91 protein-coding genes (1 of these 91 only partly in view) are annotated in these 115343 nt (G+C 48.1%); 29 read left to right on the top strand and 62 right to left on the bottom strand.

All coding sequences use genetic code 11. The annotated features are described in order from the left end of the window. On the bottom strand, positions 1–376 hold the start of the coding sequence (locus ACO0K4_RS11570; RefSeq protein WP_422956776.1) for a PLP-dependent aminotransferase family protein. The gene continues 1130 nt to the left of window position 1, outside the view; only the first 376 of its 1506 coding nucleotides appear in the window; its start codon is at positions 374–376; its stop codon lies beyond the left edge, outside the window. A 331-nt stretch (positions 377–707) separates the two neighbouring features. On the opposite strand from ACO0K4_RS11570, the gene tatA reads away from it, so the two are divergent. Genes tatA through tatC form a run of 3 tightly spaced genes read left to right on the top strand, consistent with a single transcriptional unit; the run spans position 708 to position 2356 of the window. Beyond that, positions 708–941: a Sec-independent protein translocase subunit TatA gene (gene tatA / locus ACO0K4_RS11565; protein ID WP_422956775.1), complete on the top strand. Its 234-nt coding sequence runs from the start codon at positions 708–710 to the stop codon at positions 939–941. Between the two features lie 56 nt (positions 942–997). Beyond that, a complete protein-coding gene (gene tatB / locus ACO0K4_RS11560; protein WP_422956774.1) occupies positions 998–1528 on the top strand; it encodes a Sec-independent protein translocase protein TatB in 531 nt (176 codons plus the stop codon). 51 nt (positions 1529–1579) lie between these two features. Beyond that, positions 1580–2356 (top strand): twin-arginine translocase subunit TatC, encoded by a 777-nt coding sequence (tatC, locus tag ACO0K4_RS11555; protein ID WP_422956773.1) that lies wholly within the window; start codon positions 1580–1582, stop codon positions 2354–2356. Positions 2357–2401: 45 nt separating this feature from the next. Here tatC and ACO0K4_RS11550 read toward each other — a convergent pair whose 3' ends face one another. Beyond that, a complete protein-coding gene (locus ACO0K4_RS11550) occupies positions 2402–3010 on the bottom strand; it encodes a TetR/AcrR family transcriptional regulator (RefSeq protein WP_422956772.1) in 609 nt (202 codons plus the stop codon). Positions 3011–3300: 290 nt separating this feature from the next. Between ACO0K4_RS11550 and ACO0K4_RS11545 the strand changes: the two genes are divergently transcribed. Both ACO0K4_RS11545 and ACO0K4_RS11540 read left to right on the top strand, forming a co-directional pair. Continuing rightward, complete coding sequence (locus tag ACO0K4_RS11545) at positions 3301–4788, top strand: aldehyde dehydrogenase (protein ID WP_422956771.1); 1488 nt, start codon at positions 3301–3303, stop codon at positions 4786–4788. A gap of 128 nt (positions 4789–4916) precedes the next feature. Continuing rightward, positions 4917–6185: a Zn-dependent hydrolase gene (locus tag ACO0K4_RS11540; RefSeq protein WP_422956770.1), complete on the top strand. Its 1269-nt coding sequence runs from the start codon at positions 4917–4919 to the stop codon at positions 6183–6185. Between the two features lie 90 nt (positions 6186–6275). On the opposite strand, the gene ACO0K4_RS11535 is transcribed toward ACO0K4_RS11540, so the two are convergent. The 12 genes from ACO0K4_RS11535 to ACO0K4_RS11480 all read right to left on the bottom strand — a co-directional run bounded on the left by ACO0K4_RS11535 (position 6276) and on the right by ACO0K4_RS11480 (position 22301). Next, positions 6276–6905, bottom strand: coding sequence for a hypothetical protein (locus ACO0K4_RS11535; protein ID WP_422956769.1), 630 nt, complete (start codon positions 6903–6905; stop codon positions 6276–6278). 371 nt (positions 6906–7276) lie between these two features. Next, on the bottom strand, positions 7277–8407 hold the full coding sequence (locus ACO0K4_RS11530; RefSeq protein WP_422956768.1) for an agmatine deiminase family protein: 1131 nt from the start codon (positions 8405–8407) through the stop codon (positions 7277–7279). A 561-nt stretch (positions 8408–8968) separates the two neighbouring features. After that, positions 8969–10006 (bottom strand): WD40/YVTN/BNR-like repeat-containing protein, encoded by a 1038-nt coding sequence (locus ACO0K4_RS11525; RefSeq protein ID WP_422956767.1) that lies wholly within the window; start codon positions 10004–10006, stop codon positions 8969–8971. 18 nt (positions 10007–10024) lie between these two features. Continuing rightward, the gene (locus tag ACO0K4_RS11520; protein ID WP_422956766.1) at positions 10025–12385 is read right to left on the bottom strand and encodes an efflux RND transporter permease subunit; all 2361 of its coding nucleotides are present in this window, start codon (positions 12383–12385) and stop codon (positions 10025–10027) included. Between the two features lie 280 nt (positions 12386–12665). Beyond that, positions 12666–14048 carry a DUF1329 domain-containing protein gene (locus tag ACO0K4_RS11515; protein WP_422956765.1) on the bottom strand — a complete coding sequence of 461 codons (1383 nt, stop codon included), beginning with the start codon at positions 14046–14048 and terminating at the stop codon, positions 12666–12668. A 146-nt stretch (positions 14049–14194) separates the two neighbouring features. Next, complete coding sequence (locus ACO0K4_RS11510) at positions 14195–15904, bottom strand: DUF1302 domain-containing protein (protein ID WP_422956764.1); 1710 nt, start codon at positions 15902–15904, stop codon at positions 14195–14197. A 521-nt stretch (positions 15905–16425) separates the two neighbouring features. After that, positions 16426–17250 carry an ABC transporter permease gene (locus tag ACO0K4_RS11505; protein ID WP_422956763.1) on the bottom strand — a complete coding sequence of 275 codons (825 nt, stop codon included), beginning with the start codon at positions 17248–17250 and terminating at the stop codon, positions 16426–16428. Further along, positions 17247–18242 carry an ABC transporter permease subunit gene (locus tag ACO0K4_RS11500; RefSeq protein ID WP_422956762.1) on the bottom strand — a complete coding sequence of 332 codons (996 nt, stop codon included), beginning with the start codon at positions 18240–18242 and terminating at the stop codon, positions 17247–17249. Before ACO0K4_RS11500 ends, ACO0K4_RS11505 begins: the two co-directional genes overlap by 4 nt. Before the next feature lie 9 nt (positions 18243–18251). Further along, on the bottom strand, positions 18252–19409 hold the full coding sequence (locus tag ACO0K4_RS11495) for an ABC transporter ATP-binding protein (protein WP_422956761.1): 1158 nt from the start codon (positions 19407–19409) through the stop codon (positions 18252–18254). An 86-nt stretch (positions 19410–19495) separates the two neighbouring features. Continuing rightward, positions 19496–20656 carry an extracellular solute-binding protein gene (locus tag ACO0K4_RS11490; protein WP_422956760.1) on the bottom strand — a complete coding sequence of 387 codons (1161 nt, stop codon included), beginning with the start codon at positions 20654–20656 and terminating at the stop codon, positions 19496–19498. A gap of 45 nt (positions 20657–20701) precedes the next feature. Next, positions 20702–22102, bottom strand: a complete 1401-nt coding sequence (locus tag ACO0K4_RS11485) for an aspartate aminotransferase family protein (protein ID WP_422956759.1) — start codon at positions 22100–22102, stop codon at positions 20702–20704. A gap of 13 nt (positions 22103–22115) precedes the next feature. Beyond that, positions 22116–22301: a hypothetical protein gene (locus tag ACO0K4_RS11480; RefSeq protein WP_422956758.1), complete on the bottom strand. Its 186-nt coding sequence runs from the start codon at positions 22299–22301 to the stop codon at positions 22116–22118. A gap of 205 nt (positions 22302–22506) precedes the next feature. On the opposite strand from ACO0K4_RS11480, the gene ACO0K4_RS11475 reads away from it, so the two are divergent. Next, a complete protein-coding gene (locus ACO0K4_RS11475; RefSeq protein WP_422956757.1) occupies positions 22507–23571 on the top strand; it encodes a substrate-binding domain-containing protein in 1065 nt (354 codons plus the stop codon). Between the two features lie 448 nt (positions 23572–24019). Here the strand turns inward: ACO0K4_RS11475 and ACO0K4_RS11470 are convergent, their stop codons facing one another. The 14 genes from ACO0K4_RS11470 to dgoD all read right to left on the bottom strand — a co-directional run bounded on the left by ACO0K4_RS11470 (position 24020) and on the right by dgoD (position 44651). Then, positions 24020–25015, bottom strand: a complete 996-nt coding sequence (locus ACO0K4_RS11470; RefSeq protein WP_422956756.1) for a glycoside hydrolase family 53 protein — start codon at positions 25013–25015, stop codon at positions 24020–24022. Between the two features lie 190 nt (positions 25016–25205). Beyond that, entirely contained in the window at positions 25206–27812 is a 2607-nt protein-coding gene (locus ACO0K4_RS11465) for a TonB-dependent receptor (RefSeq protein ID WP_422956755.1), read from the bottom strand. A 397-nt stretch (positions 27813–28209) separates the two neighbouring features. Further along, positions 28210–29154 (bottom strand): LysR substrate-binding domain-containing protein, encoded by a 945-nt coding sequence (locus ACO0K4_RS11460; protein WP_422956754.1) that lies wholly within the window; start codon positions 29152–29154, stop codon positions 28210–28212. A gap of 38 nt (positions 29155–29192) precedes the next feature. Then, complete coding sequence (locus ACO0K4_RS11455; RefSeq protein ID WP_422956753.1) at positions 29193–29966, bottom strand: SDR family oxidoreductase; 774 nt, start codon at positions 29964–29966, stop codon at positions 29193–29195. An 82-nt stretch (positions 29967–30048) separates the two neighbouring features. Beyond that, positions 30049–31692, bottom strand: coding sequence for a glycosyl hydrolase 53 family protein (locus ACO0K4_RS11450; RefSeq protein ID WP_422956752.1), 1644 nt, complete (start codon positions 31690–31692; stop codon positions 30049–30051). A 70-nt stretch (positions 31693–31762) separates the two neighbouring features. Then, positions 31763–32749 carry an L-arabinose ABC transporter permease AraH gene (araH, locus tag ACO0K4_RS11445; RefSeq protein WP_422956957.1) on the bottom strand — a complete coding sequence of 329 codons (987 nt, stop codon included), beginning with the start codon at positions 32747–32749 and terminating at the stop codon, positions 31763–31765. Between the two features lie 53 nt (positions 32750–32802). Beyond that, the gene (gene araG / locus ACO0K4_RS11440) at positions 32803–34308 is read right to left on the bottom strand and encodes an L-arabinose ABC transporter ATP-binding protein AraG (protein WP_422956751.1); all 1506 of its coding nucleotides are present in this window, start codon (positions 34306–34308) and stop codon (positions 32803–32805) included. Between the two features lie 13 nt (positions 34309–34321). After that, a complete protein-coding gene (locus tag ACO0K4_RS11435; protein WP_422956956.1) occupies positions 34322–35248 on the bottom strand; it encodes an arabinose ABC transporter substrate-binding protein in 927 nt (308 codons plus the stop codon). Positions 35249–35331: 83 nt separating this feature from the next. After that, positions 35332–36333 (bottom strand): SMP-30/gluconolactonase/LRE family protein, encoded by a 1002-nt coding sequence (locus ACO0K4_RS11430; RefSeq protein WP_422956750.1) that lies wholly within the window; start codon positions 36331–36333, stop codon positions 35332–35334. Beyond that, positions 36333–39014, bottom strand: a complete 2682-nt coding sequence (locus ACO0K4_RS11425; RefSeq protein ID WP_422956749.1) for a TonB-dependent receptor — start codon at positions 39012–39014, stop codon at positions 36333–36335. Before ACO0K4_RS11425 ends, ACO0K4_RS11430 begins: the two co-directional genes overlap by 1 nt. A gap of 163 nt (positions 39015–39177) precedes the next feature. Continuing rightward, a complete protein-coding gene (locus tag ACO0K4_RS11420) occupies positions 39178–41682 on the bottom strand; it encodes a beta-galactosidase (RefSeq protein WP_422956748.1) in 2505 nt (834 codons plus the stop codon). A 154-nt stretch (positions 41683–41836) separates the two neighbouring features. After that, a complete protein-coding gene (locus tag ACO0K4_RS11415; RefSeq protein ID WP_422956747.1) occupies positions 41837–42490 on the bottom strand; it encodes a 2-dehydro-3-deoxy-6-phosphogalactonate aldolase in 654 nt (217 codons plus the stop codon). Beyond that, positions 42487–43509, bottom strand: coding sequence for a 2-dehydro-3-deoxygalactonokinase (locus tag ACO0K4_RS11410; RefSeq protein WP_422956746.1), 1023 nt, complete (start codon positions 43507–43509; stop codon positions 42487–42489). Before ACO0K4_RS11410 ends, ACO0K4_RS11415 begins: the two co-directional genes overlap by 4 nt. Then, a complete protein-coding gene (gene dgoD, locus ACO0K4_RS11405; RefSeq protein WP_422956745.1) occupies positions 43503–44651 on the bottom strand; it encodes a galactonate dehydratase in 1149 nt (382 codons plus the stop codon). Before dgoD ends, ACO0K4_RS11410 begins: the two co-directional genes overlap by 7 nt. A 304-nt stretch (positions 44652–44955) precedes the next feature. Here dgoD and ACO0K4_RS11400 point away from each other — a divergent pair, with 304 nt between their 5' ends. Together ACO0K4_RS11400 and ACO0K4_RS11395 are read left to right on the top strand one after the other, a co-directional pair. After that, positions 44956–45171 (top strand): hypothetical protein, encoded by a 216-nt coding sequence (locus ACO0K4_RS11400; RefSeq protein ID WP_422956744.1) that lies wholly within the window; start codon positions 44956–44958, stop codon positions 45169–45171. A 151-nt stretch (positions 45172–45322) separates the two neighbouring features. Next, positions 45323–47329, top strand: coding sequence for a methyl-accepting chemotaxis protein (locus ACO0K4_RS11395; RefSeq protein ID WP_422956743.1), 2007 nt, complete (start codon positions 45323–45325; stop codon positions 47327–47329). 91 nt (positions 47330–47420) lie between these two features. Here the strand turns inward: ACO0K4_RS11395 and ACO0K4_RS11390 are convergent, their stop codons facing one another. Next, positions 47421–48161: a tetratricopeptide repeat protein gene (locus ACO0K4_RS11390; protein WP_422956742.1), complete on the bottom strand. Its 741-nt coding sequence runs from the start codon at positions 48159–48161 to the stop codon at positions 47421–47423. Between the two features lie 85 nt (positions 48162–48246). Next, positions 48247–50328 (bottom strand): bifunctional 2',3'-cyclic-nucleotide 2'-phosphodiesterase/3'-nucleotidase, encoded by a 2082-nt coding sequence (locus ACO0K4_RS11385; protein ID WP_422956741.1) that lies wholly within the window; start codon positions 50326–50328, stop codon positions 48247–48249. 545 nt (positions 50329–50873) lie between these two features. On the opposite strand from ACO0K4_RS11385, the gene ACO0K4_RS11380 reads away from it, so the two are divergent. The 3 genes from ACO0K4_RS11380 to ACO0K4_RS11370 all read left to right on the top strand — a co-directional run bounded on the left by ACO0K4_RS11380 (position 50874) and on the right by ACO0K4_RS11370 (position 53119). Continuing rightward, positions 50874–51998 carry an ABC transporter substrate-binding protein gene (locus ACO0K4_RS11380; protein WP_422956740.1) on the top strand — a complete coding sequence of 375 codons (1125 nt, stop codon included), beginning with the start codon at positions 50874–50876 and terminating at the stop codon, positions 51996–51998. 296 nt (positions 51999–52294) lie between these two features. Next, positions 52295–52837, top strand: coding sequence for a sterol desaturase family protein (locus tag ACO0K4_RS11375; protein WP_422956739.1), 543 nt, complete (start codon positions 52295–52297; stop codon positions 52835–52837). Between the two features lie 90 nt (positions 52838–52927). Then, positions 52928–53119 (top strand): hypothetical protein, encoded by a 192-nt coding sequence (locus ACO0K4_RS11370; protein WP_422956738.1) that lies wholly within the window; start codon positions 52928–52930, stop codon positions 53117–53119. Between the two features lie 32 nt (positions 53120–53151). Here ACO0K4_RS11370 and fumC read toward each other — a convergent pair whose 3' ends face one another. The 5 genes from fumC to ACO0K4_RS11345 form a co-directional block, all read right to left on the bottom strand. After that, the gene (gene fumC / locus ACO0K4_RS11365; RefSeq protein ID WP_422956737.1) at positions 53152–54537 is read right to left on the bottom strand and encodes a class II fumarate hydratase; all 1386 of its coding nucleotides are present in this window, start codon (positions 54535–54537) and stop codon (positions 53152–53154) included. A gap of 43 nt (positions 54538–54580) precedes the next feature. Continuing rightward, positions 54581–55174 carry a DUF938 domain-containing protein gene (locus ACO0K4_RS11360; protein ID WP_422956736.1) on the bottom strand — a complete coding sequence of 198 codons (594 nt, stop codon included), beginning with the start codon at positions 55172–55174 and terminating at the stop codon, positions 54581–54583. Continuing rightward, positions 55171–55431, bottom strand: coding sequence for a GIY-YIG nuclease family protein (locus ACO0K4_RS11355; RefSeq protein ID WP_422956735.1), 261 nt, complete (start codon positions 55429–55431; stop codon positions 55171–55173). Before ACO0K4_RS11355 ends, ACO0K4_RS11360 begins: the two co-directional genes overlap by 4 nt. Positions 55432–55433: 2 nt before the next feature. Continuing rightward, on the bottom strand, positions 55434–56558 hold the full coding sequence (locus ACO0K4_RS11350; protein ID WP_422956734.1) for a DUF2855 family protein: 1125 nt from the start codon (positions 56556–56558) through the stop codon (positions 55434–55436). 233 nt (positions 56559–56791) lie between these two features. Next, positions 56792–57265, bottom strand: a complete 474-nt coding sequence (locus ACO0K4_RS11345) for a ProQ/FINO family protein (protein WP_422956733.1) — start codon at positions 57263–57265, stop codon at positions 56792–56794. A 114-nt stretch (positions 57266–57379) separates the two neighbouring features. On the opposite strand from ACO0K4_RS11345, the gene ACO0K4_RS11340 reads away from it, so the two are divergent. From ACO0K4_RS11340 to ACO0K4_RS11320, 5 genes are all read left to right on the top strand, one after another. Further along, positions 57380–58027 carry a DsbA family oxidoreductase gene (locus ACO0K4_RS11340; protein ID WP_422956732.1) on the top strand — a complete coding sequence of 216 codons (648 nt, stop codon included), beginning with the start codon at positions 57380–57382 and terminating at the stop codon, positions 58025–58027. A gap of 19 nt (positions 58028–58046) precedes the next feature. Beyond that, a complete protein-coding gene (chrA, locus tag ACO0K4_RS11335) occupies positions 58047–59408 on the top strand; it encodes a chromate efflux transporter (protein WP_422956731.1) in 1362 nt (453 codons plus the stop codon). Between the two features lie 237 nt (positions 59409–59645). Next, positions 59646–63671, top strand: a complete 4026-nt coding sequence (locus ACO0K4_RS11330; protein WP_422956955.1) for a Pls/PosA family non-ribosomal peptide synthetase — start codon at positions 59646–59648, stop codon at positions 63669–63671. 17 nt (positions 63672–63688) lie between these two features. Then, positions 63689–64360 (top strand): 4'-phosphopantetheinyl transferase family protein, encoded by a 672-nt coding sequence (locus tag ACO0K4_RS11325; protein ID WP_422956730.1) that lies wholly within the window; start codon positions 63689–63691, stop codon positions 64358–64360. Between the two features lie 162 nt (positions 64361–64522). Next, complete coding sequence (locus ACO0K4_RS11320; RefSeq protein WP_422956729.1) at positions 64523–65035, top strand: hypothetical protein; 513 nt, start codon at positions 64523–64525, stop codon at positions 65033–65035. Between the two features lie 85 nt (positions 65036–65120). Here ACO0K4_RS11320 and ACO0K4_RS11315 read toward each other — a convergent pair whose 3' ends face one another. After that, positions 65121–65348, bottom strand: a complete 228-nt coding sequence (locus ACO0K4_RS11315; RefSeq protein WP_422956728.1) for a hypothetical protein — start codon at positions 65346–65348, stop codon at positions 65121–65123. A gap of 289 nt (positions 65349–65637) precedes the next feature. Between ACO0K4_RS11315 and imuA the strand changes: the two genes are divergently transcribed. From imuA to ACO0K4_RS11300, 3 genes are read left to right on the top strand one after another with little or no spacing between them, the layout of a single operon-like run. Then, entirely contained in the window at positions 65638–66369 is a 732-nt protein-coding gene (imuA, locus tag ACO0K4_RS11310) for a translesion DNA synthesis-associated protein ImuA (RefSeq protein WP_422956727.1), read from the top strand. Continuing rightward, entirely contained in the window at positions 66296–67846 is a 1551-nt protein-coding gene (locus ACO0K4_RS11305) for a Y-family DNA polymerase (protein ID WP_422956726.1), read from the top strand. Before imuA ends, ACO0K4_RS11305 begins: the two co-directional genes overlap by 74 nt. 6 nt (positions 67847–67852) lie before the next feature. After that, on the top strand, positions 67853–71083 hold the full coding sequence (locus ACO0K4_RS11300) for an error-prone DNA polymerase (protein WP_422956725.1): 3231 nt from the start codon (positions 67853–67855) through the stop codon (positions 71081–71083). Positions 71084–71190: 107 nt separating this feature from the next. On the opposite strand, the gene ACO0K4_RS11295 is transcribed toward ACO0K4_RS11300, so the two are convergent. From ACO0K4_RS11295 to rpsB, 19 genes are all read right to left on the bottom strand, one after another. Further along, a complete protein-coding gene (locus ACO0K4_RS11295) occupies positions 71191–71772 on the bottom strand; it encodes a hypothetical protein (protein ID WP_422956724.1) in 582 nt (193 codons plus the stop codon). A 363-nt stretch (positions 71773–72135) separates the two neighbouring features. Continuing rightward, complete coding sequence (locus ACO0K4_RS11290) at positions 72136–73437, bottom strand: AAA-associated domain-containing protein (RefSeq protein WP_422956723.1); 1302 nt, start codon at positions 73435–73437, stop codon at positions 72136–72138. A gap of 64 nt (positions 73438–73501) precedes the next feature. Further along, a complete protein-coding gene (locus ACO0K4_RS11285; protein WP_422956722.1) occupies positions 73502–75235 on the bottom strand; it encodes an ABC transporter permease in 1734 nt (577 codons plus the stop codon). A gap of 650 nt (positions 75236–75885) precedes the next feature. Beyond that, positions 75886–76584 (bottom strand): ankyrin repeat domain-containing protein, encoded by a 699-nt coding sequence (locus ACO0K4_RS11280; RefSeq protein ID WP_422956721.1) that lies wholly within the window; start codon positions 76582–76584, stop codon positions 75886–75888. A gap of 24 nt (positions 76585–76608) precedes the next feature. Beyond that, a complete protein-coding gene (locus ACO0K4_RS11275) occupies positions 76609–77388 on the bottom strand; it encodes a TatD family hydrolase (protein ID WP_422956720.1) in 780 nt (259 codons plus the stop codon). 122 nt (positions 77389–77510) lie between these two features. After that, the gene (lpxB, locus tag ACO0K4_RS11270; RefSeq protein WP_422956954.1) at positions 77511–78677 is read right to left on the bottom strand and encodes a lipid-A-disaccharide synthase; all 1167 of its coding nucleotides are present in this window, start codon (positions 78675–78677) and stop codon (positions 77511–77513) included. Then, on the bottom strand, positions 78678–79466 hold the full coding sequence (gene lpxA / locus ACO0K4_RS11265) for an acyl-ACP--UDP-N-acetylglucosamine O-acyltransferase (protein ID WP_422956719.1): 789 nt from the start codon (positions 79464–79466) through the stop codon (positions 78678–78680). A gap of 1 nt (position 79467) precedes the next feature. Next, positions 79468–79932 (bottom strand): 3-hydroxyacyl-ACP dehydratase FabZ, encoded by a 465-nt coding sequence (gene fabZ / locus ACO0K4_RS11260; protein WP_422956718.1) that lies wholly within the window; start codon positions 79930–79932, stop codon positions 79468–79470. After that, positions 79929–80981: a UDP-3-O-(3-hydroxymyristoyl)glucosamine N-acyltransferase gene (gene lpxD / locus ACO0K4_RS11255; protein ID WP_422956953.1), complete on the bottom strand. Its 1053-nt coding sequence runs from the start codon at positions 80979–80981 to the stop codon at positions 79929–79931. The genes fabZ and lpxD overlap by 4 nt, the downstream gene beginning before the upstream one ends. Before the next feature lie 12 nt (positions 80982–80993). Continuing rightward, complete coding sequence (locus tag ACO0K4_RS11250; RefSeq protein WP_422956952.1) at positions 80994–81470, bottom strand: OmpH family outer membrane protein; 477 nt, start codon at positions 81468–81470, stop codon at positions 80994–80996. 104 nt (positions 81471–81574) lie between these two features. Next, positions 81575–83935 carry an outer membrane protein assembly factor BamA gene (gene bamA, locus ACO0K4_RS11245; protein WP_422956717.1) on the bottom strand — a complete coding sequence of 787 codons (2361 nt, stop codon included), beginning with the start codon at positions 83933–83935 and terminating at the stop codon, positions 81575–81577. Positions 83936–84007: 72 nt separating this feature from the next. Next, a complete protein-coding gene (gene rseP / locus ACO0K4_RS11240) occupies positions 84008–85387 on the bottom strand; it encodes an RIP metalloprotease RseP (protein WP_422956716.1) in 1380 nt (459 codons plus the stop codon). Then, complete coding sequence (gene ispC / locus ACO0K4_RS11235; protein ID WP_422956715.1) at positions 85384–86565, bottom strand: 1-deoxy-D-xylulose-5-phosphate reductoisomerase; 1182 nt, start codon at positions 86563–86565, stop codon at positions 85384–85386. The genes rseP and ispC overlap by 4 nt, the downstream gene beginning before the upstream one ends. Next, complete coding sequence (locus tag ACO0K4_RS11230) at positions 86565–87389, bottom strand: phosphatidate cytidylyltransferase (protein ID WP_422956714.1); 825 nt, start codon at positions 87387–87389, stop codon at positions 86565–86567. Before ACO0K4_RS11230 ends, ispC begins: the two co-directional genes overlap by 1 nt. Positions 87390–87404: 15 nt before the next feature. Then, positions 87405–88160, bottom strand: a complete 756-nt coding sequence (locus ACO0K4_RS11225; RefSeq protein WP_422956713.1) for an isoprenyl transferase — start codon at positions 88158–88160, stop codon at positions 87405–87407. A gap of 86 nt (positions 88161–88246) precedes the next feature. Beyond that, entirely contained in the window at positions 88247–88807 is a 561-nt protein-coding gene (frr, locus tag ACO0K4_RS11220) for a ribosome recycling factor (RefSeq protein WP_422956712.1), read from the bottom strand. Between the two features lie 63 nt (positions 88808–88870). Further along, the gene (gene pyrH / locus ACO0K4_RS11215) at positions 88871–89587 is read right to left on the bottom strand and encodes a UMP kinase (RefSeq protein ID WP_422956711.1); all 717 of its coding nucleotides are present in this window, start codon (positions 89585–89587) and stop codon (positions 88871–88873) included. A gap of 175 nt (positions 89588–89762) precedes the next feature. Continuing rightward, positions 89763–90644: a translation elongation factor Ts gene (tsf, locus tag ACO0K4_RS11210; RefSeq protein WP_422956710.1), complete on the bottom strand. Its 882-nt coding sequence runs from the start codon at positions 90642–90644 to the stop codon at positions 89763–89765. Between the two features lie 126 nt (positions 90645–90770). Continuing rightward, positions 90771–91520, bottom strand: coding sequence for a 30S ribosomal protein S2 (rpsB, locus tag ACO0K4_RS11205; RefSeq protein ID WP_422956709.1), 750 nt, complete (start codon positions 91518–91520; stop codon positions 90771–90773). 252 nt (positions 91521–91772) lie between these two features. Between rpsB and map the strand changes: the two genes are divergently transcribed. From map to ACO0K4_RS11190, 3 genes are all read left to right on the top strand, one after another. Beyond that, positions 91773–92603, top strand: coding sequence for a type I methionyl aminopeptidase (gene map / locus ACO0K4_RS11200; RefSeq protein WP_422956708.1), 831 nt, complete (start codon positions 91773–91775; stop codon positions 92601–92603). Beyond that, the gene (locus tag ACO0K4_RS11195) at positions 92600–95176 is read left to right on the top strand and encodes a [protein-PII] uridylyltransferase (protein WP_422956707.1); all 2577 of its coding nucleotides are present in this window, start codon (positions 92600–92602) and stop codon (positions 95174–95176) included. Before map ends, ACO0K4_RS11195 begins: the two co-directional genes overlap by 4 nt. A gap of 102 nt (positions 95177–95278) precedes the next feature. Beyond that, positions 95279–96025, top strand: a complete 747-nt coding sequence (locus tag ACO0K4_RS11190) for a pseudouridine synthase (RefSeq protein WP_422956706.1) — start codon at positions 95279–95281, stop codon at positions 96023–96025. 182 nt (positions 96026–96207) lie between these two features. Here ACO0K4_RS11190 and def read toward each other — a convergent pair whose 3' ends face one another. The 5 genes from def to smc all read right to left on the bottom strand — a co-directional run bounded on the left by def (position 96208) and on the right by smc (position 104877). Then, entirely contained in the window at positions 96208–96741 is a 534-nt protein-coding gene (gene def, locus ACO0K4_RS11185) for a peptide deformylase (RefSeq protein ID WP_422956705.1), read from the bottom strand. Positions 96742–96919: 178 nt separating this feature from the next. After that, positions 96920–97801, bottom strand: coding sequence for a UTP--glucose-1-phosphate uridylyltransferase GalU (galU, locus tag ACO0K4_RS11180; protein WP_422956704.1), 882 nt, complete (start codon positions 97799–97801; stop codon positions 96920–96922). A 2-nt stretch (positions 97802–97803) separates the two neighbouring features. Next, complete coding sequence (ligA, locus tag ACO0K4_RS11175) at positions 97804–99876, bottom strand: NAD-dependent DNA ligase LigA (protein WP_422956703.1); 2073 nt, start codon at positions 99874–99876, stop codon at positions 97804–97806. A 352-nt stretch (positions 99877–100228) separates the two neighbouring features. Beyond that, complete coding sequence (locus ACO0K4_RS11170; protein WP_422956702.1) at positions 100229–101356, bottom strand: cell division protein ZipA C-terminal FtsZ-binding domain-containing protein; 1128 nt, start codon at positions 101354–101356, stop codon at positions 100229–100231. Further along, positions 101353–104877: a chromosome segregation protein SMC gene (gene smc, locus ACO0K4_RS11165; RefSeq protein WP_422956701.1), complete on the bottom strand. Its 3525-nt coding sequence runs from the start codon at positions 104875–104877 to the stop codon at positions 101353–101355. Before smc ends, ACO0K4_RS11170 begins: the two co-directional genes overlap by 4 nt. 416 nt (positions 104878–105293) lie before the next feature. On the opposite strand from smc, the gene dapC reads away from it, so the two are divergent. The 7 genes from dapC (at position 105294) to ACO0K4_RS11130 (ending at position 113269) form a co-directional block, all read left to right on the top strand. Next, positions 105294–106532: a succinyldiaminopimelate transaminase gene (gene dapC, locus ACO0K4_RS11160; protein ID WP_422956700.1), complete on the top strand. Its 1239-nt coding sequence runs from the start codon at positions 105294–105296 to the stop codon at positions 106530–106532. 97 nt (positions 106533–106629) lie between these two features. After that, positions 106630–107460, top strand: a complete 831-nt coding sequence (gene dapD / locus ACO0K4_RS11155) for a 2,3,4,5-tetrahydropyridine-2,6-dicarboxylate N-succinyltransferase (RefSeq protein WP_422956699.1) — start codon at positions 106630–106632, stop codon at positions 107458–107460. Positions 107461–107557: 97 nt separating this feature from the next. Next, complete coding sequence (locus tag ACO0K4_RS11150) at positions 107558–108694, top strand: PilT/PilU family type 4a pilus ATPase (RefSeq protein WP_422956698.1); 1137 nt, start codon at positions 107558–107560, stop codon at positions 108692–108694. A gap of 8 nt (positions 108695–108702) precedes the next feature. Then, entirely contained in the window at positions 108703–109083 is a 381-nt protein-coding gene (locus ACO0K4_RS11145; protein ID WP_422956697.1) for an ArsC family reductase, read from the top strand. Positions 109084–109088: 5 nt separating this feature from the next. Then, positions 109089–110216, top strand: a complete 1128-nt coding sequence (gene dapE / locus ACO0K4_RS11140; RefSeq protein ID WP_422956696.1) for a succinyl-diaminopimelate desuccinylase — start codon at positions 109089–109091, stop codon at positions 110214–110216. Continuing rightward, positions 110213–111109 carry a 50S ribosomal protein L3 N(5)-glutamine methyltransferase gene (gene prmB, locus ACO0K4_RS11135; protein WP_422956695.1) on the top strand — a complete coding sequence of 299 codons (897 nt, stop codon included), beginning with the start codon at positions 110213–110215 and terminating at the stop codon, positions 111107–111109. Before dapE ends, prmB begins: the two co-directional genes overlap by 4 nt. A gap of 168 nt (positions 111110–111277) precedes the next feature. Continuing rightward, entirely contained in the window at positions 111278–113269 is a 1992-nt protein-coding gene (locus ACO0K4_RS11130) for an ATP-binding cassette domain-containing protein (protein ID WP_422956694.1), read from the top strand. A 265-nt stretch (positions 113270–113534) separates the two neighbouring features. Here ACO0K4_RS11130 and ACO0K4_RS11125 read toward each other — a convergent pair whose 3' ends face one another. Together ACO0K4_RS11125 and ACO0K4_RS11120 are read right to left on the bottom strand one after the other, a co-directional pair. Then, entirely contained in the window at positions 113535–114188 is a 654-nt protein-coding gene (locus tag ACO0K4_RS11125; RefSeq protein ID WP_422956693.1) for a DUF4276 family protein, read from the bottom strand. Further along, positions 114185–115285 (bottom strand): AAA family ATPase, encoded by a 1101-nt coding sequence (locus ACO0K4_RS11120; protein ID WP_422956692.1) that lies wholly within the window; start codon positions 115283–115285, stop codon positions 114185–114187. The genes ACO0K4_RS11125 and ACO0K4_RS11120 overlap by 4 nt, the downstream gene beginning before the upstream one ends. Positions 115286–115343 lie beyond the last annotated feature (58 nt).

Below are 115343 nucleotides of genomic sequence, written 5' to 3'. Positions count from 1 at the left end.
GACATGATCCGGCTGCAATCGCGCTTATGGCCTGGCCACGGTTTGATAAGTTTGTCGCCGCTATAGCGGCTAATGGAATAGACGGGCTATTGATGTTCATCATCTTTGCCATTTCGGCGACGAAAGTGCCACTACCCTCCCGGCTTCTGACATAGCCATCTTCAGCTAGGAACTCAAATGCGGCGATGATGGTATTGCGTGCCAGTTTCAGATCTTGCGCCAGGCTACGGCTGGATGGCAGCTTGAGATTGGCAGTCAGATGTCCTTGATGAATTGCCACTTTCGCAGCCTCATACAAGCGTCGTTGTTGTGGTTGATGCGGATAGAAATTCTGCTGCCGGAGTTGCGCTGCTAGCAGGTTGGACACTGGTGTCATAGGTTTAGCACTCTGTCGATAAGAAATATTGATGGCTTATTGATCACTATCCGCAATCTTCAATTGCAAGAGCGCTGGCATTTCACTGTTGGCGCTTTATACATCATAGCTATTCAAATAAATACAAGTCAAGTGATTAATTCAATCGACCGATTAATATAAAATAAAATCAGTTGACCAATTCAATCAATTGACTAAATAATGTGTTAGGGTTTAAAAATGTATGGAATGGATTAAACGCAAGCGGACGAAACGACAGGAAAACTGCCCTACTCTGGAGGGAGGACTATCAGTCAGTTTTGTTCAAGAAGCTGTTACTTAAGGAGATGTCATGGGATCGTTTAGCTATTTGCACTGGTTGATTGTCTTGGTCGTTGTGGTGCTGGTATTTGGTACTAAAAAGCTGGGCAACATTGGATCTGACCTAGGTAATGCAGTAAGAGGTTTCAAGGATGGCATGACAGGCGATGAGGGCAAGCCTGCTCCTGACCTAATTTCACAACCTACAGATAAAAGTGACGATGCCGCTATCAATGTCAGTAATAAAGAAATATTCAAGCAGTGATTCATGTGCGGATCTGAAGCGGCTGTCTTTCTTCTGACTTATAAAAAGCATTGATCATGATAGATATAGGCGTTGGGAAGTTGGCATTGACAGTAGTGGTTGCACTTATCGTCATCGGGCCTGAAAAGCTGCCAAAAGTCGCCAGGATGGCGGGCACTTTATTTGGCCGGGCGCAACGCTATATGAGCCAAGTCAAGGAAGAAGTTGGCCGCGAGATGGAATTTGATGAGCTGCAAAAAATTCATCAAGAGGCTCGTGGGGCACAGCATGATGTAAAGCAAGCCCTGGAGCAAGATCTCGCACCAACCAGTGATGGGCTTCAGTCTGTATTACAGCACGATATTGCTGTTGCGGCTGTTTCTGATGGCACCGCGAGGAATTGGCGCCGTGCACCAATAGCTGAATACCTGGCCATTAAAGCCAGGGCGTTCAGGCTGAAGAAAATGGCCAGAACATCGGCAACCCCAGTCTGGTATAAACACCGCCAGAGGGTTCGTATTCATCTGACATCCGCTTCGGTTCGACTGTCAAGATGCCGTCACAAATGCCATTACAAACACAGTAATACTTCAGCCTCAGGCATATGACGCTTATTTTTTTAGTCCGCTTTTCATCCCCTCCTGTTCAAAAGGCCAGGCATGAACGATGCACAAATACCCGATAGCCAGGACACGGCAAGTAAATTTATTTCTCATCTGATCGAGTTGCGCGACCGGCTGGTTAAGGTATCTATCATCATCGCCATTTTCTGCGCCGCCCTATTTGCCTGGCCTGGCCCCGCCGCCATTTACGATTTTCTGGCGCGACCGATGATCGCTGCATTACCCGCCGGGGCAAAAATGATAGCCACCGGTGTCATTTCACCATTTTTGGTGCCTATGAAACTCACTTTGTTACTGGCTTTTCTGCTGGCCCTGCCCTGGGTACTGTATCAAGCCTGGGCCTTTGTAGCACCTGGTTTGTACACACATGAGAAAAAACTGGTCTTTCCTCTGGCGATCTCTTCTTCCCTGCTATTTTTTTTAGGCGTTGCGTTTTGTTATTTCTTTGTTTTTGGACGTGTTTTCAAGTTCATCAATGAGTTTGCGCCAAGTTCAATCGCGGTTACCCCTGACATAGAAAATTATCTGGACTTCATCATGTCCATGTGCCTGGCTTTCGGTATCACATTCGAAGTACCGGTCGTGGTCGTGCTGCTGGTAAAAACAGGCTTGTTGACACTCGCGCAGCTAAAGGCGATACGTTCTTACGTTATCGTCAGTGCCTTTGTGATTGCTGCGATTGTCACGCCACCAGACATCGTCAGCCAATTTTCATTGGCCTTACCTATGTGCTTATTGTATGAGTTAGGCTTACTGGCAGCGCCGATTTTTGTGCTGCTTACGCAGGAGAGTTCTACAAATCAGCAAGTTTGAGAAGATACCCGGCCAATGTCCGGGCTCAATTGAATTTAATTTGATTTAGTTCGATAACACCAGGGCTTGAGACGCGCGTATCAACTGTTTTAAACACCTTGTCGCGCGTTCTTCATCCGGGTCTACCAGATACTGAAGTATCAAGCCATCCATACCGGCAACGACAAAGCGTGCTAGATCACCCAGGTCGATTTTGGATGGATTACCGGTGTTGGCTATGCCATGGCGGAATGCGTCTTCGTATACTTTGCAATAAGAATTGTATTGAAATTTTGCGAGCGACTGAGCGCCACTATTGCGCATCGTATATAGCGTCAATTCATACTGCAGGATTTGTATGTCCCGCGTCAACAGTATCAACCGCCATGAATTGGTGATGACATTCTCTATGCAGGTGGCGATATCGAGTTGTTCGGTCACATCTGCACTCAAGGCGCCGGCCATCTGTGAAATGATCATTTCCAGAGCACCGATGAGTACCGCATCTTTATTCTCAAAATAATAGTGCAAGGTGGCCAGGTTAACCCCAGCCTTCTCGGCAATACGCCTGGTCGTCACTGCTGCCAGACCAGTTTCAATTAAAGCGTCAACCGCTCCTCTGATAATTTGCTCTTTGAGCTGCGCTCTTTTTTCAATTACTCGCGCGTTAGCCATTGTTTTTTCTCCATTGAAGAACGGATAGTTCGGGAATTTGATGTACTAATAGTATCACAAATAAATCAGTCAAATGAATTAATCGCTTGACTAAAAAAATGGAGTTAGATAACATAAATTTAGGTCAAATGACTTACATTTTTAATTTTAACACTATTGCCTGAATTGATAATTCAATTCTCTTTTTCAATTCTCTTTGAGCAAGCGATTTTAGATGGCATTGAAGTTTTTGATAAGCGCAGTGCAACTCTGCATTGCTGCAGCGACTTTACAAGAAAGGTAGAGAATCAATGAAAGACACAAAATGGCATGTGCGCGCTAAGGCCCTGACACCAGATGGTCGGGCATTTATTGGTGGCCAGCGTGTCGACGCTTTATCAGGCGCGACTTTTGATTGCATATCACCGATAGATACCCGCGTACTGACTGCGGTGGCCCGTTGCGATCAAGCTGACGTCGATGTTGCAGTCAACAGTGCGCGCCTGGCATTTAATGACCGACGCTGGGCTGGTCTCGCTCCGGCAGAACGCAAACGGATCTTGATCAAATTCGCCGATTTGACACTGAGCTATGCAGAAGAGCTGGCGTTATTAGAGACCCTTGATATGGGAAAGCCTATCGCCAATAGCCTAAACATGGATGTGCCTGCTGCCGCCAATTGCCTGCGCTGGTATGGCGAAGCAGTAGACAAAATTTATGACGAAATTGCACCGACATCAGATGCTAGCCTGGCTCTGATTACACGTGAACCGGTAGGTGTCGTTGCCGCCATCGTCCCCTGGAATTATCCGCTCTTGATGGCTGCTTGGAAAATTGCCCCAGCCCTGGCTGCTGGTAATAGCGTGATATTGAAACCATCGGAAAAATCGCCGCTGACGGCCTTGCGCCTGGCAGAAATTGCCATCGAGGCAGGCATTCCTACCGGTGTCTTCAATGTAGTGCCAGGCTATGGCAATGAAGCGGGAAGCGCATTGGCTACACATATGGATGTCGATTGCATAGGCTTTACCGGCTCCACCGCGATAGGCAAGAAAATCATGCAATACGCCGGTCAGTCCAACTTGAAACGTGTCTGGACCGAGCTGGGAGGGAAATCTCCGAATATCGTTTGCGCAGATTGCCCGGATCTGGACAATGCCGTGAGGGCCGCGATTGCCGGCCTTTATTATAACCAGGGCGAAAGCTGCAACGCCCCTTCCCGCCTGTTTGTTGAAGCATCCATCAAAGACAAGTTCCTGGAAAAAGCCCTGGCGATTATCCCTGAGTTTGCGCCGGGAGATCCTTTGGATGAAAAAACTGTGATGGGTGCCATCGTTGACGACACTCAACTCAATACTGTCCTCGCTTATATCGAATCCGGTAAACAAGAAGGCGCGCTGCTATTGGCCGGTGGTATGAGGACACGTACCGAGTCTGGCGGTTATTACATTGCACCCACCTTGTTTGACAATGTTCAGCATACGATGAAGATCGCGCGCGAAGAAATCTTTGGACCAGTCTTGTCAGTCTTCAGTTTCACCAGACTGGAAGATGCAATACAAGAAGCGAATGCCACTCCTTATGGCCTACAGGCGGGCATCTGGACAGCAGACATCAACAAGGCACACCAGGCAGCAAGAGCGCTGCGGGCAGGAACCGTGCACGTCAATCAATATGCAGAAGATGACATCACCGTCCCTTTTGGTGGCTACAAACAGTCAGGCAATGGCCGCGATAAGTCTCTCCATGCTTTTGATAAATACACAGAACTGAAAACCACCTGGATAAAGCTCGGCTAGCCTTCCTACCTCTCTAAAAGTACAGCTTGCCTCTCGTGCAAGATCCTACTTGGCTCATCACATAAAAATGCTACCGCTCTTAATAATTTGAGAGCGGCCGGCATAAAACCTGATAAAAAGGAAATCTGATGCAAGACGAAAAAAATACCCTGAACGTAGACAGTACACGCTTGTGGCAGTCATTGATGGATCTGGCAAAGATTGGCGCAACCGACAAAGGTGGCAATTGTCGACTGGCACTGACAGAGCTTGATGGACAAGGACGTGATCTCGTTGTTGGCTGGATGAAGCAGGCTGGATTGAAGATCACCGTCGATCAACTCGGTAATATTTTTGGCCGCCGCGAGGGGCGCGATAATACACTTGCTCCCATCATGACTGGCAGCCACATAGATACCCAACCCACTGGTGGCAAGTTTGATGGTTGCTATGGTGTCCTGGCTGGTCTTGAGGTGATGCGTATCTTGAATGAAAATGCGGTGCTGACTGAGGCACCTCTCGAATTAGCAATATGGACTAACGAAGAAGGCTCCCGCTTCGTACCTGTCATGATGGGTTCAGGTGTATTCGCCAATAAATTTCCTCTTGAGACCGCCTTGAGCGCCTGTGATGCTGAGGGGAAATCCGTGCGCAACGAACTGAGTGCCATTGGCTATAATGGCACTGCCCCAGTAGGTGGCCGCCCTATTGGCGCCTATTTTGAAGCCCATATAGAACAAGGCCCAATACTGGAAAAAGAACAGACCGTCATAGGCGTTGTTACTGGATCGCTGGGAGTGCGCTGGTATGATGTAAGCGTTACTGGCATGGAGATGCACGCAGGGCCAACACCGATGGACATACGCAAAGATGCACTCTTTGTAGCCACGCATCTGATGCAGCAAGTCATACATATTGCCAATGCCAGGCAACCGCATGGCCGTGGCACAGTCGGTGTGGTCAATATCCACCCAGGCTCACGCAATGTCATTCCTGGCAAAGTTAGCTTTACTGTGGATCTGCGTCACCAGGATGTGAATGTCCTCGACGAGATGGATAAAATCTGGCGTACAGCTTGCCTCGATGTACAAGAAAGATTTGGTTTGCCGATACTGCTCAAAGATGTGCAATATTTTGCCCCAACACCATTTGAACCACGGCTGATCAAGATGGTACGTGACAGTGCCGTATCAAACCAGCTATCGCATATGGATATCGTCACTGGCGCCGGCCATGATGCAGTTTATATCGCCTCAGTAGCACCTACGGCCATGATTTTCGTCCCATGTAAAGATGGCGTCAGCCATAATGAGATTGAAGATGCAAAACCAGAACATCTGGCTGCAGGATGCCAGGTCTTGCTCGGCGCAATGCTTGCCAGTGCGGGACAAGTTGCCGGTTCAGGCTCTACTCAGTAAGCTCATTACTTGTTGGGGCTAGATCACGTAGATTGAAATTGACTAGCCTCACTTGCCTGTCATTGGGTTAAGTTTGAATTTAATTACTTGCTAACTCCCATTGTCATGCCTGACCGGATCTTGCGCCAAGCTGCGGTAACTTTTCCCAAAATTTTTCAATGCGCCTTGCATGCCCCTTGCCAGTCTTGCCGTTTTACCGAGAGCCGCTGCATTTCTCAAGTAATCAAGGGTTTGTTTGAATTGCAGATCTTCGTCCTCATACCAAGCTTGTGTTACCTGCATACCTAACAGGCTTTGCCTTAGCCGGGCGCGCTGTTCCTGCCAGACTAATAGCCGTTGTATATCTGCCTCGCTCAAGGCTTGCCCAAGATCAGGGAAGGCTTGCCCGGTCAACATATGATCATGGGCATCCATATAGCTTACATACTGTTGCAATAGTTGCTCAGCTTGTACATAGGCCGGAACCGGTAAATTTCCCTTCAAGTACTCACGTAAGGCCTTGAGTTGGAGTTCGCGGCTCGGTTGTTGATCGTTCATCAGAAAAAAATCCATGGTGTCACGTAGTGCCTGGTCAATAATCAATTCCTGGTTTGTCGTTAACGTTAGCATCAGACCTGGAGTAAATCTGCCAAATCCTGCGGAAGATTCACGGAAATCTGCTGGTGTCCAACTCCCTGGCCCAAACTGACTCGACGATGATGGAATAGGTGCTGCAGGCATTGAGAGAGTCGGCGTAGGTTCTGTTGACCAATAACAGATCATTGTGACAAGCAAGCTGGCAAAACTCACCAGTATCAAATGTCTGTTTGTTACCTTGCTTATTATCTTGTTTGTCATAGATCTTATTCTTGCTCGATTACAGGTAGATCAATATTCAAAATAGTAGGGCTTGCTCCAAATTGCCACAACTAAGTTGCAGCGGTTTGCTGGCACAGTTTTGCATCCGCCCAATAGATGCTAAAGCAAGATTGTGGCGCAATGTATGAGCATTGCGCCACAATCCCCTTGTTTAGTGGAAGAAAATTGTTCTTTGATCTTTGACAAAAAGTATTTTACCTATCTCTTGCCACGAACAAGCTTGCTACAAAAACTTAAGCAACCGGCTGCTGTTGAGTCACGCAGTGGATACCACCGCCACCTTCGCCATACAAAGTCGGCAAGCTCAACATCTCTATGGTGCGACCAGGGTAGGCCGCCGCCAACTGCGCACGTACAGCCGTATCCTTGGCCGGGTCATTACAAATCTGACCTATAGCCACATTGATCACTGCACCATTGGTAACGCAGTAGTTGATATAGCTGGCCAGCATGGTTGATGTTGTTGCTTTCGGTGCCTGCAACTTGATGATGTTGAATGCGCGGCCTTTTGCATCAGTCGACGTGCTTAGAGTCTGCAGCCATTGGGCCGCATTCGCAGAAAATCCATCGTTACTGGATGGGTCTGGCACATGAACCACTACCGTTCCTGGTTTTGTGAACTGGACGGTAGCATCGCAATGATCATCTGTAATATCTTGGCCGATAACACCTGTACACCAGATCATCTTGGTTGCGCCATACTGTTTCAGCAACTCTGTTTCAATCTGCGCGCGTGTTTTACCAGGGTTGCGATTTGAATTGACCCAGCTACTTTCATTAGCCAGCAAAGTGCCATCACCATCTTCCACTACACCACCACCCTCGCCCACCATGGTAGACGCTGTAAATGGTAAGCCGAGATAAGATGCCATTTTACTGGCCACCAATGCGTCATTGGCATGTGTCTGATGATTACCCCAGCCATTAAAATTGAGGCCAAAGCAATTCAAGCCTCCTGCGCCATTTTTTCTGAAAACAGCGCCGGTGTCACGCATCCAGCAATCATCATTTTTGATCGTGCTGATGTAAGTAACGGGATAAGTGGTCGTGCCTATCTTTTGCTTGGCAAGATTCACATTCGTTGAACCGTAAGCGATCATGTAAACCGGCTCATATTTGGCAATAGTGCGGGCCAGAAGAGCAATATCTGTCTGTAGCGATTTGAGCAAACTGCTGCCCCAGATAGCAGTGCTGGTTGGCCATGCCATCCAGGTGCGCGTATGTGGCAGATTTTCATCAGGAACAAAGTATCCTGGTGAGGTCTGAGCCAGCACATTACCAACAACACCAGACATCGACACACCAGCTACGCCGGCACCAATTATTTTGGCAAAATTACGCCGCGATTGGTTTTGTATATTCATCAGATCATTCATATGTCATTCTCCATTTATTCACACGAAATTAATTGTTGTTCATCAAGATCAAAGAACAGAATTACTACAAATCTACAGATAATAAAAATGATTAAAACGATATAAATAGTTTTAATCGTATTTAACGTAAGTATTTTACGCTGATCTATTTTGTCAGGATTTTCGTGTTTTATTAGATGATATTTCTTGCGTGAATTGATCACTTTTTCACATGATTTATCTATGAGAAACGCAAGGAAAATATGAATCCCTCCTTCATCAGGATAGGGCTAAAGGCACATGCTTTTTTCTATGAAACAGGCATGGGAAATAATAAAAATCCGAGGGAGGGAGAGGAATAAATCTGGCCACAGTAGCGCTAGTCACTGAATCTCGCAGCGAGACTTTAACAAGGCACTGTTTGTGAAGAGAGAAAAAAAGCTATGTCAGAATTTCAATGAGATATCTGGACTGAATGCCTGACATCAGGCGTTTTATCTGATGCCACACAAATTAATAGAGAAGCCTTTTAGCGAGGCTTCTCTATTAGTTTTAAAACTGTGCAGCGATTTAATCTTTAAGTAAGCCTGAAGCAGAGAATTTTATCAACTTCCCACCCGGGCTGATAATGGCAGTGGTAATGCTGGCCTGGTCTTTGCGCTGGGTGGTTGAAAAAGTGGCACCACCATCTTTGCTGGTCAACAAAACGCCATCGAGTCCATATGCAGTGATGATACCCGTCCCCTCTTGCAAAATACCGGTAATCGAACTCTTGCTTCCGGTTTGTGAAGATTGCCAGGTCTTGCCATGATCGGTGCTACGCAAAATGGTGCCACGTAGTCCACCCACCAGCCATGTACCATCCCGCAGCACTTTGCCAGCCCATAGCGAACCTCGATAAGCAGTGTCGGTGTATATCCATGATTCTCCCTTATCGGCAGAACGAAGAATGGCTCCGCGTTCTGCTGTAATGGCGAGTCCACCTTGATTGTCGGGGAAGATGCTATATAAATTCCTGTCAGCCTTCGACTCTCCCGATGGCAGCGGCAATGCCACGGAATGCCAACTAATGCCACCGTCAGTCGTCTTTAAAATCAAGGACCAGAGCCCCACTGCCCACCCTGTTTGCCCGTCTTGAAAATAGATGGAAAATATCGGTTGATCCACTTTCACATCAGAGCGCTGTAATTGCCATGTCTCTCCCGCATCTGCGGTTTTTAAGATTGCTCCCCAATGGCCAGCAACCCAGCCATTTTTTGCATCAATAAAATGAACCGAGGTGAGCGTGGCGGAAATAGGCACCGATTTCGCCTGGCGAAAGCTTTGTCCTGCGTCATCGGATAACATGATGACACCACGTTCACCAACGGCAACCAGGCGCTCTCCGGCGGTAGCCGATGCAAGTATCATCGCCGTCTGTGCCGCTGCGGCAATTCTGGCAGGCTTGATTTGCAAACCTGGCACTGGCCGATTGGCAACTGTGTCTATCGCTGCCGCCTGAGAAAATTCTGTGTACAGGGCAAGGGCAGTTATTCCTGACAAGAATAGCTTGCGGAGTAAGGCACTGGCGTACTTCCAGGCATATTGACATCCATTATTATTAAACATCGTGTTCCTTTCGTCTGATTAGTGAGAAAACAGACCAGGGGCACGAACCGGGCCACGACGTGGAAATATTTTCTCTAACAACATGACCAGTGCCGGTAAGGCCGTCAGTGCCATAATCAAATTGATGATGAACATAAAGGACAGCAGCTTACCCATGTCAGCCTGAAATTTAAGCGGTGAAAATGACCAGGTGGCAACGCCTATGGCCAGCGTCAGCCCGGTGAAAATGGTTGCCAGGCCTTCAAACTCCAGCGCCCTTTCCATCGCTGCGTAGATCCCCTCTCCCTGCGCAAGATGCAAAGTCAATCGGTTGTAAATATAAAATGCATAGTCGACGCCTATACCTACAGCCAGCACCATTACCGGCAGAGTAGCAACCGTCAAACCTATCCTGAAATACTCCATAAACCAGTATCCGATGAAGGTGCCTATCGTCAATGGCAGGCAGCAAGCCAGCATTGCCCGAAAATCACGGTAAACCACAAAGACCAGAAGAACAATTGCCAGATACACATACAACAACATGGGGAGCTCAGATTTTTCCAGTTCATCATTGGTGGCTGCCAATACGCCTGCATTGCCTGCAGCTAGCCGGATGTTAATGCCATCTACATGATTTTCCTTTGCGAATTGCTTGGTCTCGGTAAGGATTAGTTTAAGCGTTGTCGCTTTATGATCTTTTAAATACAAATGCACGGCTGTCATGCTGCAGTCTGCATTGGCATGACCACGAATACGCCCTACTTCTGTACTGATACTGGCGTCATTGTTGCCGTCTGTAGGCACTACCTGCATTTTGGGATAGCCTTCATTTTCACCACCATTGATTTTTCGCACTTCGGTGGAATAAGAATTGACCGATTCCACCCCTGGTACACCGCGCATATAGGAGGAATAATCATCAACAAAATCAACGATCGCAGGGTTGATACACGAGTTTGGCGGTGCTTCGATCACAATCGAGATCCAGTCAAGGCCTATGTCAAATTTATCTGAAATCGACACGGCATCACGATTAAAACGTGCCTCTGAACGAAGCTCGGGGGCGCCTGGCTCCAGGGTTCCCACCACACGATTTCGGCTTTCGTAAACAGAGATGCCAAAGATGACCGTCGCAATAAAGAGCGTGATAATTGAGCCTTTTGGCGTAGCGAAAATCGACAGCGTCTTGGTCCAGCGAATTCGTTGAGCCCGCTTTTTCTCTGCATGTCTGGCAAATTTCTCATTAAAATTGAGCGTGGACAGCAATACGGGCAGCATGACCAGATTCGTTACAATCTTGAATCCCACACCTAAAGAAGCGGTGATTGCCAGCTCATGAATCATGGGAATAGGCACCATCAGCAAGGTCAAAAATGATACCAGTGCTGTCACCAGGGCCAGGATGCCGGGAATAAGCAAGCCACTAAAGCTGGCACGTGCCGCAGTGATGACGGTCAAGCCATTGCTCAGGCCGCGGACAAAGAAATTGATTTGTTGCACGCCATGGGAAACACCAATGGCGAATACCAGAAAAGGCACCAGTACGGCTAAAGGGTCGAGACCATAGCCGAGTAAGTGCAATGCGCCAAATTGCCACACCAGTGAAGTAAGTGAGCTGACCAGGACAAGCAAGGTCAGTCTTAGCGAATGGCAGTACCAATACACGGCCAGCGCTGTCAACAATAAGGCGACGGCACAAAACACCAATACTCCAGATGCACCATCAGCAATGTCGCCTATCTGTTTGGCAAAGCCGATAATTTGAATTTCATAATTACTGTTTTCAAATTTTTGACGGATATCGGATTCCAGCAAGCGGTTAAAGGCGACATAATCGAGAGTCTTGCCGTCAGGGGTCAATTCATTTAACTCCGCAGTAATCATGGCGCCTTTTTCATCGCGCGAAACCAGCTGGCCAATAAATCCCCCCTGGTTGGCCGCCTTGCGTATTCCATCAATAATTTCTGGTGTCAGGCTTTCTGGCGTGATGGCGCCTGAAATGACGGGATCTGCGCGCAATCCTTCTTCAGTAATTTCAGTCACAAAACTATTTGGCGTCCATAATGACTGTACGTTAGGGCGATCAACATTAGGTAAAAACGTCACTGCCTGTGTCACTTCATGCAAAGTTTTCAAACCATCTTTGGTCCAGATAGCACCATTGCGGGCGCGTACGACTACAGTGATACGATTCGCACCGAACAACTCTGCGCGATATTGTTGAAAAGTCTTGATATATTCATGATCAGTCGGCATCTGTTTTTCAAACCCAGATTCCATCCGCAGCCCGACCGCAAAGAAGGCCATGACCACAGTGAGAAAAAACAGGATGGTCAAAGTCAGAGCGCGATGCGAGAAAAACCAGTTTTCTATTCTAGTTACAAATTTGTTTAACACAATTTAAGTCTCTCTTATTCAAACTGTTCATTTTGATTTTCAAGTGATCGCAGTCCTGAGCGAATTTATGTGACCTCACTCAAATATGCGTACACTTGAAACAATAAGAATTTATTATTTTTATGGATTATTTTTTTGCGTCTGAGGCTGGCAATTACTATTTACACACGGAAAAAACCAGACACCCAATGAAGGTGAAATACAATGTGCCAGGCAATACTATGCAGAACAGTGTTTCATCATTCACTCATATTGCCAGGCACATTTCACCAGGTATTGACTATCGCTCGCTGATAGACTTCAAGTTGTCAGCGGTATAGTAATTATTTTTCATTTTTGGATTGTTCCCTTCTTCCGGGAACCATTGCATGTCTTTACCTGCACCGCCACCAAAAACAACGTTATCAACCACGTAGCGGCCACCTATCAGGTCATGCATTTCCATGACGGTATTGGCGCAGGTTCCTCCCAGTTCCCACACAGGCAGGATCTTGTTTTCTTTCAGACGCCAGATTTTCCCTTGTGCATCGTAGTCATCGCCGACGGAAGCAATCCAGCTATCTTCATCGAAGTACATGACCTTCTTGGCTGCCGAATGGCGGAAGCCTTGCTTGACCGTTCCTTCAACAACCCACACCCTGTGCAACTCATAGCGTTGCAGCGCCGGGTCAATGCCATTTTCACCGAACGCGTCATTGATCTTGACAGAGCCATCATTGAACTTGAAATTATTGTAAGGGATATACATTTCTTTTTTCCCTTTCAACTTCCAGTCGAAGCGGTCCGGATTACCGTAAAAAAGATTGGTGGCATCAATCGGATATTGATTTTCAAAACCGATTACAGGAGAGTCATACGCATAGGTTGGCAAGCGGCGCACCCGGCGCTGACCGGTAAAATAATAAAAAGCCTCGGTATCTCGCTTGAAATAATTGTTTTGCACAGTCCCCTGGCCAGCAAAAGCGGCTGGCGTCTGGTAAGCGTAATAGAAGCCACCGCGATACCCATCCAGTGCAGAAGGTGAAGTTGAGCCCTTTTTACCCCAAGGCCAGTAATTGACTTGCTCCCAACCTGCCTTGATAGGTTCTTTGGAACCTGGTCTTGGCGAAATATAGGTAATACCATTCTTCAGTTCTACACCCACCCCTTGATATCCTGTCAAAAAATTCCACAGTACATCAATGCCATTTTTTGGCAAAGGAAACGGGATGCCTGGCAATGCGGCATCTTCCAGTGACCAGCCATCGCTGCTGATTTTTGCTCGACTCACATTGGTCTTGGTATTTGCTTGCACAAAATCTGGTGCAGAACAATTCCTGTGCGTGGGATAGACATCCAGCCTATAACCTTTGGTCTGTTTGATTTTCTGGATTTGTGCAGGTGAGAGTTTGTCTGCATATTTGTCTACATTGGAGGCATCTATGCTGAATAAAGTTTTTTCTGCTTTATTTGCCCAATAGTCCTGGCGGTTCTTGCCAAAGCTCCAGCTACCCTGCGCTGCGCTGGGCGCTTCCAGTGCGGGAATTGAGCCATCCTTGTTTCCGGCTTTTTCTGCGCCGGCATAGGTCAGCTCTGCACCGAGCTTGTCTGTCTCAGCGGCCAATGCGCTAGTAGAAGCGCCCAGTATGCTCATGGCAATTAGTGTCACCATTCTTAAATTCATGTTCATCTCCGTCTTCATTTTGTTTTATTTCCTTACATATACTCAAAAAAATCTACTTCATTGATGCTGCATTCGCATGTTTCAGGAAGTGCATCAATAAGTTCATCAGGCCAGCATTCGCAGCAAGTGCCAGGCTCATATCAGACTCAGAAATTACGAGTGACATAAGCTCCGAAAAAATTGCGGTCAGCATAGGGTTGAGAGTTGGGAGTCGAGCCGCCAAAAAATGCCGTATAGTTCAAACCTGCTTGCCAGACGGCGGGGTTTTGTGTCAATACCAGGTACAAATTGGCAGACTTTGCTCCACGCATATAATTGGCTGAATAACTTGGCGTATAACCGGAAAATGCATTACTGAAAGTCACGCCCGGTGTAACACCCCAGCCAGGCATTAAAGAGCCGTCATAGGTCCAGTTGAAGTCGATCACATAGCCTGCTGACTTGCTGGTGCCTTTGGCAGCGGTTATTGGGTCAGCGCCGCCGGTCAGCCAGTATGAATAACCTGCAGCTGGTACCGTGTAAGCCGCTTGGCCAGCAACTGTAGTTGGATAAGTCTTACCGACATCAATCCCAGGGTAATTAATAAAAGACAGTTCCGCGGTCAAGATTGCCGTATGGGCACCGCCTAATATGCTCATCAGTTCAGGATGGCTGGTTGGCGACATTTGCGCCTGTGCATTGACGATAAACTGGTATTTTTTATTGTCTTTCCAGGAGTTGCAATTACCAGCGGCAGCATTGGTATTGAAATCAGTCGGGCCACCAACCAGGAAGCAGCCGGACATGGCAACTGCATCTCTTGGCCTGTAAGACATTTCGGCACCAATCGACCACAGCCCCAGTGGTAAATTCACACTCAGGCCAAACAATTCCCGCCCGGTCAGATATTGCGCCGCCATGACGGTACCCCCGGCAATGGAGCCAAACACGGGGTTCTTGTCACTATAGTTTTCGTAATATGCTGCAAAATTGATAGATTCGCCTGGTGGCGTATAGCCGAGACGAATACCATATTGCGCTTTGTTGCCGGGCTGGATAGTGGTGTAATTGAGCGCTGTAGCAGGATCGAGGCCAGCTTGATTATAGTTATTTGGATTGGACAAGCCTGGTACTGATCCACGGCCGACATTGTCGCTCAGTGACCAGTAGCCGCCGACTGCCGGATAGCGGTTGGCATTCCAGCCAATCTGCAAATACGCTTCTGTTGAAAAGCCGGCAGGTAAATTTGTCGCAAAGCTGATCATAGGCGCAGGCAATAGTGCTTGCTTCAGTTGCGTTCCTGGAATCAGCAGAGTTTGCACATCCAGTGCATTGGTTGCATTCACGCCACCACCGGCGAACAGGCTTTCACCCCAGTTAATGACTTGCTTGCCGACACGGATATGGGCGCTCTGCTCGCCGATCTGAAAGTCTTTTTGTCCCCAAAGATCGAGCATGGTTGCGCGATTCACCATCTGACCGCGTGCGCTGCCAGTCAGCGGCGTGGTCTTGGTCTGCCCTGCCATAGGGTCATAGAGTGCGGTGGCACGTGCAAGAAATTTCAGATTTTCCCCTGGCAGCTTAAACAAGGCTTCACTGGTCAGGCTCAAGTAGCCAGTGAAAAGGTCACCCTTATTGTAGTTTAAGTTACCGTTGTCTCCATTCGCCCATTGAGCTGTGTTGACCGCACCCGCACAACTCTGGTTTTGAGAACCTATCAGCGCACAACTTTGATTCCTTGCCCTTACCCCTAGGCCTGCAGTTACATTTGAATTGATCGCCCCGTTAACAGATTCTGTCTCAAGATCAAATGCTGAAGCATTACCAACCACCATCGCAGATAATCCTGCGTAAATCCAATTGCGACTTTTGCTCATAATTACTCCTCCGTAATAATTCGATTATTCCCCGCAAAGTGAATACAAATTCAAGATTCTGAGTGCCAGGTAATTGGCTGTCTCATTTCTAGGTTTCACGTTTTGCAAGCTTCAATTTTTGGCTTTTATCAGTCGACTGATTAATTATCATCATAAACAGTTGCAATTCAAAGTCAATAAAAAACCGGTCGACCGACTTAAATATTATGCAGATGATGCGTATTTGCAAAAATGATCTGATACCACTCTATTTTCCACATAAAAATTCAGCTCCTAGGTGTACTAAATCTGTCCTTCGCGCAACATTGCGCATACTGACGGACGTGAGCTTCACCCTGCATTCAGGATTTTTTGATTTCTTTGGGTACGCCAACTACCACGACATTCCCCAATAAATTAAAGAGCAACATATTGATAACATGTGGATAGCAATGAATTTTCCAGGCATTCCACTGATGACTACTACAACGGCGCTATTCATTACTCTATTCAAATAAAATCAAAGCCCAGCTACGCATGATTCAAGATGCCATGGCAGTTTGCCTGGATCGCAAGCGCTCCAGCCTTGCCAGGTATAAACTCGACAGGATGACACCTATGCTGACGACCAGGATAGTCAGTGTAGCAATAGCATTGACACGAGGATCCAGCCCCAAGCGAGCGCGTGAAAAGATAATAATCGGCATCGTTGAATAGCCAGGGCCCGTCAAAAATTCAGACAACACCACATCATCGAGTGACAAAGTAAAGGTGAGCAGCCAGGCGGATGCAAGTGCCTGTTTTATATTGGGTAGCGTCACAAGAAAAAACACTTGATGGGGACGGCAACCAAGATCCATTGCTGCCTCCTCATAAGACTTGGACATTTCTTGCAGGCGCGATTGTATGATGACCGTCGCATAGGCGATACCCAGCAAGGTATGTCCTATCCACATCGTCCACAACCCGGGACGAGGAAAACCAAACACCCTTTGCACAGACACCAGCATCAACAACAAGGAAAGGCCGATCACCACTTCAGGCATGACCAGTGGCGCATTGATCATGCCGTTAAATAACAAACGGCCTTTGAAACGTCGGTAACGATTGAGTGCAAATGCGGCAAACATACCCAGCAAGACTGATGAACAAGCTGTCATCAAGGCAATTCGCAAGGACAATCCAAAACCTGAAATAATTTCTGCATCATTTGCCAGCTCGTGATACCACTGTAGTGTAAAACCTTGCCAATGCATGCTTCTGCGCGAATCATTGAATGAAAAGATGATCAACACAAAAATCGGGATATATAAAAAAGCATAGCTGGCTAACATCCATGCCCTGCCAAATATCTTGTATCGACTCATACCGGCCCCTCTGTCTGCAATGACTTATATTTACTAAAAATGCTCATTGGAAGCAAAATTAACAGGACTAAAAAGACTGTTACAGCACAAGCCAGTGACCAGTCATTATTGGTAAAAAATTCGTCCCAGAGCACATGGCCTATCATCAGGGTTTCTGGGCCACCTAACAGCTCAGGGATCACGTATTCACCAATGCAGGGGATGAAAACCAGCATGGATCCGGCAACAATGCCCGACTTTGACAAAGGTATGGTTATATAAAAAAAGGTGTACCAGGGCTTGGCCCCCAGATCTGCTGCCGCTTCCAGATAACGGACATCCATTTTCACCAGATTGGCATAGAGCGGAAGTATCATGAATGGCAAATAGGCGTAAGTCATCCCAACCATTAATGAAATCGCGGTATTCATCATGTGTAACGGGCTGTCGATGACGCCAATCGACAACAAGAAATTATTGAGTAGGCCATCATTTGCCATGATTCCTTTCCATGCAAAAATGCGCAAAAGAAATGAAGTCCAGAATGGCAGCATGACCAGCATCAATAAAGTAGGACGTATTGACTCCCTGGCGCGCGCCATGAAATAGGTAAACGGATATCCGATCACTAGGCAGATGAATGTCGTGATCGCGGCATACTTGATTGACTGCAGATAAGTCATGACGTACAGAGAATCTTGAAGAATAAACAGATAATTACCTATCTTCAATTTCACATGCAGCATGCCATCAATGTAGCTGAACAAACTCCCGAAAGGTCCGTTCAGGTCGGTGTCGAGCAGACTAATCTTGATGACCATCAAAAAAGGCAGCAGGAAGATAACGATCAGCCAGACAAAAGGCACACCGATGATCAGCCTGGCACCACTCGGCCTTGACAGCCAACGCCCCCAGTCAAATTTCTCCGGGCCAACTGAATCAGAAGCAAGAGTTGGCGCAATAAGGTATTGTTTGCTTCGCCAGAAAAAAAGAAGATTCGTGATTTTTTTCATGTTCGCACCCTATTGAGTCAGAACGACCATGGCATTATTGTCCCAACTGGCGAGAACGCTATCACCCCATTGCGGTCTGTGTGCATCATTCCTTACCGTGTTGGTGACACTGGCTTTCAATATCATGCCACTGAGCAGTTGCAGGTGGTAGACGGTATAGCTACCCATATATGCCAATTCTATGATTTTTCCTTTTACACAGTTATCGGCATTTGTTTCCCTTGCGAATTCAACGGCAATTTTTTCCGGGCGTATGCCCACAGACACGGGCATACCTATCGTACCAGTGATGCCGTGGCCTACATAATGCCGACAATCGATAGACTCTACGATTACATGGTCGGGCTCGTCTTCGACTACAATTCCCTCAAACATATTGATGTTACCGATGAAGTCGGCAACAAAGCGGCAGTTTGGTGTTTCATAAATTTCTGTTGGCTTGCCTATCTGTAGAATATGGCCTTCACTCATGATCGCTATGCGGGAAGCCATGCTCATCGCTTCCTCCTGATCATGCGTTACCATGACACAGGTAACGCCGACTTGATCCAGAATATTGACCAGCTCTATCTGGGTACGTTCGCGCAGTTTTTTATCTAACGCTCCAAGAGGTTCGTCAAGCAATAATAATTGTGGTCGCTTGGCCAGGCTTCGTGCCAACGCGACACGCTGTTGCTGCCCTCCCGATAATTGATGTGGCTTGCGTTGACCAAAATTTTTTAACTGGACCAACTCCAGCATTTCGTTCACACGTTGTTCTATCTGTTTTTTGGGTAGACCATCACGGCGCAGGCCAAACGCAATATTGTCCCAGACAGACAAATGCGGAAATAAGGCATACGATTGAAACATCATATTGATAGGGCGACGATATGGCGGCAGGTCGACGATGTCATCGCCAGCCAGCAAGATTTGGCCGGAACTCGGCATCTCAAAGCCTGAGAGCATGCGCAACAGGGTTGACTTTCCACAGCCAGAACTTCCCAGCAAAGCAAAGATCTCACCTTTATTAATCGAGATGGACACATTGTTGACAGCCCGCACACTGTCAAATTCCTTGACCAGGTTATTCATCACCAGGAACGGCTGCCCCTTGGGAATATTGTTAACAAATCCCGAAGGAGTATTTACTCCAGACGGATTGATTGAATGAGAAACAAACGTCATGGCTAGCCTAAAACAAAAAATGAAATATCAAATCAACAGACATGCATCATTTACATCGCATGCCACTGCATACACTGAAAAGAGTGTCAGTCCCCAGATTTAAAATGGATGAATACACGGGTAGCCGTCCGCCGCAAGTCAATACTCATTAATTTCGGAGCAACCATATTTTTCATGTCTGCATCCGTTAAAAATATGGTTTTATCCTGACTTAATTCTTTAAGAATAAATTTGCGACTGGCTGCATTGGGATTGGCATAACGCACTTTGTTGGTCAGGTTTGCCTGCACTTCCGGACGCATGATGTAGTTCATCCATAGATGTGCATTTTCTGGGTGAGGAGCATCTGCTGGAATTGCCATGACGTCGAAAAAGAGAACTCCGCCGGTTTTTGGGATCAAGGCGACAATATTGTTACCATTTTTGGCTTCTTTTGCATCACGTTGCGACAAATTCATGTCACCAGACCAGGCAATAGAAGCACACAAAGCACCATTGGTCATGTCCGACACATAACTGGTGGTGCTGAACAAGGTAACGTAAGGACGTATTTTCGCCAGCATGCGGCCCGCCTCCAGGTAGTCAGCCTTATTGGTAGAAAATGGATCCTTGCCTATGTAAGCCAGGGCTGGCGGTAATATGTCTGATGGTGTGTCGAGAAAGGAAATCCCACAGGACTTCAATTTTGATGCATACACAGGATTGAAAACCAGCTCCCATGGATTCACTGGCATAGGTAAAGTGCCCAGGGCAGCTTTTACCTTGGCAGTGTTGATACCGACGGTGGTGTAACCCCACAGCCAGGGCACCAAATACTGATTATCGGGATCAAGCTTGGCCAATTGTTCCTGAATGACAGGATCGAGGTTGGCCAGATTGGGAAGTTTCCTTTTGTCGATTTTTCTGATCAGGCCGGCTTGTATCTGCATGTTTCCCCAATGGGCTGCGGGTATTACGACATCATAACCAGTCGATCCCAGAGTCAGTTTGGCATGCAGGATTTCATTGCTGTCATAGGTGTCAAGATGAACTTTGATTCCCGTTTCTTTTTCAAAATTCTTGATCGTGTCGTCAGCAATAAAATCCGACCAGTTAAAAAGATTTAACACCTTTTCTTCCGATGCCATCGCTGGCAGTGCTGATACTGTGGCCAGACTGGCGGCAAGACATGTCACCGCAACGGACTTTAGCAGCAAGTTATTCAGCTCATACTTTCGCATTAGCTGAGTTACTCTGTTATTTTTCATTTCGTCTCCTGCAAAACCAAATCTTAGATCAACTGGATTGAACGTTTATAGCATTTTTTGTTGCTTCAACGTATCGAATGTTTTATCCAGTGCCGAGGTAATCATGCTGATCATTTCATCAATATCAGCATGTGTCATGGTCAATGGAGGGGACGTCAATAACCGATCTCCCGGCATTAGACGCATGATTACTCCGGCATCAAGCATATTGAGCCGGCACATCATCCCTACATTTTGCGACGCATCAAATGGAATATTGTCGTGCACGGTGGCACCTTTATGACGCACCAGGTTCATGCCACCCAAAAAGCCTATCCCTTCTGCATTGCCTACCAGTGGATGGTCAGCCAGGGCCTGGAATTTCTTTTGCAGGTAAGGTCCGGTATTCAAACGCACTTGATCAATCAATTCTTCTTCTTCAAGTATGCGTATGTTCTCCAAGGCGGCGACACAGCCCACTGGATGGCCGGAATAGGTGAAGCCATGATTGAATTCGCCACCTTTTTCTATCAAGGTAGTGGCAATACGGTCGCCAACCAGCACACCGCCGAGAGGGATATAACCTGATGTCACACCCTTGGCAAAGGTAATCAAATCCGGTTTTATGCCAAAGTGTTGTGAGCCAAACCAATGGCCGATACGGCCAAAACCACAGATCACTTCATCAGCGACCAACAAGATTTCATATTTATCGCAGATGCGCTGTATTTCTGGCCAATACGTCGAAGGTGGAACGATTACTCCTCCGGCACCTTGTACTGGCTCGCCTATAAATGCAGCGACGTTCTCTGCCCCCAGTTCAAGAATCTTTTGCTCCAGCCAGGAGGCTGCCTCCAGACCAAATTCTTCTGGTGTTTTCCCCTTACCACCTTCCAGATACGAGGGCTGACCTATATGCACAATGCCAGGTAGCGGCAATCCGCCCTGTTTGTGCATACTTGGCCAGCCACCGAGCGAAGCTCCAGCCATGGTGCTGCCGTGATAAGCATTCAGGCGGCTGATGATGACCTGGCGCTGAGCTTGTCCTTTTCTCTCCCAATAGTGGCGAACCAGACGAACAACTGTGTCGTTTCCTTCTGAACCTGAGCCTGTAAAAAATACGTGATTGAAATGGTCTGGAGAAATGTCAACCAGTTTCGCTGCCAGTTCAATAGCAGGAACGTGCGTGGTCTGAAAGAAAGTATTGTAAAAGCACAGCTGTGTCATTTGCTGATGCACTGCATCAGCTATGCGTTTGCGTCCATAGCCTACGTTTGTGCACCACAGACCAGCCATACCATCGAGAAAGCGCTTGCCTTCGGAATCCCATACATAGATCCCCTCCCCCTTGACGATGATGCGTGAAGTTTGCTCATTTTTTTTGCTGTAGTCGGCAAACGGATGTAAATGCCGGGCCGCATCGGCGTTTTGCAATTGTTGCGTCTTGATATGGTCGTTAGCGTTCATTTGTTTATCCTTCTCATCTTAAATTGATAGAAATAATTTCTTTTAAATAATTTATTTTATTAATTTGATTATTAAATGCTGCCGAAAGCTTGCAGTTGCCACCCCATGCTTGCACTACATGGCCGTTGAGGAAGAGACTCCTTTCGGGCATCAAGAGGGGAAACAGAAATCTGCTTTGTTTTCCGCTGATTTTTGTCATGATAGTCATTTGGAAAATAATAAGTCAAGAGATTAATTCAATCGACCGACTTATTTTAAATAAAATCAGTCGTTTAATTTAATCAAATGATTAAATACTCTACTATAATCAATCAAAACTAACAACTTATCTTATTTTGAAAGCAGCTAGTTCCTTGTCAACGCTAGAAAGTTTGAAACTAAAGAGAGAAAAAATCGAGGAGAGCATGAAAAATCTATACAGGAAAATAATTCTTGCCACTGCGTTGTGCGTCACTATCAACAGTGCATTTTGTGAAACGGCAAATAAACTGAACGTGGCATGTCTACCCTATCTGCAATATGTCTACAAAATGCTGGGAGATGATTTCAGCACGGTCGAAAAGAAATTTTCAATGACTTACGTCGACAAAAATACCGGCAATCTTTCCAGAAAATCAGCCATTACGACCATTGATTTTTCGGTCTCAGATCTTGCTTTGTCGCGTAGTGACCTGGAAGCACGCAAGCTGATACAATTTCCCTCCATGGTGACGGCAATTGTTCCCGTGATTAATATCCCTGGCATTGATACTGACAAGTTGATACTTGATGGGCCAGTGCTGGCGGCAATTTTTTCAGGCGAAATAAGTACATGGAATCATGATGCTATCAAAGCCCTGAATCCACACATCTCGCTACCTCCCCTCAAAATCAAACCTTATGCCCGCTCTGAACCCTCAGGCGCCACTTTGGCAATGACCAGGTATCTGGCGCAAAAATCCCAACGCTTTGCAAAAACCACAGGTGCCGGCGAATTACCAGCATGGTGGACAGGAGTTCAACTATTAACCAAAGACGAGGCCATAGAAACTACCATCAATAAAATCCCTGGCGCAATAACTTATGTGGAGATGGATGTAGGCAATATGAAACATCTGAAATTTATCAGACTAAGACATGCGAGCGGCTCCGTAGTCAAGGCCGATGTAGGATTTCTGCGTCAAGGTGTAGTCAGTTCGCGCACGATAGAAAATGAGCATGAAGCAAATTATTTAGATGCCGTGGATTTTGGGAACAACTGGCCTATCCTGCTGCCAATTTACATCACAATACCAAGGAAATCTATGGATGATGAAAGGACGTCTTTGATACTGCGATTCCTTTTTTGGACCTTCAATAAGGGCGACGATACCATCGAACAATCGGGATTGGTTCCTCTCCCCGTTTTGCTTCAATCCAAGGCTGTGAAAACTATACGTAACGTGCAGTCCAGCAACGGCAAAATCTTATTTGTAGATTTTGATTTGTAAATGTACTTGCACAGATACCGCCACTCAAGAAATATTGATATGGCGATACTGAATACACCTAAATTAATTCATATACAAAGAATGCCAGACACGCAAGACCGTTCGAGATACTGTCAGCGGGTAAGTGCTGATCTTGAGCCAGCCGTCGTGATTCGTGCGAGCTCAAAAGCAACAGCCACAACACCTGTTTGAAAGGAATGCGTAGTTAGGTAAAAGTGTCGCGCAACTTTGCGATTGAGGAGCAATGGTGAACTCCATCATAAATGCGCAACGGAAAAACTGAGGTTTAATATTTAACTCATTGAATTTCAAGAGGTTGCCTAACGCAATGCCTCCCACTACAGGGTAGTTTCCGAATTAAATATCAGGAAGGATGTAAAAAAACTGCTTAGACTTCCTTAAATAATATCTGGCGCAAAAACAATTTTTGCGCCAGATCACAAGACGACTAAAACGGATCAAGTGCTTTGGTGAATTGCCCGGATGCGTTCACTGCACCTAGTGTGTAACCCTGCCATCCCGGATAGGCGTCAGGTTCCCAGTAGAACACGCCCAGACCGTTTGAGCCTAGTGCTTTGGTTTTTGTGATCAGGTCGCTCAGCATACTTTTTGTTGTTGCAGCTTGCTGCCAGTCCATGCCTACCTCACATACCATCACTGGCTTGCCGTATCGAGACACCATATCTGACATAGTCGCTGCAATTTTTGTGTTGTAGCTTGCCCAACCAGATACCGGCGGGTAATGTGACATGCCAATGACATCCCATTTAGCCCCCTTACTTTTTACACCATCAAAAAACCACCGGAATACCGCGTCGTCGTAGCCGTTTGCCAGGTGTAGCACGACTAAGGCGCTTGGATATACTGCTTTCACTGCGTTATATCCGTTATTAATCAATGTACTCAATTGCGTAAAATTAGAGGTACTTCCTTCGGGAAATAACATACCTGAATTGATTTCATTGCCGACCTGTACCCATTCAACATTGATGCCATTGCTCTTTAAGTAGTTAAGGACGTCATGGGTATGTGCGTACACGTCCGTATTAAGCTGAGCCAGTGTGTGGCTAGACCAGGCTGCGGGTTTGGCTTGATGACCGGGATCCGCCCAAGTATCGCTGTAATGAAAATCAATCATAATACGTTGACCTTGTGCCGCTGCGCGCTTGGCTTTATACAAGGTGTCTGCGGCATTTGACCAGCCGCCTGAGGGATTGACCCAGACACGTAAGCGTATCGCGTTGATTCCAATATTTTTGAGCAATACGAATGGATCTGTCGCATTCCCGCTGCTATCGCGGAACACATAGCCACTCGCCTCTTGCTGATTAACCCAGCTTATATCTGCACCGTTTGCGAAGCTGGCAGCTTGCCCGCTCAGCGGAAATATTATGCCGAAAACGGCGATGGTAATATAACGCTGAAAAATTGTTTTGATACGCATGTTGTCTCCTTTGGATGGAATGTTGATCTATAGTTTTTCTATATTTTTTAATAAAGCACCTGTTTTGCACAGGCTATTGGCGGCAGCACGACATGAACGATAGCCAAAGTGCCGCCCTTCGGCTCAGACCATCGTTATTTAGGTAGAGATTTAAAAAAAGGGAACGATATTTATCGCTCCCTTTTTTTCACTACATCTTATAAGACACGCCAAGATTGAAGCGGCGGCCAAACTCTGATACTTCTTGCTGATAAGGATTGTTAGCGCTGGTGTAGACCACTTTTTGATTTGTCAGATTGTCGACACCAAATCTGATTTGCAATTGCGATGTCAACTGCTTTGCCAGGTTCAAGGTTACATAGGTTTCGGCACCGTTTAGTATTAACTGTCCTGCAGTCCAGGTAGGATTACGGACAAAAGCACTGTGGTAGTTGGCGGAGATACGTGCCTCATATCCAGCTTTTTCGTACCAGAAAGCGATACCACCGTTATGCTTCATCAAACCCTCAACCGAAAATGGATTGGCTGCCGGCATATTTTCTTTAATATCACTGGTCGTGTAGGTGTAGTTACTGGCGACACCGAGGCCATCAAAAGGTGCAGGCAATCCTGTGAATGCCTGCTGATATACCAGCTCTACACCATTGACATCCCCACCCTTGCCATTGACTGAACGGGTAATTAATGCAGCGCGGCCATTGATCGTTGTTTTATCTTGTGTAATGCCGATATAGCGACTAATTTTTTTATAAAACGCACCGGCCGATAATAATGCACCTTTACCGAAATACCATTGATATGCCAGATCAACCTGATCAGCCAGCATCGGTTTTAGCTCAGGATTGCCAGCACTACCCGTCAATGGTTGCGCTGGATTGGAGTCCACGTTCAAATTGCGGGAAGCACGCATTTCATCTAAGGGGGCACGCGACATTGCGCGAGCCATGCCAAAACGAATTTGTTTTTCTTGCTTATCATCCATCGCAAAAATCAAATTCAGACTAGGTAAAACCTCGGTATAGGACGTGCCACCTGTTACCGGGGATGGTGTCGCACCGTTGACAGACTCCATGCCAGCGCCGGTCTGACTGGTATGCACAACACGCACACCGGCATTGCCACGATAAGTGGTTCCCAGCATTGCGCCATCGAGATCTGCCTGTGCGTACACTGAGCTGCTACGCTCCTTGACCTTCCATCCGGACAGGAGATCGTTTTGGCTTTGTGGACGGCCAGTCGCATCGAACACATTCGCCCCAAAAATACTGTACGCAGAAGCATAAAAATCTTTCAATGCAATGTACGGTGCCATCCCACTAACGCGCACAGTCTCGTAAGCTGAGTCAGGCAAGGTAGCGGTCGGCGAGACATTCCAGGTAGTCTGGGAATAGCTCTTTTCACGATCAGTAAAGCGCGCACCAAACTTCACTTTATTAACCGCACCTAAGTCAATGGCTCTGGACCCGGTCAGATGTATGGCGTTGAGTTCATCCTTTAAATGTCCGTCCGTATCGACGTACATCGTTGGTGCGCCGAAATTCGCAGGATTTCCGGTATCTTGCCCGTATGAGTAAGTTTGATTTTCGTTACCGGTAAACGACCAGCTAACGGTTGCATTGGATTTGGCGAATTGACGCAAGTCGCGCCATTGACTACTCCGCTGCGCTCTTGAGGTTGACAGATCTGCCTCTAATTTCCAATCAGCGAGATTGAATTTTCCATTTAGCCCGCCGGCAAGATTGCTAGTGTCTTGTACCCAGACAAAGTCATTTGTCGTCAATCCGACATTATTCACTGAGGCTCCGACAACATAGCCGTTACGAATATCCAGATTACTGTAATTGGCTTTTTGCCAGCCATCCCAGTTCCCGACGTCGCCACTCCAATGTTGTTGTCCGCGTTCGTTGATCGCGGATTTTGCGTAATAAATGTCGCCAGTAATGAAGGCATCGGTACTCGCTTTCCACTCCACCTTACCAAGTGCGCTGGAACGCTGGTCCTTGCCACGCCGGACTTCGTCCTGAAAACCCCATGGAGTTTTATCGACCTTGCCATCGCCGTTCAGATCCGCAGAGTGATCTTCGTTAAAGCCCCAGTGCCGGACATTTTTTTGTATCGAAGGCTGATCCTGATAACTGAACGCCATTGCTACACCAAGCGTATTGTTATTGAACTGATCGATATAAATACCTCCGACTCTGGGTGCAGCATTGCTAGCGCCTTGAATCTGATTCGCTATCGGATAGTAAAGGGCGTCAGCCTTTAGAGACACCTGACGTCCTTTGAATTTCAATGGTTCCACCGTCAACAAATCGATACTGGTTGCAACACCCCCCTCTACCAATTCTGCTGATTGGGTTTTATGAATGGTTGCACCGCTTAGGGATTCGGACGGAAATTGTTCAAAACGTACGGCCCGGTTCGGTTCTGAAGATGCTAGCTCACGTCCATTCAAAGTTGCACCGATAAACCGGGGTCCAAGACCTCGGGCAATAATTTGACTCGCATTACCGCGATCCAGGCCAGATGACAGCCCTGGCAAGCGTGCGAGCGATTCCGCAATCGTTGTGTCCGGTAATTTGCCGATATCTTCAGAAGCGATACTTTCGATCATATTATTCGCCGCTTCTTTGGTTGCAAGTGCATTACGTACTGAGGCGCGGATTCCCGTTACGGTAACAACTAAAGGTTCGCTTGCAGACGCTGTAGAGGCACCGTCTTGTGCCCATACAGTTGTGCTGGCGCCAGGTAGAATGAACATGGCTTTAATCAGCCAGCTGAGTTTTTTCTGTTGCATATGGTCTCCGATTTTTTATGAATACCGCTCATTCACTTATTCACCGAGTTAGTAACTGAATGAGTCACTAAGTGCGTAATTGAGCAGCCCATTTCAATCACTTTTTTCAAAACCGAAGATGATGGATACCTAGGTAATCAATGAAGTACATTTCACATGCAGCTCATCTTCTTCAATTTTGTTCAGATTGAAATGTTGATTCGCTCTTTTTGATGAGCGTGGATTGATCGTATGGCGCAGACGTAAAGCAATCTAATACTTTATTTGCGAAACAGTATGCAGAATTGATATACGTTGAATATACGTTGAGAGGGAGAGATGTGTTCAACTGACGCAAACAGAGCTGGCAAAAAGACAGCCGGTCATGACATAGCTAAAACACCGTTGAGAATTAATTTCAGGAATTATTTTTTACTGCAACTTCACGCAGCGTATCCAGCATGGCTTGAGCACCGGGAGAGAGTCGGTGTTGTTTTCGTGTAACAATACCGTAAAGATCCATGCGTAAGCCAAGTTCGTATGGCAAGACGGCTAGCAAGCCAGAATCCAGGTAAGTTTGTACTAATTGCTCAGGTAGTGCGACCATCATGTCACTAGCGAGCAGCAGACTGGTGATAACCGGGAGGGCCAATGTCTCGACGGTCTCAGCTGGCTGGTCTAGCCCATGCGATAAGAATAAAGCAGTCAGGCGGTCTCGCAAAATACTTCCGCCGGGTGGCAATATCCATGCCTCACGCGCGAGGTCATCCAGTGCAAGATCGCGCCGTTGCAGAAGCGGATGCCGGGCGCGCACGATCAAGCTATGCGGCTCATCGGTTAAAGGCTCAAATGTCAATTCTGCTGCGGATTCCGTATCAAGAATCCGGCCGACGACCAAGTCTAATTCCCCTGCTCGCAAACGTTGTATCAAAAGCTTGCTGGTATCGACACTGATAGAAACATGCAAACGTTTATGCCGCGACTTAAGCAAGGTCACGGCCTCAGGCACGAGACCCGTTGAAGGCGTCATCACAGAACCAATTGCAACCCGCCCGCTTAAGCCGGAGAGTAATTCCATTACCTCCTGATGGGCAGCGTCCATTTCCGCTAACGCAGCACCGGCACGGCGTATCATGATTTCGCCATACCAGGTTGGCGCAATGCCACGGGCTAGTCGCTCAAATAGCTGCACACCCAGCGCATATTCTAGTTCCGACAGCAGTTTGGATGCGGCAGGCTGCGTCAGGTGTGCTGCTTGCGCCGCATGCAAGATCGATCCGTGCCGTCCTAATTCGACCAGCAACACCAGTTGTCGCGTTTTCAGATGGGTGCGTACAAATCGGTCAGAACCAGGATCGTTCATTTTGCGGGAAGAAAATTTGTCGTGAAATTAGTGATGAATTAATCGTGATAGAGCTGCGAACGTCCGCCATCAATCAGGATATCCGTGGCATTGATAAAACGTGCCTCATCGCTAGCGAGAAAGAGTGCAGTATAGGCGACTTCCTCAGGTTCGCCGATACGGCGACATGGCAATATAGCTTCCTGGCGTTGTCTTTCTGCATCAGGATCGGGACAATTGTCCAGCCACTGCCGAATTGCCTCCGTCATGATCAGACCAGGAGAAATCGAATTCACCCGTATGCCTCGGGCTGCGTACTCAATCCCCAAAGAGCGGGTTAATCCGATCAATGCATGTTTTGCCACAGGATACGGGAAGCAGCCGGGAATAATCTTATGTCCATGAACTGACGCGATATTCACCACGCTACCGGCGCCCTGCTCCAACATCGCGGGCAAAACTGCACGCGTGGCGTTCCAGGCACCATCCAGATCGACTGCAAAGCAGCGCTGCCATTGCTCTTGCGTCATTTCTAGCGGATCCGAAAATACATTCATACCCGCATTGTTCACCAAGACGTCAATCCTCCCGAACCTCGCCATCGCTTGTTCTGCCACATATGTCATTGCAGCAGGGTCCGCCACATCTGCTTGCACAAAGAGGGTCTGCGCATCGCCCAGTTCTTGTCGTATGCTAGCAGCGGCATCATCATCGAGGTGGCTATTTAACACTACTTTGGCACCGTGCCTGACAAACAAACGGGCTACCGCTGCGCCGATACCTAAAGTAGAGCCCGTCACGATTGCGACCTTGTCTTGTAATCTTAATGTCATTGTGGATCTCTGATGGATAATGTTAGTTTTTTTAATTCTGGCAATGTGTGCTCAATCGTCGCACTCTTTGACTTATTTTGATTTACTTTGACTTATCCGGATTCGCCTTTTGCACCGAAGCAGCATGGTCACGCCAGACATCCAGCACCGGTAGGGCATGCCCCGAAAAATCAAATAAAGTAGTATTCGATACGACATTGATATCTGCTGCATCATCGCTTTCACGTAATGCCCATCCGATACCGGGTGTCGCAATAAAAATTGGGTCCCAGTACAAAACGCCAATCACACGACTCTCTTTGGCGAGCTTCAATCCATTGAACAATTCATTGATAAATAAGCGTTGACCCGATGGCGAACTCATCGTGGTCGGGTAAGGTCCGTTATCACTGAGCTGCCCCAGTTTTCCATTAGGCAAAGTAGGATTCCAGTTAAAACCCGTTTCCATCACCAATAGATCTTTGTTGTATCTTGCCGTCACGACATTGCTGAATTCGACAATGTCAGAAATCGTTTTTTTTGTCCAAAACGGATAGTAAGACACGCCGATCACATCCCACTGCACGCCGAGTGCTTTTGCACGGTCAAAGTAATGGAAGTACTTGTCGAAATTGCCTGCGTCATCTAGGTGAATTACTACCTGGCTCGCCGGTGTCACGGATTTCACCGCAGTATAGCCAGCCTGAAACAGACTGGCCAGACGAGGCCAATTATTGTCGCTTGCTTCGCCGTAGGGATATAGCATGCCTGACTCAACCTCATTGCCAAGGGATACAAATTGTGGCGGCGTGCCCTGAGCTTGCAGCGCCAGCATGACCTCTCGCGTTCGCTCATATACCAGTTCTCGCAGACGCTTCATCTTTGCTGCTTCATCTGGCAAAGTCTGCAATATAGACTTCCATTGAGAAGGTAAGGCCTGGGTTGTTGAATTCGTCCAGAAGTCGCTGTAATGAAATGTCAGTTGTATCTGCATTCCCAATCCAGCAGCACGCCTAGCCATGCTGAGCAAGTCAGGCAAGTCCATTGACCCTTCAGGCCAGTAATATCCATCTGCGCCCTTGCCTCTGCCAGGAGATTCATACAGTCTCAGGCGAACGATAGAATTTCCGTTTTCTTGAAGGATTTTTAGAGCATCTTTTTGCTGCCCATAGCGGTCAGTGTACTGAGCACCATGCTTCTCCATCAGCGTTAATGCCGATACATCACCACCTGTTAAAAATGGCTTCGCTACGTCATCGCGGCTAAGTTGAATCTGATCCAGCTCTGCCCATTCTCCGGCATGAGCATGAGAATGAATGCCAATAACAAGCTTACCGTCCAGCGCAGGAATGCCCGGAATAACAATCTCCCGAAAATCGTTGGCAGCAGGCAGGCTGGTGCGCGCTTGAGTAAAACCGTTCATTTGAGCAAAAACAAAACATGAGGATTGTCCGCCACTACTCTTCGCCTTTGCGCGAAGCGTATAGTAGCCAGGCCGTAAGCCCTCCAGTTGCTGATAGCTTGTCACGCGATAAGAGTGACTGGCGCTATGCCGCAGTACGGCACTCACATCGACATTGACTTGCGCTATATTCGACACACCAGCATCACCCTGGTCAAACCAGCCATTCACATGCTGATGTTCTGCATTTTGTTTCGCAGGTTGTTGAGCAGCATCGCCGGATTCAAAGGCTAGTGCCGCCGGCGCAAGAAATAACGTTAAGAAACAAGCGATAGTCCCTGCCACGAGACGTCTTACTAAGTCCCTCAACATGTCCCGATGTGCGCGCCGACATATATGCCAATGCAGGTACAGATTAAGCACGTGCTCCTCGCGTTTTGAGCTGGTCTAATAAAACCGCTACCAATAAAATCAGGCCACGCATCAGATATTGATAAAACGCATCTACGTCCATCAAGTTCATGACGTTCTCAACGGTTCCCATAATTAAAACGCCGATCAGGACGCCAAAAATTCTTGCTTTACCACCTTGTAAGGAGACACCACCCAATACGCAGGCAGAAATTACATCTAATTCAAAACCTTGTGCAGAATTTGGCTGTCCGCTCGTCATTCTCGATGCCAGAATCAAACCTGCAAACGCAGTAACCAATCCTTGTAATAAAAAAATCCATACTCGTAAACGTTCAACCCTCACCCCCGCCAGACGCGCCGCCTCTGGGTTGCCGCCGATTGCCAGCGTGTTACGACCAAAGACGGTGTTATTTAATAAAATACCAAACACAATAAAACAAGCAGCAACGACCAAAACCGGAACAGGAATGCCAAGCAGACGTGCGTCGCCAAGACTAATAAAATTTTCGTTGGAGATACCAACTGCCTGACCTTTAGAAACAATAAAGGCAAGTCCCCGCACCATTAACATCGTCGCCAGTGTCGCGATTAGGGCATTAACCCGCAGATAAGCGATCAGAAATCCGTTACCAGCACCGATAACCGCACCAGCCAATAAGCCGCCACCGATTGCCAGAGTAATGCTCTGGGTATGCTCCAGAATGATTGCACCAAGTACACCCGAAAAAGCAATTGTAGAACCAACGGATAAATCAAAGTCTCTGGATGCCAGGCACATCATCATCGTGCAGGCAACCATACCGATCTGGGCAACGGACAACATGAGTCCTACAATATTCGCAGAAGAGAAAAAATTCTCTACCGTGATAGACAATAAGCAAAATAGGATTGCGTAAGCAATCGGCATACTTTGTTGAATTAACCAACGTTTTTTATCTTGCATAGTCTGGGTCTCGGGCTGAACAGGATGAGAATTATTGGTCGTCATCTCATCTGTATGGGGTGAACTAAGAGAAGTCATAAGCTTGTACCTATCGTAAATTATGTTAGTTGCATATCAGGGAGCGCTAAACTCAGCACAGCGGCCTCGGTCGCTTGTGCCCGCTCCAGTTGTCCGCTAATGCGTCCTTCTCGCATGACGATGACGCGATCAGCGATGCCAAGAACTTCGGGCAACTCACTCGACACAACGATGACACAGCATCCTCGTTCAGCAACCTCTCTGATGATGCGATAGATTTCATTCTTCGCACCGACATCAATACCGCGAGTCGGCTCATCGAGTATCAGCACTTTTAAATCAGGTTCTGCCAGCCATCGAGCCAGAATAACTTTTTGCTGATTACCTCCTGACAGCAATCTGATTTCCTGTTCTCTGTTTGGTGTTTTTATTTTCAGTCGCTGAATAAACTGATCAGCGAGAGCAGCTTCTCGTTGGTTACGGATAAATAAACCGCCTAGTAATCCATTACGGCGACAACTGATATTAATATTTTCTGCTACCGATGCTTGTGCCAGAATCCCCTGCTCTTTACGATCCTCTGGGCATAGAACGATGCCAGCGTCAATTGCGGCAGCAGGCCCGGCTCTGGATACTTCTATACCATCCAATCTGACAGACGACTCAGGACTGCGTTTATCTGCGCCGTATAGCAATCGCATCATCTCGCTACGCCCTGCGCCCACCAGCCCAAAAAAACCGAGGACCTCACCACCGCGCATACTAAATTCCTGGCCGACGGGTAACTTCTCCCCTGCCAGCCCTTTCACCACAAGGCGTTCTTCACTCAGTGCACGAGTACGGTAGTCATAGATGTCGTCTAGTTCCCGACCAACCATATCGCTGATCAGCATCTCTTTCGGCACATCATTCATCACTTTGTGTGTCACTATTTTTCGTCCGTCTCTAAAAATGGTGCATGCGTCACACAGGGCATATAACTCTTCGAGCCGGTGAGAAATATAAATAATGACGCGACCTGCCTCACGTAAATCCCGGATCAAGCGGAACAAAATTTCACTTTCACGGTGCGATAAACTGCTTGTCGGCTCATCAAAAGCAATGACCTGAGCATCTTGCAGGACAGCTTTACAGATTTCGACCATTTGACGCTGAGCGATAGACAAATCTGCCAGCCGGGCATCGGGATCCAGATCGACACCAATAGCTGCCAGGCGTTCTGCTACCAGATGCCGGGCTTTGCGTTTATCGACCAATCCAAATTTTTGTGGCAAGCGACCAAGCAAGACGTTTTCTGCCACCGTAAGCTCAGGCACATATTGCAACTCTTGATGAATTACCGCTATACCGGCAGAGATAGCATCTGCAGCAGAATTGAAACGGCACTCCTTGCCAGCGATAAGCAAACGACCACCGTCGGGGCGGTATTGCCCTCCGAGGATTTTCAGGAGTGTGGATTTTCCTGCGCCATTTTCACCCAGCAATCCGTGCACAGTTCCGGCCTGCGCCTCAAAGCTCACGCTTTTAAGTGCCTTGACCCCCGGGAAGTTTTTTGAAACCTGATCAAACTGAAGATATGAAGACATCACTTCCACCACCTCAAAGGCCAAACTGCGCGCGAACTTCTGCCTGATTCAGACGTGTCATCAAAGTGCCGGTCGTTAAGGTTATCGGTGCAGGCGGTTTATTTTCCGCGATCCATTGATACATATTGATTGCGGTCTCATATCCATGACGCTTTGGACTGATCAATACTGTTCCGTAAAAGCCAGTGAGTTTTGGTTTGGAGAATTCGTTTTGAGCGGTTTTACTGCCGCCTATACCGATCCCAATTAATTTATCACTCGTAAAACCACGGCCTTCGGCAGCACGAATCGAGCCGAGCACGGCTTCATCATTCATACCGAATACGAGCCAGTGCTTGAAGTGGGTATTTTTAGTAAAAGCAATATTCGCAGCATTAAAGGCACTTTCTGTATCCGTCTTGGACTGCGCAGCGTCAACGATATTTGTGACAGGAAACCCTCCTGCCTTTAACGCATCGACTGCCCCCTGAGTACGTTCGCGCGCAGTAGGTAACTGATCGAAGGCGAGGCGCAAAGCACCAACATCAGAAGCTGCCCAGCCACGCAGTTTCATCTCACCCAGCAATCCCTGTCCTACTTGTTTACCAATTTCATATGCAGAAATTCCCATATGAGGAATGGATGCAATCGGTTTACCATTTCCATCGACGAGTTGATCATCGACCGACATGGCTTTTAATCCGATGCGTTTAGTCGCTCTTTCGACGGCAATACCTAATTTGACATCAGGTGCGCAAATTACAAATCCTTGCGCCTTTTGAGCGGCCAGATTATCGATGGCGGCAATCATTTTCTCACCGTTCGGGATGCCGATTTTCACTAAAGAAAACCCTTTTTCCTTCGCAGCCTGCTCAGCAAAACGCCACTCATCCTGAAACCATGGTTCTTCAGCTTGCTTAACCAGAAAACCAATCTTGACCGGATCCGCAGCAGCGGCCATTTGAGTAAGGCCAGCGCTACATACAAACGTACTAAGCAGGAGGATGGATAAGCGGGATGCGGTTGCAGATATCAATGTTGTTTTCATGATTGTCTCTTCTTTGTATTTTGTAAAATTTGATGTGAGATTGCGTCGTCATCATCGAATAAGGTATCCGGAACAGCGATGCAGTCGTCCATGCGTACGCTGAACAAGCTGCCCGCCAGCGGCATACGAATCGTTTCTTCAGCATTCATATCCTTGCGTGAACTGGTAACCATCAACTGATCACCATGCAGGCCACCAAAAGCGGGACAAGTAGGATTTTTAGCAGGGAGGGTCAAGGTCTTTAGCAGTTCACCAGTCGGCGCATACTGCACTACGCTACCAGCGCCCCACTGGGCATTCCACAAACATCCGTTACGGTCAACGACAGAGCCATCAGGGTAGGCTTTTGTATCTCTTACCTCGGCAAAAAGACGGATCCGTGATACCCGTGCCGACTCGGCATCGTAGTCACATTGCTGGATGCAACGGGTTAAAGTATCCGTGAAATACATCGTCTTACCATCAAGACTAAAGCAGATGCTATTGGCGATCGCTACTGCCGGTAATGCAAGACGACGCACACCATGTTGTACGGAATACTGATAGAAACTTGCAATAGGACGCTTCTCCGGTGCTTCGTTAATGGTTCCAAAAACAAAGTAACCTCGTCTGTCGGTACGTCCATCGTTAATACGTGTACGAGACTCAAGTGGATCAACGGCAACCAGTGCCTGCACTGGCAGATGTGATGACACTGACACCTCCGTCGTCTCGCTCTGCTCAGGCACACTGGCAAAACACAAACGCTTCGCCAATCCAAGTAGTAAGCGACCTGAGCGACAATGCGCAAAGGATCCGACCCGATCAGGCAGCCGATAGCTTGTTACCGGGCCTCCGCCTGCCGGCCATGCATGCAATGTAGCAGCCTCGATGTCAGTCCACCACCAGCTATTGCGTACTGTACTCCACAGCAAACCCTCGCCCAGTATCGCGCTCTGTGCAACAGCCAGTTGCATGTCCGGCAGCTCATTTTGGTATGAATTAGCAGCGACTGGCATCACATATCCAGATGCAGGCTAAGCGCAAAACGACGATCATCTACATACACACCGCGCGGCATATTATCGATACTGTAGTAGCTGCGACGTACTGTTTTTGTCAGATTATTTGCTTCGAATGCTAGCTTCAGGTTTTTAGAAATCGCATAACTGATATACGCATCCAGCATGCCGTAAGCCTTCATATAGACGGGAGTCTGGGCTATCTTGGCACCATTGGAGGTGTAATAATTTTGCGTGCCGGCGATATAGTTGTCGCGATAGTTATACGCAAGGCGCAAGGATAACTTTTGATCATCATACATACCAATAAGGTTATAACTGTTTTTAGACAACCCTTCTAATTGCGTTTTCTGCCCACCCAATGGCCCTGGTGCAGAACTCTCAACCAAAGTGTAGTTCGCCTGCAAACCCAGTCCTTTAAATACCCCCGGCAGATGCGTAAAGAAGCCCTGATAACCCAGTTCCATCCCTTGAATCTGGCCATTGTCGCCATTACGTGGCGTGTTGACGTTGTAAGTGGAGCCGCCGTAGACCAGTGACTGCATGCTGGTTTGAATAAAACCATCCACTTTTTTATAGAAAGCAGCGCCGTATACATGGTCGCTATCGCTAATGTAATACTCGAGGGAGGTATCAAACTGATTCGCAGACAAGGTGCCCAGGTCGGGATTACCAATATAGCCGGTTTTATCATTCGCATTCAGGCTCAGGCTAGGCGTTAGCTGATCGAAATTCGGTCGTGTTACCACCTTGGATGCAGCAATCCTTGCGACTAACTTGTCGCTCAGATCCATACGTACATTCAAGCTAGGCAAGAGATCGTTTTCATCACGGCTCTTGGTTTGTGCTGTCACCACGCTACCGGAAACCTGATTGTATGAGCGCTGGCTACGCGTATTGACAAGACGCAGGCCCAGATTTCCTGTGAGGTTTTTTCCCAGGAAATTCGATTCAAAATCGGCGACACCATATGCCGCACGTGTTTTTTCGCTGTAATCGAAAGTCTGTGCCGCATCGAAACCGGGAACGCTTAAGCCCAATGCCGCACGCGATGTTGCCGGATCGCGTAGCCAGTCAAGATTCATCACTGACAACCATTGTTTCGGGAATACCCCGGCACCCGCACCGGACAGGAGATTGTTATAGGGAATAACGCCGATCTGTGTTGCCAGTCCGGTTGAGGCCCCGGCAACAGCACCCGTTGCTGAACTACTAAAAATATCATTGATCGTATTGATTTCGGCACTGGCAGCAGTACGATCCGACAAACGGAGCCCTCCGCGCAAACGGGTTATGAACGCTGTGTCGATTCCTTTTTCAGCATCGAGACGCCACACAGTCTCGTGTCCATCGTTCTTTTGACGGAAATAAAGCCCTTTATCGGCCCAATATTGGGACGGCGTCGTCAGATCGCTGGCATTGCCCAGGACGGGATAGGCGGATGGCGTAGCAGTTCCGAGGTCAAAGGTGAAGGCGGGATTGTTGGTCCATGTCCCCAGCCGGACTTCTTGATATAAACGGGAAAAATCGCTATTCGTGTGGCTTAACTCTGACTTGATTTTCCAATTACCAGATTTCCAGCTTCCCCCTAAGGCAAGTTGTGAGGTAGTCGTTTCGTTGTCGCCAATATAGCCGGATGTACTCATACTGGCACCCCAGAACGTACCGCTTTGAAACAGATTGTTTGGTGCCGTCACTGCTCCTTTAGGCCACAACTGCCCAGAGTTTGTACTCGCGTTGTAATTCGCCCAGAACGGAGAGGCGAAGAAGCCATAGGTATCGGTTTTTGTCTTCAGCTCGGTGTAAGCCGTATCCAGATAAAACTCAAACTCCTTTGATGGACGGTACTGAAGTGTCGCACTCACACCTGTACGATCGCGCGAACCGAGTTCGTATGCAGTCCATGATCCCGTAGGTGCATAAATGCCGGAACCATCGGCCAATTGCGCTGGAGCCCCCAGCTCTTGCGTGTCGGAGCGATAGTTACGTTTTTGTTTTGATACACTCAGCAAAGCACCAAATTCACCGATATCGGTATTCCAGCGATTGCTGAGCAACACGGAACCTTCGATATTATCTTTTTTGGCAAAATCAGCTTCAGTGGCTTTCAGCGTTGCCGCAACCTTGTATCCGGAAAAATCGAAAGGTCTGCGGGTACGCAAATCAATCACACCGCCGATGCCACCCTCGACCTGATCGGCAGTCGGCGTTTTATAAACATCAGCGCCCGCGAGCAATTCTGCAGGCACATCTTGAAAGGACAACCCTCTTTCCTTACCCGCAGTAAAGATAGAGCGCCCATTGAACAGTGTTTGTGTTTGGGATAGACCGCGAATTTGCACACGATCACCCTCACCGCGATTACGTGAAATCTGAACACCAGTAATACGCTGCAATGCTTCGGCTACATTCGAGTCTGGTAATTTCCCGATATCGTCGGCAACGATGGCATCGACAATTTGTTCGGCATTTCTTTTAATGTTCTGTGCTTTACTTAAGCTAGCTTTAATACCTGTGACAACGACCGTATCTGTCTGTACTGGCGTCTCTTGTGCAAACACCGGGGCACAAAATAAAGAACTGACGGCCAAACTTGTTGCGGTACGTTTCAGCGAAAAACGATATTGTGATTTACGCGTCATCATGACGACTACGTCTGAAAAATTTTCCTGGCTCATTCCTGTCTCCTTATTGATTTTGATTCACTTGTAACGCCATGCTCTTTGATATGGTCGTTTTATGCGTTCAAGTTATAGGTTCATGCTATTCCGGACTAATGCTTTGTTTGATGGGAGCTATCATAAATTGATATAGCTCACTCAGGTTCATCGTCACCAGCCATCATGGTTTGACATGCAGGTAATAGACCGGAACCACACGGACTTGTCGTAAAGCTGCAACCTGTGCGGCTCCTTGAAAGTTAATTCGATGCTCTTTTGGCAAATAGACCGGCGCATCAGCACGGAGCGGCAACACAGTGAGAGTGAGCGACAGATCTCTTCTGGCAGTAGATTTGAGGCTATATTGCCAACGCTGGCCGTTGTAATACCAATCGTCAAGCATCTGTGTGCCATCAAACAAACGACCGATATCACCAATAAAATCTATCTCGAGCAAGGCATCATCGATATCGCGCAATTGCTCTTTTGGGAGATCAATTTTCCATCCTGCTGCGTAGCGAAAATTTTCTGGAATAGGCTGCATCGCTGCTTTCGCCAAGCCACCAATCACAACCGGTGGCATGGGCTGTGCCTCACGTAAGACAGTCACTACAGGGGTAATACTTGTTAATTTTTTCTGTGCTGGACTGGAGGTAGCTGATGATTCGAACCTCTGAAATATCCCATCCGGTGCGGTCACTTTGATTTTTTGCTTTGCACTTGGTGTACGTTGTAAGGCCGGATAGATGCTAAATCGAAAATCAGGATTTCCTTGCGCACTTAATTGCAGACCATCGTCAGTAAAATATACGTCTTGCTCACTCAGCAGAATACGACGCTGACCAGCGACATTTCCAATACTCATATGTTGTATCTGATCAGGAGACAAAACCAAGACCGTAACAGGCTTGTTCCCGGGAGCGCGCAATGTGAAGGCGGCTTTGGTACCGGGGACAATATGGTCAAGCAACAGATGTCCGTCTTTTATACTGGCCTGTGAGTTTGCCGCACTCACGTAAGGCGCGACATGAGCATCAAAAGCAAATTCAACAGGAATATCTTTTTCTGCAGCGAAGACATATAGCACGCCGTCTTTACCGTGATCCAGGCGTGCTACTGGTTGTGCCGTCGCATATGTCAGTGACGTACCGTCTAAATCAAAATTAATCGGCCAGATAAAATAGCTGCCATTACGAATGTCAACAGGGCTTTGAGGAAAAACGACTGCCTGATGCGGCAATTTAACAGAAAATTGCAGGCTATTTTGCACAGCCATATCGTATTGCCGCACATAGTTATTAAAAAATAGAAACCCGCTGTCACCGACGCTGCGCACTGAAAAACGTGGCGTCGTTAAATCTGTCGCCGACGTCGCCGTCAGCTCGGGTTTACGGACGCTCATGGGTGCCAGACGAGTGCCGAAATCTTGTAAAAAATAATGATAGGGTCTTAACCTGGCAAGTACAGGCCGCTGCTGGCCATCAGGACCAAGAGGTGCATTAAAGTCGTAACTAATCATCGGCGTATCGTTATAACCGCCATTAAGCGTACTTTCTTCCAGCGTTGTTTTTCCAACGGGATTACGCCCACCATGGAACATGTAATAACCGAGTAAGTTAACGCCGGAACCAAGTTGCACCGGTAACATTGATGCAATATCATCCGGTGTCACCAGTGTTCTGCGACGATACATAGCGGGCAAACCGGCACCATATTCAGCGCCCAGAAATGGTGTGAATGCCATATCGGTTTCTGCCGTGCCAGGAGCTGAGGCCGCTGTCTGTGCGCCAAGATCGCCACTGACTCTGCTGTCGAAACGGAATGCATAGGTTTCTTTTGGCGGCAACTCGACAGTGCTGACACCCCACGGTTCGTCAGGGTAACCACCAAAAACTGGTGTCACTTCGCCGGAGGGATAAACCGTACCATCCCATCCGGTAACCGTGTACAAAGGCACATCCATACCAACTTGCAATGCGAGTTGCTTGAGTTTCAGTATGTGGGCAGATCCCTCGCCAGGATTATTCAGGTTGTATTCATTCTCTAATTGAATTCCAATAACGCTGCCACCCTGCTTCCAAAGCTGGCCTTTCAATTGCTTGCCAATCTGCTGATACAGCCGCTCGACATAATGTAAGTATTGCGGATCATTGCTGCGGGTAGGCATGGCATTGACGACCCAGTCCGGTATACCGCCAAAACGCGCCTCGGCATGCGCCCATGGGCCTACGCGCACCACCACTTTTAATCCCAGCTTGGTACATAGTTCGATAAACCGATGCAAATCACGGTTACCGCTCCAATTAAACTTTCCTTCGAGCTCTTCATGATGATTCCAGATGACATAGCTGGCCACGATATCGATTCCGGCTGATTTCATTTTTCGCAGTTCGGCCTCCCAATGACTGGCCGGGCTACGTGAATAATGGAACTCCCCCATAACCGGAAGCCAGGGCTGACCATTGCGTGTCAGGTACTGGTTATTAATGCCGATCGTTTGCCCGTCCGGTGCTACGGCAGTGCCCATGCGTAAATATCCGGTCAGTGGCATTCGTACCGGCGTACTGGCATCTACCGTCAATAAGGTGACGGCGCTGACCTGCATGCTAAAGGAGCAGGTCAGCAAGATTGCTAGCGTGAGTTGTTTAACCTGAGCAAGCTGATGATGCGGGAAATATTTTTGCATTTTGTCTCCGACTATTTTTAAGTTTTTTAAGCCTTTTTTAAGAACACGCCTATGTATCCAGTTATTTTTTTGCTATTTTTTATAGATCACGGTTCTGATTACATGCCACTCTATCCAATACAAGCAACGCAATATCGGCACTTTCATAGGCACTTTAAGTGGATTGAATGGACTGAAATGACTGAACAAATGCGCGGGCATTAGCAGCAACAGTGGCAGCATTGGCACCTGGTGCATATAAAGCACCTCCCAAACCGAAGCCCGCAGCACCCGCGGCCAGATACGCCTTCATATTGAAAGGATTCACTCCACCAACAGGGAGCAACTTGAGCGATGCGGGCAATACCGCACGCATCGCCTTAACAATGTGAGGTGCAATCAGTTCGGCAGGAAAAAGCTTGATCGCGTCAGCACCCGCCTGTAAAGCGGCAAATATTTCTGTGGGCGTCACAGCACCAGGCACGCAATACATCCCCGCCCGTTTAGCTGCGGCAATCACTTGTACGTCAGCATGTGGCATAACAATTAAACGCCCTCCTGCTTGCTGCACATCGATTACCGATTGGCTACTCAAAACGGTTCCTGCACCGATCAACGCATCCTCTGGCATACAGCGACTAAGTTCTGCGATCGACGCTAAGGCATCCGGAGAATTTAACGGCACTTCGATCAGTCGGAAGCCTTCTTCATATAGAGACCAGGCAATCTCTTTCACTTCATGGGTCTGCACGCCGCGCAAAATAGCGATTAAGGGTAATTTTTTAAAAGCACTGTCCAGTGTTGCCAATGTTGTCTTAGCAATCGTCATATCGAGTCCTGTTGGGATGTTGGGGTTGCAAGCAAGCCTGCTACAGACGCGAGATGCCATAGCCCGGCAGGTGCCGTATTCGGTAATACAACATCTGCTTTGACATCAAAACGCTCCAGCGCCTGCTGATAACGCTGACATAAAGAAAGCTCACCAACCAAGATCAGCGCTGCATCGTTTAAGCCAGCCTTTGTCCGCCAATGTAGTCCGGCATTCAATTCATGTCCGATCAACAGGCCGGACAAATAATCCGCCAGTCCGGTAGCAGGCATTTTCCCCACCAGTCCGAGACTACGAACCGCAAACAGTTGATGGCTTAATCCCTCATATCCAAGATTTTTGGCCACATCAATACCTGAGATGAAAGCTGCATTATCGGGAATATGATTGTCATTGGAGGGCATGAGACGTCCCAGCACCGAATGCTGGCGTAAGAGAGCGAATAGCTCACCAGTCATGTGGGTTGCAAATCCAAGAACCTGAGCATTGCTGATGTGTGCCCATTTGGAATGAGTGCCAGGCATCACAATGCAAGCGCGTTCGCTCCATCCAGTGCGAGACTGTAAGGCACCAATGATTTGTGTTTCTTCCCCGCGCATCACATCGGGAGCAGCGGCCTCAGGACTATGCAGCAATCCGGGCATAATCCATAAACTTTGATTATGTGAACTGTCTGAATTCACGACCCGGGCGGCACCACGGGCAATTTGTTCTGCGCTAGCCGGGCAAGTTATATACGGCACCTCTTGCCAGCCATGCTGACTACCGACCATACCGCAAGCAAGTACAGGCGCATTTGGCCACATATCAAGCCAGTCACCTGCCAGTTTGCGCAAGGCTGCTGCATACGCCCGCGGTGACGCCGTTATTGCGGAGATTCCGTGGCTGGCAGTCCGGGTGGCCAGCACCTCGCCACCGGCTCCCATCAAAAAGACACGAAGGCCGGTACTACCCCAATCTATTCCGATCACACCAATATACGTATCCGCATGAACCGGATCATTTGACCCGGCTACCATTCCGCAACACTCCCGTCCGCATGACGCCATAAAGGATTACGCCAGTCCGGTGCATTGAGGTTTGCTGCAATCACTTTTTCTTCATCAATAACCACACCCAGACCAGGCTTGGGCAGCGGCGCAATATAGCCGTCGGTGATGCGAAAATCTTCCCGGTTTAAAACATAGTCCAGCAATTCAGCGTCGCGATTGTAGTGGATCCCCATACTCTGTTCTTGCAGGACAGCGTTATGAGAAACAAAATCGACCTGCAAACACGACGCCAGCGCAACCGGACCGAGCGGACAATGCGGCGCCAGTGCAATGTCATATGCCTCGGCCATCGCTGCGATTTTGTAGCATTCAGTGATCCCGCCAGCATGCGATAGATCAGGCTGAACAATCGAAATGCCGCCCTCTTGGAATACGCGTTTAAACTCAAAGCGCGAATACATACGCTCACCTGCGGCCAGAGGAATAGACGTCGATTCTGCAAGACGCGGATAATATTCCGCTTGCTCTGCCAATACAGGCTCTTCTACAAACAGAGGACGGTAGGGTTCCAGAGCACGCAGCAATACTTTCGCCATCGGTGCTGCCACACGACCATGAAAATCAATCCCAAACTCAATCTCATTACCGAAAGCACTACGAATTTCAGCAATACGTCCAACGGCGGCATCTACCGCTGCGGCACTATCGATGATGCCAAATTCCTCAGTGCCGTTCATTTTAAAGGTATCGAAACCAGCCTCACGCAAGCGACGGATATCGGCAATCACATCAGCAGGACGATCGCCGCCGACCCAGCTGTAGGTTTTCATCCGGTCACGCACCAAGCCGCCCAGCAACTCATATACCGGCACACCAAGGACTTTGCCCTTGATATCCCACAGGGCCTGATCGATGCCTGCCATGGCACTCATCAGTATCGCTCCGCCGCGATAAAAACCACCTCGGTACATCACTTGCCACAAATCATTAATGCGGGAAGGATCTTGTCCGATTAAATAAGGGGCAAACTCTTGCACTGCGGTTTCTACTGTCTTGGCCCTACCCTCGATCACTGGCTCCCCCCAGCCAACAACGCCGGCATCTGTCTCAATTTTTAGCAACATCCAGCGAGGAGGCACTCTATAGGTAGTCAGTTTGGTGATCTTCATGGCGAAATGAGATAGTAATTAGAGCCACGAGTGTATGCCGTCAAGCTAGATCATAAATATGAATTAAATCACTAAAAATATACCAATTTGGCATAGCTTACTGACAGCAAGCGTCAGATTACGGTGTGTAAAAGTGACAAAAACACCCTACTCAGTAACACCAAAATTTTTGCACTCCTCCATCAACCGACATCGCAAGAAGAGGACACAATAAGCTCATTTTTAAAGAAGAAAAAAACCAGGTAATGCGCCATAATGAGGTTCGCACCAGATTTTCTAGCCCTGTTTTACAAGGAGAGATTTCATGTCCATGATGCAACACCCCCATCAGCAAAACCGCACTGAACTAAGATTTGGCATTTTGCGCAAAGACAGGATCACTGAGGGTATCGTCAATCAGGGGATCTCTCTGCAATCCACGTTCGGGACACTTTGTGCGCTGGAATATTTGCAAGCGGAAGGTGTATCGCCGACAGTCAGCAAACGCGTTCTGTCAGATGCGAATCAACGTCGAATGTAATCGTCTCGATCTCACTAATTTCTTTAGCACTTTGGTAGCGAGGAATTTCTAGTAAGGTAATTCATTAAGCTGTCATCTAAAAAGAGCATTATTGCTGCGACGCAATAACATGTTTCTGCTGTCATGCAAAACATTCCTCATGGGAGCTCAAATGAAAGCCGTTTTCTCACCAGCCATTTATGCGATGCAGCGCTTGCTACTGGTTCCAAAATTTCTCATCGTTGCGGCTTTATTTTCAATACCCGCTCTGCTGCTTGCAGCCTTGCTCGTCAATGAACTGAACAAATCCATCTCGATCACTCAGCTTGAGCGTATCGGTGTACAGCAGATGCGCGAATCCCAGGATTTATTGCAGCTAGTTCAGCAGCATAGAGCCATCTATCATTTTGCTTCGGCAGGTAATGTGCCGTCAAAAGAAGTCGCACAGAAAAAGCAGCAAGAAATTGCAAGAAAGCTGGATAGCCTCACCAAAATACTAGAGCAGCAACCAGAACTTGGCATAAAGAGTAATGTAGAGACACTCAAGCAGGGCTGGTTTGCGCTAACTCAACGGTTAGTCATTAACAAAGCAAAAGAAAATTACGCAGAACATACTGCGCTGATTAACCAGATCTACCAACTCAATGCACAAATTGCTGATCGCTCGAATCTCACACTTGATCCCAAAGTGGATACCTATTATCTGATCAGCATGTTTGCAAAAACGCTGCCGGAAATTGGAGAAGGCATTTCCGACATATCCGGTCGCGGCGCTGCCTACATTGATACTGCGTTATTAGATGCCAATGAAGATCTGCTAATCAGTGCCGACGTGATGTTAGCCAAGCGTGATCTGGGACGTATTCCAGCACAACTTGAGGCAATGTATCGAGAAAACCCAGGTTTCAAAAATAAACTGTTTTCTGAACAAGGTGCGATTACAAAAAATCTCGAATTTTTAGAACGTACAAAAAATGAAGTATTGAATACCGTGAATCAAACTAGCGGAACAGAGTTTTTACATGCTGGAATTGCAGGTGCTGACGCTTTATTTTCCTATGCCAGATCGGCAAGTGATTTACTTGATACGACGTTAGCGGAGCGCTTAAACAAAGACTTATTTCGTAGAAATTTGATGATCCTCATCATCAGCTCAATCCTGATTTTTGCTGCTTATTTGCTGGCAGGATTTTATCTGTCGTTCTCAGCCGAACTAAAAAAACTAGACAATGCCGTATCCCGTATTACTGCCGGCGATCTGAGTCTGTCAGTGACCTCACATGGATCGGATGAAATCTCTTTACTACTCAACTCCTTTGATAAGATGAGAGCGGGTCTTGCTCGACTAGTCGTCGATATCCGCTCGGGAACTGAGTCGATTGCTCATGCCTCCAGAGACATTGCTCACGGCAATGCAGATCTGTCCTCACGTACAGAGCAACAGGCAAGTTCACTGGAAGAAACCTCTGCCTCGATGGAGGAATTAGTCGGTACTGTCAAACAAAATGCGGACAGCGCACTGAATGCCAATGACAACGCTCTGTTAGCGACATCAATTGCCAGGAACGGCGGCACAGCAGTAGCTGCTGTCATCGCAACGATGGGAGCGATTAAACATTCGTCAAAAAAAATCAACGACATCATTGGCGTGATTGATGGCATCGCGTTTCAAACCAATATTTTGGCTTTGAACGCGGCAGTCGAAGCTGCCCGAGCTGGTGAGCAGGGACGGGGCTTTGCCGTCGTTGCTACAGAAGTAAGGAATCTCGCGCAGCGCTCAGCAAGCGCTGCGAAGGAAATTAAAACCCTGATCACCGCCTCGGTTGAGCAAGTAAGCACCGGCAGCAAGCAAGTACATGCCGCAGGCGAAACCATGCAAGAAATCGTCAGTTCAATTCAAGCTGTTACCGACACGATGCGCGAGATTACTGAAGCAAGTGCGCAGCAGAGGCAAGGCATAAGCCAAGTCAATACAGCCCTAACTCAGATGGATACGATGACGCAACAAAATGCCGCCTTAGTAGAACAGGCTGCTGCGGCAGCAGAAAGCATGCATGGACAAGCGCTGAAGCTGGCACAAGCGGTTGCCGTTTTCAAAATTGCGTCTATTGAAAATTCGCTGCAACAGGCAAGATCAATCAATGCAATATCTGATCAGGCACTACTGGAAGCCGCATAAGTAAATCATGTAGTCTTTTCATTTTTTATACTAATTATTGTTAATGCTGATAATTATTTGTGCGGCTGGTATTTACTGGTATTTACTCTCGTTACTGGTATTTGTTCCACCGTAAAAGCCGCTCATCTGAGGCCTCTTTAATGAGGTGTCTTGAGCGCAGTGCGTCGTCGTTGTGGTACTGTCCACCGTGATCAAGCTCCATTGCGAGTGCCTGAATTGCCACGGGATAATCGGCCTCAGCAGCGCGTTCCAACCATTCGCGGGACTTTATTTGATCGGCACGGACACCTTCGCCAGAAGCGTAGGCATTGGATAGCAAGAACATCGCCTGAGCATTTCCTTGATCGCTTGCCTTTTGTAGCCATTCAACAGACCGTGAATGATTCTTAGGCACACCTTCGCCATACTTTGCCATTCTCGCCAGCATAAAACTCGCTTTAGCATGACCTTTATTCGCCGACAGTTCATACCAATGCCAGGCTTGCTGAGGGTCAGCCGGCAGAGATAGACGGCCTTTGTATAAAACCTCAGCAAAAGCGAATTCAGCCTCGCGATCTCCGGCTTTTGCTCCCTGCTCCAGCCAATATGCTGCATCAGCCTGCTTTTGAGGAATCGATGCATATACAAGCCCCAGTTCGCGCTCAGCAACACTATTCCCATGCTCTGCCCACTTCAATAACTGCTGGATGGAGGCCGTATCTTGCCCATGCAAAGCAGTGAGTCCGACAGATTCAATTTCCGCAATCGTGGGTGTGATCGCTAATTTTTGACTGCAGGATGGCAGTACGATAAGCACTGTTACGATGAAAGCCGCCAGCTTCGTCATTTGCATTTTTATACCTTTAAAAAATCACTCCCGCGTCCGGGAGTGATTGTCGTCACGACGATGGTTCCAACTACGTCAGATCACGCTAACATTATTTACTCAAATCGATCACATATTTTGCAAATCCACTGGCATCTAAGGTCCCTTCCGATTTCACCCGGCTGAGTCCCAATGTCTGTGCAACAGCGAATTTTCCAGGGGCAGATCTCAAAATAACCGGGCCTTGTGTTGTGACTTTTACGAAGCTCCAGCTTTGTCCGAGACCATTTGCAGCGAAAGTAATTCTGCCTTGTTTTTTCAGATAATTACTCACGACGGCCTGATTTGCATCTGGTGATTTGATAATCGTTTTACTGCCATCAATACCGGGAAAATTCCCGCCACCACCAGCACGATAATCATTCGTAGCGACAATAAAATCATCACTATCAGCAACCGGTTTACCGGCATAAGTTAAATTAACGATGCGGCTACCAGCGGTCTGTGTCACATCAATCTGGTATTTCAAGGCATTGTTCTCTGCGTAGAACACATCGTAGTTATAGATCGTTGAATATGACGGCACCAGATCCTGCTCTGCGGCATTAGCAGGATCAATTTTGGCAAATTGTTTTGCTGCTGTTTCCAGCCAGTTCTTCAGATCCGATCCTTTAATTTTTACGGCTTGCAAATTGTTATTGCCGTATAAATATAGGTCCCCCGGGTTGCGTACTTGCAGGCCAAAAGGCGCAGCAACAGTCGCTGATGGTGCAACATCAGTGAAATCAGTCGGGCCATTACGTCCAGCCTTAAACGGCGCGCTGCATGAAATCACCGGAATCGATTTGTAACTGGTGATCGTCGCATCGGTTGAATTGGCAATGAAATTTTTCACATAATCAATCTGAGCTTGATTGACAATCTGAATCGCGGTCACGTCGCCAACCAGGGAGAAATATGCCGACATTTCAAAATCCGTCGTCGTACCTAATGCTTGAGTCGCATAGCTCAACGTCGCTTTATGTTCTGTATCAACCAATGGAGCAATCGATGGATCAGCATCGACAATCGTAGTGCCATCTTTATACTTAAATCCACGAGCCTCGACATTCGTCAGATCTTTTTGAACGACCCACTTGCCGCTCTGATATTTCAGTACCATCTGAATGATGCCGAGACGACGTCCCCAGCTTTGAGCCATCACAGCCGGAATACCATTAACAGTTCCCTTGACTGTATCAACTTGCGTTGCGGGTAAAGCGGCTAGTGATGCATCGATTGCCGGCGCGCCGACCTCTTTAGCTTTTGGAAAAATCAGATGGGAGTGTCCGAGCATCAGTGCATCAATCCCCGTAGTCGATAAATGCAAACTGCCGTTTTCCATTTTTGGGCTATAAGGCGAAGCATCCAGACCGCCATGTGACAAGGCAACCACCAGATCCGCTCCCTTAGCACGCAACTCCGGAACATATTTGTTCGCGGACTCTTGCACGCCATTGACCATGACTTTACCTGCAAGGTATTTTTGATCCCAGTCCATGATTTGAGGAGGAACGAATCCCATAATGCCGACATTTAACTTGACGCTCATCGCCGAACCATCCGGTTTGGTCGCTGTAAATTGTTTCGGAATAATCGAGTAAGGATTAAAAATCGGCTTCTGACTACTAACACCGACAACATTAGACAAGACAACCGGGAAGCCTGGCGCACCACAATTAGTCCCCTTCTGCACATCCGGCACCGCAAAATCCGTATTCGTAATCTGACTCAGAAAATTCAGTCCGTAATTGAATTCATGGTTACCGATACCGGCACCATCATATTTCAATGCGTTCATCACCTTATGCACTGCCAAAGTGCCACTACATGGAACAGGCGATGCAACTGCCTGATAGTCGCCGAGTAAGGTTCCCTGAATCACATCACCATCATCGAGCAAGACATTATTCGGATTTTCTACCCGCGCAGCATTAATCAAAGATGCCGTTCTTTCCAGTCCAAGACTGGTATCTGTCTTTAGTCCGTAATAGTCATAGCTCAAAATATTTTGATGGATATCTGTGGTCTCTAACAGGGCCACTTTGAGTACGGTACCTTCTGGGATGGCGTTAGGATCAAGGCCTGGCGAACTGTCACCACATCCGGCAATCGCGATTGCGATCAATGGCGTTAAACAAAGGAGTTTTTGCATACATTCTTTCGTCAGTGAAAATGGATGAGAGCTATTTTTTATCAAATACTCCCGCGCAATCGATTGCTTATTTAAGCAAAATTTGAGTGCGACGCAAGTATCGTGATGAATTATGTCGGGACAATGACGTTGATACAGACTCTGTAATGAACATCACGTTATTGCGTCAATAAAATGCCAGCTTATTTAAATCAACTGTCTGCAAATAATCTAGCTTATCGCCGGATATTGATCACATGGAGTAGCGCGGGCTTATCTGAAAGGCTGCCACGTGGTATCTGATGGCACTGAAGATAGAGATGTATTGAATGGGAGAGTCGGTATGCACTTTTCGATCTCATGGTCGACTAGCGCATACCTCTCTGCCGTCACACATATCGGTTGTATGTACAGCAGATACAATCATAGTAAAGCTTCTTCGTGACAACAAGATGACCTGGATCAAAGGCAGAACAAATAGTCTGATGAAGATCTGCATTGCGTCACTGCAACGTCATAATCCCGTGTCAAACTTGCTACATCGCAATAATTAGAGGCAAGCAAGCATGTTTTCATTTTTCAAAAAAATTTCCGCCGTCATTGCAGTAACGACAATCATGTTTTCAGCTCAGGTTTTTGCCGGAGAGAGTGCCATTGTGATTGGGCAAGCGATTGATTTATCCGGTCCCAACGGTAGTATAGGTCGCGACTATGTCGCTGGCATTACGACCTATTTTGACAGTCTGAATGTCGCCGGAGGTATTAATGGTCGCCGTATCAAATATATTGCCCGTGACGACCAGGGCAACCCATCTGCATCGGCAAAAGCCGTAGCCGAACTTCTCGACAAAGATAAAGTGCAATATTTGCTGGGCGGGATTGGTGTTGATGTCACCGATGCGGTAGTCGCGAATCCTAGCTTTAAAGATAGTGGTCAAATTTTATTTGCGCCATTAATTGGCGCTGTAAAAAATTACGGTTCCCGCGTATTGTCCTGGCGCCCTAGTCCAGAACAAGAAATGCAATATATTTTTTCTTACTTTGATAAGTTAGGAATTAAAAATATCGGTATCGCTTATCAGGATGTTCCTTTGAATCAAAATATGTATCAATATGTTGTCGAGGAAGTCCGTAAGAGAAATATGAAATTATCTGGCGTCGTGAAAATTACAGGCTCTTCTGCAGACATAGAAAGAGATGCGATGGCCATGAGTAAAAATTCACCGCATATCGTAATTGCCATTGCTGACACCTTAAGCACAGGCTTATTTTTAAGAGAATTCCGCAAAAATTCACCGAGAATCTTCGTCGCCGGGATGTCCCTGACCAATCTGGAAACCCTCTCTGAACTGGCCGGACAAAAAGCCCTGGAATGGAGTGTATTTTCTCAAGTCGTGCCAAGTCCGACGGGCAACAAGTCGATTATTCAGATTGACCATAGCAAAATGATGAAAAAATTCCGCGACGAGGATCTATCTGCATTAACTCTCGAAGGATTCATCGTCGCAAAGACCCTGGCTAAAGCGATACAAGTATCCAAAACCAATCGCGACGGATTGCAGATATTAAGCAGCCAGAAGGGCAATATTGATTTGGGCGGGATCAATATCACACCCTCTGATGCGTCCCATCATATGTCCAGTTTTGTTGATATGGCTTTATTCAAAAAAGGTGGTGGACTAACCTTTTAAATTTATGAATTATGCGCAAAAAAAGCAGCCCGAAGACTGCTGAAAGTGTACTAAGGAGGTGTTCACATGTCTGAGTATATGCTAGCGCTGATTTATGACAGCTCGATGGAGAGCTCCTCATTTATCTCAGGCGGTTCCGCATCATTTCCATCATATTAATGGATGTTTCTGTCGTTCTATCACCTTGAAATTAATGTAGTGTTCGCTATCGTACAGACGCAAATTTGGCAACTGCTTATTCTGATCAATATGAATAAGGTCACTCCAGCAGACGAGTGATTACAACAAGGATACTCATGCGGATTTTTAGTTTCGAGCACAGCAAAATAGCTTATAGCGCTGATTTTGCGCTTTATCTGATCGCGTCAGTTATTCTGGCAATTTGTCTTATAACATTTGGACCACAAGACCAAATGTTATCAATGACATGCTATGTGCTATCGGGAATAATCAGCTGGACTCTCATTGAATATGTATTACATCGCTTTGTATTACATGGACTTAAGCCGTTTCGCCAATGGCATGCGGAACATCACCAGCATCCAGATGCGCTGATCTGTACACCAACGATCATTAGCGCAGCACTTATTATTGGATTGGTTTTTTTACCGATGCTCGTTTTAAGCGACATCTGGAGCGCTTGCGCACTAACATTTGGACTGCTGACCGGTTACCTTGCTTATACCATTACCCATCATGCTATTCATCACTGGCATGTCCGCAGCCCATGGCTTGAGTATCGAATTTATTTCCATGCGATACATCACAGTAAAAAAACACATCGTGGCAATTTTGGCGTTACTAGCTCTTTTTGGGATCAGGTGTTCCGTACTAAATAAACATTCTAGACAGTCATTATTTGCTTTTGAAATTTATGTTAATGACCTAACGCGATTACATCTTTAAAAATTAATTCGGAGTATTCAGCCATGTTCTATAAAAAACCTTATCTCGAACATTTTGAATTAGTCGCTGTTAATCGTATTTATGAACTCGAAAAAATGTCAGCAGATGATGTTGAAGTTCGGTTTGAACTAGCCGACGGCACAACACTAAATCGAATTTATACCGTCGTTGAGTATAGTGAGCTAATGATTCGTCCTCCACGAGTGATCATCTGAATTGATAAACTTACTCACAACTAGATAACTTATTAAATCATGTCTTCAGGACGTACCCATTCATCAAATTGCTCTGCACTGACATATCCAAGAGCAATTGCAGCTACTTTTAGTGTTGTGCCGTGGTGATGTGCATATTTGGCGATCTCTGCTGAGCGATCATAGCCAATATGTGGATTCAACGCCGTCACCAGCATCAAAGAATCTGTTAATAAACTATTGATGCGCGCCGTATTAGGTTCGATGCCCCGAGCACAGTGCAAGTCAAAACTTGTCATGATATCAGTCAGCAGACGAACGCTTTGCAAAACATTATGGATGATCAGTGGTTTAAATACATTCAGTTCAAAATTCCCCATTGAACCGCCAATGCTCAATGCAACATCATTGCCCATCACCTGACAGCACACCATTGTCATCGCTTCACATTGGGTCGGATTGACTTTGCCTGGCATGATAGAACTACCCGGCTCATTCTCGGGAATACTCAACTCCCCTAAACCGCTACGCGGACCTGATGCCAGCCAGCGTACATCGTTTGCAATTTTCATTAACGCAACCGCTAAGGTTTTTAACGTGCCATGTGTGTTAACCAGTGCATCATGCGATGCCAGTGCAGAAAATCTATTTTTTGCCACAACAAAATCCAGTTGCGTTACCTGTTTTAATTCGGCAGCAACACGAGTTCCGAACTCTGGATGCGTATTTAGTCCGGTTCCAACCGCTGTCCCACCTGCTGCCAGCTCGCAAAGTGCCGATAAGCTTGATTGAATCATAACTTCTACCTGCTGCAATTGAGCGCACCAACCAGAAATTTCTTGCCCCAGACTTAGCGGCGTTGCATCTTGCAAATGCGTGCGTCCAATCTTAATAACATCGACAAAGGCTTTTGCTTTTGCGTCAAGCGTCGTACGCAATCGACGCAGAGACGGCAACAGTAACGCCATAATTTGACTACAGGCGGCAACGTGCATCGCTGAGGGAAAGATATCGTTCGATGACTGTCCCAGGTTCACATGATCGTTAGGATGCACTAATCGCTTCATCCCTCTGACTCCTCCTAATAACTCGGAAGCACGGTTAGCCAGCACTTCATTCATGTTCATATTAGTCTGGGTACCGGAGCCGGTTTGCCAAACAGACAAAGGAAAAGCATCGGGATAGACGCCATTTATTACCTCGTCCGCAGCCTGCACTATCGCCTTCATCATATCGACACTGAGTAAGCCTAAATCATGATTAGCTAAAGCACAGGAGCGCTTGACTAGCGCCAGTGCCATTAACAAGGGATGTGGCATGAGCTCAGTTGAAATCGCAAAATACAATAAGGATCGCTGTGTTTGCGCGCCCCACAATGCTATTTCCGGAACCTGAATATCGCCAAAAGAATCATGCTCGATTCTGTAAAGATCAGTCATAGCAGGTCCTTTTTTTGATAATCGATGTCAGAAATGGATGGCTTTACTTTAACTCAAAAACCAACAAACGGTTATTCGCAGGCATTACATAATCATGCTTACGATATAGCCCACATTGATTCGCCAACGAGTCAATTTTTTCACTGTCGCGTATCCCCATATGGTCAGCTTGTGACCTGAGTGAAGCATCAAATTGTTGATTACTCTCGCTGGTAAAGCGCCCCTCATAATTGAACGGACCGTAGATACAAAACATGCCGTCCTGGCTCAATAACTGGGATACGCGGGCAAACATTATCTCGACTTCTTGCCAGGCCATAATATGACAAGTGTTTGCGGTAAACACGGCATCAAATGTCTGTTCCGGCCACCTCGATGTTGCGACATCGAGAGTATAAGGAGGTTTAACGTTAGCTAACTCAGTCTCTGCCTGCCAGGCCAGGATACTAGGATGATAGTCAATACGATCGCTACACTGCCAAATGAGATGCGGCATTTGCGCACCGAAATACACGGCATGTTGTCCCGTTCCGCTGCCGATCTCAAGCAGGCTTTTACTTTGCGTTAGTAAGGGTTTTAATACATTTAAGATGGGCGCTGCATTTCGCTCGCATGCCGGTGAAAATAATTTCGTCATAGCTGTTCTGACAGTTCCTTTTGACACAGTGCGCGTTTTTGCTGCGCTGTGAGTTGCTTGATCGCATACTCTGCCTTGGATGCTACAGAACGATTCTCGTATTCGAAGACTGCCAGTATCTGTGTTGGCGGATGAGATTTTGTATAGCGGGCGCCTTTACCCATGCAATGCGCTCTATAACGCTTTTCTACATCGGTAGCAATGCCGGTATAAATACTACCGTCATTGCATTCCAACAGATAAACAAACCATGACAACGTTATTCCGATAGCGACAAGATATGTCCTTGATCGGGACGGCTGCGCCCTTCCAGCATCTCAAGATAGACTTGCTCAATTGCGCGAGGTCCGTGACCGTGGGTAATGTTCATCCAGCCAGCCAGCGGCGTAAGGAATTTTGTCCAGGCAGCGGTATAACGCGACATGACTCCTGCCATGCCCCATTCCGCCGCACGCTTCTTGATCTGTGCCGGTGCAAAGAATAATGTCGGTCTGGCGCCAGGCAATCTCCCCTCACCTTCACGCTGATCCCAGTGAGTACCGCCTACAGCACAAGAGTAGGCCAAATTATCTTGAAAATGATGATGCAGTGTACTGCGCACTTTGGCATTGCCAGACATATCGACGTAGACCACAGGCAGCGCTGCTGATAAAGAGTCGATCTGATCGTAAGAAATCACACGGTGATAACAGCCCAGACTTTCAGTAAATTTGACATTACCAGGGGATGTTAAACCAATGACTTCGCATTGTTCCACTCCCCGCTGAGCCAATAAAAAAGCTAATCCATAGGCTGTTTTGCTGGAAGCGCTGGATAAAATGACCGTATGGGCGCCGAAGAATTGATTGTCGTCTAAAAAATCGTCAATCATAAAAGAGGTCATGAATAATGGCCGTAACAGTGCAATCTCGTGTTCGCGTGCAGCCACATAACCGGGATCATGCGCAGTGGCCAGATATTGGTTATACAGAGGGTGCAAGGCTTGCCTGTGCGCTACGGCATCAACAAATCCGCTGTCATTAATACGGTCTGGCTGCATCAGCACATAATCCGACATCGGAAAATAGCCGTAGTAACGCTGCCCCACTTGTATCGATTCATTACGCGATTGCACAACATCACCAAAACCCCATACAGGGATACGCCCCCAACCTTCCTTTGCCGGGAAAAAATCCCAATAATGCATCGCTTCTCCAAACGCTGCATAAGTCACGTTGTTCGAGGTGAATGCAAATTGATCGATACGAATCAGTATCTGCCCCTCTTCAAGGGGCGACCCGGCATGTACACTGGATTCGACAAATTCAACCTGATGCAAATCATCTTTCCGAACCACAAAATCAAGAGCATGTCTGGCAAATGAGTGTTGGCTAGCTATCGTCATGGAATCTCCTGTTTTAGAATTTTTTTGTCTAAGGTTAATTGAATCTTAAGCGAATTTTTCGTTGATCGTAATGAATACATCAGAACTGTGGAAATACATGCCAAATTAAATCGCCCATGTCTCCGGGCGGAGACATGGGCGATTTAATTTGGCAAATTCTTGATACCCCTATCTTGATATCAACGAGGATATGAGAGGCAATATCGATTTCAAAAAAGGAAATCCGCAATCACTTAGTTTCGGGCAAATTTAGCGGCGAGCTGGTTCAGCTTATCCTGGTGCTGACGCGCTGCTTCCGCTTCTTGCTTTTGAATTTTTTCTGCCTGGAACTTTGCTTTGCGCGCATCCGCATTTTTCTTGGAGCGCTCTTTCAAAATACCAGCGGCGTGAGTACGATGTACTTCAGTGACATCATCAACTTCTTTACCCTCAAGATCTACACGTTTTTGCGCTTTAGATACATTAAACAAGTAACGAACTGAATTCGTATGAATACCCAAAGCGATACGTAATATCTTACGATCAAGCTCCGGCATTTTTTGTTGCAACTGTTTATCTATACCAATTGCCAGAGGCAAATGCTCATCAAAAACAGAGAAATCTGTTTGCAATTGTTTGATAAGCTTGCGAGCAAGTTGATTAGGTGTTGCTGCTGGCGCGGTTGAGCTGACTGGCGTCTCAATTGCCGTGTTATTCGGTGTGGTCATGAAAATAATCTGATATGGTTACTATTGCAGGTCGCAGAATATCATGCGTAAGACCGATTGGGATACATCCAAACCATGATGTGTCGCTGATCCACTTCAATTAAGCAAATAATTATGAGCAAACACATCAAAATTGACTTTGTTTCTGACGTTTCCTGCCCTTGGTGCATTATCGGACTTAAATCGCTGGAAACCGCTATATCGAGACTCGGCAGCGAAATCACCGCCGAAATTCACTTTCAGCCCTTTGAGCTTAATCCACAAATGCCTGCCGAGGGGCAGGATATCAATGAGCATCTGGCGCAAAAATATGGTGCAACTGAGGAACAATCGGCGCGCAACCGGGAGGCGATTCGTGCTCGTGGCGCAGCAGAGGGTTTTACCTTCGGCATGGATAAAAGAGCCCGGATTTATAACACCTTTGATGCACATCGTCTGCTACATTGGGCAGGAATCGAAGGCAAGCAAGCGGCTTTGAAGCATGCTTTATTCGGCGCTTATTTTACCGACGGAGAAAATCCCAGCGATCACGAAACGCTGATCCGTATCGCAGAAAAAGTCGGATTAGATACCGTCAGTGCCCGTGCCATCTTAAACTCGGACTTCTATGCCAGTGATGTCCGTGCTCAGGAGTATTTTTATCATCAGCAAGGCATCAATTCGGTACCTGCGGTGATCATTAATGATAAACATCTGATCTCTGGCGGTCAGACATCCGACGTTTTTGAGCGGGCATTACGTCAGATTCTGACGATGGCTTAAAAATTAAGGAGCTTAATCGTTGAAATCCCCTGAACTACCCGCGAATACCATTGAAATTGATCTGCCTTTGCCTGTGAGTTTTTGGCATGCATTCAAATTCTGGCTGAAACTCGGTTTGATCAGCTTCGGCGGTCCTGCCGGGCAGATCTCCATCATGCACCAGGAGCTTGTTGAAAACCGCCGCTGGATTAGTGAACGGCGGTTTTTGCATGCCTTAAATTACTGCATGGTGCTGCCTGGACCCGAGGCTCAGCAGCTCGCTACTTATATCGGCTGGCTGATGCATAGAACATGGGGTGGCGTAGTTGCAGGAGTCTTATTTGTACTGCCATCGCTTTTCATTTTGATTGGTTTGTCCTGGATTTATGTGGCGTTTGGCAATTTACCTCTGGTCGCCGGTTTGTTTTATGGCATTAAACCGGCTGTAACCGCGATTGTCTTGCAGGCAGCACACAGGATAGGATCGCGCGCCTTGAAGAATAAAATTTTATGGGGTATTGCTGCGACTTCTTTTATTGCGATCTTCGGATTCAACACACCTTTTCCACTGATCATAATTAGTGCGGCACTCATTGGCTATCTGGGTGGGAGATACTTGCCTGATTTTTTTCAGACTGGCGGTGGTCATGCTGCGCCCAGGCAACAATTAGGGTCAGCCCTGATTGACGACAATACGCCAACGCCGCCACACGCCACATTTAGCTGGCTCCGTCTGGCCCAAGTCCTGTTTGCGGGTGCCATTTTATGGCTGCTGCCCATAGGTTTGCTATGGAGTCAATTAGGTTGGGAACATGCTTACACACAAATGGCATGGCTCTTTACCAAGGCTGCATTGCTGACATTTGGCGGCGCCTATGCCGTTTTGCCTTATGTTTATCAAGGAGCAGTAGAACACTATGGCTGGCTTAGCCCTACGCAAATGATGGACGGACTGGCCTTGGGTGAGACGACACCGGGACCACTGATCATGATCGTGGCTTATGTGGGATTCATTGGCGCTTATCTGCAGCAGTTACTGGGACCAGAATCCCCCTTTCTGGCAGGCGTGCTGGGCGCCAGTCTGGTGACCTGGTTCACTTTTTTACCTTCTTTTATTTTCATTCTGGCTGGTGGTCCGTTAATCGAGTCAACCCACAATGACTTAAAACTCACGGCGCCGTTAACCGCAATTACAGCAGCGGTAGTTGGTGTGATCTTAAATCTAGCAATATTTTTCGGTTATCACGTGCTTTGGCCAAAAGGAATCCAAGGCGCTTTTGACTGGATTGCAGCACTCATTGCTTTAGCGGCGGCGATTGCTCTCTTTAAATATAAGCAAAACGTTATTCATGTCATTACAGCCTGCGCCCTGCTGGGCTTACTGATCCGCTATGTTATTTAAGCCGGATTTGCCATCAGACCGCGATCACTTCGTAGAAACGCAGATGGCATGCGGCTCTCGAATATTAAGGGCATTAACTCTCTGTGCACACATTCAGAGAATCGTACAAATTGTCACGTTTTTGTCTCTGACGAGTGATAAACTGCACAATAAGAAGCTTATAAAAATTCAAACTACTTCACCCTTATTTTTGCATTGCGATTTATGCCTGAGCACCGTATCACAGAAGCATCTGACATGATTAATGTCAACGCCATTCCTAACAATGATCCTAATTCCGCCATTCTTTACGGCACCGACGCACCAGAATTAATTCGTCAAGAAACTCTGGCAGATTTGCTGGAGGCGACAGCACACAGATCGCCCGATCAGGTTGCGCTTCAGTTTGCGAATGAGCTTGTTACCTATCGTGAATTAAATGCCAGGGCTGATATTGTCGCCTCACATCTGATCAGTGCAGGTGTAAAACCGGGACATATTCTGGGTTTATGGCTGCCTCGCGGCATCGAACTGCTGGTATTGCAAGCCGGGATCGCAAAGTCAGGCGCGGCATGGCTACCATTTGACATCGATGTCCCCGTTGAGAGGATTGCGGTTTGTCTTGAGGATGCAAAAGCATTTGGCATCCTCACCAGTGATACGCAATCTAGACAACTTAGCGAGCTAAGCTGTGCCGTCTGGACTGATGGTCAATTATCTCAGGCCTCGCCAGCGGGATTGCAGCAACGTTCTAATACCAGCCCCCATGATCCTGCGTATGTAATTTACACCTCAGGATCAACCGGCAAGCCGAAAGGCATCTCGATTACACAAGGCAGCATCTGCCATTTTTTGCGTAGCGAAAATCAGGTGCTTGGCATTACCCAACATGACCGCGTTTATCAGGGATTTTCTGTCGCCTTTGATATGTCGTTTGAAGAAATCTGGATAAGCTATCTGGTTGGCGCAAGCTTATGGATTGCGCCCAAAGAGGTGGCGGTTGATCCGGAAGCGTTACCGCAAGCCCTGATTGATCATCGCGTTACGGTATTGCATGCCGTGCCCACTTTACTAGCCCTGTTTGCCATTGACGTACCTGGCTTGCGGATTATCAATCTCGGCGGTGAGATGTGTCCGGAGAGTCTTGTCGCCAAATGGTCTAACCCTGGCCGACAGATGTTCAATACCTATGGCCCGACTGAAGCAACCGTTTCAGCGAGCTTGGCAATACTACAGGCAAATCAGCCAGTGACGATTGGTCATCCTTTACCCAATTATGGTTTGCTCGTCATTGATGCCGACGTTGAAAAAGGTATCCGGTTATTGCCTCGCGGCGAGACCGGTGAGCTATGTATTTTTGGTCCCGGCGTCTCGAATGGTTATCTGGGCAGACCAGATTTAACTGCCGAAAAATTCATCCATAATCCATGGGCTAAGCAAGATATCGATGCGCGTCTGTATCGCACTGGCGATCTTGCCCGTATCGGTGAAGACGGCTCTGTACAATGTCTGGGACGTGCGGATGATCAGGTGAAAATACGTGGTTTCAGAGTAGAGTTAGGTGAGATTGAAGCCGTGCTGGCGCAACAACCAGGTGTTGGTACAGTCGCCGTTATTCTGCGCTCTGAACAAGGTGTGGATCAGCTAATCGCCTTTATCGTCAGTGAGACTAGCAAAGAGCTCCATAAAGAAATCAGTATTGCGAACTTACGCCATGCGTTGCTGGCAGTCTTGCCATCCTATATGGTGCCGACGCGCTATGAGTTTTTAAACGAGATGCCGCGCCTCACCTCAGGCAAAATCGATAGAAAAACCTTGAAAGCAACGCCCCTTAGCGTAGCGGCCAATTCAGCAGAATCGGATATTCCCGACAATCCAGCCGAGGAAGTTTTATTCGCTGCATTAGCCAAGTTATTTCCGGGCCAAGCGATACGTCGTGAAGCAGATTTCTTCTCTGAACTAGGCGGACATTCTCTGATGGCAGCTCGCCTGGTATCTTTGTTGCGTGCAGATGCCCGCTTTGCTTATTTCAAAATCAGTGACATCTATCAATCAAGACAAATCGGTGCGATTGCAGCCGTCATGCTGGCTGGTGCAATCACGACAAGTAGTACCCATATCGCCTGGACTCAACCATCGGATGTGAAGCGCTGGGTTTGTGGTATCGCGCAGGCTGCGATGATTCCATTCCTGGTTGCAATGCGGATGGTGCAATGGCTGGCACCCTTCTTTGCCTATCACTTCTTTACCGGTGAGCCTGGCGACTCGATTGTGCGTGCGACGCTTTTATCGGTTGCGGCCTTCCTGTTGTTGACCTTGCTGGAATTTGCGATTGCCATCGCAGGTAAATGGCTCATCGCAGGACGCTTAAAACCGGGTCAATATCCGTTATGGGGAGTGACCTATTACCGCTGGTGGCTGGCAGACCGTCTGGTCGAGGCTGCGCCAACGTATATGTTGAGCGGCTCCTCGATGTATGCATGGTGGCTGCGGGCTTTAGGTGCCAAAATCGGCAAGGATGTGAATATCGGCTCCATGACCTTGCGCTCACCGGATTTATTGCAGATTGGTGATGGTGTCAGTATCGGCAACGCCTGTAATTTTGAAAACGCCAGGGTGCAGCATGGTGAGCTTCGCCTGGGTCGAATTACCCTCGCGAATGAAGCCTATGTCGGCTCTTATTCTGTGCTTGAAGGCGGCACATCGCTTGGCGAATTTGCCCATCTTGAAGGGCAGTCAGCACTGAGCGAAGGTCAATCAGTCCCGGCTCACAGAGTCTGGCGCGGCTCACCGGCTGCAGATGCGGGCGCCTTTGATCGTGCATCGCAGCCACCACGTCCTGAGGTCTTAACTCTGCGGTTCTTTAGTGAGGCCGTCTTTTTTATTGTGGGTAGTTTACTCATTACCGCCTTATTTTTCCTGCCAGTATTTCCAAGTTTTATTACGATAGACTGGATCGATAATATCGATGGTTTAGCCTGGTTGCAAAATACGAGCCTCTCGTTTCAACTCGTTAAATATTTCATTCTCGCGTTTCCGGCTACAGCGGTATTGATTGTCTGTACCGCCTTACTGTCCGCGGGTATACGCTGGAGTATTTTGCCTAAATTAAAACCTGGTAGTTATCCCGTACATGGCAATACCTATTGCAGTAAATGGCTGGTGAACCAGATTCAGGAATCCAGTCTGAACGTCTTGCACGGTGTATATGCCACGGTCTATGCGCCTTACTGGTATCGCTTACTTGGCGCAAAGGTCGGGCGTGGCGCTGAAATCTCCACGGCTCTCGGCGTGGTGCCGGATATGCTGACGCTGGGCGATGAGACGTTTATTGCCGATGCTGTGTTGCTGGGTGATGAGGAGATTGATGGCGGCTGGATGAGCATGCAACCGACCATCATTTCCCGACGCAGCTTTGTCGGTAATGGCGCTTACATTCCCGATGGCACGATCCTGCCTGAGAATGTACTGATCGGTGTCCATACCAGTGCGCCAAAAAATAATCAGATGCATGAAGGTGATACTTGGCTGGGTTCCCCGCCCCTGCATTTACCGGCACGTGAGGAGGTAAAAGGCTTCCCTGAAGAACTCACCTTCCACCCCTCCTTTATGCGCAGGCTCGGTCGCGGATTGATTGAAGCATTCAGAATTATTGCGCCGCATGCGATGGTGATTGCCGTTGGTTATACGATCGTATTAGATCTCATGCCGCTGGCTGGTGATGATCGCTGGGACGAAGTCGCTTACTACTTATCGATTGCCGGATTATGGTACGGCATTGGCAGTTTTGCCTTTGTTCTGGTGCTGAAATGGGTCTTCATTTTTCGTTATAAAAAAAGTAGTGCCCCGATGTGGACATCCTTTGTCTGGCTGTCTGAAGGCATTACGAATTTATACGAAGGTATCGCGGTTCCTAACTTCATGCGTTATCTGCGTGGCACGCCTTGGTTGCCACTAGCATTCAGATTACTGGGTTGTAAAATCGGACGCGGTGTTTATCTTGATACGACAGATATTACTGAATTTGATTGTGCCAGCATCGGTGCTTATAGCGAAATTAACGCTCTTTGTTGCCCGCAAACCCATCTATTTGAAGATCGCGTCATGAAGATCGATGAAGTGATCATCGGTGAGCGCGTCTATATGGGGCCGCGGAGTTCGGTGCTTTACAGTGCGGTTGTCGGTGATGATGCGCAGCTTGGTGCTCTGACGCTGGTCATGAAGGGAGAATTCATTCCCGCCAAATCCAGCTGGCGCGGTTGCCCTGCCGCAATCGCGAACTAGCTCATCGCACCAGAGTAATGCCTGGCTCATTACTTCTCACGTCAATACCGGCATCCGTACCGGTATTTTATTTGCCTGAGCACTTGGACGACGCAAGTGCCGCACTCCGATTACACCGGTATGTCGTCATCGCTGTATCTACTGACAGCACGCAAGATCGTACAAAAGCAAGGCAACAAATACGGTCTGCAATCATTACCTTGATTCAACGATGCTATCAAATCGACGTACGCGACATTGAAATTGCGACGTCATCCGGCACAGCTCCCCGACTTCTTTTTTCAGACCATGAAGCTGCTTTATCGATCAGTCATGAAGCAGGATTATCATTAGCGGCAATTTGTCTGGACTCCAGCGTCGGTATCGACTTGCTTCACACCAAGAATTTGGCTAAAGAGTCATTTGAATGGCAAGATATTGCGCGTATTTATCTGGACCCGGATCGCCATCAGATGATACGCAGCCTGACGCCTGAACAACAGCTACTGAGCTTTGCACAAGAATGGACTATGCTGGAGGCCCGCTATAAATGTGCGGGTATGGCATTAAGCGAATGGTCAGATACGGTTGCCGCCGGGCGGCATACTCAGTTACAAGTCATGCCTGCGTACCAGCTTGATTTACCCGAGAATTATTGTGGCAGCATCGCTTTTTCTGCACAGAAAACCGCATTTACAAATAAGGTTTAGGATAGAAGTATTTATAAAAATCCTTTAACCGAGAAATCTAGCACTAAGCCTTTGCCAGCCACGATAAAGTGATTCGCCCAGTATTGCAAAGTGTGGAAAGACGCTACAAAAAAACGATGCTTCAGGCATGCGTTTACATCTCAATAAAACCTAAAGCTTGCCATGAAACTCCTTCGCCTCCTTGCCAGTAGTCTCATCTCAATCATTGCATTGAGTTTGTCGTCCTGCGTCAGTTATGGCCTGAGCAGCGTAAAGGCGGGGCAAACAGAACAAGAAGTTGTACTTGAACTAGGTAAGCCAACACACGTTTATCAAGATGGTGAGCTACACCTATGGGAATACATGCGTGGCAGAATGGCTCAGGCTACTCACATGGCACGCTTTGATCATGACGGGCGACTTATTTCGTATGAACAAGTACTGACTTCACAAAAATTTGCTGATATCAAAATAGGCTTCATGGATAAAAATGCGGTCATCAGGATCATTGGCGCGCCAGAGGAGACAAGCTATTACCCGCGTGTCGCACTTGAAGCCTGGTCTTATCCATATAAGGAAAGCGGCGTCTGGAATTCCTTGATGACTATCTATTTTGATCAGTCAGGGATTGTCAAAAAATTAGAGAATGGACCAGATCCATTATTTGACCCAAGCGAACGCAGACTTCGTTTTTGACAGTCTAGAGATCTCAAAACACGACGAAATACCAGTAAACACTATTTACCTTATCCGGCATTCAGGAAGTTTAGAAATAACCGAATTACCATCTGGCCTTAGAAAAGATAATGAGCCATTTACGGAACAACAAAAGTTCCAGATGACCCGCCTCGATACCGGTAGAAAAATCCATCAAAGGATTGACACGATAGTAGCGTCGGCGGAAATCACGACATACAAAAATCTCACGACTACTCAGGCGCATTAAAAATGAGGTTGGTGCGACTTGCAGGCTAAATTGTCCGTCAAATGAATTGTCAAGGTGTGCCATGTTGAATCATCTCCCAATCAGTAAATGAATAAATCCGATGGATAAGTTTGATGTACGTCTCGCTCAATAACTTATCGACTAAATAAATCTCTTAACTCTTCTGAGCGACAACATTTGCATTACAGCTCGATACCAGACCATTGCAAATGGATGCCACAAAACATACTTTATCACAAAATACTGTATATGCAATCAGTATTTTATTTATTTTCGTATTTCTCTAAGCTATTGAAAAGTAAGCGCTTTAAATATTATACTGAATATATATACAGTATTTATTTGAGCCTCTATGTTTACCGATTCTCCGGATCACATTCATCCTTCTTTATGGCGCGCCTCGCAATTAGCCAGTAGCACGACGCCCTGTATCAACAGCACTTTTCCGAGTTTATCGAGAGAATTACCCGGGGGGGGCTGGCCTCGCGGCTCATTAAATGAACTACTACTCAAGCAGTATGGGAGCGCTGAATTGCGTCTTTTGCAGCCTGGCCTGGCACAGCTCCTCCAATCAGATAAGCGCACCATTGTGCTGATGCAACCACCACATCAGCCGCAGCTGTTAGCCTTACATGCCTACGGAATTCCGCTTAAACAATGCCTCTGGATACGCTGCAAAAAACCGGGAGATGCCTTATGGGCAGCAGAACAGGTCTTACGCAGCGGTAGTTGCGCGGCACTATTAATGTGGCAAACACATATCCGTACTGAGGCTCTGAGACGATTACATCTGGCAGCACAAAGCGGAGATACCGTTTTTTTTATGATGCGGCCCAGCATCTGTGCAGAAATGCCCTCACCGGCACCTTTGCGCTTACATCTCACGCCGGTTATTGATGGCATACAGATTCAATTCCTTAAACGGCGCGGTGTTCAGCGAGAACAGCCCTTGTTATTGGCGCTACCGTCCTTGTTTTCACATTTACCTATTTCGCCTGTTGAGGCACTGAATGAAACCTCTGTGGATCGCACTACATCTGCCTCTGCTGCAGCTAGAAGTATTTCGCCCGAACTGGCGCATTAATTCTGATGAGACTGAAGTCGTGCTGGAGCAAAATCGCCTCAGCTGCGCATCCTCCGGCGCACTAGCAGCAGGCGCTCAGCACGCCATGAAAAAAGCCAGCGTACAAATGCTGCTACCAGACGTCGTGCTTTATACGCGCCAGCCAGTTTTAGAACAGCGATGCCTGGAGCAAGTGGCGATGGCACTACTGCAATACACGCCACAAGTTACCTATGCGACGCATGACTGCCTGCTGATGGAGGTCAGTGCAAGTCTGCGACTGTTTGGCGGCATACTCCGCTTATGCCATCTGATACGACATAGCATGAAGGTCATGGGTATGAGCATCTCTTTGAGTTGTGCTCCAACCGCAATGGGTGCGTGGCTTCTGGCGCGCAGCGGGATAATGGGTAGGCCTCATTTACAAAAAACGTGCTCCTTGAAGCGTGTTTTAAAACTAAAAAAACTTCAACAAAGTCTGGATCAATTACCTGTCGCTCTGCTACCCGAAGCACAGCTCTGGCTGGAATGGTTGCGCGGTATCGCTTGCACTACGCTGGGATCTCTGCAAACGCTGCCTCGCGCCGGACTTAAGCGTCGCTGTGGCGTGCAAATTCTTGATCTCATGGATCGTGCATATGGACACCAGACCGAAGTGTTTGAATGGATCACTGTCCCACCGCAATTCCAGAGCCGCACAGAATTACCGGACAGAATTGAACATGCAGAAATGATTCTGGCGTTCATTCACAGTCTGCTCATACAACTGATGGGCTGGCTGGCAGTCAAGCAACTCGCCGTATCACAAATTGATCTGTACCTCGAACATGAACGCGGTCGTCAGGCAATGGCACCGACGCATCTCAATCTCAAGCTGGCAGAACCCATCTGGCGTGAAGATCATCTGCTCAGACTGTTGAAAGAAAGGCTCGCAACAACCCAGCTTCAGGCACCAGTCATTGTCGTTAGCCTTGCAGCAAGTCAGGTACAGACAAGACAGGTAGCAAATGCCACCCTCTTCCCAGAACCCAAAGCCTATGCAGAAGACCATCACCGTCTGCTGGAACTATTGGTTGCACGACTGGGGGATGATCAGGTATTGCAAGCCGCACTACAAGAGGATCATCGGCCAGAAGTTGCCAATACCTGGGTCTCCGTCGTCCATGCACAAAAGAAAAACACCTTAAAGTCACAGCCCTTGTCGACACGAATACTCAATATATCCAATGTACCCAATCAGGCAGTGCGTCCGGTCTGGTTATTTGAGAAGGCGCTTCCCTTGACGATCCGTCATCACCGGCCATATTACGATGCGCCCTTAAAATTATTATCTGGTGCCGAGCGGATAGAGGCTGGCTGGTGGAACGGGCAACTCGTGACTCGCGATTACTTTATTGCGGAAAACCCTGGTCATATTCGTTACTGGATTTATAGAGAGCGTCTGGGTGAGCAGTCAGACGCTGGTGCCAGCTGGTTTGTGCATGGTTTATTTGGATAAAACATCATGCAGACAACACCTCCGCTCAGCCATGCGCCAATCTATTCCTTGCCTGAGTATGCCGAATTATTTTGCCAATCCAATTTCAGCTTTTTACATGGCGCCTCGCATGCAGAAGAGCTGGCGCAACGGGCTGTACAGCTCACTTATAAGGCGCTGGCGATTACGGACGAATGTTCACTGGCGGGTGTCGTACGCGCCCATGTTGCTGTTAAAGATACCGCACTGCAGTTGCTTATCGGGTCGTACTTTAAGCTCACCGATACGACCAGGTCTGATGCAGACGATGTGGCGGACACGTATATTCCCGCGCCAGCACTGATCGCTCTGGCTCAAAATCGTGAAGGTTACGGCAATTTATCTGAAATCATCACACTGGCACGAACCCGTATTAGCAAAGGTCGCTACCTGATTACAAAGGAGGACTTTAGTCATCCACTGGCAGAATACGCTCACCTGCAAGGTTTGCCCGATTGCGTAATCCTGCTGGTTCCTGACTATCCGGCGAATCCAGAGACGCTGGCAAAGCAAGCTGCGTGGGCGAAAAAAACCTTTCCCCAGCGTGTCTGGATCAGTCTCACTTTGTTATATCAGGCCATGGACGACGTACATCGCCACACCGTTATTTCGATTGCCCGTCAATACCAGCTACCGGTCGTTGCAACTGGCAATGTCTGTATGCATGTCCGTTCGCGCAAACCATTACAAGATGTATTGACAGCGATCAGGCTGAGCCGTCCCGTTGCCGAATGCGGCTATGCACTTGCACCGAATGCTGAACAGCATTTGCGATCACGACTACGGCTAGCGAATATTTATCCGGCAATGGCATTGGCAGAGTCCGTCAAAATTGCCAGCCTATGTCAATTTTCTCTCACGGAATTGCGCTACGAATATCCCGAAGAACTCGTCCCCAAAGGTCATACGCCAGCAACTTATCTCAAGCAAGAAGTCGCCACCGGCGCGGCAAAGCGCTTCCCTCATGGGATGTCGGACAAAGTCGCAAAACGCATCGACTACGAATTACATCTGATTAATGATCTGGCTTATGAACCCTACTTTTTAACGGTCTATGACATCGTCCGGCATGCCCGTTCAATCAAGATTCTTTGCCAGGGCCGGGGTTCGGCAGCGAATTCTGTCGTCTGTTATTGCCTGGGTATTACCGAAGTTGATCCGAATAGCAGTACCTTGTTATTTGAACGTTTTTTGTCCAAAGAACGTAACGAACCACCCGATATTGATGTGGACTTTGAACATCAGCGACGTGAAGAAGTGATTCAATATATCTATCAAAAATATGGCAGAGACCGCACAGCAATTGCGGCTGCGGTACATACCATACGTTCACGTGGTGCTTTACGTGAAGTAGGTAAGGCACTTGGCGTTGATCTGGAACTGGTGGATACGGTTGCCAAATCGCATCGCTGGTTTGACGGGAAGCAGGATTTATTACTACGCTTTGCTGAAAACGGCTTAGACCCTGAAGGCCCCGTTGCACAGCAATGGGCAAGTCTGGCCAGTCAGTTGCGAGGCTTTCCACGTCACCTGTCCCAGCACACTGGCGGATTCATCATCTCGCGTGACAAGCTATCGCGACTAGTACCGATAGAGAATGCCTCGATGAAAGATCGCTCCGTCATTGAATGGGATAAAGACGATCTGGAATCCTTAGGTTTGCTGAAAGTGGATGTACTGGCACTCGGCATGCTGTCGGCGCTGAAGCGTGCATTGGTATTGATGTCCAGCTTGCCTGGCCGCCCTAGCCGTTTGCAAGATATCCCGCGTGAAGATCCGGTCACTTACGACATGATTTGCAAGGCCGATACGGTGGGTGTATTTCAAATTGAATCACGTGCGCAAATGAGTATGCTGCCCCGTTTGCGACCCAGAGTATTTTATGATCTCGTGGTCCAGGTCGCAATCGTCAGACCCGGGCCGATACAAGGTGGGATGGTACATCCGTATTTACAACGCAGAAAAAACCGTGAAGCTGTCAGCTATCCGAAAGAAGAACTCAGAGAAGCATTAGGCAGAACCCTGGGAGTTCCGATTTTTCAGGAACAGGTCATGCAGATCGCCGTGATCGCAGCCGAGTTCACGTTGGGCGAAGCTGATGAGTTAAGACGTGCCATGGCAGCCTGGAAGCGTAAAGGCGGCTTACAGCATTATCACGACCGCATCGTCAAGACGATGGTCAGACGTGGTTATGAAGAAGAATTTGCGGAGGCAATTTTTCAACAGATGCTAGGCTTTGGTGAATATGGTTTTCCTGAAAGTCATTCCAGTAGTTTTGCCTTGCTCGCCTATGCCAGCAGCTGGATCAAGTGTCATGAACCTGCCGTATTCTTATGTGCTTTACTGAACTCTCAACCGATGGGATTTTATTCCCCGTCGCAGTTGATACAAGATGCCAGGCGACATCAGGTTACGGTTCTGGCGGTTGACATCAATATCAGCGAATGGGACTCCACTTTAGAAGCACATGCCCACGGCATCCGCAGTATTAACCCGTATAACAACACAGAGCAATCAGCAGTCAGGCTGGGCTTCTCCCTGCTATCCGGCATATCGGCAGAGACCGCAATACGCATTACCCAAGCGCGCAAGCAGCTTGCCTTCAGCGACGTCAACGACCTCGCACGCCGGGCGCAACTGAACCGGCAGGATCTGCAGGCACTGGCGGCCAGCAATGCCTTGGCCGCCTTGTCAGGGCATCGCCGGCAAGCCTTGTGGCAAGCAGCAGGCGCTGTGCCAGATAAGGATTTGTTGCGCGTCGTCAGCGTCACCGAACAGACGCCCCCTCTGACGGCCCCCAGCGAAAGTCAGGAAATTGTCAGTGACTACCGGGCAATGGGACTCAGCTTACAACGTCATCCGGTTGCGCTGCTACGCCAACAACTGCTCGGCAAGCGTTTCTTACCGGCAGAGATGCTCAACACCTTTCAGCAAGGTCAGTTTGCACGAGGCTGCGGCATCGTCACGGTACGACAACGACCAGGTACAGCGAACGGTGTTTTGTTTATCACCATTGAGGACGAGACTGGGCCAGTCAATGTAATTATCTGGCCCAGTCTGGTAGAGAAGCAGCGTCGTGAAGTACTCAATGCACCGCTGCTCGGCGTCTACGGCATCTGGCAATGCGAAGGAGAAGTCCGTCATCTGGTCGCCAAACGTCTGGTCGATATGTCCCATCTGCTGGGATCGCTGCAAACGGGGAGCCGGGATTTTTGTTGAACTACGTCAGATGTGCATCAGGCGCACGCTTGTGAATTTGACGAATGAAAACATTTACTCCCTGCTTAGTCTTTGAACAGACCGCAGGGAGTAAAAAAACATTGGAGTTACTTGAGTTTGGTGATCACTTTGAATTGTCGGTATTCACCAATCTTAGGATCGAAGATATCTTTATTCTCGTACTGAACTTCTACTGTCTTACCTACCAGCGTTTGATAAATCGTTGGCAAATCCATCGTGGTTTGCACCGGCCCTAGCCAATACAGTTTCGTTGTTTTACCTTCGTTATCTTTGAGGAAAAAAGTCGCGAAATTATCTTTTTCAATTTTAGTAATCGTGCCATTCAGCATATCGGAATCAGCTTGCTTGTCAGCATTCGCCATCGCCATCACAGTTTTAGGGCACTGTGTCGCCATCCTCATACCAACGATCGTACCGATTTTTTCGCCGTTTTTATCGAGCTGATAAAAATCGAGATTGAATTCCTTCTTAAACTTGTCTTTATCATCTTTCGAAAAAGCTTCCAGCATGCAAAAGCCCATTTGCATCTTCAAATTTCTCTTATCGGCATTACTTGGAATTTTGTCGATACATGCACAAGATTTGCTGGTGACGACATCCAGGTAATCCTCGGCAAAACAGGTGTTTAAGCTAAATAGTAAAACGCAAAAGGAAAGAATTTTTTTCATAAAAGTGAGTAGTTAAATGACACGATGAAGGATGGTTGATACGAGCAAAGATAAAGGGAATCGACATCAGAAATCAACCAATGATTGCAGACGCAATGTAGCCTATTTTACAACAATTCGATGTCTATCCTATATTTTTCGGATTGCAGTGCATGGTCTGAAACAAAGCAAGAGCACATATACTCCCCCATATTTTTTAGAAAATAGCCTTATTACCGCAATATCTATACAGGCAATGAAAAAATACTAGAAGGGAGTATATTCATATATCGAATGAAAGTCTCATTCTTACATCGTGCCGTCAAAAGAAATTGAGCACTCGACACCACATCAATTCAGATGCTCACCAACTCAAAAGCCAGATCAGCTTTCTTCCGGCTCAGGCAAGGTCAATCGTCCTGTGTGGTAGTCATACTCATAGACTTCACCATAACGTCCCCACTCAATCGCGATTTCCAGTACGCGCTTGGCTTCATCGGCTTTCAAGAATTCAGACAGTAGTTCAAGGAAAGGTTCTTCCGGCAAACTTCCGTTTGTTTCCTGCTCCAGATTGCGGCGTATATGCGATGCCAGCGGTACGTGCGTCAGCAACTGCTGGCCAAACAATTCTTGCTTCTGCGCCTGATCAGCTTCGACATAACGATGGCCCAATGGCGTCAAACTGATATCACCCTTCTCGATCACTGCCAGTCCCAATAGGCCCAGGGCTTCGTAGGTCGGGAACAGGTCTTCATCGGAAATTTCTGCTTCCTCTGACAACTGCGGTAAGTCGGCACGTCCGTTGAACGGCGCATCGGCAAGCAGATCAAGTACGCCTTCGATACGACTGACATCGGTTTCTGGCAAACGGTATCCCAGATGTTTGGAAATCGGTACGCCGGTGACAGTTTCTTGGGCATGACGCATAGTCATCAGGCCATATACTTCATCGATCAAGGCGCGGACTTCGACCGACTCGACATCGCGCGGGCGAGGCAGATCGATCTTGACCTCGCAGCGTATGCTGCCAGGGTCGCTAGACAAAATGATGATGCGATCTGCCATCATCACGGCCTCTTCGATATTGTGCGATACGATCAAAATACCTTTGGTCGGAATACGACTTTCTTCCCACAACTCCAGCATATCGTTACGCAGGGTTTCGCCCGTCAGTACGTCAAGGGCGGAGAATGCCTCATCCATGAGCAAGATATCCGGATTGGTCACCAGCGCACGGGCAATGCCGACACGCTGCTTCATCCCGCCGGACAATTCGCGTGGTAAGGCGCCGCCAAAACCAGCGAGGCCAATCAACTCCAGTACGGCATCGGCACGCATTTCGCGCTCGTCTGAAGGTACGCCCTGAGCTTCCAGACCGAGCTCGACATTTTGCTGCACGGTCAGCCACGGGAATAAGGCGAAAGACTGAAACACCATCGCGATACCGGCAACAGGGCCAAAAATCGGTTTATCACGATAGTCCACCTTGCCATGATCGGCTGGGATCAAGCCTGCCATGATACGTAATAAGGTTGATTTTCCCGAGCCGGACTTACCCAGCAAGGCGACGATCTCGCCCTCTTTCAATTCAAAATCCACCTTATCCAACACCAGGCGTGCGGTACCATCCGCAGCGCGAAACGATTTGGCAACGTCTTTGAGGTCAATCAATAATTTTTGCGTCATTTTTTATTCTCCACATGCGGCCTGGCGCATCATCAGCAGTTGTGCCTCGGCCTTTCATCCGCCGTTAGCGGCTACGGTCTTCGGCCAGCAAATATAATTTGCGCCAGAAAAAGCGATTTAATAACATCACGAAGATACACATCACGCCGATACCCAAGGCGATACGGTGAAAATCTCCCGCCTCTGTCATTTGCTTGATATAGCTACCCAGACCATCCGCGACCAGGGTCGTCTTACCCCAGGTCACATATTCCGCGACGATACTCGCGTTCCAGGAGCCGCCACTGGCAGTAATCGCACCAGTGATGTAGCTAGGAAAAACCGCTGGCAAATACACGCGCTTCCATTTCAGCCAGCCTTTTAAACCCAGGTTGTCCGCTGCCAGACGCAGTTCATTCGGAATGGTTGAGGCACCCGCGACCACATTAAACAAGATGTACCACTGCGTACCAAATACCATTAAGGGGCTGAGCCAGATATTCGGCGTCAAATCAAAACTGACCATCGCAAACACCACGATAGGAAACATCAGATTAACCGGAAAAGCCGCCAGAAACTGTGCCACCGCCTGTACCTTTTGCGAGTACTGCGGACGCAAACCTATCCAGACAGCAATCGGCACCCATACCAGCGAGGCGAGACCGATCAGGAGCATGACCCGGACCAGAGTAATCAGGCCCAAACCAACGACATGCAAGGCTTCTGACCAGCCAACATCACTGTGGATAAAAATTAATAAGCGATACGCGGCCAGCAAGGACGCAAGTATCAGAAAACCATCCCAGACTTTATTCCAATACGAAGGTACATTACGCTCCTTCGCCTTGGAAGATGTGCCGTCATACCGCACACTAAACCAGCCCAAGGCGCGGCTTAGCAATTTCCACAAACTCGCAGACCATTCGCGGAACCAATAGCTGTTACGCATCCAGTCCAGCAGCCATGACTGTTGTGCAGTGTCGCCCTGACTTTCTTCAAAGCGAAACTTGTCCGCCCACGCCAGCAGAGGACGGAAAAATAACTGGTCATACAGCAGAATTCCCGTCAGCATCGCCGCAATCGCCCATGCAATCGCAGTGCCATTTTTTGCTTCAATCGCCACCGCAATATACGAGCCGATGCCAGGCAATTTAATATCCTGTCCGGCGACCGAAATGGCCTCTGCTGCGACCAGAAAGAACCAGCCTCCCGACATCGACATCATCATATTCCAGAGCAAGCCTGGCATCGCAAATGGCAACTCCAGTCGCCAGAAGCGCTGCCAGCCAGACAGCCTGAAAATCCTTGCGGCTTCATTCAATTCTGACGGCACATTACGGATCGATTGATACAGGCTGAACGCCATATTCCAGGCTTGCGAAGTAAAGATCGCAAAAATCGCAGCACACTCTACCCCAAGCAAATCACCGGAGAATAAAGCAATAAAAGGAGCAATCGCAATCGCCTGAAAACCAAGAATCGGGACCGACTGCAAGATGTCCAATAATGGAATCATGAACTTTTCGGCGGCGGCATATTTCACCGCTATCGCAGCAAATACCAAGCTGAACAAAAGTGAAAACGCTAGCGCTGTGAACATGCGCAGAATGGTGCGCAACAGGTAATAAGGCAGATAGCTAGGGTCCAGCGAAACCTGCAGCACTTCACCGACCACGAAGGGACGACTCATTTGCATCGCTGCAAAACCAAAGGCCATCAGCAGCGCCAGCACCAGCGGCAATAAAGCCCAGTCCCAGCGATTTGGTCCTTTGCCCTGAGCCAGGGATGGCCGTTTTTGAGGATTAAACAATTCGAACAAACTACCTCCCAGACCGATCAGTATCGATCATCAAGAACAAACACGCATCATCTAATCAACTGACTTCAAGCAAATGGCATAAGAAGCAAGCAAATCAAATGTCATTCTTCTGAATTAAGCTTTCACTAAGACTGAGCTAAAGCTTATGTAAAACGCGGATAACCGTTAGTGACTAAGAGCGCTGTTCATGCCGAACAACGCAAGATGACTGCCTGTAAATCCGGTTTTATGTAATCCTGTGAACTACATACAGAATTGACATTTCAGCGTGATGACACGCAACAATTTGGGGATAAGTAGAGAGGAAATCAGTCTGAGTTCACAACGATATTAAAGCTGGATTCAAGACTATTGACATCACTACTTGCCATGTATTTGGCAAAGTAGCGACAGGAGTTCTGCAGTTACAGTGCCAAGGTGTGGTCGATATAAGATCGACTACTATAACTATCCACAGATAAAACTCCATAACGACGAAGCGCGAACTTTACCATAGCGAAGATGCGATTGGCAACCTCGTTTTTGTTCAGATTGCAGGTAATTGATGACGGGTCGCGACTGGCTGTAATGGATGACCAAATGGCTCGTCAATATCTCATGAAATAAATCATGGGTGCGCCCTAAGATTGAAAAATGACCGGCCTGAGAAATTATTTTTTGATAGCAGACGTCAATAAGTATGCGATTTCTTTTTGTTCAAACTCAATCGCGAAATCCAGTGCTGTCATTCCCAATTGATTTTTAAGATTCGCATCGGCGCCTTCATCCAGCAAAAATTTTACTGCATCCAATTTGCCTGAGCGCACAGACATCATCAATGGTGTAGTGCCATTGGGTGACGCAGCATCGATATAAGCCGATTGCTCAAGTAAGACACCGATGATCTCCACATTGCCTTTAGCAGATGCGTAATGTAATGCAGTCCAGCCTGGCTGGTTAATTTGCGCCTCGGCATCAATAAGCTGTTTGACGGCCAGCGCATTCTCTTCAAAGCAGGCAAGCATGATTGCGGTATCGCCATTATTGGCTCTGGCATCGAGCTTAATCTCAGACTGCTTTAGCAGCGTTTCAAAGACCTTTTGAGAATGCTCGCGCAATGCCAGCATGAGGATAGTCTCACCACGAGTTGCTTCGACTGAATTCGGATCAATGCCTTTAGTCAGCAATGAATTAACGACGTCGATGTCATCAAATTTTACTGCGACGATCAAATCGTCATAGGCGTCAGCATAAGCAGGCGATACGACGCCACATCCTGCGGCAATCACTAGCGTAGTGATCAATTTAAAGATAGGTGTCGCCTCCAAATGATGAGCAAAATGATGTGAAAACAGTTTGAATAAGGCCATAGATAGCGCAACCAATATTAATGATCAATGGGACAGATTAAATAATGTGAAAAAATTGGCCGAGGTCACTTCCTGTACCTGCTTTAGCGGAATACCTTTTAAATCTGCCAAAAATTCTCCTACATGACGGACAAAGCCAGGCTCATTCATTTTGCCGCGATGTGGTGCCGGTGCGAGGTAAGGAGAGTCCGTCTCGATCAAGATACGTTCCAGAGGCAAGGCGCGTGCGACTGCCTGCAAATCCCTGGCACTCTTAAATGTCAAAATCCCGGAGAAGGAAATATAAAACCCCATGGCAATCGCTGCTTCAGCCACCTCAAGCGACTCAGTGAAGCAGTGCATGACGCCAGCGACACCGCCATGGTCCGTGCCCGCGCCCTCTTCCTGCATAATCCTTATCGTGTCTTCAGAGGCGGCTCTGGTGTGGATGATCAAGGGTTTGCGACTAAGTCTGGACGCGCGAATATGCTGCCGGAAGCGCTCACGCTGCCACTCAAGATCGCCTTTAAGTCGGAAGTAATCGAGTCCAGTTTCACCAATAGCAATAATTTTAGGATGCTGAGACAAGGCAAATAATTGCTCTGCACTCGGGTCTTCCGTATCTTCATAATCAGGATGTACGCCAACTGACGCATAGATGTGCGGATATGCCTCAGCTAGGGCTAACACCTGCGGAAAATCGGGCAAATCGACAGAGACACACAAGGCATGCGTCACACCATTCTCGACCATCTTCGCCATAATCTCAGGCATGCGTTCAGCGAGTTCGGGGAAATTAATGTGGCAATGAGAATCGATGTACATAAGAAAGCAATGGATGCGATTGAATTGGATTAAATGGATTGACTAAGATCAAGCATAGTCGAATCTCTTGCTCAATGCAGCTACTCCGCAATTGAGCCGATCAGCAACAAGCAAGAATTGAATTATTTTTTGCTTTGCGCAATCAGATCGAGGACCGCGCAGGAAGAGAGTTCCGCCGTATCGCGCAAGAGCGTGTGATGCATATCCGTGAAGCGTTGCTTGAGCCGATCACACAAGCTGACGTCATTCAATTGCGTCCATAGTGCATCAGCTAAGGCTTCGGGGGTCGCTGCACTTTGCAAAAATTCTGGCACGACAAAGTCCCGCTCAAGAATATTTGGCAACCCTATCCATGGCTGGTAACCCATATGGCGCAATATTTGCCATGAAGCCTCCATCATTTTGTAGGCGATGACCATGGGCTTTTTAAATAATGCAACCTCCAGCGAGGCTGTACCGGAGGCGACCAAAACTGCATCAGCAGCAGCAATCGCCACATGCGATTTACCATCAATCAGCAAAACCGGCACGCCCTCAAGTTTGGCCTGCACTACCAATTTGATGTAATAACTACGCTGTTTCGAGCCGGCCATTGGCACGACAATCTGCAATTGCGGATCGCGCTCACAAAGAATTTTTGCAGCCGAGATGAACGCAGCAGTATTGTATTTGATTTCCGACATACGACTGCCCGGCAAGATTGTGACTATCCTTGCGTCATGAGGAAAACCCAGTTCATCACGTGCCGCAGCGACATCAATATCCAAAGGAATTACTTGCGCAAGCGGATGGCCGACATAGGTTGCAGGAATCCCGGCATCGCGATAAATCTGCTCCTCGAAGGGGAATACGACCAGCATGTGGGAAACTGCTTCAGCAATTTTTTTAATCCGCGCACCACGCCATGCCCAGATTGAAGGGCTAATGTAATGCATGGTCGGAATACCCGCCTGCTTTAACTGGATTTCTAAGTCGAGATTGAAGTCTGGGGCATCTACACCAATGAAAATATCCGGCTTTTCAATCAGAAGTTGCTCACGTAATTGCTTGCGTATGCCGCTGATTTCGCGGTAATGCGCCAAGACCTCGAACAAGCCTCGCACGGACAGCTTATCCATGGGCCAGTCATTCACAAAGCCAAATTCTGCCATCCGCGGGCCACCAATCCCGTGCATCAAAGCATCAGGTATTTTTGGTCGTAAGCCAGATAGCATGCGGTTAGCCAGCATATCACCGGAAGTTTCTCCGGCAACCATGGCGATGACAGGGCGAGTAGACACGTGCTGAATTTAGCGGACAATGCCGCGTGTAGAGGCATCAAGAAAGTCGCGCATTGATTTGACCTGCACGGCAACCTCATCGACCATGCCCACTTGTTGCTGCTCAAGAGCGGATTTTGCTTCTTCGAGTGTCAAACCTGATTTATAAATTAATTTGTAGGACTGACGAATCGCATTGAGCTGCTCACGGTTAAAACCTCGACGTTTCAAGCCTTCCAGATTAACGCCATGCGCTTGTGCCGGATTACCGGAGAGCAGTACGAACGGCGGCACATCCTGGGTCAGGCTGGTATTCATGCCAACGAAGGCATGGGCACCAATTTTACAAAACTGATGTACGGCAGAAAAACCGCTCATGATGACCCAGTCGCCCACCTCAACATGACCAGCTAAAGCGGCATTATTTGAAAAAATCGTATGATTACCAACGGTACAATCATGGGCGATGTGGACATAGGCAAGGAACCAGTTGTCACTGCCAACCCGCGTAATCGCCCTGTCCTGTACCGTGCCGCAATTAAAAGTACAAAACTCACGGATCAGGTTTCTGTCGCCAATTTCAAGGTAAGTGACCTCTCCCGCATATTTCTTATCCTGAGGCGGTCCGCCGATCGAAGAGTACGCATGAAAATGATTATCTTTGCCTATCGTCGTATGACCATCAATGACAACATGCGGCCCTATCCTGGTGCCAGAATCAATGCGGACATGTGGCCCGATAATAGAATAAGCACCAACCTCAACTGTACTGTCGAGTTGAGCCTTAGGATCAATCAGTGCGGTTGAATGGATAGACATTTTATGCCGCCGTTGTTGCGTCAGTTGCGGAACGCATCGTGCACATCAATTCACCTTCTACCGCCAATTGACCATCAACCGTCGCTTTCGCCTGGTACTTCCAGATGCCACGTGCAATACGCAGAATTTCTACTTCAATTTTCAACTGGTCACCCGGCTCAACCGGACGCTTGAAGCGCGCACCGTCAATACCCAGAAAATATACAATCGTGTTTTCATCCGGCTTTTGGTCCATCGTCAGGAAAGACAGAATCGCCGCAGTCTGCGCCATTGCCTCTATCATCAACACACCAGGCATGACCGGCTTGTTAGGAAAATGTCCGTTGAAGAACTCTTCATTCGCAGTCACGTTCTTGATTGCTGTAATGCGTTTGCCGCTTTCCCAATCCAAAACGCGATCAACTAACAACATAGGATAACGATGCGGGAGGTACTGTTTAATCTGATTAATATCGAGGGTATTCATGATGACTTCTCTGTGAGCGTTTTAATTATTTTTTCTAATTGTCGAATTTTTTCGCGCATGCTGCTTAAATTACGCACGATGGATGCTGTTTTTTCCCAATCCGCATTTTTTGCCAACGGATAAAAACCTGTGTACTGACCAGGCTCTAAAATCGAACGGGTGACCAGGCTGCCGGAAGAGATATGGACATTATCAACAATATTCAAATGCCCTAATACCATCGCCGCGCCCCCAAACGTGCAATTCTTGCCTATCCGGGCACTCCCTGCAACGCCGACGCAGCCTGCCATGGCAGTATGCGCGCCGATATGGCAATTGTGACCGATCTGAATCTGATTATCGAGCTTTACACCATCTTCGATAACCGTATCTGCCAGGGCGCCGCGATCAATACTTGTATTGGCACCGATTTCCACATCATTGCCAATCAGAACCCGCCCCGTCTGCGGGATTTTGATCCAGTTACCACGTTCATTCGCAAAACCAAATCCATCCGCACCGATCACTGCGCCTGAATGGACGATGGCGCGCAACCCGATACTACAATAATCGTAAATAGTGACATTAGGATGAATCAGGCTGTGCGCATCAACACTGGCACCCCGACCGATAAAGCAACCTGCACCGATCACGGCATGCGCCCCGATTACGGCCTCTGCTTCAATAGTCGCATGAGAACCAATCGAGGCTGTCGGATCAACGTGAGCATGCGGACTAACTGATGCATTAGGATGAATGCCGGTCTCAGGAGGAATCGCATGCAAGCTGGCGAAATATTGCGCTACTCGGGCGAATTGGACATAAGGATTATCCACGATGACGAATGCGCCAGAATACGAGTCTGCCAGACCAGTATGATCTTGAGCAGACACAATCAGTGCGGCAGCTTTAGATAAAGCAACCTGTCCACGTAATTTTGAATTGGAGAGAAAACTGAGCTGATCTGAGCCAGCATCGCTAAGAGGGGCAATGCCTGTGACACAAAGATCGGGGGAACCAATTAATTGACCACCGAAGCGATCGACCAATTCCCCCAGCCGAATGCTAATGGTGGTCATTATTTATTTAGATAAGGCTTTGAGTACCTTGTCTGTGATGTCAACGCGTGGATTGAAGTACACGGCATCTTGTAAAACGATATCGTATTTTTCTGCTTCAGCGATTTGCTTGACCGCTTTCACGGCACGATCGACCAGTGCAGCAATTTCTTCATTTTTACGCTGATTCAAGTCTTCGTTGAAGATGCGCTGCTTACGCTTGAAATCCTGATCCAGATCAGCTAGTTCACGTTGACGTTTGATGCGATCAGCTTCAGAAATCACTGGCGCATCTTTTTCTAATTTTTCGGCCAAAGTTTTGATTTTATTACCAAAATCATCTAGTTCTTTGCCACGCTTAGAAAATTCCAGCTTGATTTTCTCTTCTGCTGCTTTAGCAGGACCCGATTCGCGCATGACCCGTTGCGAATCAAAAATGGCGACCTTCGAATCCTGTGCATGAACTTGAGCAACGCTGACAAAACAAGCCGCACAAACCATCAGGCGTTGCAACAATTTGGACGGGGTAGTAAGTTGACTCAAAATATTCTCCGAAAAACAAACTAAAACAATTTAGAACAGATACAGAAAAGCAAACATTACACTTAGAAACCAGTACCTAACTGGAATTGGAAACCCTGCTTCTTGTCATCAGGTTTCGCATTCAGCGCGCGGCCAATACTCAATTTTAACGGACCTACCGGAGAAATCCAGCTAATTCCCATACCTGCAGAGTATCTCAGATCACTGATACGTATTTTTTGACCTTCATCAAAAACATTGCCGCCGTCAATAAAAGTAAACCATCTCAGAGACTTATCTGCACCAGGAAATGGCAATTGTAATTCGATATTACCGATTAACCTAGTTGCGCCCCCCAAAGAATCGCCATTGGGATCCTTACTACCCAAAGATGAAGGTTCGTAGCCGCGCACCGAACCGATACCACCCGCGTAGAAGTTTTTAAATAACGGGTAAGGTTTGCCGCCAAGTCCGTGTCCATAATCAAACTCACCATTCATTGCCAGGACGATGGAACGATAAACAGGTTTAAAGTATTGCTGATTATAAATTGCACGATAATATTTAAAGTTACCGACTGCAGCCAACTCAATATTAGCTCGTTTGTATTCACCGATTGAAGGTGTAATTGCACTATCACGGCTATCTCTTTGCCATGCAGCAGTTAACGGAAACGAGTTAGTTACGGCATTACCAATGCCATACAAGGCAGAAGTTCTGTCTTTAACACCATCGCCGTAGTCTGCAACATATTGCAAATAGCGGCTCGGACTACCGATATACGTCTGAACATTCGTACGCTCAAATCCCAGACCAAAGAATACAGTATCAATTTCTGAGAAAGGAACACCGAAACGAAGGTTGCCGCCTGTAGTCTGAATCTTGTAGTCACCATAGCTACCAATAATCGGACGTGTCGTACGCAAATACAAGTCAAAACTACGACTCACGCCATCATCGGTAAAGTAAGGATCCGTATGCGACACCGCAATCGTACGATTCTGTCGGCTAGTGTTGATATCTAAGCCAATCGTATCACCACTACCAAACGCATTTGCCTGCTGAATGGAACCGGTTAAAGTCAATTTTTCAGCATTGGAATAGCCTGCGCCCAGCAAAATATTACCGGTAGGTTTTTCAGTAATCGTCAGATTCACGTCGACCTGATCAACACTGGTTGGCACTTCTGGCGTCTCAAGATTGACGTCCTTAAAATAACCCAGATGATCTACGCGATCACGGGAAATTTTAATTTTTTCACCGTCATACCAGGACCCTTCAAATTGACGGAACTCACGGCGAATCACTTCGTCTCTAGTCCGCGTATTACCGGCCAGATTGATGCGACGAACATAGACGCGCTTACCAGGATCTACAAAGATAGTGAAGGCAACTTCCTTCTTTTCTTTGTCCAGCAAAGGATTGGCATTAACGTTCGCAAACGCGTAACCGAAATTGCCCATACGTTCAGAAATACGTTTAGTACTTTCCGTCAGGCGCGCCGCGTTGTAAATATCGTTTTTCTTTAGCAGTAATAAGGATTTCAGCTCTTCTTCACGACCCAAGGTTTCACCTTCGAGTTTGATATCCGATACCGTATATTTATCACCTTCGATAATATTGATCGTGATGTAAATATCTTTTTTATCCGGAGTAATGGAAATCTGCGTTGATTCAATTTGCATTTCCAGGTAACCACGATTTTGATAAAAAGACCGTAAGGTCTCAATATCACCGGATAATTTTTGCTTTGAGTACTGATCAGCTTTGGTGTACCAGCTAAACCAGCCAGGTGTGGTTAAGGCAAGCAATTCCCGTAATTCGCTATCCGAAAACGCTTTATTGCCGATCAGGTTGATCTGCGCAATACGGGCAATATCACCCTCTTCCACTGCGAATGTCACATTGACGCGATTGCGCTCAATCGGCGTGATCGTGGTCGTTATTTTGACGCCGTATAAGCCTTTTGACAGATATTGACGTTTAAGCTCTTGCTCCGCACGGTCAACCGTCGCTTTATCAAAGATCTTTGCTTCGCCAACGCCAATATCTTTCAACGCCTTGATCAGAGCATCTTTTTCAAATTCTTTGGTACCGGTGAAATCAACACTGGCGATAGATGGCCGCTCTTCGAGCAAAACAACCAACACACCGTTTTGCGCTTCAATTTGTACATCCTTGAAAAAACCAGTCGCATACAAAGATTTGATCGCAGTCACACTTTTCGCATCATCAAATACTTCACCCACGCGAACAGGCAAGTAGGTAAAAACGGTTCCGGCTTCCGTTCTTTGTATCCCCTCAACACGGATATCTTTCACTGTAAATGGCTCAATTGCCATTGCACTTCCTGAACACAGGGCCAAAGCAGCTAGTGCCAATACATGGCGTCGTAAAGTAGGCAAAGAATTTGACAAAGTAAGGTGCTCGATATGTAATTTCATTGGGTGTTATTTAATCTTAAATTTCTACCGGAAAGATCGGCAACCAGCAGCGTAATTTGCTTTAACTGCGCATTATGACATTAGTCTTGTAATGTCATTAAAAAAAGCCACCGCCATCAAGGCCATCAACAAGGCCACGCCTGCACGCTGTGCTATCTCACCGAAGCGTTCTGATACAGGTTTCCCTGTCAAAACTTCCAGCGAATAATACAACAAATGTCCCCCATCCAACACAGGTATAGGGAGCAAATTCATTACGCCAAGACTGATACTAATTAATGCAATAAAACTTAAGTAGCTGACTACACCGCTACGAGAGGTCTGCCCTGCATAATCCGCGATGGTGATTGGCCCTGTAATATTCTTTAAAGAAACATCCCCAGTCAACATTTTCCCCAGCATTTTAAAAGTCAGCATGCTGGTGTCCCAGGTTTTTTTACTCCCTTTTACAATCGCCTCAGCAATACTGCTATCCACCTGCACCATCTCTGGCGACAGCATCATCTGAACTTTGACGCGTCCTATCAGCCTGCCGTTCACTGTTTCTGCCTCTGGTGTGACACCGAGTTCAAAAATTCGTTCACCGCGCTTCACCAGAAGCTGAAGACGCTTATTCGCGGCAGCATTCACGATCTCTGTAAATTCCAGTCCGTCCAATAAGGGTTTACCGTCAATCTCCAGAATCTGATCCTGCACCTGCAATCCAGCACGCATGGCCGGACCATCGGCGACCACTACATTTAAAATAGCCGCAGGCCGTGCGACCGAAAATCCGAGTTTGCCTAAAAAATCCCCTTCGAGATCCTTATTACTTAGCTGCGACAGCGGTAACTCAAATACTCGTTTATCTACCAGCACGCCCTTATCAGCACTCTCTCTATTAATACCAATATGGGCATTCGTTTTTTCCAAGCCTAATTGCAATAACTTCCAGCGCAACTCCGAGTACGTCTGTATCGCCTCACCATTCACACTAACGACAATGTCGCCATGACGTAGGCCTGCCGTATATGCTTGAGACTGAATTGACGGAACCCGGATTTTACTGATGGGCTCAGATACGCCGTAAACATAAAGTCCCGAAAAAAGTAATACTGCCAACAAGAAATTGGCAACCGGACCGGCAGCAACGATAGCGATCCGCTTCCAGACAGATTGACGACAAAACTCTCTCTTCAACTCCTGTTCAGATAAAGAACTAATGTCCTGATCTCTGGCATCTAGCATTTTGACGTAGCCGCCCAGAGGCAAAATAGAGATTGCCCATTCTGTTTGATCAGCGCCCAGCCGTCTGGAGTAAATCACCCTGCCCATACCGACAGAGAACCGCAGCACTTTCACTCCGCACAAACGGGCGACTGCATAGTGACCAAACTCGTGAATAATGACGAGCAGACCCAAAGCAAAACCAAACGCCAGCAAAGTCTGCAAGAAGCTAGGTAACTGACTCATGATGCGATCAGGGAGGAAGTCACTCTGCGCGTCACCCTATCGCACTCAAGGATGCTGCCAATATCATCTGCGACAGACAGCGCAATCTTATCCATAACACGAGCAATAATCTGGTCAATCATTCTGAAGCCGATTTTGCCATCCAAAAACGCCTGCACAGCAATTTCATTACTCGCATTCAAAATAATCGACGCGGTCTGCCCTGCCCTCAAAGCTGCGTAGGCCAGAGCAAGACAAGGGAAGCGAGAAAAATCCGGCGCTTCAAAATTCAATTTCGCAATTTTGACCAGATCCAGTGGTGCCACACCTGAATTAATCCGCTCTGGATAAGCCAGTCCATAGGCAATCGGCGTGCGCATATCAGGATTGCCAAGCTGCGCAAGTACCGAGCCATCCTCATACGACACCATGGAGTGAATCACACTTTGCGGATGAATCAGAACATCGATCTGATCGGCTGGCGTTGCGAATAGCCAATGCGCTTCGATGACTTCCAAACCCTTGTTCATCATCGTTGCAGAATCGATGGAAATTTTCCTGCCCATAACCCAGTTTGGATGAGCAACGGCCTCATCCGGCGTCACATCCGACAAAGATTCAAGGCTGCGATTCAGAAATGGTCCACCGGATGCGGTGAGTATCACTTTACTGATGCCATGAGCTTGTGCCTGCCTGTCATAGTTGAAGGGCAAACATTGAAAAATCGCATTGTGTTCGCTATCAATCGGCAACAACACCGCACCGCTTTCCGTAACGGCGTTAATAAAGAGCTGACCAGACATGACCAGCGCCTCTTTATTAGCAAGCAAGACCTTTTTACCCGCCTTGGCCGCTGCCAGTGACGCAGGTAAACCTGCTGCACCGACAATGGCCGCCATTACTGTATCGCAGTCGCTGGCAGATGCAACATCACATAAGGCTTGCGGACCGTACAGGACTTGGGTCGTCAACTTTTTTTCTTTAAGCAAACCCTGCAATTCTGCTGCTGCCGCTACCGAACCGACTACTGCCACCTGAGGCCTGAATTGCTCACACTGCTGTGCGAGCTTTATCACCCGACTATGCGCAGTCAGTGCAAAAACCTGATAACGATCCGGATGCCGCGCAATGACGTCTAAAGTAGAAACCCCGATCGAGCCGGTAGAGCCAAGAACACAAATAGTCTGTACGGATGACATTATCTGAACCAAATATTGAACAAGGCAGCGAGTGGCAACACAGGAATAAGCGCATCAATACGATCTAGTACGCCACCATGACCCGGCAATAAAGCACTGCTATCCTTCATGCCGGCACGACGCTTTAATGAGGACTCAAATAAATCCCCGACCACACTGCCTGCAGTCAACACTGTCATTATTCCGGCGAAACCAGCCCAGCCGAAAGCGGCAAAAATCCTTACCGGCAAGGAGTCGTTCAGCCATGACACCTGAGTTGCGGCAAATCCTATCAGGAGTACTGCAATCCAGCCGCCGATTGCGCCCTCCCAGGATTTACCAGGTGAAATGCCTGGTGCCAGCTTATGCTTACCAAATGCCTTGCCAGAAAAATAGGCACCGATATCTGCCACCCAGACAATCGCCATAGCAGACAGCAAAAATAGAGGTGAATGATTAAATAAACTGATAATCGCAATAAAACAAGCAAAAATAGAGGCACTGTACATCCCGCTAACCAGAGCATTACCAAGCTTATTATCTGGCGCAGGAAGGCCAAAAGCGAGCGACGGCACCAATTTAGCTATCCAGAATGCCGTGCATAGAGCGAACAGCATCAGCTCTGAAAATGCAACGCGGGTGATCAGTATGCCTGCGAATAAAATGGTCCAGATTCCCGCCAGTACGATGGGAGCAGGCTTGCCAAATAGACGGTGGTTTTCCCACATTGCTGCTGCAAAAAATAGTGTCACCACAATCGCGAATGCGACAAAATTTCCCAGATACAGGATGGGCAACAATACTGTCAATAGTAAAAGCGCCGTGATGACACGAGTTTTAAGCATGCATTTGCCTGTGGGCTATGACGATGTTTGTCCAGCCAATTGCGCACTGGTCCGGCCAAATCTACGTTCTCTTGTTTGATAGGAGGTGATCGCCGTATCCAGCGCTGAAGCATCAAAATCAGGCCAGTAGGTATCCGTGAAATACAGTTCGCTATATGCCAACTGCCAAAGTAAAAAATTCGATATCCTAGTTTCGCCGCCAGTACGGATGAATAAATCCGGCTCTGGTGCATAAGCCATTGATAAATACGGCGCCAGTTGATCTTCATCAATGGGACCGGCAAGCGGGGTCTCTGCCGTCATGCGATTAAACGCCTGCACTACATCCCAGCGACCGCCATAATTTGCGCAGATGGTCACAGTCAATCCTGAATTGCTTGCTGTTTTAGTCTCGGCGACTTGTATCATTTTTTGCAATTGTGCATCAAAACGACTGAGGTCACCGACAACCTTCAGACGAATATTATTCGCATGCATTTTTGCGACTTCTTTTTCCAATGCCGTGACAAATAAGCGCATCAGCAAAGAAACCTCATCGGCAGGGCGACGCCAATTTTCAGAGCTGAAAGCAAACAATGTCAGATAGTCAACTCCACGATTGATACATGCTTCAACAATACCTCTGACGGCTTCTACACCCTTCACATGGCCTGCCACACGCGGCAAAAAACGCTTAGTTGCCCAGCGACCGTTACCATCCATGATGATGGCGATGTGCTTAGGAACATTACTGATCGCTGGAATTTCTTTTGTAGAACTGTGATGAACCATGTATATCCAGAATGAAATAATTCTTATCCACATTACACCAAGATCATCAGTCTAATGTGGATCAGAGCAAGAAACTGCGAACCGATCTATACGGTTAACACTTCTTTTTCTTTTTCAGCAAGCAGTTTATCTACTTCACTGACGAATTTATCAGTCAATTTCTGTACATCATCTTGTGCACGACGCTCGTCATCTTCAGAGCAAGCTTTATCTTTCAAGAGCTTTTTCAGAGATTCGTTAGCATCGCGGCGAATATTACGGACAGCAATTTTCGCATCTTCACCTTCGGTCTTGACCAGCTTCACCATCTCTTTACGACGCTCTTCAGTCAAAGGCGGTGTTGGTACACGAATCATGTCGCCCTGAGTCGATGGGTTCAAGCCCAGATCTGCATCACGGATAGCCTTTTCAACTGCCGAGATCATTTTCTTTTCCCAAGGCTGCACACCAATCGTACGTGCATCGATTAAGGTGACATTAGCAACTTGGGTAATATGTGTCGCTGTACCATAGTAATCGACCTGAACATGATCGAGAATGCCCGTATGAGCGCGGCCAGTACGAACTTTGGACAAATCAGATTTCAGTGTCTCAATCGACTTCTGCATTCTCTGTTCAGTATTTTTCTTTACATCTGCAACGGTCATGCCGTCCTCCTCAACATCAAGCTATCAACTTAGCACCGCCAATGCGTCATGCTAAACAAGAAATTATACGTGTACCAGGGTACCTTCGTCTGCACCCAGAATAACGTTTTTCAACGCACCTGGCTTAACGATAGAAAATACTTTAATTGGCAATTTTTGATCGCGGCACAAAGCGAATGCGGTCGCATCCATCACCTGTAAATGACGAGAAATTGCCTCGTCAAAAGAAATCGTTGAATAACGCGTTGCCAAAGGATCTTTCTTTGGATCTGCGGTGTATACGCCGTCCACTTTAGTGGCTTTCAGGACGATTTCCGCACCAATTTCTGAACCACGCAAAGCTGCAGCCGTGTCTGTCGTAAAGAAAGGGTTGCCTGTACCTGCAGCAAACACGATTACTTTACCTTCTTCCAAATACTGCAAGGCTTTCGGGCGGACATAAGGTTCAACGACCTGATCAATTGCGATCGCAGACATGACACGGGAAGTCAGTCCGACCTGACGCATTGCATCAGATAATGCCAGCGCGTTCATGACTGTTGCCAGCATCCCCATATAGTCGGCAGTTGCCCTGTCCATGCCCTGCGCACCTGGTGCCACACCACGAAAAATATTACCGCCACCGATCACAATCGCCAGCTCGACACCCATGCGCGAAACTTCAGCGACGTCAGCGACCATGCGCTCTATTGTTGCGCGATTAATGCCGAAGGGATCATCTCCCATCAAGGCCTCACCAGAGAGTTTTAACAGGACACGTTTGTATGCTGGTTTAGTCACGTTCTGGACTCCTTCGGATGTGAGATCAATAAATAAAACTACTTACAAAAAATCTTGTCAGCGGTTTGCGCTAAACAATATTTTCTATTATTGGCGCATCGATAATGCCATTCCAATAATGCAATTCCTACAAGCCAAGACTTAAAAAAACGGGCCTTTCGGCCCGCTTTTTTGCTTACGCCTGTTTTGCTGCTGCGACCTGAGCGGCCACCTCTGCGGCGAAATCATCCTGCTTCTTCTCAATGCCTTCACCGACGACATACATCGTGAAAGATTTAACAGAAGCATTTGCTGCTTTTAACATCTGTTCGACAGTTTGCTTGTCGTTTTTAACAAATGTCTGATTCAACAAAGAAACTTCTTTCAGGAATTTTTGCACAGAACCGTCAACCATTTTAGCAACGATATCTACTGGCTTGCCAGATTCTGCTGCTTTTTGTGACGCTACAGAACGTTCTTTTTCGATCAGATCTGCAGGCACTTCGTCTGCGGACAAAGACACTGGCTTCATTGCAGCGATGTGCATTGCTACATCTTTACCAACCTGGTCATCGGCAGCATTGAAATCAACGACAACACCGATACGGGTACCGTGTAAATAGGCCGCCAGTTTTGATTCTGTATTAAAACGAACGAAACGGCGGATCGACATGTTTTCGCCGATTTTACCGATCAACGCAGCACGTACGGACTCAACTGTACCGCCTTCGAGTGGCAATGCTGACAACGCAGCAACGTCTGCCGGATTATGCTCAGCAATCAATCTTGCGCATGTATTGACCAAGGCGATGAAATCATCATTCTTTGTCACAAAATCTGTTTCGCAATTGACTTCAACCATTGCACCAACGTTGCCGATGATGTGTGTTGCTACTACGCCTTCTGCAGTAATACGTGATGCTGCTTTAGATGCTTTGCTACCCAACTTAACGCGCAGCAACTCTTCCGCACGATCCATATCACCTTCAGCTTCTGTCAGTGCTTTTTTGCATTCCATCATTGGTGCATCTGTCTTTGCACGCAATTCGCCTACCATCGCTGCTGTAATCGCCGCCATGTTTTTCTCCTAATTCAGTAGCACCAAATGGGCGCCGTCATCAAAATTTATTTAAAAAAAGGGGCGAACGACTGTTGCCCCCTTTTACTTACTTTACGCTTGTGAACTCAGCGAAGCACCCTGCAATTACGCCTGATCTTCTACTTCAACGAACTCATCAGAACTTGGCTTTACTGCCTCCAAGACTTCATTCACTGCATTCGCACGACCTTCCAAAATTGCATCGGCAACGCCACGGGCGTACAGAGCGATCGCTTTGGAGGAGTCATCATTACCAGGAATGACGTAAGTAACGCCTTCTGGGGAGTGATTAGTGTCAACCACGCCGATAACCGGGATACCCAATTTAGCAGCTTCAGTGATCGCACCCTTGTGATAACCAACGTCAACCACGAAAATTGCGTCAGGAATACCGCCCATATCCTTGATACCGCCGATTGCTTTTTGCAATTTAACGATTTCACGCTGGAACATCAGCGCTTCTTTTTTGCTCAACTTTTCTACAGAACCGTCTTCAACAGAAGCTTCCATGTCTTTCAGACGCTTGATCGATGTTTTAACAGTTTTGAAGTTAGTCAGCATACCGCCCAACCAGCGCTGATCAACATAAGGCATACCAGCGCGTTGCGCCTCAGCTGCCATGATGTCGCGAGCCTGACGCTTAGTACCGACCAGCAAAATAGTGCCGCGATTAGCGGACAATTGACGGATGTACTTCATCGCCTCTTGGTACATACCCAGAGTTTTTTCCAGGTTGACGATATGAATCTTGTTGCGGTGACCGAAGATGAACGGTGCCATTTTTGGATTCCAAAAACGGGTTTGGTGACCAAAATGGACGCCAGCTTCCAGCATTTCACGCATTGTTACAGACATAATAACTCCAGGGTTAGGTCTTGAATCCAGCCAGTGATCCGAAAAATTTCAGACACCCTTGTCGGACAGATTCGTGCATTAATTGATATAAATTTAATAATTTTGCTGCCATTAACTCAGAGCTCATCCAAGCTAACCATCTATTCTACTACGAAAATACGACTTGATTCAAGGGTCAAATGAACTCCCAGCAAGCAAGACTTGCCTCGTCTATAATTGAGTCCTATCAGAAATCACCTTATTTGGCTCAGCATGACATCTATTTCCATCAAAACCCCTGAAGACATCGCCGGAATGCGCATTGCAGGTCGCCTCGGTTCTGAGGTGCTCGACTACATCACACCTTTTGTGAAAGTCGGTGTTACTACGGGCGAACTCGACAGATTGTGTCATGAATACATGTTGAACGTACAAGGCTCCATTCCTGCCCCGCTGAATTATTGTCCTCCGGGCTACACCCCTTACCCTAAAGCCATCTGCACTTCAGTCAACGATGTCATTTGCCACGGCATCCCGGGCGATAAAGTATTGAAAAGCGGTGACGTAGTCAATCTCGATATTACCGTCATTAAAGATGGCTACCACGGCGACAATAGCCGTATGTTTTTGGTAGGAGAACCGTCAATCCTGGCAAAACGCCTTAACGAGATTACCTATGAATGTATGTGGCTTGGCATTTCCAAAGTCAAACCAGGCAATCATCTCGGCGACATCGGCTTTATTATTCAGCAACACGCCGAAAAAGCCGGGTACAGCGTGGTGCGCGAATTCTGTGGTCACGGTATCGGCAAGGTCTTTCATGAAGAACCACAAGTATTGCACTATGGCCGCCCGGGCACACTAGAAGAACTGGTTCCAGGCATGATCTTCACGATTGAACCGATGATTAATGCCGGTCGTCGCGATATACGTGAAATGGGTGATGGCTGGACAATTAAAACCAAAGACCGCAGCTTATCAGCACAATGGGAACATACCGTTCTCGTTACTGAAACCGGTTATGAAGTTCTCACTTTATCCGCAGGTTCTCCGCCACCACCAGATTTTATCCTGGCAGCTCAGGCTCAAGCCACACCTGCATGATGACAGGCGCAACAGCAGTTGCCAGCATCTCCGCTCTTGAGTTCAAAGAAGAACTCAAAGCGGCTCAACAGGCAGTCATTGCCACTTTCAAAGAAAATCATAAAACCGAAGTCCTGTTGCGCGATTTGTGTCGTAACGTGGATCAGGTTTTAAGTAATATCTGGAAAAAATTCGCTTTCCCGACCACCACCTCACTGGTTGCAGTTGGCGGTTATGGTCGGGGGGAATTATTTCCCTACTCCGATGTAGATGTATTAATTCTGTTATCGGAACACCCAGACAAGCCCATGCGCGAAAAGCTGGAGCATCTGGTGCAAATCTTCTGGGATATCGGACTCGATATTGGTCACAGCATACGCACTGTCGATGAGTGCATGGAAGAAGCCAGAGCCGATGTCACGGTAAAAACCAGTTTATTGGAAGCACGCCTCATTACCGGAAGCCGAAAACTGTTCCGCGAGATGCAGGCCAACTACGCCGCGAATATGAATCCTCAGCATTTTTTTCAGGAAAAAATGCTGGAATTGCAGCAGCGTCATGCTAAGTACGAAGACACCGCTTATAGCCTTGAGCCCAATTGCAAAGAAAGCCCCGGTGGATTACGTGATCTACAGGTGATTTTATGGGTGGCAAAAGCGGCTAATCTCGGCAATTCCTGGCGAGAACTCGCTGAGCGCGGCTTGCTGACTGCGACTGAAGCACACCAATTAAAACGCAATGAACGCGCCTTTAAAGACATTCGCATCCGCCTGCATATCCACGCAGGCCGTCGCGAAGATCGTTTAATTTTTGACGTTCAGACAGCGATTGCTGAGACCTTCGGATTCAAGACCACAGAGTCACGCCGGGCGAGCGAACATTTGATGCAGCGCTATTACTGGGCTGCTAAAACGGTCACACAGTTAAATACAATACTGCTGCAAAATATTGAAGCAAATCTTTTTCCACAGCCCTCGGTCCCACGACCGATCAATGAGCGTTTCAGCGAAGTCAATGGCTTGATCGACATCGCCAAAGACGATACTTTCCAGACCTCGCCTTCGGCGATTATGGAAATCTTTTTATTGATGGCGCAGCATCCCGAGCTAAAAGGCATGACGGCACGCACCACGCGAGCGCTGTGGCATGCACGTTTCGCGATTGATGCAGGATTTCGTCACGATATTTTTAATCGTGCAATGTTTCTGCAGATTCTGCAATCACCGCAAGGCATTACTCACGCCCTGCGCCGCATGAACCAGATGAGTGTGTTGGGGCGCTATTTACCCAACTTCCGCCGCATCATCGGGCAGATGCAACATGATCTGTTTCACGCCTATACAGTCGATCAGCACATACTGATGGTAGTCCGCAACCTGCGTCGCTTTACGATGACGGAACATGCGCACGAATATCCGTTTTGCAGTCAGTTGATGGCGAATTTCAATCAGCACTGGATCCTGTATATCGCCGCCTTGTTTCACGATATTGCGAAAGGACGAGGTGGTGACCACTCCGTTTTAGGGATGAGCGATGCCAGGAAGTTTTGCTTCGATCACGGCATCTCCAAAACCAATTCGGAGTTGATTATTTTCCTTGTTCAACATCACTTAACGATGTCGCAAGTCGCACAAAAACAAGATTTGTCCGACCCGGATGTAGTACAGGCATTCGCCGAACTGGTCAAAGATGAACGCCATCTGACAGCCCTGTATTTACTAACAGTATCCGATATCCGCGGCACCAGTCCGAAAGTCTGGAATGCGTGGAAAGGCAAGTTACTCGAAGACTTATATCGCATCACTTTACGCGTGCTAGGTGGCGAAGCGCCGTCCAAAGACAGGGAACTGAAAAATCGCCAAGAAGATGCGTTAAAAGCCTTGCGCCTGTATGGCTTGCCATCGGATGCGCACGAAGCGCTTTGGCAGCAGCTCGATATGGCCTATTTTTTACGGCATGATGCATCCGATATTGCATGGCAAACCAGATCGCTGCATGACAAGATTCAAAGTCCCGCGCCGGTGGTGAAATGCCGGCTATCGCCAATCGGCGAAGGCTTGCAAGTCACGGTATATGTGCCGGATCAGGCCGATTTGTTTGCACGGATTTGTAATTACTTCGACAGCAAGAATTTTGGCATTCTCGACGCAAAAATTCACACTACTAAAGGCGGATACGCACTCGATACCTTCCTGGTGATTGAGCCTGCTTTTGCCAATAACTATCGCGACATCATCACGCTGATTGAGCATGAACTTGCTGCGGTATTGACACAACAGACGCCGCTCTCGCCACCGAATCGCGGACGCGTATCGCGCATGTCGCGCACCTTCCCTATCGTACCCAGCGTCGATTTGCGTCCCGATGAAAAAGGCCGTTACTTTTTGCTCTCAATTTCAGCTAATGATCGCAACGGCCTGCTTTACACAATCGCCACGGTTTTGACCAAATATAAGATCAATTTATATACGGCTAAAATCATGACGCTGGGTGAACGGGTTGAAGACGTTTTTCTGGTCGACGGCGCGGTGCTGCAAAGTGCAAAAAATCAGTTGCAATTTGAGGCTGAGCTATTGGATGCATTACGAATTTAAATGCTGTTTTTAAATGTCATTTATTTGAAAATACTGTGTATTTTTTGGCATGGATTATTTTGTTTTTTTATTTTATTTGATTTGATTTGATTGATTGTTTTTATGACTGAACTGGTACGACTCTCGAAACGCATGTCTGAACTGGGCATCTGCTCCCGCCGCGAAGCTGATGAATGGATTGCCCGTGGCTGGGTCAGGGTCGATGGCAAGGTCGTGTCCGAACTCGGCAGCAAAGTTTTTCCCGAACAGAAAGTGTCGGTAGAACGTCAGGCGGCAGCAGAGCAATCAAAGCGCGTGACGATTCTGATCAACAAACCGGTCGGCTATGTCAGTGGCCAGGCCGAAGACGGCTATACACCGGCAGTTGCACTGATCAAAGCAGAAAATCGCTGGAGTGAATGCGCAGTAGATACGCAGTTTCACCCGACGCAACTGCGTAGCCTGGTGCCCGCCGGTCGCCTCGATATTGACTCTGTTGGCCTGCTGATCCTGACGCAGGATGGCCGGGTTGCCAAACACTTGATCGGTCAGGACACAGTCGTCGAAAAAGAATATCTGGTAAGGGTCGAGTACACCAAACCAGGCGTCTTGCCAGATGCCGAGTTGAGGCGGCTCAATTTTGGATTAACTCTCGATGGCAAAAAACTACTGCCGGCCAAAGTCACCTGGCAAAATGAAGATCAGCTCAAATTCATTTTGCGCGAAGGAAAAAAACGCCAGATTCGCCGCATGTGCGAGATGGTAGGCTTAAAAGTGATTGGATTAAAACGAGTGCGTATCGGCAAAGTCAGGTTAGGCAATTTACCGGAAGGACAATGGCGCTATCTGCGGGACGACGAGCAATTCTGATATATTCGTCTGAAGAACTGTACCGATACTCCCCTACTATTTTTAAAAAATCGCCTTAATCCTCACTGTTTTATTAGGCATCTTAAAAATACACTAGGGGAGTATATTAGTACATCGGAGTATGAGGATAAGTAGATTTGTCAGTGCGACGTCTGCATATTTTTTAAAAAGCTACTACCCTGTCAGTCATCGTCATCCGGATCCAATTCGGGGAATAAGACTTCCGTAAAGCCGAATTGACTGAGATCCTTGATACGCATCGGATACAGAATACCGTTCAGATGATCACACTCATGCTGTACCACGCGCGCATGAAATCCATCGACATCACGGCTGATACGATTGCCAAACTGATCAAATCCCTCATAGCGTAATTGACTCCAGCGCGGTACCAGACCACGCATACCAGGCACAGACAAGCAACCTTCCCACGCATCATCCGTATCGGCCGACAGTGGCGTCAAAACGGGATTCAGCAGCACCGTTTCCGGCACTTTGGGCGCATCTGGATAACGTGGATTGTCTTTAAAACCGAAGATCACCAGCTGCAAGTTGATTCCTATCTGCGGTGCGGCCAGACCTGCACCGTTCGCGGCAATCATCGTTTCAAACATATCCTTGATCAAAGCATCCAGCTCTGGCGTATTGAATTGCTTTACCTGCTCGGCAACCCGCAGTAATCGCGGGTCGCCCATTTTTAAAATCGGATGAATCATTTACTTGCTCCTGTATGGCGATTTCGCCAGCATTCATCTTATGCGGCCAGTGTCTGACAACAATATAGTCAACTCACCAGTATCTTACTGCATTACTACAATCAAATAAAAAGCCAAACGTCATCTCGACGTTTGGCTTTATCTATAGTCAGTCTGGCGATGCCAGATTGGCTTAGCGTTATACGTTTTTCAGCGAACGCAGATACTCCAGGAATTCATCCCGGGTTTCAGGATGCTTCATACCCAGGGCAACGCTGGCTTTCAGATAGCCAAGTTTAGAACCGCAATCGTAGCGCGTTGCCGCAGCGCGGTAGGCATATACCGGATAATCCTTGAGCATTGCAGCGATACCATCCGTCAATTGAATCTCGCCACCGGAACCTCTGCCCAGTTTTTCCAGATAGTTAAAAATGCGTCCAGACAATACATAGCGACCTACAACCGCCAGATTTGATGGTGCGACATCTGGCATTGGTTTTTCTACGATGCCATGCATTTTTTCTACGCGGTCCTTGTACGGAGTGCCGCTGACAATACCGTATTGACGGGTAAATTCACGTGGCACGTCCTGAACAGCAATTACACTACCGCCCTCTTCCTCGAATAGCTGCGTCATTTGCGTCATGACTGATGGATATCCCTCATCCGCATCCATCAGATCGTCTGCCAGCAACACAGCAAAAGGATCATCGCCAATCACCGGACGGGCGCATAACACGGCATGACCCAGACCTAGAGCGGCCTGCTGACGAATATAAATGCAGTTAATATTTTTCGGGATCACATTACGCACCAGATCGAGCAAAGCTTGTTTGCCCGCCGCTTCCAGTTCGCTTTCAAGCTCATAGGCTTTGTCAAAGTGATCTTCAATCGCACGTTTAGCACGCCCGGTAATGAATACCATCTCGGTGATACCCGCCTCGACGGCCTCTTCCACGGCGTATTGGATCAATGGCTTATCGACGATAGGCAACATCTCTTTTGGTTGCGCTTTGGTGGCAGGTAAAAACCGGCTACCTAAGCCAGCAACAGGGAATACCGCTTTTCTAATTTTTCTCATTTTTATTTCCTGGAACAAAGTTGAAGCAATTCTGCTTCGGTCAGTAAAGGAATACCCAATTCCTGCGCTTTCACTAGTTTACTACCTGCGTCATCACCTGCTACGACATAACTGGTTTTTTTCGATACAGAACCAGCTACTTTGCCACCTGCGCTTTCTATCATCGCACTTGCCTGATCGCGACTCAGACTTGGCAGAGTTCCCGTCAACACAAAAGTCGCTCCCAATAAATGTTGCGACCCGATCTCTTTCTGTTCAACGACTGGCCAATGTATGCCGGACGCCAGTAACTGCTGAACCAGCTCAACATTCAGCGGATCCGCGAAAAAAGCCAGAATCGACTTTGCCACCACCGGCCCCACATCGGATACTGCCAGCAACTGTTCTTCGGTCGCGGCAATCAGTGCATCCGCGTTGGCAAAAGTCGCTGCCAGATCTTTCGCCGTTGATTCACCGACATGGCGAATCCCCAGTGCATAAATAAAACGGGCAAAGCTCGTCTCTTTGGATACTTCCAGCGCGGCCAGAATATTTTGTGCCGACTTATCCGCCATCCTGTCGAGAGCAACTAAGGAAGTCAATCCCAGTTTATATAAGTCAGCCGCCGTCGTCACAACCTGTTTATCAACCAGCTGATCAATCAACTGTTCACCGACGCCATCAATATTCATCGCCTTGCGGGAGGCAAAGTGGAACAAGCCACCTTTTCTCTGAGCAACACATTTTATCCAGCCACCAGAGCATCTGGCAATGGCTTCGTCCTCCGGTTTAACAATTGTTGACCCACAGGCCGGGCATTCGGTCGGCATCAGGAATTCGCGGGCATCAGCCGGACGCTTCTCCAGGACGCTGGAAACCACCTCCGGAATGACATCGCCGGCCCGGCGTACTGAGACCGTATCACCGATGCGGATATCTTTACGACGCACCTCTTCTTCATTGTGCAAGGTCGCATTAGTCACCGTCACGCCACCGACAAACACGGGCGCCAGGCGTGCGACGGGCGTGATCGCTCCGGTGCGACCAACCTGTACTTCAATATCCAGCACGGTGGTTAAAGCCTCTTGTGCAGGAAACTTATGCGCAATCGCAAAACGTGGCGCGCGCGAGACAAAACCCAAGCTATCCTGTTGCGCAAACGAGTTGACCTTATACACCACACCATCAATATCGTAAGGCAAGGTGTCACGCTTGAGCTGGATCTGCTGATAGAACCCAATCAAGGCATCGACGCCACGCACAATCGCATGTTCATCACAAACGGGAATCCCCATCTGATCGTACCAGTTGAGCAAAGCACGATGCGACGAGGGCATCTCCGCCCCTTCCATCGAACCGATACCATACGCAAAGAAACGTAAACTTCGTTGCGCCGTAATTTTGGAATCAAGCTGGCGCAAGCTACCCGCCGCGGCGTTGCGTGGATTCGCAAATTCTTTCGCATCGGCGGCACGTTGACGTTGATTGAGTTTTTCAAAATCCTGTTTAAACATCAGGACTTCGCCACGCACATCTAATAGCTTAGGCGGATACTGCGTGGTCAAGCGCAAAGGGATGCTACGTATGGTCCGGATATTTTCCGTTACATCCTCCCCCGTAAAACCATCGCCACGAGTGGCTGCCTGCGTGAAAACACCATCGACATAACGCAAATTAATCGCCAGACCATCAAACTTCAGGTCAATGGCATACTCAACCGCCTGCGCCGTATCGAGTCCCTCGCTGACACGGCGATCAAACGCCACGATATCGTCATTTTCAAAACCATTATTCAGCGATAGCATCGGGGTCGCATGCTGGACCTGAGTAAATTCAGGCAGAGGAGTACCGCCGACGCGTAAAGTCGGCGAATCTGGCGTTTTCAATTCGGGATGTTCTTGCTCCAAGCTTTGTAAAGCCAGAAACAGCCTGTCGTACTCAGAATCCGGCACCGCAGGGGCGTCGAGTACGTAGTAGGCATGCGCATGACGGTTTAATTCATCGCGCAGCGCTGCTGCTTTGATCGTGAGATCGGCATGTTGTTGATGACTAGCGGATTGATTGGATGAGGCATCACCAAAGAAATCATTTTGCATTTTGCGGAGAAACTACTTTCATTAAACAGAGAAATTCTGCATTGTGCGTTGAATAAGGAAGCTTTGAATAGGAGGACTTTGAATAAGCCCGCACCCCAATGCATCACATCATTTTATTGCAAAATATTAAAACCTCGCACTAATGACTTATCGCTGCACCGGGTTCGCCAGACTGGCATGGTGCCGCATCTCGGCTACAGGACTTTCCAAGTTTTTGCAACCGACCCGCATACTGGATGCGGCCGTCAGAGGCATTTCGGGCTAGAAGGCGCACCGGTATTGCGGATTCATTGCGGATTCCTTTTTAAAATCAGGAAGAAACTGATCCTAAACTGATCTCATATCGCCAAATCTAACTAAACAAGCGCTGAGCGCGAGTTGATCCCGCTGCGATATCCGCCTCTGCCATGGCGGCATAAAATTCATTCACCTGCCCGGCGATTTCATCCAGAGCGGCCTTAGAGATCGGCTGGTTACCGTCGTCTACAACCGTACCGCCAAGCCGTGTCGCCAGCGACTTGGCACAAGCTGCCATCGCACCGAACCCATCGCGCAAAGGTGCGACGCAAGGCACATCCAGCAATAAGGTCAGGCGCGCAGTCACCGCCTCGCTGACGCTGACATTGGTCGACAAGGTGAACAAATTGCCGCCATCACCGTCAGGCATCACCAGACGGCCATCTGGCCGCACATCAAAGCCCTGCTTCTCCAACGCTGCCAGCAACGTGCTGACCGCCCATGGTGCGCCGTTACTCATGACATTCACACTGAGTTGCGCATCGTGTTCAGACACAAACTGATGCAAGTCACGCGCATTCGACATGACACGATTCATGTCAGGAATATCGGGATGCGCATTTAATCTATCTGCAATTTCACGTAATTTGGTGACGAATTCAGAGTATTCCAGTTCATTCAACGGGCCGCCGCGGCTGACCATCTGCACACCAGCAAACAGCGTTGTGTAGATGCCGCCATGGGCAACGACATCACGTACGCCATCGTGGCTGAGTCCGATAAAATGAATTGGTTTTTTACCTACGTATTTCAATCCCTGAATTTCTGTCAGCAATTTTTCACCACGTACCGGCGCATCGAATTCAAGCGGAATGATGCAGTCGATGAGCTCATCGACTGGCAAGTCTTTTTCAGATAAGTCTTTTTCAGATGCATCGAATGGGCTAGCCTGAGAAATCGTTCCCGGCATTGACGCAGGCGACTGCCGCCCGAAGTCAGAATTATCCTCTGAAAAATCTGCATCCAGACTTGGCTCATGTCGCGGCAGCGGCGTGTCGTAGCCATCTTCTTGAAAACGTGGCTCGGTCACTGCATTAGGATTCATCAGAACATCGTCATGGCCACTGCCAAAGGCCTGATCAACACTTTTCTTTGCTTTATATTCTTGCCATTTATTAAAAATCACAACACCGACAACGATGGTTCCACCGATTGCTAATAAGCTGATTTGTAGATCTGTCATGCTGCTTGCGCCTCAGATACGAAATGTGCAGCGGACTCCATGTCCACAGCAACGATACGAGAAACCCCCTGCTCTTGCATGGTGACGCCAATCAATTGCTGCGCCATTTCCATCGCAATTTTATTATGGGAGATGAACAAAAACTGTGTGTTAGCGGACATACGTTTCACCATATTGCAGAAACGTTCCGTGTTGGAATCATCAAGCGGTGCATCGACCTCATCGAGTAAACAGAATGGCGCCGGGTTCAACTGGAACATCGAGAACACCAGTGCTGTCGCGGTCAGGGCTTTTTCACCACCCGATAATAGGTGAATCGTGGCATTTTTCTTACCCGGCGGCTGCGCCATGACCTGCACACCGGAATCAAGAATTTCGTCACCGGTCATAATAAGTTTCGCCTGACCACCACCGAATAAAATCGGGAACAGTTCGGCAAAATGATGATTCACTTTATTAAAAGTATCTTGCAGCAAATCACGTGTTTCTATGTCGATCTTATGAATCGCATCCTGCAAGGTCGTGATTGCCTCGTTCAGATCGGCATATTGCGCATCAAGGAAAGTCTTACGCTCTGTCGCTTGCGCTAACTCGTCCAGAGCTGCCATATTCACCGCCCCCAAGGCAGCGATTGCATTGGTAAGGCGGGTCACTTCACCTTGCAGATACGATGGTTTCATATCATCGTGTAATTTCTGTGCAAGGGCCTGCTCATCAACTTCGAAATTACGCAGTTGCTCGGCAAATTGCTCTTGATTCAAACGAGCTGCCTGCTCCTTCAATTGCAACTCTACGATACGATCCCGTTGCGGCTGCAGACTGCGCTCCACTTGCATCTTGCTTTCTTCGACCTGACGTAATTTTTGCGTCAATTGATCAAGCTCATGACGCGCATCAGCCAAAGCGCGCTCCTGATCGCTACGCTTCTCCAGCAAGGATTGCAAACCGGCTTGCGCCGTCTGATCATCCATTTCCTCCAGCTCGAGACGACCTTGCTGCATATTGGCAAAAAGCTGTGCGGATTGCTCGAGCGCAGTAGCGATGCTGCGACGCAGTTCTTCCATCTTATTGCGATGCGATTTCTCAGCGAAAGCGGCTTCTTGCGCTGCCAGCTCCAGGTCGCGCAAACGCTGGCGCGCATCACTCAGATGCTGTTCTTTTTCCAGATAATTCGTCTGGCCTTGCTCATGATTTTCTTGCAGTTCCGCAAGCTCGATATCGAGCATTTCAAATTTTTCTTCCGACTCGACCCGCGCTTGCTGCTGCTCGCTTTCTTGCTCGGCGATTTCAGCCAGATCATTCATGATTTGCGTGCTGCGCTGATTAAAACGCTCCTGCACTTCAGCCAGCTTCATGAATTCAATTTGCAAGGTATGCACGGATTGGGTCAGGCTACTCACCCGCTGACGCAATTCCTGTAAATTCTGCGATGCCTGCGTGTAGGCCGACTCCGCACGCACAGCGCGGGTCTTGGCCTCATCGGCCAGCATATGCTGAGCGCGGGATTGCTTTGTAATATTGTCTATCTCTTGCTGGCGGGCGAGCACGCCATCCTGCTCAGAATCTGCTGCATAAAAACGCACACTGGTTTTGCTAATGACATGACCTTGCCTGGTGATAAAACAGGCACCGGCAGGCAGCTTGTCGCGCTGCTGAAATGCGTTGGCAACATCGTCGGCGGCATAGACCTGGTGCAACCAGTCCTGCATCAGGCTACGCACACCGGCATCATTGAGTTGCAGCAAAGAGAGCAAAGGTTGCAAGCCGGGAACCAGATCCGTTGCGGGGGCAATTACTTGCGGGGTATACAAAGCGAGCTTGGCAGGAGGCGCATCGCTAAAGAAGGCTTTCGCCCAATCGAGATTTGACATCTCCAGCGCTGACGTACGCTCACGCAATACCGCTTCGAGTGCGGTTTCCCAGCCTGCCTGAATGTGGAGTTTTTGCCAGAGCTTGGGCAGTCCGCTCAGTTCATGCTTCTCTAGCCAAGGTTGTACTTTGCCCTGACTTTGTACCTTTTCCTGCAATTGCCTGAGTGCCTGCAGACGTGCGTCGAGTTGAGTCGACGCCGCAGAATCGAGATTCACCTGCTGCTGTGCGGCGCGCCGTTCCTCTTCCAGCAGAGGCAAACGCTCCTGCGCTTCTTCCAGTTGCATCGACGATTCTTCAAGCACCTGTTTTTTCTCTTCAAGTTGCAGCGAGAGATTTTCCAGATGCGCATTATCCGGCATGGCCAGACCTTGCTTTTCCTGTTGCAGACGTTCTTTACGGGTCGCCAGCGTGTTCAGGATGTTTGAGGCATTGCGCTGATGTGCAGACTCCAGCTCAATCTGCTGCTGCAACTGCATGATTTTGGCACGCGACTCAGTGGTCTTGAGCTGTGCTTCACGCCAGACCTGCTCTAACGCGGGAATTTTATCGTTCTGTTGCTGCGCGATTTCTTGCGCCTGTTCAGAGCGCTCGCTGAGTTCTTCAACATGGACTTCCGCCTCAGACAAATCATCCTGAAATTGCTGCCCCTGACGCTGCCATTGATCACGCTGCGCGGTCAATGAATTCAACTGGCTTTGCAAGCGGCTACGGGATTCAATCACAAACTTGATTTGCGCTTCCAGACTGCCGATTTCTGCATTGGTCTGGTACAAATGACCTTGTGCCTGATGCATTTTGTCGCCGACCGCATAATGCGCCTGGCGCATCTGTTCCAGCTCCAGCTCCACGTGACGCAGCTTGGCAGTTTGCTCCTCGAGATCAAGCTGGGTTTTTTCTATTTCGGCAAAATGACGTGCCTGCTCGTTTGCAGCTTCATTCTTGCGCAACAACCATAGCAATTTTTGTTTTTCTTCCTGGTCACCTTGCAACTCATTATATTTATTCGCGACAATCGCCTGCGCTTCGAGTTTTTCCAGGTTGGTGTTCAGTTCGCGCAAGATATCTTCCACGCGGACCAGATTTTCATGGGTGTCATGAATCCGGTTTTCTGTTTCACGGCGACGCTCTTTGTAACGCGAAACGCCCGCAGCTTCTTCGAGGAAAATCCGCAACTCTTCAGGCCGCGCCTCGATAATCCGGGAAATCATACCCTGACCAATGATCGCGTATGCACGGGGACCGAGGCCGGTTCCCATGAAAATATCCTGGATATCGCGGCGGCGAACGGGTTGACCGTTGATGTAGTAGGTGGAGGTGCCGTCACGGGTCAGCGTACGTTTGACAGCGATCTCGGCGTATTGGCTCCACTGACCGGCGGCTTTTCCCAGACTATTGTCGAAAACCAGCTCTACCGAGGAGCGTCCAGCGGGTTTGCGGTGCGTAGAACCGTTAAAAATAACGTCCTGCATCGATTCGCCGCGCAGTTCTGAGGCCTTGGACTCACCCAAAACCCAGCGCACGGCATCAATAATATTGGATTTTCCGCAACCGTTAGGGCCAACTACGCCCACCAGTTGCCCCGGAACCTGAAAGTTAGTCGGATCAACAAAAGATTTGAATCCCGACAATTTAATGGAAGTTAAACGCACGTTATAAAATTTTGTTATCTTTTATGTTCAAATTCCGCCTCAGGAAACGACAAAATCATGTCAAATTTGTCTGTATTTCTGTAAGCACCCGATCTTATCTGATCATCATAACATTTTGACGCCACCGAAATCCGTTTTTGATACAGCATTCCACGGCTGTTACTGTGCCGCAAGCCTGCTCTGAGCGCTATAATACGTTGCTTATGCGTCGACCATGTGCGGCTCATGTGTCGCTCATGCATCTCCTTATACGTCGTCGGTTAGTGCCGGTCAACGTCGATAATACAGACAGCTTCATGTGCAGCTCAAATCCGCTATCGGGTGTTTCACCTGCCTGCACCTGGTCGTATTTGCTTTACATGATGCTATGAGCCGCATTCTTCAACCACAGTTCCACAACTAAACGTGAATTTCCAGTGAATCCTTTCCTGCAAAAACTTCAGCCCTATCCGTTTGAAAAACTAAAACGCTTGTTTGCGGACGTCAAACCGAATCCCGCATATAAAGCCATCAGTCTGGGGATTGGAGAGCCGAAGCATCCAACACCGGCATTTATTCGCCAGGCAGTCACTGATCATCTGGATGGCTTGAGCGCATATCCGTCCACCGCAGGCTCTGAGGCATTGCGTCTTTCGATCGCACAATGGCTGGCACGTCGTTATGACATACCGGCGCTGGATGCTGCAAGCCAGATTTTGCCTGTCAACGGTTCCCGTGAAGCGCTGTTCGCGCTGGCGCAAACGGTCATTGATCCAGGTAATAACGAGCACGGCAAACCGATTATTCTGTGTCCGAATCCGTTTTATCAGATTTATGAAGGCGCCGCCTACCTCGCTGGCGCAGAGCCTTATTTTGCAAATGCCGATCCGGCACGCAATTTCGCCCCCGATTACAAGAGCATTCCTAATGAGATCTGGAAGCGCGTCCAGTTGCTCTATATTTGCTCGCCCGGCAATCCGACCGGCGCCGTGCTGACCATGGACGACTGGAAAGAATTATTCGATTTGTCCGACAAATACGGCTTTGTGATCGCCGCAGACGAATGCTATTCCGAAATTTATTTCAAGCCGGAAGCACCATTAGGCAGCCTGCAAGCAGCGCGCGCCTTTGGCCGTACTGATTATCGCCGCCTAATCACCTTATCGAGTCTGTCAAAACGATCGAATGTGCCAGGCATGCGCTCCGGCTTTGTCGCGGGTGACGCAGAGATTATTAAAAACTTCCTGCTATACCGCACGTATCACGGCAGTGCCATGAGTCCCAGCATCCAGTCTGCATCTATTCTGGCCTGGAATGATGAAGTCCATGTGCAGGAAAACCGTGAGCAGTACCGTCAAAAATTTGCGCAAGTCACACCACTTTTACAAGAAGTTCTGGATGTGAACTTGCCTGATGCCGCCTTTTATCTATGGGCTAAGGTCGATAAATTCATTACGATTTCCGACACCGACTTCGCCAAGCGTCTTTACCAAGAATATAATGTGACCGTTTTACCTGGCAGCTATCTCGCACGTGATGCCCACGGCATCAACCCCGGGCAAAACCGCATCCGCATGGCATTGGTTGCCGAAGTCGAAGAATGCATGGAGGCAGCACAACGCATCGTCGCCTTCACCAAGAAACTTGCCGCTGAACCGGTTCACAAGCCTTCGTGACCGTTATGACCGTCATGACCAGGCGATAAAGTGACACCAAAACGCGCAATATCTCATTCACTTATTTAACTATTTTCTTCAAACTGACTGAACTAACATGACTCAACAATTACAGCAAATCATTGATCAAGCCTGGGAAGATCGCGCCAGTTTTTCACCAAAATCAGCGCCTGCAGAATTACGCGAAGCAGTTGCCCATGTATTGGCAGAACTCGATTCCGGTGCTCTGCGCGTGGCAGAAAAAATCAGCTCCGGCAACTGGCAAGTCAATCAATGGATCAAAAAAGCCGTCCTCCTGTCTTTCCGCCTGGAAGACAATATCGTGATGCCATCCGGCGATCACATGCAGTTTTACGACAAAGTACCGACTAAATTTGCCAGCTACACACAAGATGACTTCATCAAAGGCGGCTTCCGCGTGGTACCGCCTGCCGTGGCGCGTCGCGGTAGTTTTATTGCCAAAAACGTGGTTCTGATGCCGTCTTATGTCAATATCGGTGCCTATGTCGATGAAGGTGCCATGGTCGACACATGGGCAACCGTAGGCTCCTGCGCGCAAATCGGCAAGAACGTCCACCTGTCCGGCGGCGTCGGCATTGGCGGCGTTCTGGAACCGATGCAAGCTAACCCGACCATCATTGAGGACAACTGCTTCATCGGCGCGCGTTCTGAAGTCGTTGAAGGCGTCATCGTGGAAGAAAACTCCGTGATTTCCATGGGTGTCTACATCGGCCAGTCAACCAAAATCTACGATCGCGCCACAGGTGAAGTCACCTATGGTCGCATTCCTGCCGGTTCTGTTGTAGTCTCTGGAAATCTGCCGTCCGCAGATGGCAAATATAGCCTCTACTGCGCAGTAATTGTGAAGCGTGTCGATGCGCAGACCCGCTCCAAAACCAGTATCAACGAATTGCTGCGCGGCGCGTAAATTTCTGCTTCGGTCAGGGAAACTGAATTTCTCTGACCGGAGATGTATTGTGAATGATCATTTTCGTTTTTGAATCGTTTTTGAATAGGGACACACCATGGCAATGGATCGCTTATTCCAGTTGATGAAAGAAAAACAGGCATCTGACATGTTTTTCGCCATGAACTCGCCCATCCATCTGAAAATTAACGGCAATCTGCTGCCGATTAATCAGCAGAAAATGGATCAGGCGAATATCTTGTCACTGCTGAGTGAAGTAGTCGCTCCCGAACACATGCAGCAACTCGAACGCGAAAATGAACTCAATATTGGTATTGGCGCACCAGGAATTGGCCGCTTCCGTTTGTCAGCATTCCGTCAGCGCGGATCGGTATCGGCCGTATTGCGTTTTGTTCCCGGGCATATTCCTGCGCTAAACACGCTGCACTTGCCACCGGTGTTATCCGATCTGATCATGGAAAAGCGCGGCTTGATTCTCGTGGTCGGTGCAACAGGATCAGGTAAATCAACGACCATCGCGTCCATGCTCGATCATCGCAATGAGCTGCGTACCGGCCATATTCTGACGCTGGAAGATCCGATCGAATATCTGTTCCGCAGTAAAAAATCGATTGTGAACCAGCGTGAAATAGGCACCGATTCCGACAGCCTGAAAACCGCACTAAAAAATTCTCTGCGTCAGGCACCGGACTGCATCCTGATCGGTGAGATTCGCGATCTGGAAACCATGCTGGCGGCGATTGCCTATGCGCAGTCCGGCCATCTGGTTCTGGCAACACTACATGCGAATAATAGTTATCAGGCATTGAACCGGATTATCAGTTTCTTTCCGATGGAAAACCGCAATGCGCTGTTATTAGATTTATCCTCATCGATCCGCGCCATTATTTCGCAACGTCTGATCCGCTCCATCGATGGCGGTCGCTGCCCGGCAGTCGAGATCATGCTTAATACTCGTTACGTCGCAGAGTTGATTGAGCAAGGCGACATCTTCCAGATCAAAGAAGCGATTGAAAAAAGTCTGTCACCAGGCTCGCAAACCTTCGAGCGTGCATTAATGCATTTGATCCGGGAAGGCCTGATCAGTCAGGAAGAAGGTCTGGCCAATGCAGACTCTGCCAATAACCTGTTGTGGCTGCTGAACAATGAAATGGATCAGACACAGTCCGCACCAGAACCAGAACCGGAAAAGAAAGAAGAAGCGTCTTTCACCGAGTTCACACTGAATATGTAAAGAGAAGAATGCATTCACTCGTTTTATATGGCATCCCGAATTGCGATACCGTAAAAAAAGCCCGCACCTGGTTGCAGGAGCAAGGTATCGCCTTCACCTTCCATGATTTTAAAAAAAATGGACTGGATCACGCAACCATTCAACATTGGTTACAACACAAAGATCTCGACATTCTGATCAATCGCAAAGGTACGACCTGGCGCGCATTGACGGATGAGCAAAAAGCCTCCGTCAGCGATGTCGATGCCGCCATTGCATTGATGATCGCCTCACCTTCCGTGATCAAACGTCCGGTTTTACAGATGCACACAGGGTCTGCCGCATCAGCAACAACGTCACATATCGAAGTCGGATTTTCGGCTCAACAATACCAACCTCTTTTCAAGTAATCGCCATGAGCAAAACACTCGCGCTGACAGAAAAACTGATCGCGCTCTCTTCCGTCACACCGGAAGATAAAGGCTGTCAGGACGAATTAATCTCCCTGCTTAGCCCACTCGGTTTTACCTGCGAAACCATCCAATCCGGCGACGTCACGAATCTGTGGGCACGTCGTGGTACGGTACAGCCTTTGCTCGTATTTGCCGGTCATACCGACGTTGTCCCGACGGGTCCAGTCGACCAATGGCAATCACTGCCATTCACACCGACACATCGCGACGGCAAGTTATATGGTCGTGGCGCCGCCGATATGAAAACCTCGATTGCAGCATTCGTCGTCGCTTGCGAAGAATTTATCGCCGCGAACCCCGATCATAAAGGCTCCATCGGCTTTTTGATCACCAGCGATGAAGAAGGGCCGGCAACGGACGGTACTGTGGTCGTCTGCAATCAGCTCAAAGCACGTGGTGAGCAGCTCGATTACTGCATCGTTGGCGAGCCGACGTCGGTTGACCAGCTAGGCGATACCATCAAAAACGGTCGCCGTGGCACGATGTCAGGCAAGCTGACCGTCAAAGGCATACAAGGTCACATCGCCTACCCACAACTCGCCAAAAATCCTATTCACCTGGCAGCACCGGCATTGGCTGAAATGGTCGCTGAAGTCTGGGATGAAGGTAACGAATATTACCTGCCGACCTCATGGCAAATCTCGAACATCCATGCGGGTACTGGCGCGTCGAACGTCATTCCCGGCTCGATTGTGATCGATTTCAACTTCCGGTTTTCTACCGCCAGCACAGCAGAGGGGTTGCAGCAACGTGTGCATGCGATTCTGGATAAAAACAGCATGGATTACGACCTCAAATGGACCATCGGCGGCCATCCTTTCCTCACACCCAAGGGTGAGTTAAGCGATGCGTTAGGTGCAGCGATCCAATCAGAAACCGGCGTCATCACAGAATTATCGACCACCGGCGGCACGTCGGATGGCCGCTTCATCGCCAAGATCTGCCCGCAAGTCGTTGAGTTTGGCCCGCCGAATGCCAGCATCCACAAGATTGATGAGCACATCGAGGTGCGCTACATCGACCCACTCAAAAATATTTATCGCCGTACTTTAGAAAATCTGCTGACATGAGCAACCTGCCCGCCTCCATTTTCCTGACCATGCGCGATTTATTGCGCCATGCCGTCACCCGCTTCAACACCGAAAAATTATTCTTCGGCCACGGCAGCGCCAACGCGCTCGATGAAGCCGCCTATCTGCTGCTGCATACACTGAAACTGCCACTGGACAAGATTGATCCGTTTCTGGATGCCCGCCTGTTACCGCATGAAATCGAAGCCGCTTTAGCCGTCATTGAACGCCGGGCGACCGACCGGGTACCAGCGTCCTACATCACTAATGAAGCCTGGCTAGGCACCTACAATTTCTACGTCGATGAGCGAGTCATTGTGCCGCGTTCATTCATTGCAGAATTGATCCCCGAACATTTTTCACCGTGGGTTCAGGACCCGGATGCGATTACCAGCATTCTTGAATTGTGCACCGGCTCCGGCTGCCTGCCCATCATGCTGGCAGATGCCTTCCCTGACACACAGGTTGATGCGGTCGATATCTCCAAGGATGCATTGGCGGTTGCACAGCGCAACGTCGACACCTATGAGTTGCAAAACCGGATTACCTTGATCGAATCCGATCTCTATACCAATGTACCGGACAAAAAATACGATCTGATCATCACGAATCCGCCGTATGTCAATTCCGGCTCGATGAGCAAGCTCCCGCAGGAATATCTGCATGAGCCGCAAATCGCACTGGCAGGCGGCGAAGACGGCATGGATCTGGTACGTAAAATCGTTGCAGGTGCAGCGCAGCGCCTGAACAAGAACGGTATTCTGATGGTGGAAATCGGCAACGAACGCGCGTTTGCAGAACAGGCATTTGGCGATCTGGGTCTGACCTGGCTCACCACCAGTGCAGGTGATGACATGGTTTTTTTACTCCATGCCGATCAATTGATTGGATAAAACGTCGTCCCGTAGCTGAATCCGCCATCCGGCACACAGCCACAAAAATAGATACAAAAAAATAGATACTAGATACCAGTATCAACTAGCAGCAACCAAAGCCGCACAACTGATGTGCGGCTTATGCATTTTTAAACAGATACTCCCCATTTTTTAAGTTAGTACACAATGATACGTCTTCAACAAGTCATCCTGGCGCGCGGTACCAAGCCTTTATTCGATAGCGTCGATGTCACGCTCAATCCCGGCGACAAGATAGGCTTGATCGGCTCCAACGGCGCGGGGAAATCCAGCCTGTTCGCCATGTTGCGCGGCGAGCTGCATCCCGATCAGGGCAGCATCGAATTCCCCGCTAAATGGCAACTCGCCCACGTCGCCCAAGAGACACCACCACTGGAACGCAGTGCGATTGATTACGCGATTGACGGCGATACCGCGTTACGCAAACTCGAAGCCCAGTTAGCCGAACTCGAAGCCCAGCCCGACACACCAGAAAATGGCCTCGCGATTGGCGAAATGTATGGCGCGCTGGCCGATGCCGACGCTTACACCGTGCGCTCACGCGGCGAACAATTATTGATCGGCCTCGGCTTCACGCTGACCCAAATGGAGCAATCCGTCGCCAGCTTCTCCGGTGGCTGGCGTATGCGCCTGAATCTGGCGCAAGCCCTGATGTGCAAATCCGACTTACTGTTGCTCGATGAACCGACCAACCATCTGGATCTGGACGCGATTATCTGGCTGGAGGACTGGCTCAAACGCTACACAGGTACTCTGCTGATCATCTCGCATGACCGCGACTTCCTTGATGGTGTGGTGAATGTCGTCGTGCATATTGACGAACGCAAACTCAAGCGTTATTCGGGCAACTATTCCGCATTCGAGCGCCAGCGTGCTGCCCAGCTGATTCTGGCACAAGGCACCATCCTCAAACAAAATCGCAAGCGCGCCCACCTGCAATCCTTTATTGACCGCTTTGCCGCCAAAGCCTCCAAAGCCAAGCAAGCACAAAGCCGTATCAAAGCACTGGAAAAAATGGAAGAGCTCGCACCACTGCGCGAAGCGGCTGAATTCTCGTTTGAATTCCGCGAACCGCTCAGCGCGCCGAACCCGATGCTGGTTATGGAAGACGTTAATTGCGGCTACCGCGTCGAGTCCAAAACTGATCACAGCTTTACCGAAAGAACGATCGTCTCCGACGTCAAATTCTCCCTGCAAATCGGCCAGCGTATCGGCCTGCTCGGCGTCAATGGCGCAGGTAAATCCACCCTGATCAAAACCATCGTCGGCGACATCGCACCGCTGTCTGGCACCATGCAGACAGGCAAAGGCCTGTCCATCGGCTACTTCGCCCAGCATCAGGTCGAAATGCTGCGCCACGACGAATCACCACTCTGGCATCTGGCCCACATCGCACCGAATGTCCGCGAACAAGAATTGCGTAACTTCCTCGGCGGCTTCAACTTCCCCGGTAGCATGGTCACCAGCCCGATCGCCCCGTTCTCAGGCGGAGAAAAAGCCCGTCTCGCTTTAGCCATGATCGTCTGGCAGCGCCCCAACCTGCTGCTGCTCGATGAACCAACCAACCATCTGGACCTGGAAACCCGCGAAGCATTGACCGAAGCCCTCGCCCAGTTCGAAGGCACACTGGTCGTCGTCTCCCATGATCGCCACCTGCTACGCGCCACCACGGATCAATTCATCATCGTTGCTGACGGAGAGTTATTACCATTCGACGGCGATCTGGACGACTACAAAGACTGGCTGTTCAAAAACAAACTAGCCAAAGAATCTGCACCCGCATTGCCAGCCAAGACCAAAGAAAAACAAGACGCGTTACCACAAGCCAAACCAGTACCGGTAGCCGAACAAATCGACGATAAAGAAAAGAAACGCCGTGACGCCGAGCAAAGACAAAAACTCGCAGCCCAACGCAAACCGATAGAATCCAAGATCAAACGGCTAGAAGAACAAATGACCAAACTCAACGCCAAAAAGCAAGACATCGCAGCCCAGCTCGAAGGCAGCGACATCTACAGCGATGCCAACAAAGAGAAGCTGAAAGGTCTATTACTGGATCAGGCGTATCTGGTGAAAGAGCTTGAGCAAACAGAGGCGGACTGGCTGGAGCAGCAGGAATTTTTGGAGGCTGTGTCGTAAAAAAAATTAGCCTCGGTATCTAAATCGACTCGGCAATATCTGTCGAGTCAATCTACCTTAAGCTGACCAAATTATTGAAACAAAAGCCAGCTTCCTCGCCACCCGTATAGATTTCAATGACAGTTAAAGACTTGCAAGACTGACTATTGATCAAATCGCTAACACACTTCAAATGAACATCAAACTACAGCAAACTTAAATTCAGATTTAAGACCATAACTATCAAGTGCTACCAATACTTAACCAGAATGTTACAGTTATTTAGTCAAACCAATGCTTCAAGTTTTTTTAACCAAGCATGGAAATGAGGGCACGCGTTGCGAATTGCATCCAGCCCGATTTCGCACGCGATAAGTGGGCCATGAACGGTTTTTTGGTAGGTCGACATGGCAGCCAACACGCGCTTTGATGGGGCAGTTTGCGGGCTATCGTTGATATCTTCTGGAGTTGTATAGGCTTGAGTTACTGCACTTAATGTTTGCACCACGGTCGCATCATCCGTCCATTCGCCGAATTTTTCTGGTTGCACAAATAGCAGAGCCTCGAATTCGTGGATCATCAAGTTCGGAATAAAGTTGGCTAAATTAATGTCTTGTGCCAACTGCATTTCAAGGAATGCTGTTTTCTGACTGCCGCTACCCATGCTCGGATAGTTCACCAAACTTTTGCCTGGGAAGTCGCCGGGCAGTGCATAAAGATCAAACATAGTCGTGACATACGCTTCGGAGTCTTGCTTGCAAAGGCGCAGTAATTGTGGTTTGACCTTAGCATAACTCACCACACCGCCTTTGTAACCGGGACTGGTGCTGATAATGATAGGCGTGAAATATATTCCTATCCGGGCATAATGTGGCGATAGTAATTCGCGCACGAAAGCTTCTTCTGTCTGGCCCTCCACTATGATATACACACGCGTCATCGTGTTGGCCTCCCACCTAGTAAGTTTTTCTTCCACAAGTCGCCCAAACTATATTCTGCCAACCACTCATCTAGAGCCGCACCATTGGGCCGCTCAAAGGTTGATGCGCCATCATGCTTATTAACAACAATCAGATCATCCGCATCGAATTCATTGACCAATTCGACCGATTGAGTAGAAATAATGAGTTGATGTTTGTCGGCAGCCGATTTCATCAAACCGCCCAGTACGGCAATGGCAAAAGGGTGTAAGCCAAGTTCCGGTTCGTCAATTAGAATGGCCGCCGGCATGAATTCTTCAGGTTGCAGCAAGACGGTGGCGAGGCAGATAAAGCGCAGGGTGCCGTCAGACAACGCGCTTGCTGTGAATGGCACATCCTGCCCCGCCTCAGTCCATTCAAGCTGGATTTTTTCCTTGTTATCGACCGTGGGGCGAAGATGAAAATCGCCAAAGTAAGGCGCTACCAACTGAATGGATTTGACAATACGCTTGTAGTTCGCTTCGTGATGAGTTTTCAGCCGATAGAGAAATGCAGCGAGGTTACGGGCATCGTCGCGTAAGTATTCATTGTCGTTAATTCCGTGTACTTGCTTAACCAGCGCGCTATTGCTGGTGTCGTGGAAATGATAAAGTCGCCAACTACGCATAGCGGGAACAACGAAGTTATAAATCTTCGTTTCGTTCTTTTGTTCTTCCACATAGGTTTCAAAGTGTCCCGAACGAGGCCGCCAATCCCCATGCACATTCCACCAGAGCGCCTCATGCGAAAATATCATTCGATTGTCTTGGGTCGGCTTTAGCTTAAATTTGTAGCCGTTGTTGCCAAAATAAAGTTCCGCGCACAGTTCCTCGGTTTGCTTACGACCGAAATGTAATAAAGCGTCAGGACCGCCCGCTGTGCCAACTGTCGCCTGGAGTTGCTGATCTAGGATACGGTTGATCAAGCGAAAAAAACCGATGAAATTGGACTTTCCCGCACCGTTAGCTCCAATCAATACGTTTAATTTTCCGAGTGCAATGTCGCACTCAGCAATAGACTTGTAACCCCGCAATACTAGCCTGGAGAGTTGGTTTAAGTCGTTGATTTTTTTAATCATGTCGATACCTAGCTAGCAATAAATTCATATCAACTTTGTATTATTTAAATAATCCACT

The organism is Undibacterium sp. RuTC16W, assembly GCF_049339445.1.
Lineage (GTDB): Bacteria > Pseudomonadota > Gammaproteobacteria > Burkholderiales > Burkholderiaceae_D > Undibacterium.
The sequence above is the reverse complement of the archived record's forward strand: the minus strand, read 5'-3'. Positions and strand labels throughout refer to the sequence as shown.

Excerpts from the sequence above, each read along its gene's own strand:
- ACO0K4_RS11455 (WP_422956753.1), bottom strand. The coding sequence starts at position 29,966 with ATGACATTAAGATTACAAGACAAGGTCGCAATCGTGACGGGCTCTACT.
- ACO0K4_RS11315 (WP_422956728.1), bottom strand. The coding sequence starts at position 65,348 with ATGGCACACCTTGACAATTCATTTGACGGACAATTTAGCCTGCAAGTC.
- ACO0K4_RS11515 (WP_422956765.1), bottom strand. The coding sequence starts at position 14,048 with ATGAATTTAAGAATGGTGACACTAATTGCCATGAGCATACTGGGCGCT.
- ACO0K4_RS11510 (WP_422956764.1), bottom strand. The coding sequence starts at position 15,904 with ATGAGCAAAAGTCGCAATTGGATTTACGCAGGATTATCTGCGATGGTG.
- ACO0K4_RS11305 (WP_422956726.1), top strand. The coding sequence starts at position 66,296 with ATGAAACCTCTGTGGATCGCACTACATCTGCCTCTGCTGCAGCTAGAA.
- ACO0K4_RS11250 (WP_422956952.1), bottom strand. The coding sequence starts at position 81,470 with ATGGTTTGTGCGGCTTGTTTTGTCAGCGTTGCTCAAGTTCATGCACAG.
- rseP (WP_422956716.1), bottom strand. The coding sequence starts at position 85,387 with ATGAGTCAGTTACCTAGCTTCTTGCAGACTTTGCTGGCGTTTGGTTTT.
- bamA (WP_422956717.1), bottom strand. The coding sequence starts at position 83,935 with ATGAAATTACATATCGAGCACCTTACTTTGTCAAATTCTTTGCCTACT.
- ACO0K4_RS11130 (WP_422956694.1), top strand. The coding sequence starts at position 111,278 with ATGATACGTCTTCAACAAGTCATCCTGGCGCGCGGTACCAAGCCTTTA.
- ACO0K4_RS11340 (WP_422956732.1), top strand. The coding sequence starts at position 57,380 with ATGAGCAAACACATCAAAATTGACTTTGTTTCTGACGTTTCCTGCCCT.
- ACO0K4_RS11230 (WP_422956714.1), bottom strand. The coding sequence starts at position 87,389 with ATGCTTAAAACTCGTGTCATCACGGCGCTTTTACTATTGACAGTATTG.
- ACO0K4_RS11195 (WP_422956707.1), top strand. The coding sequence starts at position 92,600 with ATGATGACAGGCGCAACAGCAGTTGCCAGCATCTCCGCTCTTGAGTTC.
- ACO0K4_RS11120 (WP_422956692.1), bottom strand. The coding sequence starts at position 115,285 with ATGATTAAAAAAATCAACGACTTAAACCAACTCTCCAGGCTAGTATTG.
- ACO0K4_RS11415 (WP_422956747.1), bottom strand. The coding sequence starts at position 42,490 with ATGACGATTGCTAAGACAACATTGGCAACACTGGACAGTGCTTTTAAA.
- ACO0K4_RS11225 (WP_422956713.1), bottom strand. The coding sequence starts at position 88,160 with ATGGTTCATCACAGTTCTACAAAAGAAATTCCAGCGATCAGTAATGTT.
- ACO0K4_RS11150 (WP_422956698.1), top strand. The coding sequence starts at position 107,558 with ATGGCAATGGATCGCTTATTCCAGTTGATGAAAGAAAAACAGGCATCT.
- araG (WP_422956751.1), bottom strand. The coding sequence starts at position 34,308 with ATGTCTTCATATCTTCAGTTTGATCAGGTTTCAAAAAACTTCCCGGGG.
- ACO0K4_RS11460 (WP_422956754.1), bottom strand. The coding sequence starts at position 29,154 with ATGAACGATCCTGGTTCTGACCGATTTGTACGCACCCATCTGAAAACG.
- ACO0K4_RS11425 (WP_422956749.1), bottom strand. The coding sequence starts at position 39,014 with ATGAGCCAGGAAAATTTTTCAGACGTAGTCGTCATGATGACGCGTAAA.
- ACO0K4_RS11420 (WP_422956748.1), bottom strand. The coding sequence starts at position 41,682 with ATGCAAAAATATTTCCCGCATCATCAGCTTGCTCAGGTTAAACAACTC.
- ACO0K4_RS11525 (WP_422956767.1), bottom strand. The coding sequence starts at position 10,006 with ATGTTTAATAATAATGGATGTCAATATGCCTGGAAGTACGCCAGTGCC.
- dgoD (WP_422956745.1), bottom strand. The coding sequence starts at position 44,651 with ATGAAGATCACCAAACTGACTACCTATAGAGTGCCTCCTCGCTGGATG.
- dapD (WP_422956699.1), top strand. The coding sequence starts at position 106,630 with ATGACTCAACAATTACAGCAAATCATTGATCAAGCCTGGGAAGATCGC.
- tatB (WP_422956774.1), top strand. The coding sequence starts at position 998 with ATGATAGATATAGGCGTTGGGAAGTTGGCATTGACAGTAGTGGTTGCA.
- rpsB (WP_422956709.1), bottom strand. The coding sequence starts at position 91,520 with ATGTCTGTAACAATGCGTGAAATGCTGGAAGCTGGCGTCCATTTTGGT.
- fumC (WP_422956737.1), bottom strand. The coding sequence starts at position 54,537 with ATGACTGATCTTTACAGAATCGAGCATGATTCTTTTGGCGATATTCAG.
- ACO0K4_RS11170 (WP_422956702.1), bottom strand. The coding sequence starts at position 101,356 with ATGACAGATCTACAAATCAGCTTATTAGCAATCGGTGGAACCATCGTT.
- ACO0K4_RS11325 (WP_422956730.1), top strand. The coding sequence starts at position 63,689 with ATGCCTGGCTCATTACTTCTCACGTCAATACCGGCATCCGTACCGGTA.
- tatC (WP_422956773.1), top strand. The coding sequence starts at position 1,580 with ATGAACGATGCACAAATACCCGATAGCCAGGACACGGCAAGTAAATTT.
- frr (WP_422956712.1), bottom strand. The coding sequence starts at position 88,807 with ATGACCGTTGCAGATGTAAAGAAAAATACTGAACAGAGAATGCAGAAG.
- ACO0K4_RS11125 (WP_422956693.1), bottom strand. The coding sequence starts at position 114,188 with ATGACGCGTGTGTATATCATAGTGGAGGGCCAGACAGAAGAAGCTTTC.
- ACO0K4_RS11540 (WP_422956770.1), top strand. The coding sequence starts at position 4,917 with ATGCAAGACGAAAAAAATACCCTGAACGTAGACAGTACACGCTTGTGG.
- ACO0K4_RS11485 (WP_422956759.1), bottom strand. The coding sequence starts at position 22,102 with ATGAACGCTAACGACCATATCAAGACGCAACAATTGCAAAACGCCGAT.
- ACO0K4_RS11350 (WP_422956734.1), bottom strand. The coding sequence starts at position 56,558 with ATGACGATAGCTAGCCAACACTCATTTGCCAGACATGCTCTTGATTTT.
- lpxA (WP_422956719.1), bottom strand. The coding sequence starts at position 79,466 with ATGTCTATCCATTCAACCGCACTGATTGATCCTAAGGCTCAACTCGAC.
- ispC (WP_422956715.1), bottom strand. The coding sequence starts at position 86,565 with ATGTCATCCGTACAGACTATTTGTGTTCTTGGCTCTACCGGCTCGATC.
- galU (WP_422956704.1), bottom strand. The coding sequence starts at position 97,801 with ATGAGAAAAATTAGAAAAGCGGTATTCCCTGTTGCTGGCTTAGGTAGC.
- araH (WP_422956957.1), bottom strand. The coding sequence starts at position 32,749 with ATGACGACCAATAATTCTCATCCTGTTCAGCCCGAGACCCAGACTATG.
- ACO0K4_RS11545 (WP_422956771.1), top strand. The coding sequence starts at position 3,301 with ATGAAAGACACAAAATGGCATGTGCGCGCTAAGGCCCTGACACCAGAT.
- ACO0K4_RS11370 (WP_422956738.1), top strand. The coding sequence starts at position 52,928 with ATGTTCTATAAAAAACCTTATCTCGAACATTTTGAATTAGTCGCTGTT.
- map (WP_422956708.1), top strand. The coding sequence starts at position 91,773 with ATGACATCTATTTCCATCAAAACCCCTGAAGACATCGCCGGAATGCGC.
- ACO0K4_RS11475 (WP_422956757.1), top strand. The coding sequence starts at position 22,507 with ATGAAAAATCTATACAGGAAAATAATTCTTGCCACTGCGTTGTGCGTC.
- ACO0K4_RS11465 (WP_422956755.1), bottom strand. The coding sequence starts at position 27,812 with ATGCAACAGAAAAAACTCAGCTGGCTGATTAAAGCCATGTTCATTCTA.
- ACO0K4_RS11390 (WP_422956742.1), bottom strand. The coding sequence starts at position 48,161 with ATGCAAATGACGAAGCTGGCGGCTTTCATCGTAACAGTGCTTATCGTA.
- ACO0K4_RS11500 (WP_422956762.1), bottom strand. The coding sequence starts at position 18,242 with ATGAAAAAAATCACGAATCTTCTTTTTTTCTGGCGAAGCAAACAATAC.
- ACO0K4_RS11290 (WP_422956723.1), bottom strand. The coding sequence starts at position 73,437 with ATGACGCAAAAATTATTGATTGACCTCAAAGACGTTGCCAAATCGTTT.
- ACO0K4_RS11490 (WP_422956760.1), bottom strand. The coding sequence starts at position 20,656 with ATGAAAAATAACAGAGTAACTCAGCTAATGCGAAAGTATGAGCTGAAT.
- fabZ (WP_422956718.1), bottom strand. The coding sequence starts at position 79,932 with ATGAATACCCTCGATATTAATCAGATTAAACAGTACCTCCCGCATCGT.
- ACO0K4_RS11295 (WP_422956724.1), bottom strand. The coding sequence starts at position 71,772 with ATGAAAAAAATTCTTTCCTTTTGCGTTTTACTATTTAGCTTAAACACC.
- tsf (WP_422956710.1), bottom strand. The coding sequence starts at position 90,644 with ATGGCGGCGATTACAGCAGCGATGGTAGGCGAATTGCGTGCAAAGACA.
- tatA (WP_422956775.1), top strand. The coding sequence starts at position 708 with ATGGGATCGTTTAGCTATTTGCACTGGTTGATTGTCTTGGTCGTTGTG.
- ACO0K4_RS11280 (WP_422956721.1), bottom strand. The coding sequence starts at position 76,584 with ATGGCCTTATTCAAACTGTTTTCACATCATTTTGCTCATCATTTGGAG.
- ACO0K4_RS11385 (WP_422956741.1), bottom strand. The coding sequence starts at position 50,328 with ATGCAAAAACTCCTTTGTTTAACGCCATTGATCGCAATCGCGATTGCC.
- ACO0K4_RS11495 (WP_422956761.1), bottom strand. The coding sequence starts at position 19,409 with ATGACGTTTGTTTCTCATTCAATCAATCCGTCTGGAGTAAATACTCCT.
- ACO0K4_RS11145 (WP_422956697.1), top strand. The coding sequence starts at position 108,703 with ATGCATTCACTCGTTTTATATGGCATCCCGAATTGCGATACCGTAAAA.
- ligA (WP_422956703.1), bottom strand. The coding sequence starts at position 99,876 with ATGCAAAATGATTTCTTTGGTGATGCCTCATCCAATCAATCCGCTAGT.
- ACO0K4_RS11320 (WP_422956729.1), top strand. The coding sequence starts at position 64,523 with ATGAAACTCCTTCGCCTCCTTGCCAGTAGTCTCATCTCAATCATTGCA.
- ACO0K4_RS11480 (WP_422956758.1), bottom strand. The coding sequence starts at position 22,301 with ATGACAAAAATCAGCGGAAAACAAAGCAGATTTCTGTTTCCCCTCTTG.
- ACO0K4_RS11375 (WP_422956739.1), top strand. The coding sequence starts at position 52,295 with ATGCGGATTTTTAGTTTCGAGCACAGCAAAATAGCTTATAGCGCTGAT.
- dapE (WP_422956696.1), top strand. The coding sequence starts at position 109,089 with ATGAGCAAAACACTCGCGCTGACAGAAAAACTGATCGCGCTCTCTTCC.
- ACO0K4_RS11275 (WP_422956720.1), bottom strand. The coding sequence starts at position 77,388 with ATGTACATCGATTCTCATTGCCACATTAATTTCCCCGAACTCGCTGAA.
- ACO0K4_RS11470 (WP_422956756.1), bottom strand. The coding sequence starts at position 25,015 with ATGCGTATCAAAACAATTTTTCAGCGTTATATTACCATCGCCGTTTTC.
- ACO0K4_RS11380 (WP_422956740.1), top strand. The coding sequence starts at position 50,874 with ATGTTTTCATTTTTCAAAAAAATTTCCGCCGTCATTGCAGTAACGACA.
- ACO0K4_RS11505 (WP_422956763.1), bottom strand. The coding sequence starts at position 17,250 with ATGAGTCGATACAAGATATTTGGCAGGGCATGGATGTTAGCCAGCTAT.
- ACO0K4_RS11330 (WP_422956955.1), top strand. The coding sequence starts at position 59,646 with ATGATTAATGTCAACGCCATTCCTAACAATGATCCTAATTCCGCCATT.
- ACO0K4_RS11550 (WP_422956772.1), bottom strand. The coding sequence starts at position 3,010 with ATGGCTAACGCGCGAGTAATTGAAAAAAGAGCGCAGCTCAAAGAGCAA.
- ACO0K4_RS11435 (WP_422956956.1), bottom strand. The coding sequence starts at position 35,248 with ATGGCCGCTGCTGCGGATCCGGTCAAGATTGGTTTTCTGGTTAAGCAA.
- ACO0K4_RS11395 (WP_422956743.1), top strand. The coding sequence starts at position 45,323 with ATGAAAGCCGTTTTCTCACCAGCCATTTATGCGATGCAGCGCTTGCTA.
- ACO0K4_RS11530 (WP_422956768.1), bottom strand. The coding sequence starts at position 8,407 with ATGAATATACAAAACCAATCGCGGCGTAATTTTGCCAAAATAATTGGT.
- ACO0K4_RS11410 (WP_422956746.1), bottom strand. The coding sequence starts at position 43,509 with ATGGTAGCCGGGTCAAATGATCCGGTTCATGCGGATACGTATATTGGT.
- imuA (WP_422956727.1), top strand. The coding sequence starts at position 65,638 with ATGTTTACCGATTCTCCGGATCACATTCATCCTTCTTTATGGCGCGCC.
- ACO0K4_RS11430 (WP_422956750.1), bottom strand. The coding sequence starts at position 36,333 with ATGCCAGTCGCTGCTAATTCATACCAAAATGAGCTGCCGGACATGCAA.
- prmB (WP_422956695.1), top strand. The coding sequence starts at position 110,213 with ATGAGCAACCTGCCCGCCTCCATTTTCCTGACCATGCGCGATTTATTG.
- ACO0K4_RS11345 (WP_422956733.1), bottom strand. The coding sequence starts at position 57,265 with ATGACCACACCGAATAACACGGCAATTGAGACGCCAGTCAGCTCAACC.
- def (WP_422956705.1), bottom strand. The coding sequence starts at position 96,741 with ATGATTCATCCGATTTTAAAAATGGGCGACCCGCGATTACTGCGGGTT.
- ACO0K4_RS11535 (WP_422956769.1), bottom strand. The coding sequence starts at position 6,905 with ATGCCTGCAGCACCTATTCCATCATCGTCGAGTCAGTTTGGGCCAGGG.
- ACO0K4_RS11360 (WP_422956736.1), bottom strand. The coding sequence starts at position 55,174 with ATGACGAAATTATTTTCACCGGCATGCGAGCGAAATGCAGCGCCCATC.
- ACO0K4_RS11400 (WP_422956744.1), top strand. The coding sequence starts at position 44,956 with ATGTCCATGATGCAACACCCCCATCAGCAAAACCGCACTGAACTAAGA.
- ACO0K4_RS11300 (WP_422956725.1), top strand. The coding sequence starts at position 67,853 with ATGCAGACAACACCTCCGCTCAGCCATGCGCCAATCTATTCCTTGCCT.
- ACO0K4_RS11190 (WP_422956706.1), top strand. The coding sequence starts at position 95,279 with ATGACTGAACTGGTACGACTCTCGAAACGCATGTCTGAACTGGGCATC.